Annotated in this window: 84 protein-coding genes, 1 tRNA gene and 13 pseudogenes (2 of these 98 cut by a window edge); 35 read left to right on the plus strand and 63 right to left on the minus strand. The window is 67.5% G+C overall.

Features of this window, described 5'->3' with window-relative positions; all coding sequences use genetic code 11:
- Window positions 1-45, plus strand: partial view of a LysR family transcriptional regulator gene (locus ROV93_RS18875; RefSeq protein ID WP_072168557.1) — the 3' portion only. 870 nt of this gene lie to the left of the window's left edge; 45 of the gene's 915 nt are visible here — the last part of the coding sequence; its start codon lies off the left edge, out of view; its stop codon occupies window positions 43-45.
- A gap of 64 nt (window positions 46-109) precedes the next feature.
- Here the strand turns inward: ROV93_RS18875 and ROV93_RS18880 are convergent, their stop codons facing one another.
- A complete protein-coding gene (locus tag ROV93_RS18880; RefSeq protein ID WP_032954412.1) occupies window positions 110-616 on the minus strand; it encodes a hypothetical protein in 507 nt (168 codons plus the stop codon).
- Between the two features lie 111 nt (window positions 617-727).
- Between ROV93_RS18880 and ROV93_RS18885 the strand changes: the two genes are divergently transcribed.
- The gene (locus tag ROV93_RS18885) at window positions 728-1,099 is read left to right on the plus strand and encodes a hypothetical protein (RefSeq protein WP_134968390.1); all 372 of its coding nucleotides are present in this window, start codon (window positions 728-730) and stop codon (window positions 1,097-1,099) included.
- A 292-nt stretch (window positions 1,100-1,391) separates the two neighbouring features.
- Here the strand turns inward: ROV93_RS18885 and gcvH are convergent, their stop codons facing one another.
- The 7 genes from gcvH to nudE form a co-directional block, all read right to left on the minus strand.
- Window positions 1,392-1,787, minus strand: coding sequence for a glycine cleavage system protein GcvH (gene gcvH / locus ROV93_RS18890; protein ID WP_005418426.1), 396 nt, complete (start codon window positions 1,785-1,787; stop codon window positions 1,392-1,394).
- Between the two features lie 93 nt (window positions 1,788-1,880).
- The gene (gene gcvT / locus ROV93_RS18895) at window positions 1,881-2,993 is read right to left on the minus strand and encodes a glycine cleavage system aminomethyltransferase GcvT (protein WP_049438098.1); all 1,113 of its coding nucleotides are present in this window, start codon (window positions 2,991-2,993) and stop codon (window positions 1,881-1,883) included.
- 159 nt (window positions 2,994-3,152) lie between these two features.
- Window positions 3,153-3,455: a DUF962 domain-containing protein gene (locus tag ROV93_RS18900; RefSeq protein ID WP_049415586.1), complete on the minus strand. Its 303-nt coding sequence runs from the start codon at window positions 3,453-3,455 to the stop codon at window positions 3,153-3,155.
- 124 nt (window positions 3,456-3,579) lie between these two features.
- Complete coding sequence (locus tag ROV93_RS18905) at window positions 3,580-3,909, minus strand: YnfA family protein (RefSeq protein ID WP_072168556.1); 330 nt, start codon at window positions 3,907-3,909, stop codon at window positions 3,580-3,582.
- The gene (gene mazG, locus ROV93_RS18910) at window positions 3,906-4,745 is read right to left on the minus strand and encodes a nucleoside triphosphate pyrophosphohydrolase (protein ID WP_072168555.1); all 840 of its coding nucleotides are present in this window, start codon (window positions 4,743-4,745) and stop codon (window positions 3,906-3,908) included. Before mazG ends, ROV93_RS18905 begins: the two co-directional genes overlap by 4 nt.
- Before the next feature lie 13 nt (window positions 4,746-4,758).
- Window positions 4,759-5,562 (minus strand): 3'(2'),5'-bisphosphate nucleotidase CysQ, encoded by an 804-nt coding sequence (cysQ, locus tag ROV93_RS18915; RefSeq protein ID WP_072168554.1) that lies wholly within the window; start codon window positions 5,560-5,562, stop codon window positions 4,759-4,761.
- Entirely contained in the window at window positions 5,559-6,122 is a 564-nt protein-coding gene (gene nudE, locus ROV93_RS18920) for an ADP compounds hydrolase NudE (protein WP_005418435.1), read from the minus strand. Before nudE ends, cysQ begins: the two co-directional genes overlap by 4 nt.
- A 77-nt stretch (window positions 6,123-6,199) precedes the next feature.
- Here nudE and bioA point away from each other — a divergent pair, with 77 nt between their 5' ends.
- Together bioA and ROV93_RS18930 are read left to right on the plus strand one after the other, a co-directional pair.
- A complete protein-coding gene (gene bioA / locus ROV93_RS18925) occupies window positions 6,200-7,591 on the plus strand; it encodes an adenosylmethionine--8-amino-7-oxononanoate transaminase (protein WP_218054204.1) in 1,392 nt (463 codons plus the stop codon).
- Window positions 7,582-8,319: a 16S rRNA (uracil(1498)-N(3))-methyltransferase gene (locus ROV93_RS18930; protein ID WP_072168552.1), complete on the plus strand. Its 738-nt coding sequence runs from the start codon at window positions 7,582-7,584 to the stop codon at window positions 8,317-8,319. Before bioA ends, ROV93_RS18930 begins: the two co-directional genes overlap by 10 nt.
- Window positions 8,320-8,350: 31 nt before the next feature.
- On the opposite strand, the gene ROV93_RS18935 is transcribed toward ROV93_RS18930, so the two are convergent.
- From ROV93_RS18935 to pilG, 7 genes are all read right to left on the minus strand, one after another.
- Window positions 8,351-8,815 (minus strand): chemotaxis protein CheW, encoded by a 465-nt coding sequence (locus tag ROV93_RS18935; RefSeq protein WP_005418442.1) that lies wholly within the window; start codon window positions 8,813-8,815, stop codon window positions 8,351-8,353.
- Window positions 8,812-10,149: a chemotaxis protein CheB gene (locus ROV93_RS18940; RefSeq protein ID WP_072168551.1), complete on the minus strand. Its 1,338-nt coding sequence runs from the start codon at window positions 10,147-10,149 to the stop codon at window positions 8,812-8,814. The genes ROV93_RS18935 and ROV93_RS18940 overlap by 4 nt, the downstream gene beginning before the upstream one ends.
- On the minus strand, window positions 10,136-16,873 hold the full coding sequence (locus tag ROV93_RS18945; protein ID WP_312540816.1) for an Hpt domain-containing protein: 6,738 nt from the start codon (window positions 16,871-16,873) through the stop codon (window positions 10,136-10,138). Before ROV93_RS18945 ends, ROV93_RS18940 begins: the two co-directional genes overlap by 14 nt.
- A 100-nt stretch (window positions 16,874-16,973) precedes the next feature.
- The gene (locus tag ROV93_RS18950; RefSeq protein WP_049415562.1) at window positions 16,974-19,010 is read right to left on the minus strand and encodes a methyl-accepting chemotaxis protein; all 2,037 of its coding nucleotides are present in this window, start codon (window positions 19,008-19,010) and stop codon (window positions 16,974-16,976) included.
- A 41-nt stretch (window positions 19,011-19,051) separates the two neighbouring features.
- Window positions 19,052-19,582 (minus strand): chemotaxis protein CheW, encoded by a 531-nt coding sequence (locus tag ROV93_RS18955; RefSeq protein WP_005418454.1) that lies wholly within the window; start codon window positions 19,580-19,582, stop codon window positions 19,052-19,054.
- Entirely contained in the window at window positions 19,582-19,944 is a 363-nt protein-coding gene (locus ROV93_RS18960) for a response regulator (protein ID WP_005410717.1), read from the minus strand. Before ROV93_RS18960 ends, ROV93_RS18955 begins: the two co-directional genes overlap by 1 nt.
- 18 nt (window positions 19,945-19,962) lie before the next feature.
- Window positions 19,963-20,364, minus strand: coding sequence for a twitching motility response regulator PilG (gene pilG / locus ROV93_RS18965; protein WP_005418455.1), 402 nt, complete (start codon window positions 20,362-20,364; stop codon window positions 19,963-19,965).
- A 240-nt stretch (window positions 20,365-20,604) separates the two neighbouring features.
- Between pilG and gshB the strand changes: the two genes are divergently transcribed.
- Together gshB and ROV93_RS18975 are read left to right on the plus strand one after the other, a co-directional pair.
- Window positions 20,605-21,552, plus strand: a complete 948-nt coding sequence (gene gshB / locus ROV93_RS18970; protein WP_072168549.1) for a glutathione synthase — start codon at window positions 20,605-20,607, stop codon at window positions 21,550-21,552.
- Complete coding sequence (locus tag ROV93_RS18975) at window positions 21,552-22,436, plus strand: energy transducer TonB (RefSeq protein WP_072168548.1); 885 nt, start codon at window positions 21,552-21,554, stop codon at window positions 22,434-22,436. The genes gshB and ROV93_RS18975 overlap by 1 nt, the downstream gene beginning before the upstream one ends.
- A 461-nt stretch (window positions 22,437-22,897) precedes the next feature.
- Here the strand turns inward: ROV93_RS18975 and tsaB are convergent, their stop codons facing one another.
- The 4 genes from tsaB to mrcB all read right to left on the minus strand — a co-directional run bounded on the left by tsaB (window position 22,898) and on the right by mrcB (window position 29,236).
- Window positions 22,898-23,611: a tRNA (adenosine(37)-N6)-threonylcarbamoyltransferase complex dimerization subunit type 1 TsaB gene (tsaB, locus tag ROV93_RS18980; protein ID WP_072168547.1), complete on the minus strand. Its 714-nt coding sequence runs from the start codon at window positions 23,609-23,611 to the stop codon at window positions 22,898-22,900.
- 9 nt (window positions 23,612-23,620) lie between these two features.
- Window positions 23,621-25,669 (minus strand): ATP-dependent DNA helicase, encoded by a 2,049-nt coding sequence (locus tag ROV93_RS18985; protein WP_072168546.1) that lies wholly within the window; start codon window positions 25,667-25,669, stop codon window positions 23,621-23,623.
- Window positions 25,670-26,276: 607 nt separating this feature from the next.
- Entirely contained in the window at window positions 26,277-26,813 is a 537-nt protein-coding gene (locus ROV93_RS18990) for a hypothetical protein (protein ID WP_050562713.1), read from the minus strand.
- The gene (gene mrcB / locus ROV93_RS18995) at window positions 26,810-29,236 is read right to left on the minus strand and encodes a penicillin-binding protein 1B (protein WP_072167685.1); all 2,427 of its coding nucleotides are present in this window, start codon (window positions 29,234-29,236) and stop codon (window positions 26,810-26,812) included. The genes ROV93_RS18990 and mrcB overlap by 4 nt, the downstream gene beginning before the upstream one ends.
- Before the next feature lie 96 nt (window positions 29,237-29,332).
- On the opposite strand from mrcB, the gene ROV93_RS19000 reads away from it, so the two are divergent.
- The gene (locus tag ROV93_RS19000; protein ID WP_072167684.1) at window positions 29,333-31,432 is read left to right on the plus strand and encodes a glycosyltransferase; all 2,100 of its coding nucleotides are present in this window, start codon (window positions 29,333-29,335) and stop codon (window positions 31,430-31,432) included.
- On the opposite strand, the gene ROV93_RS19005 is transcribed toward ROV93_RS19000, so the two are convergent.
- Window positions 31,429-32,994 (minus strand): hypothetical protein, encoded by a 1,566-nt coding sequence (locus ROV93_RS19005; RefSeq protein ID WP_049414184.1) that lies wholly within the window; start codon window positions 32,992-32,994, stop codon window positions 31,429-31,431. The genes ROV93_RS19000 and ROV93_RS19005 overlap by 4 nt on opposite strands.
- A 30-nt stretch (window positions 32,995-33,024) precedes the next feature.
- Window positions 33,025-35,181, minus strand: coding sequence for a bifunctional (p)ppGpp synthetase/guanosine-3',5'-bis(diphosphate) 3'-pyrophosphohydrolase (locus ROV93_RS19010; RefSeq protein ID WP_061480346.1), 2,157 nt, complete (start codon window positions 35,179-35,181; stop codon window positions 33,025-33,027).
- 130 nt (window positions 35,182-35,311) lie between these two features.
- Here ROV93_RS19010 and ROV93_RS19015 point away from each other — a divergent pair, with 130 nt between their 5' ends.
- On the plus strand, window positions 35,312-35,836 hold the full coding sequence (locus ROV93_RS19015) for a hypothetical protein (protein ID WP_053500608.1): 525 nt from the start codon (window positions 35,312-35,314) through the stop codon (window positions 35,834-35,836).
- A gap of 75 nt (window positions 35,837-35,911) precedes the next feature.
- Here ROV93_RS19015 and hrpA read toward each other — a convergent pair whose 3' ends face one another.
- Entirely contained in the window at window positions 35,912-39,994 is a 4,083-nt protein-coding gene (gene hrpA / locus ROV93_RS19020) for an ATP-dependent RNA helicase HrpA (protein WP_072167682.1), read from the minus strand.
- 86 nt (window positions 39,995-40,080) lie between these two features.
- Here hrpA and ROV93_RS19025 point away from each other — a divergent pair, with 86 nt between their 5' ends.
- The 6 genes from ROV93_RS19025 (at window position 40,081) to ROV93_RS19050 (ending at window position 46,893) form a co-directional block, all read left to right on the plus strand.
- A complete protein-coding gene (locus ROV93_RS19025; RefSeq protein WP_005418469.1) occupies window positions 40,081-40,629 on the plus strand; it encodes a Dps family protein in 549 nt (182 codons plus the stop codon).
- Between the two features lie 508 nt (window positions 40,630-41,137).
- A complete protein-coding gene (gene recQ, locus ROV93_RS19030; protein WP_072167681.1) occupies window positions 41,138-42,943 on the plus strand; it encodes a DNA helicase RecQ in 1,806 nt (601 codons plus the stop codon).
- Window positions 42,944-43,036: 93 nt separating this feature from the next.
- Window positions 43,037-43,420, plus strand: a complete 384-nt coding sequence (locus ROV93_RS19035; RefSeq protein WP_072167680.1) for a CopL family metal-binding regulatory protein — start codon at window positions 43,037-43,039, stop codon at window positions 43,418-43,420.
- 75 nt (window positions 43,421-43,495) lie between these two features.
- Window positions 43,496-45,307, plus strand: a complete 1,812-nt coding sequence (locus tag ROV93_RS19040) for a copper resistance system multicopper oxidase (protein ID WP_072167679.1) — start codon at window positions 43,496-43,498, stop codon at window positions 45,305-45,307.
- The gene (locus ROV93_RS19045; protein WP_072167678.1) at window positions 45,304-46,299 is read left to right on the plus strand and encodes a copper resistance protein B; all 996 of its coding nucleotides are present in this window, start codon (window positions 45,304-45,306) and stop codon (window positions 46,297-46,299) included. Before ROV93_RS19040 ends, ROV93_RS19045 begins: the two co-directional genes overlap by 4 nt.
- Before the next feature lie 81 nt (window positions 46,300-46,380).
- Entirely contained in the window at window positions 46,381-46,893 is a 513-nt protein-coding gene (locus ROV93_RS19050) for a GNAT family N-acetyltransferase (RefSeq protein ID WP_072167677.1), read from the plus strand.
- Window positions 46,894-46,980: 87 nt separating this feature from the next.
- On the opposite strand, the gene ROV93_RS19055 is transcribed toward ROV93_RS19050, so the two are convergent.
- Complete coding sequence (locus ROV93_RS19055; protein ID WP_061480338.1) at window positions 46,981-47,301, minus strand: zf-TFIIB domain-containing protein; 321 nt, start codon at window positions 47,299-47,301, stop codon at window positions 46,981-46,983.
- A gap of 150 nt (window positions 47,302-47,451) precedes the next feature.
- On the opposite strand from ROV93_RS19055, the pseudogene ROV93_RS19060 reads away from it, so the two are divergent.
- Together ROV93_RS19060 and ROV93_RS19065 are read left to right on the plus strand one after the other, a co-directional pair.
- Window positions 47,452-48,221: pseudogene (locus tag ROV93_RS19060) on the plus strand (CPBP family glutamic-type intramembrane protease).
- Window positions 48,222-48,313: 92 nt separating this feature from the next.
- Window positions 48,314-48,739: a response regulator gene (locus ROV93_RS19065; protein ID WP_180890571.1), complete on the plus strand. Its 426-nt coding sequence runs from the start codon at window positions 48,314-48,316 to the stop codon at window positions 48,737-48,739.
- 37 nt (window positions 48,740-48,776) lie between these two features.
- On the opposite strand, the gene ROV93_RS19070 is transcribed toward ROV93_RS19065, so the two are convergent.
- Both ROV93_RS19070 and ROV93_RS19075 read right to left on the minus strand, forming a co-directional pair.
- Entirely contained in the window at window positions 48,777-49,715 is a 939-nt protein-coding gene (locus ROV93_RS19070) for an alpha/beta hydrolase-fold protein (protein ID WP_072167675.1), read from the minus strand.
- A gap of 127 nt (window positions 49,716-49,842) precedes the next feature.
- Entirely contained in the window at window positions 49,843-50,649 is an 807-nt protein-coding gene (locus ROV93_RS19075; RefSeq protein WP_312540834.1) for an alpha/beta hydrolase-fold protein, read from the minus strand.
- A gap of 1,033 nt (window positions 50,650-51,682) precedes the next feature.
- Between ROV93_RS19075 and ROV93_RS19080 the strand changes: the two genes are divergently transcribed.
- Window positions 51,683-51,835: a hypothetical protein gene (locus ROV93_RS19080; RefSeq protein ID WP_227838078.1), complete on the plus strand. Its 153-nt coding sequence runs from the start codon at window positions 51,683-51,685 to the stop codon at window positions 51,833-51,835.
- An 82-nt stretch (window positions 51,836-51,917) separates the two neighbouring features.
- Window positions 51,918-52,247 (plus strand): hypothetical protein, encoded by a 330-nt coding sequence (locus tag ROV93_RS19085; protein ID WP_072167673.1) that lies wholly within the window; start codon window positions 51,918-51,920, stop codon window positions 52,245-52,247.
- Window positions 52,248-52,321: 74 nt separating this feature from the next.
- On the opposite strand, the gene ROV93_RS19090 is transcribed toward ROV93_RS19085, so the two are convergent.
- Window positions 52,322-52,395 (minus strand) — tRNA-Lys (locus ROV93_RS19090).
- Between the two features lie 167 nt (window positions 52,396-52,562).
- Between ROV93_RS19090 and ROV93_RS19095 the strand changes: the two are divergent.
- A pseudogene (locus ROV93_RS19095) lies at window positions 52,563-53,515 on the plus strand (DUF2268 domain-containing putative Zn-dependent protease).
- A gap of 77 nt (window positions 53,516-53,592) precedes the next feature.
- Here the strand turns inward: ROV93_RS19095 and queC are convergent.
- The 18 genes and pseudogenes from queC to aspS all read right to left on the minus strand — a co-directional run bounded on the left by queC (window position 53,593) and on the right by aspS (window position 69,554).
- A complete protein-coding gene (queC, locus tag ROV93_RS19100) occupies window positions 53,593-54,270 on the minus strand; it encodes a 7-cyano-7-deazaguanine synthase QueC (protein ID WP_312540842.1) in 678 nt (225 codons plus the stop codon).
- A gap of 77 nt (window positions 54,271-54,347) precedes the next feature.
- Entirely contained in the window at window positions 54,348-55,049 is a 702-nt protein-coding gene (queE, locus tag ROV93_RS19105; protein ID WP_072167671.1) for a 7-carboxy-7-deazaguanine synthase QueE, read from the minus strand.
- Window positions 55,050-55,225: 176 nt separating this feature from the next.
- Window positions 55,226-56,044: a tol-pal system protein YbgF gene (gene ybgF / locus ROV93_RS19110; RefSeq protein WP_019660125.1), complete on the minus strand. Its 819-nt coding sequence runs from the start codon at window positions 56,042-56,044 to the stop codon at window positions 55,226-55,228.
- Between the two features lie 3 nt (window positions 56,045-56,047).
- Window positions 56,048-56,566 carry a peptidoglycan-associated lipoprotein Pal gene (pal, locus tag ROV93_RS19115; protein ID WP_005418510.1) on the minus strand — a complete coding sequence of 173 codons (519 nt, stop codon included), beginning with the start codon at window positions 56,564-56,566 and terminating at the stop codon, window positions 56,048-56,050.
- A gap of 64 nt (window positions 56,567-56,630) precedes the next feature.
- Window positions 56,631-57,949, minus strand: a pseudogene (tolB, locus tag ROV93_RS19120) (Tol-Pal system beta propeller repeat protein TolB).
- A gap of 283 nt (window positions 57,950-58,232) precedes the next feature.
- A pseudogene (gene tolA, locus ROV93_RS19125) lies at window positions 58,233-59,287 on the minus strand (cell envelope integrity protein TolA).
- A complete protein-coding gene (gene tolR / locus ROV93_RS19130; protein WP_005410751.1) occupies window positions 59,277-59,705 on the minus strand; it encodes a protein TolR in 429 nt (142 codons plus the stop codon). Before tolR ends, tolA begins: the two are co-directional and overlap by 11 nt.
- 24 nt (window positions 59,706-59,729) lie before the next feature.
- A pseudogene (gene tolQ / locus ROV93_RS19135) lies at window positions 59,730-60,505 on the minus strand (protein TolQ).
- 10 nt (window positions 60,506-60,515) lie between these two features.
- Window positions 60,516-60,946, minus strand: a pseudogene (gene ybgC / locus ROV93_RS19140) (tol-pal system-associated acyl-CoA thioesterase).
- Window positions 60,936-61,971: pseudogene (gene ruvB, locus ROV93_RS19145) on the minus strand (Holliday junction branch migration DNA helicase RuvB). The pseudogenes ybgC and ruvB overlap by 11 nt, the downstream one beginning before the upstream one ends.
- 145 nt (window positions 61,972-62,116) lie before the next feature.
- Window positions 62,117-64,014: pseudogene (locus ROV93_RS19150) on the minus strand (potassium transporter Kup); the annotation flags it as partial.
- 49 nt (window positions 64,015-64,063) lie between these two features.
- Window positions 64,064-64,657 (minus strand): Holliday junction branch migration protein RuvA, encoded by a 594-nt coding sequence (gene ruvA / locus ROV93_RS19155; protein ID WP_005418517.1) that lies wholly within the window; start codon window positions 64,655-64,657, stop codon window positions 64,064-64,066.
- A 13-nt stretch (window positions 64,658-64,670) separates the two neighbouring features.
- A pseudogene (gene ruvC / locus ROV93_RS19160) lies at window positions 64,671-65,193 on the minus strand (crossover junction endodeoxyribonuclease RuvC).
- Between the two features lie 50 nt (window positions 65,194-65,243).
- Window positions 65,244-66,027: pseudogene (locus ROV93_RS19165) on the minus strand (YebC/PmpR family DNA-binding transcriptional regulator).
- A 175-nt stretch (window positions 66,028-66,202) separates the two neighbouring features.
- Window positions 66,203-66,834, minus strand: a pseudogene (locus ROV93_RS19170) (alpha/beta fold hydrolase).
- Window positions 66,835-66,909: 75 nt separating this feature from the next.
- On the minus strand, window positions 66,910-67,431 hold the full coding sequence (locus ROV93_RS19175) for a GNAT family N-acetyltransferase (RefSeq protein ID WP_049415346.1): 522 nt from the start codon (window positions 67,429-67,431) through the stop codon (window positions 66,910-66,912).
- Window positions 67,432-67,462: 31 nt separating this feature from the next.
- The gene (locus ROV93_RS19180) at window positions 67,463-67,786 is read right to left on the minus strand and encodes a DNA primase (protein WP_072167668.1); all 324 of its coding nucleotides are present in this window, start codon (window positions 67,784-67,786) and stop codon (window positions 67,463-67,465) included.
- A 16-nt stretch (window positions 67,787-67,802) separates the two neighbouring features.
- Complete coding sequence (gene aspS / locus ROV93_RS19185) at window positions 67,803-69,554, minus strand: aspartate--tRNA ligase (RefSeq protein WP_072167667.1); 1,752 nt, start codon at window positions 69,552-69,554, stop codon at window positions 67,803-67,805.
- Window positions 69,555-69,848: 294 nt separating this feature from the next.
- Here aspS and ROV93_RS19190 point away from each other — a divergent pair.
- Window positions 69,849-70,456 (plus strand): annotated as a pseudogene (locus ROV93_RS19190) (DUF3011 domain-containing protein).
- Window positions 70,457-70,506: 50 nt separating this feature from the next.
- Here the strand turns inward: ROV93_RS19190 and ROV93_RS19195 are convergent.
- The 3 genes and pseudogenes from ROV93_RS19195 to blaL2 all read right to left on the minus strand — a co-directional run bounded on the left by ROV93_RS19195 (window position 70,507) and on the right by blaL2 (window position 73,414).
- Complete coding sequence (locus ROV93_RS19195; protein ID WP_312540851.1) at window positions 70,507-71,145, minus strand: hypothetical protein; 639 nt, start codon at window positions 71,143-71,145, stop codon at window positions 70,507-70,509.
- A gap of 53 nt (window positions 71,146-71,198) precedes the next feature.
- A pseudogene (locus ROV93_RS19200) lies at window positions 71,199-72,417 on the minus strand (cation:proton antiporter).
- A gap of 85 nt (window positions 72,418-72,502) precedes the next feature.
- Window positions 72,503-73,414: a L2 family extended-spectrum class A beta-lactamase gene (gene blaL2, locus ROV93_RS19205; protein WP_072167664.1), complete on the minus strand. Its 912-nt coding sequence runs from the start codon at window positions 73,412-73,414 to the stop codon at window positions 72,503-72,505.
- Between the two features lie 174 nt (window positions 73,415-73,588).
- Here blaL2 and ampR point away from each other — a divergent pair, with 174 nt between their 5' ends.
- Complete coding sequence (gene ampR, locus ROV93_RS19210) at window positions 73,589-74,452, plus strand: LysR family transcriptional regulator AmpR (RefSeq protein ID WP_111007690.1); 864 nt, start codon at window positions 73,589-73,591, stop codon at window positions 74,450-74,452.
- A 114-nt stretch (window positions 74,453-74,566) separates the two neighbouring features.
- Here the strand turns inward: ampR and ROV93_RS19215 are convergent, their stop codons facing one another.
- A complete protein-coding gene (locus ROV93_RS19215; RefSeq protein ID WP_312540858.1) occupies window positions 74,567-76,432 on the minus strand; it encodes an ABC-F family ATP-binding cassette domain-containing protein in 1,866 nt (621 codons plus the stop codon).
- Between the two features lie 334 nt (window positions 76,433-76,766).
- Here ROV93_RS19215 and ROV93_RS19220 point away from each other — a divergent pair, with 334 nt between their 5' ends.
- Both ROV93_RS19220 and ybaL read left to right on the plus strand, forming a co-directional pair.
- The gene (locus ROV93_RS19220; RefSeq protein ID WP_312540861.1) at window positions 76,767-79,151 is read left to right on the plus strand and encodes a TonB-dependent receptor; all 2,385 of its coding nucleotides are present in this window, start codon (window positions 76,767-76,769) and stop codon (window positions 79,149-79,151) included.
- A 199-nt stretch (window positions 79,152-79,350) separates the two neighbouring features.
- Window positions 79,351-81,048: a YbaL family putative K(+) efflux transporter gene (ybaL, locus tag ROV93_RS19225; protein WP_069139333.1), complete on the plus strand. Its 1,698-nt coding sequence runs from the start codon at window positions 79,351-79,353 to the stop codon at window positions 81,046-81,048.
- Between the two features lie 592 nt (window positions 81,049-81,640).
- Here the strand turns inward: ybaL and ROV93_RS19230 are convergent.
- Window positions 81,641-82,927 carry an aminotransferase class V-fold PLP-dependent enzyme gene (locus ROV93_RS19230; RefSeq protein ID WP_180890572.1) on the minus strand — a complete coding sequence of 429 codons (1,287 nt, stop codon included), beginning with the start codon at window positions 82,925-82,927 and terminating at the stop codon, window positions 81,641-81,643.
- 180 nt (window positions 82,928-83,107) lie between these two features.
- On the opposite strand from ROV93_RS19230, the gene ROV93_RS19235 reads away from it, so the two are divergent.
- The 3 genes from ROV93_RS19235 (at window position 83,108) to ROV93_RS19245 (ending at window position 86,073) form a co-directional block, all read left to right on the plus strand.
- Window positions 83,108-83,845 (plus strand): response regulator transcription factor, encoded by a 738-nt coding sequence (locus ROV93_RS19235; protein ID WP_005418539.1) that lies wholly within the window; start codon window positions 83,108-83,110, stop codon window positions 83,843-83,845.
- Entirely contained in the window at window positions 83,842-85,131 is a 1,290-nt protein-coding gene (locus ROV93_RS19240; protein WP_312540872.1) for an ATP-binding protein, read from the plus strand. Before ROV93_RS19235 ends, ROV93_RS19240 begins: the two co-directional genes overlap by 4 nt.
- Window positions 85,132-85,272: 141 nt before the next feature.
- Window positions 85,273-86,073: a MipA/OmpV family protein gene (locus ROV93_RS19245; protein WP_072167660.1), complete on the plus strand. Its 801-nt coding sequence runs from the start codon at window positions 85,273-85,275 to the stop codon at window positions 86,071-86,073.
- 39 nt (window positions 86,074-86,112) lie between these two features.
- Here the strand turns inward: ROV93_RS19245 and ROV93_RS19250 are convergent, their stop codons facing one another.
- The 3 genes from ROV93_RS19250 to ROV93_RS19260 all read right to left on the minus strand — a co-directional run bounded on the left by ROV93_RS19250 (window position 86,113) and on the right by ROV93_RS19260 (window position 90,346).
- Window positions 86,113-86,697, minus strand: coding sequence for a hypothetical protein (locus ROV93_RS19250; RefSeq protein ID WP_242015783.1), 585 nt, complete (start codon window positions 86,695-86,697; stop codon window positions 86,113-86,115).
- A 54-nt stretch (window positions 86,698-86,751) separates the two neighbouring features.
- Window positions 86,752-89,337: an ATP-dependent chaperone ClpB gene (gene clpB, locus ROV93_RS19255; RefSeq protein ID WP_072167658.1), complete on the minus strand. Its 2,586-nt coding sequence runs from the start codon at window positions 89,335-89,337 to the stop codon at window positions 86,752-86,754.
- Between the two features lie 181 nt (window positions 89,338-89,518).
- The gene (locus ROV93_RS19260) at window positions 89,519-90,346 is read right to left on the minus strand and encodes a DUF3014 domain-containing protein (RefSeq protein WP_072167657.1); all 828 of its coding nucleotides are present in this window, start codon (window positions 90,344-90,346) and stop codon (window positions 89,519-89,521) included.
- 169 nt (window positions 90,347-90,515) lie between these two features.
- On the opposite strand from ROV93_RS19260, the gene ROV93_RS19265 reads away from it, so the two are divergent.
- Window positions 90,516-91,226 carry a glutathione S-transferase gene (locus ROV93_RS19265; protein WP_072167656.1) on the plus strand — a complete coding sequence of 237 codons (711 nt, stop codon included), beginning with the start codon at window positions 90,516-90,518 and terminating at the stop codon, window positions 91,224-91,226.
- A 197-nt stretch (window positions 91,227-91,423) separates the two neighbouring features.
- Here the strand turns inward: ROV93_RS19265 and ROV93_RS19270 are convergent, their stop codons facing one another.
- The 4 genes from ROV93_RS19270 to ROV93_RS19285 all read right to left on the minus strand — a co-directional run bounded on the left by ROV93_RS19270 (window position 91,424) and on the right by ROV93_RS19285 (window position 96,914).
- Window positions 91,424-93,028 (minus strand): hypothetical protein, encoded by a 1,605-nt coding sequence (locus tag ROV93_RS19270; RefSeq protein WP_312540877.1) that lies wholly within the window; start codon window positions 93,026-93,028, stop codon window positions 91,424-91,426.
- A gap of 667 nt (window positions 93,029-93,695) precedes the next feature.
- Window positions 93,696-95,414 carry a thiamine pyrophosphate-dependent enzyme gene (locus ROV93_RS19275; RefSeq protein WP_072167654.1) on the minus strand — a complete coding sequence of 573 codons (1,719 nt, stop codon included), beginning with the start codon at window positions 95,412-95,414 and terminating at the stop codon, window positions 93,696-93,698.
- A 126-nt stretch (window positions 95,415-95,540) separates the two neighbouring features.
- A complete protein-coding gene (locus ROV93_RS19280) occupies window positions 95,541-96,395 on the minus strand; it encodes an SH3 domain-containing protein (protein WP_072167653.1) in 855 nt (284 codons plus the stop codon).
- 36 nt (window positions 96,396-96,431) lie between these two features.
- Window positions 96,432-96,914, minus strand: a complete 483-nt coding sequence (locus ROV93_RS19285) for a DUF3574 domain-containing protein (RefSeq protein ID WP_072167652.1) — start codon at window positions 96,912-96,914, stop codon at window positions 96,432-96,434.
- A 214-nt stretch (window positions 96,915-97,128) separates the two neighbouring features.
- Here ROV93_RS19285 and ROV93_RS19290 point away from each other — a divergent pair, with 214 nt between their 5' ends.
- From ROV93_RS19290 to otsA, 4 genes are all read left to right on the plus strand, one after another.
- A complete protein-coding gene (locus tag ROV93_RS19290; RefSeq protein WP_072167651.1) occupies window positions 97,129-99,564 on the plus strand; it encodes a TonB-dependent receptor in 2,436 nt (811 codons plus the stop codon).
- A 207-nt stretch (window positions 99,565-99,771) separates the two neighbouring features.
- Window positions 99,772-100,530 carry a trehalose-phosphatase gene (gene otsB, locus ROV93_RS19295; RefSeq protein ID WP_061480563.1) on the plus strand — a complete coding sequence of 253 codons (759 nt, stop codon included), beginning with the start codon at window positions 99,772-99,774 and terminating at the stop codon, window positions 100,528-100,530.
- A gap of 41 nt (window positions 100,531-100,571) precedes the next feature.
- Window positions 100,572-102,353, plus strand: a complete 1,782-nt coding sequence (locus ROV93_RS19300) for a glycoside hydrolase family 15 protein (RefSeq protein WP_072167689.1) — start codon at window positions 100,572-100,574, stop codon at window positions 102,351-102,353.
- On the plus strand, window positions 102,350-103,714 hold the full coding sequence (gene otsA, locus ROV93_RS19305) for an alpha,alpha-trehalose-phosphate synthase (UDP-forming) (protein ID WP_061480565.1): 1,365 nt from the start codon (window positions 102,350-102,352) through the stop codon (window positions 103,712-103,714). Before ROV93_RS19300 ends, otsA begins: the two co-directional genes overlap by 4 nt.
- Window positions 103,715-103,784: 70 nt before the next feature.
- On the opposite strand, the gene ROV93_RS19310 is transcribed toward otsA, so the two are convergent.
- Genes ROV93_RS19310 through rluD form a run of 4 tightly spaced genes read right to left on the minus strand, consistent with a single transcriptional unit; the run spans window position 103,785 to window position 106,483 of the window.
- Entirely contained in the window at window positions 103,785-104,222 is a 438-nt protein-coding gene (locus ROV93_RS19310) for a thiol-disulfide oxidoreductase DCC family protein (RefSeq protein WP_072167650.1), read from the minus strand.
- Window positions 104,197-104,703: a DUF4166 domain-containing protein gene (locus ROV93_RS19315; RefSeq protein ID WP_080376927.1), complete on the minus strand. Its 507-nt coding sequence runs from the start codon at window positions 104,701-104,703 to the stop codon at window positions 104,197-104,199. Before ROV93_RS19315 ends, ROV93_RS19310 begins: the two co-directional genes overlap by 26 nt.
- Window positions 104,704-104,723: 20 nt before the next feature.
- Window positions 104,724-105,494: a peptidoglycan editing factor PgeF gene (pgeF, locus tag ROV93_RS19320; protein WP_072167648.1), complete on the minus strand. Its 771-nt coding sequence runs from the start codon at window positions 105,492-105,494 to the stop codon at window positions 104,724-104,726.
- Window positions 105,494-106,483, minus strand: coding sequence for a 23S rRNA pseudouridine(1911/1915/1917) synthase RluD (rluD, locus tag ROV93_RS19325; RefSeq protein ID WP_080376926.1), 990 nt, complete (start codon window positions 106,481-106,483; stop codon window positions 105,494-105,496). The genes pgeF and rluD overlap by 1 nt, the downstream gene beginning before the upstream one ends.
- Window positions 106,484-106,596: 113 nt before the next feature.
- Between rluD and ROV93_RS19330 the strand changes: the two genes are divergently transcribed.
- Window positions 106,597-107,484, plus strand: coding sequence for an outer membrane protein assembly factor BamD (locus tag ROV93_RS19330; RefSeq protein ID WP_032960726.1), 888 nt, complete (start codon window positions 106,597-106,599; stop codon window positions 107,482-107,484).
- 190 nt (window positions 107,485-107,674) lie between these two features.
- A complete protein-coding gene (locus ROV93_RS19335; RefSeq protein WP_072167647.1) occupies window positions 107,675-108,877 on the plus strand; it encodes a lipase family protein in 1,203 nt (400 codons plus the stop codon).
- Window positions 108,878-108,991: 114 nt separating this feature from the next.
- Here ROV93_RS19335 and ROV93_RS19340 read toward each other — a convergent pair whose 3' ends face one another.
- The 3 genes from ROV93_RS19340 to sucC all read right to left on the minus strand — a co-directional run bounded on the left by ROV93_RS19340 (window position 108,992) and on the right by sucC (window position 112,929).
- Window positions 108,992-110,626, minus strand: a complete 1,635-nt coding sequence (locus tag ROV93_RS19340; protein WP_072167646.1) for an NAD+ synthase — start codon at window positions 110,624-110,626, stop codon at window positions 108,992-108,994.
- Between the two features lie 233 nt (window positions 110,627-110,859).
- Window positions 110,860-111,735, minus strand: a complete 876-nt coding sequence (gene sucD, locus ROV93_RS19345) for a succinate--CoA ligase subunit alpha (protein ID WP_005418610.1) — start codon at window positions 111,733-111,735, stop codon at window positions 110,860-110,862.
- Window positions 111,736-111,759: 24 nt separating this feature from the next.
- Window positions 111,760-112,929, minus strand: coding sequence for an ADP-forming succinate--CoA ligase subunit beta (gene sucC / locus ROV93_RS19350; protein WP_005418614.1), 1,170 nt, complete (start codon window positions 112,927-112,929; stop codon window positions 111,760-111,762).
- Window positions 112,930-113,336: 407 nt separating this feature from the next.
- Here sucC and ROV93_RS19355 point away from each other — a divergent pair, with 407 nt between their 5' ends.
- Window positions 113,337-114,950 (plus strand): ATP-binding protein, encoded by a 1,614-nt coding sequence (locus ROV93_RS19355; protein WP_065178928.1) that lies wholly within the window; start codon window positions 113,337-113,339, stop codon window positions 114,948-114,950.
- Between the two features lie 60 nt (window positions 114,951-115,010).
- Window positions 115,011-115,343 carry the beginning of a sigma-54 dependent transcriptional regulator gene (locus ROV93_RS19360; protein WP_312540899.1) on the plus strand. The gene runs 1,041 nt beyond the window's last position, so only the first 333 of its 1,374 coding nucleotides appear in the window; the start codon lies at window positions 115,011-115,013; the stop codon falls past the right edge of the window.

Here is a 115,343-nt window from a genome sequence, read left to right on the forward strand (position 1 = left end):
TTCCCGCCGGTAGTCACCCCACCAGGCGATCGAAGCCGCCCATAAAAAAACCCCCTCCCCGCTGGGCAGCCAGGGAAGGGGGTTTCAGGATGCGGCTATCGGGAAGTACTTAGATCAGCGGCGCCGGGGTTGCCGGCAGAGCGACCGGAGCGGCCTTCTTCTTGCGGGCGGCCGGCTTGCGCTTTGCAACCTTCTTCGCTGCCTTCTTCGGGGCAGCCTTCTTGGTAGCCTTCTTCGCGGTCTTCTTTACTGCCTTCTTGGCGGTCTTCTTGACGGCCTTCTTGGCAGTCGCCTTCTTTGCGACCTTCTTGGCCGGCTTGCGGGCCGTAGCCTTCTTGGCAGTCTTCTTGGTGGCCTTCTTGGCCGCCTTCTTCGCGGTCTTCTTGACGGCCTTCTTGGCAGTGGACTTCTTGGCGACCTTCTTCGCCGCCTTCTTCACTGCCTTCTTCGCAGTGGTCTTCTTGGCGACCTTCTTCGCCGCCTTCTTCACTGCCTTCTTGGCAGTCGCCTTCTTCGCGACCTTCTTCACTGCCTTCTTGGCAGCGGCCTTCTTCGCGACCTTCTTCACCGCTTTCTTGGCGGCGGGCTTCTTCTTCGCAGCTTTCTTGGTTGCCATGGGATGGCTCCTCGTCAGTGATAGGGAGTTGAAACGCCCAGTTGGATCAAACCCGCGGATGCTGCGTGCGGGGACCGCCGGCGCGTCAGGCGCGCCGTTACGGATGCGGCGATGCCCGCCTCGATCGGCGGAGCGGACATCGGAACGGGAGGTGCCTTGCATTTCTCCGGGGGAAGCGGGGCCGTGTCCACCGTCATCAGGGTCGCGGTGGTCTTGAAGGGGCTGCTTCGCATCGGACGATTGATTCTGCGCACTCGGTTGGGCAGGCAAGGTCTGCTGAGGCGAAACCTAATCACGGTTTTTTTTACTGTCAACAACCCCCGCGAAAAATTTTCACATCCGCGCCTTTCCGAGCGCCGTCGGCGCCACTGCTCTACGCGGCCCGCGATGGCGGTTGAAGCATCGCGCAAGCGTGCTGCATGCACCGGCATCGATGCATACGTTGAACAAAAAACACTTGAAATAAGCACTCCGCGCATTTAGACACAGACTCGCAACGGCATCGCGCGTGCGACGTCGATGGTCACCGGCGCCGCCACCAACGCCAGCACAACGGCGCCGCAACAGGGGGCGAAAAGTTTTCACATCCGAGTGCGTCGGCGCGGGGCTGAAACGCGGATTTGCGCAAAACTGCGCACGCCCATCGGCACCGTTCGCCTGTCGGCTGATGCCACGCCGAGGGTGCGCAGCGAACCCCGCGTCATGAGTCCGGTGCAGTCGCCAAAACAAAAACGGCCACCCGAAGGTGGCCGTTCCAGAATCCGGAAACGACGACTCAGTGGTCTTCGTTCTCCAGGGCTTCGGCGTACGCGTCCGGGTCCAGCAGCTCGTTGACCTCATCGGCGTTGGTCAGTTCGACCACGAACATCCAGCCTTCGCCGTAGGCATCTTCGTTGATGGTTTCCGGCTTGTCGGACAGGGCCGAGTTGACCTCGACGACCTTGCCGCTGATCGGGCTGTAGACGTCCGAGGCGGCCTTCACCGACTCGACGACGGCGATCTGCTCGCCGGCCTTGGCGTCGGCGCCGACTTCCGGCAGTTCGACGTAGACCAGGTCACCCAGCAGGCCCTGGGCGTGGTCGGAAATACCGACGGTGACGCGGCCATTGCCTTCGACACGGGCCCACTCATGGGACTTGAGGAACTTGAGGTCGCCGGGGATCTCGCTCATGGGACTGCTCCAGAGATATGCAGGGGTGGAAAAAACGGGGCTAGTGTAACCAACCGGCCGCCACTGCTGTCAGTGACGACCGGCACGTACGGATCAGGCGTCGGCGAGCACGCCGGGCTGCGCCTGGCCTTCCCGAACGAACGGGAACTTGACCACCCGCACCGGCACCTGACGGCCGCGGATGTCGACGGTGACCTCGCCGAGTTCACCAGCCGGCACGCGGGCGAAGGCGATGCCCTTGGCCAGCGTCGGCGAGAAGGTGCCGGACAGGATCTCGCCCTGGCCGCTGGCCGTGGTGACCGTCTGGCCATGGCGCAGCACGCCCTTCTCGTCCATCACCAGGCCGATCATCTGGCGCGCGGTGCCGGCGCTCTTCTGCGCCTCCAGCACGTCGCGGCCGATGAAGTCGCGGCCTTCGTCCAGCGACACGGTCCAGGCCAGCGCCGCTTCGTAGGGGCTGATCTCTTCGTCCATGTCCTGGCCGTACAGGTTCATGCCAGCTTCCAGGCGCAGGGTGTCGCGCGCACCAAGGCCGGCCGGCTTCACACCCGCCGCCAGCAGGCGGTTCCAGAAGGCGACCACGGCGTCCTGCGGAAGCAGGATCTCGAAACCATCTTCACCGGTGTAGCCGGTGCGGGCGACGAACAGCTCGACACCGTCATCGGACTGCACCTGCAGGGCGGCGAAGCGGCCCAGCTTGGTCAACGCTGCGCGGTCGGCTTCGCGGGCCAGGCCGATCACGATGTCGCGCGCCTGCGGGCCCTGCACGGCGAGGATGGCCAGGTCCGGGCGCTGCTCGACGGCGACGCCGAACGGCGCAGCCTGCTCGCGCAGCCAGGCCAGGTCCTTCTCGCGGGTAGAGGCATTGACCACCATGCGGAAGAAGTCGTCGCCCAGGTAGTAGACGATCAGGTCGTCGATGACGCCGCCGCGCGGATTCAGCATGCACGAGTACAGTGCCTTGCCGGTCACCTTCAGCTTGTCGACCGAGTTGGCCAGCAGGCGGCGCAGGAACGGCTTGACCTGGTCACCGCGCAGGTCGACCACCGTCATGTGGCTGACGTCGAACACGCCGGACTCACGGCGCACCAGATGGTGCTCGTCCAGCTGCGAGCCGTAGTGGATGGGCATGTCCCAACCCCCGAAATCGACCATCTTGGCGCCAAGGGCGCGGTGGGTATCGTTGAGCAGCGTCTTCTGGGTCATGACCGGGTCCGGCAGCAGAGGAAACAGGAAACGCCATTATCCCAGATCGGTCGCCCGCAGGCGTGCCGCAGCGCAGCGGTTCATGCAAGCGGAAGTGCAACCCGCCCCACCCTTTCCTCTGCCGGCGAGGCAATGCCCGCAAAGCGCCGCAGCCGCCCGCTACAGGCGCACCCGCCCACGCAGGATGTCGAGGAACATCACCCAGTCACCCATGAACGAGTACAGCGGATGGCGGAACGTCGCCGGTCTGTTCTTCTCGAAGAAAAAATGGCCGACCCAGGCGAACCCGTAGCCGCAGAACAGGGCGCCGAGCAGGAACAGCGGCTGGCCGCGCAGCAAGGCAGTGGCGACCAGCAGCAGGACCCCGCAACTGCCGATGAAGTGCAGCCGCCGCGATACCGGGTGGCGGTGTTCGCTGAGATAGAACGGATAGAACTCGCGGAAGCTGGCGAAGCGGGACATGAGCAGGCTCGGGGAACCAGGGTCGCCCACATCATGCGCCATCGCTGACCTTGTAGAGCCGAGCCATGCTCGGCTTGCGCGCGCCAGCGCGGTCGGAAGGAGAGCAGCCGAGCATGGCTCGGCTCTACACCGATGAGGTGCGCGGCCCGAACATGATCACCGCCATGCCGGCCAGGCACAGCGCTGCGCCCAGCAGGTCCCAGCGGCTGGGACGAATGCCATCGACCAGCCACAGCCAGAACAGCGCGGTGCCGATGTAGACGCCACCGTAGGCGGCATAGACCCGTCCACTGGCAGTCGGGTGCAGGGTCAGCAGCCAGGCGAACAGGGCCAGGCTGGCCGCCGCCGGCAGCAGCAGCCAGACGCTGCCTCCCTTGCGCAGCCACAACCATGGCAGGTAGCAGCCAACGATCTCGGCCAGCGCGGTCAGCAGGAACAGGCCAAGCGTTTTCACGCCTTCTCTGCTGCCTTGGCCTGCTGCCACAGTGCTTCCTGCGCATCCAGGTCCAGTTCGGCCAACGCCTCACCCTGTGCGTCGGCCTGCGCTTCCATCGCGCGGAAGCGACGCTCGAACTTGTGGTTGGCACCGCGCAGTGCAGCGCCCAGATCGATATCGGCATGACGCGCCAGGTTCGCGCAGACGAACAGCAGGTCGCCCAGTTCTTCCTGCAGGCGCGCCTTGTTGCCCGCGACATCGCCGCGTTCGAACTCCTCGCGCAGCTCCTGCAGCTCCTCGGCGGCCTTGTCCAGCACCGGCAGCGGACCCGGCCAGTCGAAACCGACCTTGGCTGCGCGCGACTGCAGCTTCACCGCCCGCTGCCATTCCGGCAGGCCGCGCGAGATACCGGCCAGTGCGGAGGTGTCCTGCTCGCCCTTAGCGGCACGCTCGGCGCGCTTGATCGCCTCCCAGTTGCGCGTCACCCCGTCGGCATCGTCCACGCTGACATCGGCGAACACGTGCGGGTGACGGCGCTGCATCTTGTCGCTGATCGCACGGGCGACCTCGGCGAAGGCAAACGCCCCCTGCTCCTCGGCCATGCGTGCGTGGAACACCACCTGCAGCAGCAGGTCGCCAAGCTCGTCGCAGAGATCGTCCAGGTCGCCGCGGTCGATCGCATCGGCGACCTCGTAGGCTTCTTCGATGGTGTAGGGGGCGATGGTCGCGAAGTTCTGCTCCAGATCCCACGGGCAGCCTCCCTGCGGGTCGCGCAGCCGCGCCATGATCGCCAGCAGGCGCTCCAGTTCGTTGCTTGCGGCGCTGCCAGTGGTGGGGGTGTCGTGCGCGCTCATGCGGCCTCCAGGATCAGTCGGACAACCAGTCGCGCCACGGCAGGCTGGTATCACCAAGGGCAATGAAATCGCCGTTCAACAGGGTCTCGCGGCGGTTGTAGCGGAACGGCTTGCCGGTCGCCGCCGACAGCACCGCGCCGCCGGCGGCATGCAGCACGCACTGGCCGGCGGCCGTATCCCATTCGGAGGTCGGGCCCAGCCGCGGATAGACATCCAGGCCGCCTTCGGCGATCCGGCAGAATTTCAGCGACGAGCCCTGCGCGATGGTCTCGATGCGGCCCATGCGCGCCAGCAGCGCCTCGGTTTCCGGCGAACGGTGCGAGCGGCTGGCGGCAACGCGCAGTGGAGCCGTGGCCGGTGTGCGGGTGCGCAGCACGGTGTCATGCAGGCCCTGCCGCCGATAGGCCAGTTCGCCGCGCATGGCATGCCAGACAATGCCGGTGACCGGCGCCAGCACCACGCCGAATGCCGGCGCGCCCTGGTAGATCAAGGCGATGTTGACGCTGAATTCGCCGTTGCGCTTGACGAACTCGCGGGTACCGTCGAGCGGATCCACCAGCCAGTAAGCGCCCCAATGGCGGCGATGCTCCCAGCCCGCCTGCGCCGATTCCTCGGACAGGATCGGCAGGTCCGGTGTCAGCTGCTGCAGGCCCAGCTCAATGACCTGGTTGGCCGCCAGGTCGGCCGCGGTGACCGGGCTGTTGTCGTCCTTGATCTGGACCTCGAAGCCATCGGCATACACCTGCATGATGGCTTGGCCGGCCTGCTGGGCGATGGCGATGGCGGTCTCGCGCAGGTCCGTCGTCAGCTTGATCATCGCGTTCCCTGCAGCCACTGGCGGGCAATGAACAGCGCCGCCAGCGAGCGTCCCTCGGAGAAGTCCTCGCGCAACATCAGCTGGTCCAGTTCGGCCAGCTTCCACGGCACCACTTCCAGTTCTTCCGGCTCGTCGCCGGCCAGTTTTTCCGGGTACAGGTCGCGCGCCACCACCAGCCACGACTGGTGGCTCATGTAGGTCGGGGCCAGTGTCATCGCGCGCAGCACGTCGACCCGGCGCGCACCATAACCAGCCTCTTCCTTCAGTTCGCGGTCGGCAGCCTGCTCGGGGGTCTCGCCGGCGTCGATCCTGCCCTTCACCAGCCCCAGTTCGTAACGATGCATGCCGGCGGCGTATTCACGCACCAGCAGCACGGTTTCATCGTCGAGCATCGGCACCACCACCACCGCACCGTGACCACGGCTGACCAGGCGCTCGAAACGGCGACGTTCACCGTTGGAGAACTCCAGGTCCAGATGCTGGCGCTGGAAGGGGCCGTTCTCCTCATCGGTGATCCGATGGATGATCGGCAAGCGACGGCCGGCACGGTCATCGTTCATGCGGAATCTCCGCGGCGACCGGCGGCTGCGCCGGCGCCGATAGAATGTGCAGGCAGCAACATGTTCATGAGCCCGAAATGCTAGCAGACCCGACCCCCTCCCCGCTGGCCCGCCACTGGCGGCAGCGCGACCTGCAGGTGCTGTGGCACCCGTGCACGCAGATGCGTGAGCATCCGGACACCCTGCCGCTGGTGCCGATCGCCCGTGGCGAAGGCGCGTGGCTGATCGACCACGACGGCCACCGCTACCTGGACGCCGTCAGCAGCTGGTGGACCAACCTGTTCGGTCATGCCGAACCGCGCATCGGCGGTGCCATTGCCACCCAGGCCACGCAGCTGGAACAGGTGATGCTGGCCGGCTTCAGCCATGAGCCGGCCATCACCCTGGCCGAACGCCTGCTGGCATTGGCACCACGCCAGCCCGGCCGCGAGCCGCTGGCCAAGGTGTTCTACGCCGACAACGGCTCGGCCGGCGTGGAAGTGGCGCTGAAGATGACCTTCCAGTATTTCCAGAACCGTGGGGAGCCGCGGCGCACGCGTTTCATTGCACTGGAAAACGGCTACCACGGCGAGACCCTGGGCGCGCTGGCGCTGGGTGACATCCCGCTGTATCGCCGCGTCTATGCACCGCTGCTGGCCGAAGCGCTGTTCGCGCCGTCGCCCGATGCCTACCTGGCCGAACCCGGCCAGAGCGCGGCCGACCGCGCACGGCAGGCTGCCGACGGCCTGGCCACGCTGTTCGACCAGCATCCGGGCGAGATCTGCGCGGTGATCCTGGAACCACGCCTGCAGTGTGCCGGCGGCATGCGCATGCATGACCCGGTCTATCTGCAGCGCGTGCGCGAACTGTGCGATGCCCATGGCGCGTTCATGATCGCCGACGAGATCGCCACCGGCTTCGGCCGCACCGGCACCCTGTTCGCCTGCGAGCAGGCAGGGGTGATGCCGGACCTGATGTGCCTTTCCAAGGGCCTGACCGGCGGCTTCCTGCCGCTGGCCGCCGTGCTGGCCACGCAGGCGCTGTACGACGCCTTCCTCGACGACTCGCGCGAGCGCGCCTTCCTGCATTCGCACAGCTACACCGGCAATCCGCTGGCCTGCGCGGCGGCACTGGCGACGCTGGACATCTTCCGCGACGACGATGTGATCGCCCGCAACCGGGGCATCGCGTCGGTGATGGGCACGCTGGCGGCGCCATTTTCCGACCATCCGCACGTGGCCGACGTGCGCCAGGCCGGCATGGTGGTGGCGTTCGAGCTGTCGCGCGACGGCAACAGGCGCACGCCGTTCGACCCGGGCCTGCGGCTGGGCCTACACGCTTACAAGGCCGCCCTCAAGCGCGGCGTGGTGCTGCGCCCGCTGGGCGACGTGCTGTACTGGATGCCACCCTATTGCGTGGATGACGAACAACTGGAGCTGCTGGCACACACCACGCTGGCGGCCATCGACGAGGCGATTGCATGCGCGTGACCCGCTGCCCCATCGACCTGGCGCTGCACAGCGGCCAGACCGTGACCCTGCCGGAAGAGACGGCCAACCACCTGGTGCGGGTGATGCGCCTGCGCGAGGGAGACACCTGCGTGCTGTTCAACGGCGACGGCCATGACTACAGCGCCACGCTGACCATGGCCGGCAAGCGCGAAGTGCAGGTGCGCATCGATGCTGTGCAGGCCATCGATAATGAATCACCGCTGGCGATCACCCTGCTGCAGGGCATCGCCCGTGGCGAGAAGATGGACCTGATCCTGCAGAAGGCCACCGAACTGGGCGTGGCGGCGATCATTCCGGTCAACGCCGAGCGCACCGAGGTGAAGCTCGATGCCGCGCGCGCCGAGAAGCGCGTGGCGCACTGGAACAACGTGGTGACGTCGGCCTGCGGCCAGTCCGGGCGTGCGCGCATTCCGCAGGTGGGGCCTCCGCTGTCGCTGGCGCAGGCCGCGGCGGCGCTGCCGGCCGATACGCTGCGGCTGACCCTGGATCCGCGGGGCGCACATCGCCTGTCGACGCTGACGGCCGCTCCGGCAGGGGGCGTCGTGCTCGCGATCGGCCCGGAAGGGGGCTGGTCGCCGCGCGACCGCGACCAGCTGGCGGCGGCAGGGTTCCAGGGACTGCAGCTGGGCCCGCGGATCCTGCGCACGGAAACGGCCGGGCTGGCCGCGGTCGCGGCGTTGCAGGCGCGGTTGGGCGACCTGGGATAAGACAGGTTCGTGGTAGTGCCGGCCTGGTGGATCAGGCGGCGAGCGAATCCAGCGCCGCTTCCAACGCGTCCAGGTTCGGCAGCAGCGCACTCTGCTCACCCAGCAGCACGCGCATGTGCACGGTCTGCGGCAGGGTTTCTTCGGAGGCGTCGGCCAGCAGGCCATCGCGTGGCACCGAGATCAGCTGCGGGAAGTTCTGCGTCAGCAGCGCGTAGTACGGGCGCTGCGCGTTGCCGCTGAGGGACTTCAGCACCACCACCTTGTTGTGGCCGGCCACGGTCTCTTCGCCCAGCCCCGAAAGGCGCGCGAACGACACCAGCGGCACCTGCCAGCCGTGCCAGCCGATCTCGCCTACCAGCCAGCGCGGCGCATCGGAGACCGGCTGCACCGGCACGCGCGACATCATTTCGGCCACGGTGGCATTGGGCAGCAGCACGCGCTCGTTGCCGGCCTGGATCAGGACGCCGCGGATTTCGTCATTGCTGGCGTAGCTCATGGTGCGTCTCCGTTGTCGTCCTGCTCACCCCAGCGCGCGGCAATTGCCTGCGCCAGTTCCTGCGGTTCACCGGCCACCATGCCGGCAGCCACCACGGCGGTGGCCGCCGCCGGGTCATAGCAGCCCTCGCCCACCTGCCCGGCCACCCACGCACCGGCGGCCGCCAGGTCCAGCGCCGGGCCTACGTGGGCCAGGTCGGCACCGCTGAGCAGCACCAGTGCGGTGTGTTCGGCCGGCAGCGAAGCGAGCGAAATACCGTTGGCATCGCTCTGGAAATGCAGGCCATCGCTGGCCGCGCGCACGCCGATATCATCGGCCAGCACGTGCACCTCGCCCGGCACCGCGTGCTGGCCGGCCTCGGCCAGCTGCACCGGCAACGGCGAAACGCGGGACATCTGCTTGACCAGGTTGCCGTAGCGGCCACCATCCAGACGCATGTGCACCAGGACCGGCACGCTCAACGACGCGGGCAGTGCGCCGAGCAGGCGACGCAACGCATCCGGGCCACCGATGCCGGCCAGCACCAGCAGCGATGCGGCACGCGCACCGGCCGGGGCGGCGGCATCCAGATCGACCAGGCTCAAATGATCGGTATCGAACGAGGGCTGCGGCGCGACGACCGGCGCCACGGCTTCTGCCGATACGGGTGCTTCGATCGATTCCTCGACCAGCGACCAGGCGGTGTGATCGAAGGAGACCGGCGGTGTCGCGGGCGCCGCCGGTTCGGCCAGTGCCTGCGGCGCCGAAGGCGGATCCAGAGGCTCGGGCACGATCGGCTGCAGCGCCGCCAGGGCCTGCTCCAGCGCGATCGGTTCGTGCAGGTCTGCCGGTGGCGAATACAGGCCGTCGGCCGGAACGTCATCGGCCCAGCTCAGCGCCTGTTCCAGGTGTGGCTGCAGGGCTTCTTCCTGCGGCGCCGGCGCGGGCGCCGGATGACCAGGCTCCAGCTGCAGGCTGGGCTCTTGTTCGGCGCCCGGCGGCAACACCTGCTGGTGGCCGTGCAGCTTGGCGGCCAGGTGGCGCCCCCAACGTTGCGCCTCCCAGCCGTCGCGGCGGGCGGCCAGCTCAGCCTCATCGAACACCAGGGTCAGCCCCGGTGCCGAGAGCGCGGATTCCAACCGTTCCAGTGCGTCCTCGACGGCCGCTTCCAGCGCGATCACCACGAACTGCGGATCCGCGGCCTGCAGGACCTGCGGCTCCAGGTCGTTCGGATCATCTTCCAGGACCAGCTGTACATCGGCATGCGCCAGCGCCTCGCGCAGGCGTTCACGCGCCGCACCGGGACGGGCCAGCAGGGCGACGGCCGGGGCCGGATGGGTTTCACTCACGGACACGGGCGATCCCCAGCAGGTCGTACACGTTACGCATCAGGTCCAGTTCCTGGTACGGCTTGCCCAGATAACGCTGGACACCGATCTCGAAGGCACGCTGGCGGTGCTTGTCGCCGCTGCGCGAGGTGATCATCACGATCGGCACATCCCTGTAGCGCGGATCGGCACGCATCACAGTGGCCAGCTCGTAGCCGTCCATGCGCGGCATCTCGATGTCCAGCAACATCAGGTCCGGCACGCGCTCTTCCAACCGCTCCAGTGCTTCCACGCCATCGCGGGCGACACTGACTTCGAAGTTGTGGCGCTCGAGGATGCGGCCGGTCACCTTGCGCATGGTCAGCGAGTCATCGACCACCATCACCAGCGGCACCTGGCGTTCGTCGCGCGGTGCATTGGCCAGCACCGGTGCCGTCGGATTGGCCAGGAAGCGGCGCACCAGCGGCGCGACGTCCAGGATCACCACCACGCGGCCATCGCCGGTGATGGTGGCACCGTAGATGCCCGGTACCGATGCGATCTGCAGGCCGACCGGCTTGACCACGATTTCGCGGTTGCCCAGCACCTGGTCGATCGCCACGGCTGCACGCAGGTCACCGGCACGGACCAGCAACAGCGGCACCTGGTCCTGGCCATCGGCACGCGCCGGGGCCTGCCCGACCAGGCTGCCGAGGTCATACAACGGATAGTCTTCGCCGCTGTAGCGGTAGCTGCTGTCGGCGGCCTCGAAACGTTCGCGCGACAGGCGGCCGATACCGCTGACCGAGGCCACCGGCACGGCGAAGGTGGTCTCGCCGATCTGCACGAACACCGCCTGGGTGACGGCCAGCGTCTGCGGCAGGCGCAGGGTGAAGCGCACGCCCTGGCCGCGCACCGACTGGATGTCGACCGAGCCGCCCAGCTGGCGCACTTCGTTGCGCACCACGTCCATGCCCACGCCGCGACCGGCCAGCTGGCTGACCTGGTCGGCGGTGGAGAAACCGGAGGCGAAAATCAGGTTGTCCAGTTCCTGATCGTTCGGCTGCGCGTCGGCGGCCAGCAGGCCACGGTCGATGGCGCGGCGGCGGATCGCTTCGCGATCGAGGCCGGCACCGTCATCGGCCACTTCCAGCACGATTTCCGAGCCTTCACGGTGCAGGCGGATGGCAACTTCGCCCTCTTCCGGCTTGCCGGCGGCGCGGCGCTGTTCCGGCGCTTCCAGGCCATGGGCCACCGAGTTGCGCAGCATGTGTTCGAGCGGCGCGACCATGCGGTCGAGAACATTGCGGTCCAGTTCGCCGTGGGTGCCTTCCAGGGTCAGGTGCACCTGCTTGCCGGTATCCATGCCGGACTGGCGGACCACGCGGCGCAGGCGCGGCACCAGGCCATCGAACGGCACCATGCGCGCGCGCATCAGGCCGTCCTGCAGCTCGGAGCTGACGCGCGACTGCTGTTGCAGCAGCGAATCGTACTGGCGCGACAGATCGTCCAGCACCCCTTGCAGCCCGCCAAGGTCGGCCGCCGATTCGTTCAGCGCACGGCTGAGCTGTTGCAGCGTGGAGAAGCGGTCCAGCTCCAGCGGATCGAACTTCTGGTCTGCCTGGTCCTGCTCACGCTGGTAGCGGGCGACGATCTGCGCTTCGGTTTCCAGGTCGAGCCGGCGCAGCTGGTCGCGCAGTCGCGCGTTGGTGCGCTCCAGCTCGCCCATCGCACCACGGAACGCGCCGAGCTGCTGCTCAAGGCGCGAGCGGTAGATCGCCACTTCACCGGCATGGTTGACCAGGCGGTCGAGCAGATCCGCGCGCACGCGCACCTGTTCCTGCTGCGGGCGTGCCAGCGGATCTTCATCGACCACGCCTTCGGCCGGCAGCGGTGCCGACAGCGGCGCGTCGAGCAGTGCCGGCGCCGGGCTGGCAACCGGTGCAGAAGTGGCTTCTGCGACGCTCGGCACGTTGGCTACAGCTACGGCAGCCGCCGCTGCCGCAGCGAGATCGGTGGTCGTACGCACTTCGAACGCATCGACCAGGTCCTGCGCCGGTTCCACCACTCGATGGTCACCGGTGCGGGTGAGCAGCTGGTGCAGGCGATCGAATCCGCGCTCCAGCAACTGCACATCGCGGCGTTCGATCTCGGTGCGACCAGCGGCGACGGCTTCCAGCAACGATTCGATGCTGTGGCCAAGATCGCCGATGGCGTTGATGCCGGCCATGCGTGCGCCACCCTTCAGGGTATGCAGGTCACGCTGCAGGCCGGCCAGCACCTCGCGGTCCTGCGGCGCATCGCGCAGCTCGCTGATCAGGCCATCGCAGTGGTCGAGCAGGTCCTTGCCTTCCTCGACGAAGATGTCGACCAGCTCGCGATCGTAGACGCTGAAGTCGAGCGTATCGGCGCTGTCTTCCGGCACCGGGATGTCAAGGACGTCGGGTGCCACGGTTTCAGCCACGTCGGCGTCAGGCACGCCAACGGCCGGGGCATCCGACGCGGTATCGGCCTCGGCATCGGCAGCTTCGGCGTGGACTTCCACCTGGCCCGGCGCGTCTTCCAGTTCGAAGAACCGCACCGGCTCGGCGGTTGCCGGCGCCGCGGCCTCCGCGATCTCCTCATTCACCGTCGCCGGGGACGGCTGATCGGCGCTCTCTCCTTCACCGATCGCCGCCTCCCCGCCGACGTCCGCATCCTCGGCAAAGGCTTCCGCCTCGCCCGGCGCGAGTTCGCTGGCCTGCAGGCCGAGCACGGACCATTGCCCGTCGTCGGCCAGGGGCTGCTCTTCGTCGATCACGTGCAGGCCGGCCTCGAGCGCGGCGTCCAGCGAGACCGGTTCTGCAAACCCCGGCGCAGCCATTTCATCCTGCAGGCTCGACAGCTCGCTGTCGAGTGGCAGTGCAGCAGGCGTCTCGAATGCCTCAGGGTCAGCGACGTGCACGTGATCGAACGAGGACGCATTCAGGTCAGATGCGACGGCTTCGACAGCATCCGGAATCTCTTCGGCATCGCGGTCGTCGACCGGCAGCGCACTGGCATCCAGGTACGGCGACAGATCGTCCACGACGGTCAAACCGGCATCGTCGGCCAACAGCGGCGCGCTTTCGGCCTCCGTCTCGACACCGTCTACCTCAACGCCCGGAACATCGTCGGCCACCTGGATCGATTCGACCACCGGTAGCGACGCCGCTCCCTCACCCGGTACCGACGGCCATCCGGCATCGAAGTAGCGCGAAAGATCGTCGCTGGCGGTCAGCTCACCGACCTCCAGCCCGCCCTCGCCCTCGATCGCCGCATCCTCGACCGGGGCTTCGGCGACATCGGCAACTGCCTGCGGTTCCTGCTCCGGCGCGACGGACGAAGGCGGTACCGCATCGGTTTCAGGCGCGATGGCTGCCGAGGCGTCCGCATCCAATTCCGCCGTCGGTTTGTCATCCAGCGCCAGCTCGGCTTCGTCGTCCTCCAGGCCCACCATCGGCCAGCGCGCTTCCGGCAACTCGCTGGCCAGCGCCTGCAGGCGCTGTGCCAGTACCTGTTGCGGTGCGATGCGCGGCTGTTCGGCCTGCAGCGCTTCCATGGTGGCGGTGATCGCCTGCGCGGTCGCATCCAGCGCGGCCACGCCTTCATCATTCGGCACCACCTCGGCGGCCAGCGCACGCTTGATGTAGGACTCGGCACCGCCGGTTACAGCCGTGATCTCGGGCACTTCGGTCATCGCGAAGGCGCCGTTCATGGTGTGCACTGCGCGCAGGAGTGCGTCGCTGACCGGCTGCGGTGCCTGCTGCGCCGAACGCAGCCAGTCCTGCAGGGTGGCCTGGTGGACTTCCACCTCGGCCTCGAGAATCTCGCGCAACACGCTGTCGATGTTGGCCGGCGTGCCGGTGGTTTCGGCCTCCTCGGCGGTATCGGCCAGCGCCGAAGCGGCAATCTCCGCGTCGAGAATGCGGCTGATCTCGTCTTCGCCCTCGGCTTCGGCCACCGGTGCAACCGGTGCAGTGGCCCCAGGCAGGGGGACGTAGTAGGTTTCCTCGCCTGCACCGACACGATCGGCGATGGCCTGCATGGCCTGCAGGTCGACGCTGATGCGCTGGCCATGGCGCAGCGCCGCGTTCAGCTGGGGCAGCGCCGCATGCGCGTTGTCGACCATCGCCAGCACGGCGGGGGATGCAGCGCGGCTGCCATCCAGCACGCGGTTGAGCATGCCTTCGATCTTCCACGCGAACTCACCCAGGGTGCGTGCGCCGACCAGGCGGCCACTGCCCTTGAGGGTATGGAAGATGCGGCGGATCGGGCGCAGCCGGTCCATGTTGTCCGGCTGCATCCGCCATGCCGGCAGTAGCGTGCCGAGATTGGCCAGCTCATCGTCGAACTCTTCCAGGAACACCTCGCGGATGTCCTCGTCGATGTTCTCGGCATCGTCGTCGAAACCAGCGTCGAAGCCCGCATTGGTGTCGGCATCGGTCCCGGCAACGGCCGAATCCACCGCCTCCGGCGCTGCCGCAGCGGCCATCGCCTGTGGATTGAAGCCGGCAGCGGCCGCACTCAACTCGGCGAAGAACTGGGCGTCGGCCTCGCTGAAATCGATCGGCGCGATGGTGTCGATATCGATCACCGACACGGCCGGCGCCGAGGTTTCCGCTGCCGGGACGGGCGCTTCGATCGACGGCGGCGTGATCAACGTTGCCGGCAGGTCATCCGGGGCCTCATCCACCTCGGCCAGCACTGCGGGCGATACATCGGCCAGCGGCGGGGCGACGGCATCGACGATCTCCAGCGAAGGATGCAACGCGGCGTCATCGTCCAGCGACAGCGTTTCCATCGCATGCAGCGACAGCACGTCGTCAGCGTTGTCCAGCGCGTCGGCATCGAAGCGGAACACCACGTCGTCGGCCACGGCAGCCGCATCCTGTTCGGCCGCCACCGGGTCGAATACCGGTGCAGCATCGAAAGCGGTCGCGGAGGAATCCACCGCGTCCGTCATCTCATCGATCACAGGCGCTGCGGTGTCCTCAAGCATCTGCGGCGCCTCGGACAGCGACCACTGCGGTGCACCGGGGGGGCCGCTGTCAGCCAGTTCGAAGCTGACCGGATCGAAACTGGCGAAGGTCGGGCTGCGCTCGTCATCGGCAGGCACGATGGCGTCGGCCTCCGGATGGAACGGCGCCAGCTCCCACTGCGGGACATCCGGCGCAGGTGCGCTGGACGCCGCGAAGACCAGCGATGCCCCCGCATCGTCGTGCGTCGGCGACGGCGAAGCATCGATATCAGCCTTGCTGGCGGCCACGGCGGCCACGGTGCCCAGTGCGCCGAACATCAGGCGGTTGTCGGACACCATCGGCGCCGGCGAGGCCGGCGGCGGATCGAAGGTGAAGTCCGGCAGTGGCACCGGCACGTCGCCGGCAGCGGGCGCCGCAGGCTGCACCGGAACCTCGACGCGCTCCGGCTGCAGGGGCTCGGCCTGCAACGCAACCGGCTCACGTTCGACCGGCAGCAGTGCCGGCGCGTCCGGCGCGACGGCATTGTGCTCCGGCAGCGGCCAGTAGCGCAGAGCCTCGAGGCTGCTGCGGGTGATTTCGAGGATGTCCTCGCGGCCCGGGCGGCGGTCGCGCAGGGCTTCCAGGTAGTACTCCAGGCTGGCCATGGCATCGGCCAGGGTGTCCAGCTGGCGGCCACTGGGCACGCGCTGGCGGCCGATCAGTTCGGCCTCGATGTACTGCTGCACGCCGCGCAGGTAATCGGCGGCGGTACCCAGGTCGAGCATGCGCAGCGCGCCGGACACATCGCCCAGCAGGCGTGGCACATCCTGCAGCTCGGCATGGTTCCAGCTGGTTTCGATGAAGGCGACGAAATGCTCGCGGGCAGCGGCGAAGTTGGCGATGGCTTCATGCGCCAGCACCTCCACCGTGCGCCGGTTCTCGACCGCGCTCGGGTCGTCCTCGCCACTGCCGCCGGCGCCCAGATGGGCAACCTGGTCGTCCAGCGAGGCATCGACGTACAGCAGTGCACCGGCAATATCCAGCAGCAGGTTCTCGTCGATCTGCTGGCGACCTTCGACCACGCCGCGCAGCGCATCGCGCTGCTGCACGACCACGCCGCGGGCCACGCCCAGGCCCATCATGCCCAGCGTATCGGCCACGGCGCCGAGCTCGTTGGCCTGGGTCTGCAGCTGTTCCGGCGCACCACCGGTGCGCAGGTGCAGGTCAAGCGCATCCTTGATGCGCAGCAGTTCTTCCTTCACCGCGCTGCCGACCGTGTCGAGCAGCTCACGGTTGCGTCCGCTCAGGCTGCCACGGGCATGGTCCAGCTCGGCCTCGGTGGCGGTGACGCTCTCCGGCGCAAAGGCCAGCAGCACACTGTCAGTGACGCCTTCTTCGCCGCGCGACGCACGGATCTCGTTGAGCAGCGGCATCAGCACGATCGGAATGTCGCGATGGCCGTTCTGCAGGCGTTCCAGATAGTCGGGCAGCAGCACGCTGCCACGCATCAGGGTTGCGCAGGCTTCATCACGGTCGGCCACGCGACCGGCGCCGATGGCATTGGCCAGCTGCTCCAGTTCTTCGGCCACCATCGCCGGGGCATACAGCTCGACCATGCGCAGGGTGCCCTGCACCTGGTGCAGGTAGCCGGCGCAGATGCGCATGCGGCTGGCATCGGTCGGGTCTTCGGCGTAGTACTCGACCTCGTTGCGCACCTGGCGCAGGGTCTCGTCCAGCTCGGGCTTGACCCAGCCCAGCGCTGCGTGGCTCATCGCATCGCGCAGACTGCTCATGGACGCGCTCCGTTCGCCGCCGCGCGGTGGCCGCGCGAGTTCTGGCGTGGGGAATGGAAATGCTTCATCGACTGGTTCCTTGCTCGCCGCCCTGCCCGCGTCACGCCGGCAGCTTGAAGTCGGCGACCGAACGGCGCAGGTCCGCCGCCAGCTGCGCGAGGTGGCCGATCGACTCGGCGGTCTGTCCGGCACCCTGCGAGGTCTGCCCGGTGATCTGCCGGATCACGCCCATGGTGCGGGTGATGTCCGAGGCGGCGGCCGACTGCTGCTGGGCGGCGATGGAGATGTTCTTGATGAGGGTGTTCAGCGCGTTTGACACGCGTTCGATCTCGGTCAGCGCGGTACCGGCGTCCTCGGCCAGGCGCGCACCAGACACCACTTCGGCCGTGGTCTGCTCCATCGAGGTGACCGCTTCATTGGTGTCGGCCTGAATGGCCTGGACCAGGTTTTCGATGCGTCGGGTCGCACCCGAGGTGCGTTCTGCCAGGCGCTGCACTTCGTCGGCCACGACCGCGAAACCGCGGCCCGCTTCACCGGCCGACGCGGCCTGCACCGCCGCGTTCAACGCCAGGATGTTGGTCTGCTCGGAGATGTCGTTGATCAGTTCCACGATCGAGCCGATTTCCTGCGACGACTCGCCCAGGCGCTTGATGCGCTTGGAGGTTTCCTGGATCTGGTCACGGATCTGGTCCATGCCCTGGATGGTCTCGCGCACCACGCCGGCACCTTCGGCAGCGATCACCACCGAGCGCTGTGCCACGTCGGCCGACTCGGCCGAGTTGCGCGACACCTGCTCGATGCTCGCCGCGATCTCCCCGATGCGGTCCGAAGCCGAGGTGATCTGGTTGGCCTGGTGCCCTGCGGCCTCTGCCAGCTGCATGGCGGTGGCCTGGGTTTCCTGGGTGGACATCGCGACCTTGGCCGAGGTGTCATTGATGGTGGTCACCAGGTGGCGCAGCTCGTCGACCGCGTAGTTGATCGCGTCGGCGATCGCGCCGGTCATGTCCTCGGTCACCGAGGCCTTCACCGTCAGGTCGCCCTCGCCGAGCGAGGAGATTTCGTCCAGCAGCCGCATGATCGCCTGCTGGTTGCGGCTGTTGAATTCCACCTGGGTCTGGTAGCGCAGTTCCTGCTCGCGCGAGCGGCTGCGCACGTTGGTGGAGACGAAGCCGATGATCGCGATCAGCGACAGCGCACCGGAGACCACGCCAATCCAGAAGTTCGGGAACAGGCGGGTGTCGGATACCGAGCCGAACGAGGAGAACGCGTCGAACAACTTGCGGCTGTCATCCAGCATGTGGGCCGAACCCTGGCCCAGCGCGGTGGCAGCGGACTGCGCCGCGAACAGCTGGCGCGAGCTGGCCAGGATCGCGTCGGCGTCCTGCTTCATCGCTTCCCACTTCTGCTGCGACTGTTCCAGCGCGGCCACGGCGGCGGCACCGCGCACGGCGGTGATGCCCAGTTCCTCGTTGCCGTTGCGCAGGCCGTCGAGCACCTGCGAGAACACGGTGATGTCACGTGCCAGCGCATCGCCGGAGGTCGCCGCGGCGCTGCCACCGGCACGCATTTCGGTCACGCGGCGGGCCATCGAACCGGCCACCACAACCTGCTGCAGCGCGCTGTACACCTGCGACGACGGCGCGCCGGAAGCGGACATCGCACGCACCAGCTCGTTCAGCTGGGCCTGCAGGCCCGGCACTGCGCCGGTGAAGTTGTTCGCGTTGCCGGCCAGCGCCAGCACGGCCGGTTCGCTGGCCACCAGCTGCCCGGCCTGCTTGCCCAGCGGCGCCCAGGTCTCGCCGAGGGTGGCGATGGCACCGGCTACGCCCGGCTCCTTGCCGTAGCGTCCCTGCAGGGTCGACACGTTCTGCTCGATCGCGTTGCGGGTGGCCTTGAAGGCGGTGAAGGCCTGGGCGTTGCCGCCGACCGCGTCACGTCCCTGGTTGGCCAGCTGCTGCGACAGCACCTGCAGGTCGGCGGCCTTGGAGCCGGCGTCGGCAAGGCGGCTGCCCTGCCAGGTGGCGACGCCGGTGTTGACGCCGAACAGGATCATCGATGCCAGCAGCAGGAACAGCCAGAGGTTGCTGCCGCCCAGCCGCAGCTTGCCGGTCTTGGTGGCGTCCGAAGCAGTACTCATCGTTCAACCTCGATCTTCAATGCAGGGGGCGATGCCCGGCCTCAGGCCGCGGCTTGCCGGAATTCAGGGGTGCGCGACAGCAGCGAGAGCGAGAACACGCCCCAGTCGTGGCCGTCGGCATGGAAAGCACGATCGACGAAATGCCCGTAGCGGCCTTCGGCCAACGTGCCCGCTTCGATCTGCTGGTCCAGCTCGAAGCTGCGCTGGCCGAACAGTTCATCGATGGTCAGTGCGACGTCGCCGCCGGCCTGGCGCATGATCAGCACGCGCTGGCCTTCCTGCTGCACGGTGCGCGTGCCTTCCAGGAAGTACTTCAGGTCGACCACCGGGAACAGGTTGCCGCGCAGGTTGCCCACGCCCAGCAGCCAGGGCTGCGCACAGGGTACCGGGGTCACCGGCGGCATCGGTACGATTTCCACCACTTCGCGGAAATCGGACACCAGCCGGCGCTGGCCGACGCGGAAACCCACGCCACGCCACAGGTCCTGGGCAAACTGCTTCCCGGGCAGCTGCACCGCATGGGCCAGGCTGCGCCGTTCATAGGCTTCAAGGATGTCGAAGGGCGAGCGCATCAGGCCACCAGTTCGTTGATCCGCGCGATCAGTTCATCCTCGCGCGGCGGCTTGACGATGTAATCGGCGGCGCCCTGGCGCAGGCCCCAGGCCTTGTCGGTTTCCATCGCCTTGGTGCTGACGATGATCACCGGGATGTGCTTGATCGCCGCATCACGGGCCATCGCACGGGTCGCCTGGAAGCCGCTCATGCCGGGCAGGACCACGTCCATCAGCACCAACTGCGGCACCTGGTCGCGGACCAGCTGCAGGCCATCCTCGGCGTTGTCCGCTTCCAGCACTTCGTGGCCGGCACGGCGCAGCCACTGGGTGAACACCGCGCGGTCGGTCGGTGAATCCTCGATCAGGACGATACGAGCCATTGTGCCTTTCCCCCCTGGTCAGGCGTTGACGTATGTGCGGATGGCACCCAGCAGTTCTTCACGCGTAAAAGGCTTCGTCAGGTACTGCTCCGAGCCGACGATGCGTCCCCGCGCCTTGTCGAACAGGCCATCCTTGGACGACAGCATGATGACCGGGGTCGCCTTGAACAGCTGGTTGCCCTTGATCAGCGCGCAGGTCTGGTACCCGTCCAGGCGCGGCATCATGATGTCGACGAAGATGATCTGCGGTTGCTGGTCTGCGATCTTGGCAAGCGCTTCGAAGCCGTCGGTGGCGGTGACCACCTCGCAGCCTTCGCGCTTGAGCAGCGTTTCCGCAGTCCTGCGGATGGTCTTCGAATCATCGATGACCATCACCCGGAGTCCTGCGAGTTCCCCGCCCGCAGTCGTGTTTTCAGTCATTGCCTATCCCCAAGCGCACGGCCCGATCTCTGGCGGGGGCCGCTGCGAAAGCGTATCTATATCGCACTTTCCGCGCTCGCTTCAAGGCCGCCCCACGGCGCGGGGCATGGCCCCCTCCTGAACGTGACGGGTTTCGCAATGAGTGCGCGACCGCCGGGCGGACGCTGCGTTGCAGTATGGCAGGGAGGCGCGCGACCGGCGTTGCCGCTACCATCAACGCCTTGCCTGACAGGTGCGACCATGCCGTTGAACGTCATCGTGGTGATGGACCCCATCGCCCACATCAAGATCGCCAAGGACACCACCTTCGCCATGCTGCTGGAAGCCCAGCGCCGCGGCCATGCCCTGCACTACGTGCGGCCGGGCGGACTGGCCCTGGAAGGTGGCGTGGCGGTGGCCCAGACCGCGCCGCTGCAGGTGCGCGACGACCCGGCCGGCTGGTATGAGCTGGGTGAGTTCAGCCGTACCGAGTTCGGGCCCGGCCAGATCGTGCTGATGCGCAAGGACCCGCCGGTCGACGCCGAGTACATCTACGACACCCAGGTGCTGGACGTGGCCGCCGCTGCCGGTGCCTGTGTGGTCAACAACCCGCAGGGCCTGCGCGACTACAACGAGAAGCTGGCAGCCCTGCTGTTCCCGCAGTGTTGCCCGCCGACCCTGGTCAGCCGCGATGCCAAGGCGCTGAAGGCCTTCGCCCTCGAACACGGCCAGGCGGTGCTGAAGCCGCTGGACGGCATGGGCGGCCGCTCGATTTTCCGCAGCGGCCAGGGCGATCCGAACCTGAACGTGATCCTGGAGACACTGACCGACGGCGGCCGCAAGCTGGCGGTGGCCCAGAAGTTCATTCCCGACATCACCGCCGGCGACAAGCGCATCCTGCTGGTCGACGGTGAACCGGTCGATTACTGCCTGGCGCGCATTCCCCAGGGTGACGAGTTCCGCGGCAACCTGGCGGCCGGCGGCCGTGGCGAAGGGCGCCCGCTGAGCGAGCGTGACCGCTGGATCGCCGGCCAGGTTGGCCCGGAGATGAAGCGTCGTGGCATGCGCTTCGTCGGCCTGGACGTGATCGGCGATTACCTGACCGAGGTCAACGTGACCAGCCCGACCTGCGTGCGCGAGCTCGACGCGCAGTACGGCCTGAACATTGCCGGCACCCTGTTCGACGCGCTCGAGGCCGGCCTGCGCTGATGCCGTCCGCACCCGCCGTTCTGCCCCCGCCGCCACGCGAAGCGCAACGGCTGGGGGCCACCATCGCACTGTCGGTGCTGGTCCACGCCCTGCTGATCCTGGGCGTGGGTTTCGCCGTGAAAGGCGATGCTCCGCTGGTGCCGACGCTGGAAGTGATCTTCAGCCAGACGCGCACCGCACTGACGCCAAAGCAGGCTGATTTCCTTGCCGCCGCCAACCAGGAAGGCGGTGGCGAGCACGACCGCGCACAGCGTCCGCGCGACAACCAGGCCGGCATCGTGCCGCAGGCCCGGTCCGGGTTGAGCCCGGTGCCGCAGCAACAGCAATCGGCCGCCCCGGTTCCGCCGCCGCAGGCACGGGTGGTCAGCAGCCGCAACGGACAGGACTCGGTGGCACAGGCGCAGGCCCAGCCAACCCCGGAACGCCCCGAGCCGGACGCGCCGTTGAGTGCACGCGAGCAGCGCGATGTGGAGATGGCGCGACTGGCTGCCGAAGTGCATCTGCGCTCGGCGCAGTATGCCAAGCGCCCGAATCGCAAGTTCGTGTCGGCCAGCACGCGTGAATATGCCTATGCCAATTACCTGCGCGCCTGGGTCGACCGCGCCGAGCGCGTCGGCAACCTGAATTACCCGGACGAGGCCCGGCAGCGCCGGCTCGGCGGCCAGGTGGTGATCAGCGTGGGCGTGCGCCGCGATGGCAGCGTGGAGAGCAGCCGCATCCTGCGTTCAAGCGGGACGCCGCTGCTGGATGAAGCGGCGCTGCGGGTGGTGCAGCTGGCCCAGCCGTTCCCGCCGTTGCCGAAGACCGAGGACGAGATCGACATCCTGCAGGTCACCCGTACCTGGGTGTTCCTGCCGGGTGGCACCCTGCACGACGACCGGTAGGGGTTTGTTGCCCGGGCCTGCGGCCCGGGACCCGCTGAAAGGCTATAGCAACGGCAACAGCAACAGCGGCGGTTGGTGTACTGAAGCGTGGCGAGGCGGTGTCGGGCGGCGGGGACGCCGCAAGTACGTCCGTGTAGGCTTAGCCGCGGCATCCATGCCGCGGATACCCCGCCGCCCGACACCGCCCCGCCTCTGACAGATCACGGCGCACCATTGCTTGGGTAGGTGTCGACCTTGGTCGACACACATCCACGCCACGCGTGGATGCGAGCGAAGCGACCCGCTTTTGACTTTGATCTTCTTTTTTTTATTTTCCGTGGCGGACGCACACGGAAACTGTCAGAGGTCGGGCGGGGGTGGGTTCGCGGGGGTCACTTCAGAGACGGGTTCACGGCGTCCCCCGCGCACCCACCTCGCCCGGCCAAGCGCGGCTCGTGCTTTCGCGCCCCGCCACGAGGGGCTCAGCCGTTGGCCTTCGCCTTCGCCTCGCGCGCGGCCTGCTGCTCGACCAGGGTCAATGCCACGTTGTCGCGCAGGTACGCCGGCTCGACCTTCTCCGGTGCGATCGCCTCGCCACGCGCGAACGCCGGCACGGCCAGTGCCAGCACGTCCGACGCCCGCGGCAATGCCGCAGCATCGAAACCGCGCAGGCTACTGCCCAACTGTGCCACCAGCGCGCCGTCGCCCGCGCCGAAACCGGTACCGACACCGTAGGCCGACATTCCTTCCGGCAACGTCACCACGGAGGGCGCGCAGACGCGCTCGGCATCGCGCGCGACCGGCAGGCCGTCGACGCGTTCGAAGCGCGCGACGTAGAGTTCACCCATCCGGGCATCGATTGCCGACAGGATCTGCGTTTCTTCCACCGGTGCCCGCAGCGCCAGCACCTGCAGCGTCGAAACCGGCAGCAGCGGGCGGTCCAACGCCAACGCGATGCCCTGGGCGATGGCGATCGCCAGGCGCACACCGGTGAACGCCCCCGGGCCGCGACTGAGCGCGATGCCATCGAGCTGGCGACGGCTGATGCCGGCTTCGGCCAGCAGCGCCTCGGCCCATGGCAGGCTCAGGTCAGCATGCCGGCGCGGGGCGATCTCGAAGCGTTCCAGCACCTGCCCATCGACATGCAGGGCAACGGAGCAGGCTTCGGTGGCGGTTTCAAAGGCGAGCAGTTTCATCAGATCAGGTCAGAACAGGGGGAACGTGGCACCAGGAGCCGGCTCCGGGCCCGGCGCAACAGCGGCCGGGTCAGCCGCATCATCAGCCACGGGCACCCATTGTGGCGTAAAGAAGGCCTGCACATCGGCCAGGCTGCGGGTGCGGCGGAAGGGTGGCAGTGAATCCAGGAAGACCCGGCCATAGCCACGGTTGAGCAGGCGCGGATCGCACAGGACCAGCACGCCACGGTCGCTTTCGCTGCGGATCAGGCGACCGACACCCTGCTTCAGTGCGATCACCGCCTGCGGCAGCTGTTCGTCGCGGAACGGATTGCCGCCCTGGCTGCGGATCGCCTCCAGGCGTGCCTCGTACACCGGATCGTCCGGTGCCGCGAACGGCAGCTTGTCGATCATCACCACACTCAGCGCTTCGCCGACCACGTCCACGCCCTCGCGGAAACTGGCCGAGCCCAGCAGCACGCCATTGCCCGATTCACGGAAGCGCTGCAGCAGCGTCGCGCGCGGTGCCTCACCCTGCACGAACAACGGCCATGGCCCGTCGCGCAGTGCTTCGGCCGCCTCGCGCAATGCACGGTGCGAGGCGAACAACAGGAATGCCCTGCCCTGCGATGCCTGCAGTACCGGCCGAAGGGTCTGGATCAGCGCGGTTCCGAAGCCCCGTGCGGCCGGATCAGGCAGGCCTTCCGGGAGGTAGCACAACGCCTGCTCGGGCCAGTTGAACGGACTCGGCTGGACCAGGGTATGCGGATCGTCCAGGCCCAGGCGCGTGGCGATGTGGTCGAATCCATTGCCCACGGTCAGCGTGGCCGAGGTGAAGATCCATGCCGCGCGGCTGCGCTCGCGATGCTCGCGCAGCGGGCCGGACACATCCATCGGCGTACGCTGGCAGCGGAAACCCCGCGGCGTGAGCTCGTACCAGAGCACATCGGCGGCACTGGCGTGGTCCGCCGGATCGGCATCGAAATCGAGGGTGGGTTCATCATCGCCCAGCCAGCGCTGTAACCGCGACACCGCCTCGCGCGCCCGCGCATGGCAGGCGTCCAGACCCGCCGCTGATTCGCGCAGCGGTTGAAGTGCCTGCTCCAGCGCCACCAGGCCGGCCATCACCGTATCGAAGCCGTCGCGGACCTGTGGCATGGCCAGCGCACGCCACTGCGTACCCCGCGGCGGCAGCCCCTCCATCGCCGAACGCAACGCCAGCAACGCCAGTTGCAACTGGTCGACCGGCTCCTGCAGCGCCGATTGTGCGCCCCCTACGCCGCGCGCTTCAGCCAGGCAGTCGCGACCCAGTTCCTGCCATGGGCGCATGCCGAAACCTTCGCCGAAGAACTGCGCTGCCAGTTCGGGCAGCTGGTGTGCCTCGTCGATGACAAAGGCCTGCGCCCCCGGCAGCAACTCGCCGAAGCCGTCCTGTTTCAGTGCCAGATCAGCCAGCAGCAGGTGGTGGTTGACCACCACCACGTCGGCGGCCTGCGCACGCTGCCGTGCGCGCACCACGAAGCAGTCGTCCCAGAATGGGCAATCGGTACCCAGGCAATTGTCGACAGTGGAGGTGACCATCGGCAGCAGCGGCGAGTCATCGGCCAGGCCCTCCAGTTCGGCGATGTCACCGAACTCCGAGCGGCCGGACCACGCCAGGATGCGCTGGAACTGCGCGGCCTGTTCGGGACTGGAAAACCGCGGCTCGCCCCGCGCCTGCTGCAGTCGGTAGCGACACAGGTAGTTCGCGCGCCCCTTCAGCAGCGCGCTGCGCAGGCCGACGCCCAGCGCCTGGCGCACGCGCGGCAGATCGCGGTGGTAGAGCTGGTCCTGCAGCGCGCGGGTACCGGTGGAGATGATGGTGCGCAGCCCGGACAGCAGCACCGGCACCAGATAGGCGAAGGTCTTGCCGGTGCCGGTACCGGCCTCGGCCAGCAGCAGGTCCCGCTGCTGCAGCGCATCGGCAATGGCTGCGGTCAGGTGCAGCTGTGCCGGACGCGGGACGAAGGCATCCAGGTGCGAGGCGAGCGCGCCGCCTTCGCTGAGGGCTTCGCGGCTGGCATGGACAAGGTCGGACATCAGAGGGAAAGGATACCCGGCCGGGCGCTGCCCGGCACCCGTTTCAAGCCAGAGCGCAGGCAAAAGCAACAGCAACAGCGTGGTTCATGGCTCTGGGTTGCTGCGTGTTTGGCGGGGCAGGAGGGGCAGGCAGGACACGCCGTAAACCCGTCCATGGGGGCTCGATGGCGCCATCCATGGCGCCAACGGTCCTGCCTGCCCCTCCCGCCCCGCCTTCGACAGTTTCCCGGTGACGGATGGACGTGCTTCGTGGCGTCGCGCTTGCTCGACAGAAGCGGTGGGTCGAACGGAAACAAGAAGGGGTCGGAGCCGTTTTCCTGCGGAAAACGGATCCGACCCCACAACGAGTGCGCGCAGCGCGCGACCCGCTTTTGATTTTCTTTTTCTTTTCCGTGGCTGGACGCACACGGGAACTGTCAGAGGCCGGGGGGGGGGGGGGGGGGGGGGGGGGGGGGGGGGGGCGCCCCGCGGCGCCCCCCCCCCCCCCCCCCCCCCGGGCCGCCCCCCCCCCCCCCCCCCCCCCCCCCCCCCCCCCCCGGCCAAGCGCGGCTTTTGCTTTACTCGGCCAAGCAGCCAGCCACGAGGGGCTGTGCCGTTGGCTGAAAACTCAGTAACGCTTGATCCCCGGCACCGTGCAACCTTCAATCTGCGCGTGCGCCGACACCGCATTCTCCTTCTCGCCCCGCGCCAGCCGCGACTGCTCGATCGTCGCCCAGTGACGGCGGCACAGCGGCCCGGTCTTCGAGCCCAGATCCACGGCCTTGCGCGCGAACGTCTCCGCCTGTGCCCACTGCCCCTGCAGCAGCGCCAGTTCGGCACGCTCCTGCAGCACCGCCGGGTCACCAGCCACGATCTCCAGCGCATGGTCCAGGCTGCTGGCGGCACCGGCGAGGTCGTTGGCCTGGCGCTGCGCCTGTGCGGCCAGCCTCAGGTCTTCCACCTGCGAATCACGCAGCGGCTGCACCGACAGTTCCTTGTCGTCCGGACCCGCTGCAGCATCCACGGCCGCCAGGCGCTGCGCCGGCGTGGTGGTGTCGACCGGCTTGACTACCGGCGGCGCGCTGCTCACGCAGGCGGCCAGGGCCAGACTTAGGCCGGTCAGGGCCAGGGGCTGCAGCAGGGTTCGCATGTTCATCGGCATCATCGGCTCGGGGGAGGAGTGGTGGCGGCAGGTTCGGCGGGTGCTTCCGGCTTGCGGTCCAGGCCGAACCAGCTGCGCCAGCCACCGCCCTCGCCTTCAGCCTCGCCCTGCCCCTCGGGCGACGCGGCCGGCGCGCACGGCGCATAGGCAGGCGCATAGCCCACCACGAACGGGAAACGACGCGCGCCGGGGCAGCCTTCATCGGTGCTGTTGAGACCGGTGGGAGCCACCGGCTGCCAATCCAGGCCCTTGTTGCTGACCCGCAATGGCGCACTCGGCAGGCGCTGGAAGATGCCCGACCAGACCCGCATCGCGCCAGTGGCGCCATACAGGCCGGCCTGCTGGTTCTGATCGTTGCCGATCCAGATCACCGCCAGGTGGTCGCCGGTGTAGCCGGCATACCAGCTGTCACGGCCATCGTTGGTGGTGCCGGTCTTGCCGGCTGGCTGCAGACGGCCGAGGCCATCAGCATTGAGCCGCTGCGCGGTACCACTGGCGACGACCTGCTGCAGGCCGACACTGATCAGGTTGGCGGCAATCGAATCGCCTTCCTGTGCCGGTGCCGGGGTCTTGTCGTAGCGCTTGAGCAGCTTGCCCTGCGGATCGAGCACGCCACGCACGGCGTGCAACGGCTGGATCTCACCCCCGGACGCGAGGAACTGGTACAGCTGCGCCATCGCATACGGGCTCTGGTCGGTCGAGCCGAGGATCACCGCCGGATTGGCCTCGGCCTTGATGCCGGCCAGCACATGGATCAGCTGGGTCACGCGCTCGGGGCCGACCTGCATGCCCAAGCGCACCGTCGCCTGGTTGTACGAATGCGCCAGCGCATCGATCAGGCGCACCGTGCCGTGGCTGCGGTTGTCGGCGTTGCCGGGGCTCCAGTTGCGGCCGCGGCCGAGCTGCACCGTCACCGGCGAATCATCGACCCAGCTGGCCAGCGAATAGCGGTCCGGCTGCGCCAGGGCCAGCAGGTACACGAACGGCTTGAGCAGCGAACCGACCGGGCGCTGCGCCTCGATCGCACGATTGAAGCCGACCTCGGACACCTCACGGCTGCCGATCACCGCCAGCACGTCGCCGTTGTGCACGTCGGTCAGCACCATGCCGGCCTGCAGTTCAGGGCGACGCTGGCTTTCCAGCGACTTGATGGTGCGGGTCACCGCGCCTTCGGCATAGGCCTGCGCGGACGGCGACATACCGGTCATCACGCTCAGGCCCGCGCCCTGCAGCGCAGATTCCGGATAGTCATGCGCAAGCTGCCGGCGGACCAGGTCGACGTAGGCGGGGAAGCGGTTGGCTGCCACCAGGCCCGGTGTCTTGGGCACACCCAACGGAGCCTTCAGCGCGCGCTGGTACTCGGCATCGTCGATCAGCGTGGCCTCGTGCAGCTTGCCCAGCACGAAGTTGCGGCGATCCAGCGCGCGTTCCGGGTTGCGCCGCGGGTCGTAGAAGGACGGCCCCTTGACCAGGCCGATCAGCAGGGCGATCTGCTCGGTCTCCAGCGACTGCAGGTCACGCCCGAACCAGAATTCGGCACCGGAGGACATGCCATGGATCGCCTGGCTGCCGCGCTGGCCCAGGTACACCTGGTTGAGATACGCCTCGAAAATCGTGCGCTTGTCGTAGCGCGCCTCCATGATCAGCGCGTACAGCACCTCATTGAACTTGCGGGTGAGCGTCTGCTCCTTGCCGATGCCAAGCAGGCCGCTGCGGGCCAGCTGCTGGGTGAGCGTCGAGGCGCCCTGGCGGCTCTGGCCACCGGAACGGATCGTCACCCACACCGCGCGCGCGATGCCGGACAGGTCGATGCCGTGATGGCGGTTGAAGTCCTTGTCTTCCACTGCCTGCAGGCCGGTCACCAGCAGGTCCGGCGCCTCGTCCATGCGGATCAGGCGGCGTTCTTCCTGCTTCTGGCCGTACAGCGTGGCGATGCGCGCCGGATCCAGCCGCGCGGCCTTCAGTGCCTTGCGGCTGTCGGCGTCGCGCAGCGAGGCCACGCCGCCATCGGCCAGCGACAGCTCCACCCGGCGCGGCGCCACCCGGCCATCGACATCGTTGTATCCACGACTGGAGATCACGAAGCGACCGCCGTTCACCGCATAGGTGGCCGGCTCCTTGCCCTGGCCGTCATCACGATAGGCGGAGGCGGCCAGTTCGGTCTTCAGCGTGGACGCATCCATCGCCTTGCCGGGGGTGAGCACCAGCGGGCGCGCATACACGCGCGTCGGGATCTGCCAGCGCAGCTCGCCGAAACGCTGGGTCACCTGCTGGTTCAGGTACAGCGTATAGGGAATGAGGAAACCCAATCCCAATGCGACCGCAGCCATGCTCCAGGTGATCAGCCGGCGCCGCCACAGCGGACCGCTGTCCTGCGGGTCGTCGTCGAAATCGTCGATGTCGTCGGAATCGTAGCGTCGGGGCACGGGAATGCGAGAATGTAGGGTCTGGCGAGTCTACCCCAGCCACTGCGGCTGGCGAGTTCTCCCGGGTTCCCCTGCTTAAGCTGGAGTTGCAACCGGATGGCGATGTCCCTGGCCGAGATCCGATACCTGATCAACCGCCTGTCGGGCCTGGCCCGCCGGAGCCTGGCAAGCCTGCGCACCCGCGGGTGGCGGGCCACCTGGCAACGCATCCGCGTGCACACCCAGCGCGCCGTTCCCGCGCCGCGCACGCCGCTGTTCCTGCCGCCAGCACAGGCTTTCGCTCCCTTCACGGTGCCGTTCAGCGAGTTGCCGGAGGTAAGCATCGTCATCCCGGTCTACAACCACGTCGACCACACCCTGGCCTGCCTCCGCGCCCTGGCGGCACACCCGCCCGCAGCCGCGTGCGAGATCCTGGTGGTGGATGACGGCAGCAGCGACGCTACCGCACAGTGGATGCCGCAGGTGGCGGGCTTGCGCTATGAGGTGCGTGCGCACAACGGCGGCTTCATCGAAGCCTGCAACGAGGGTGTATCGCGCGCACGCGGCCGCTACGTGGTGCTGCTCAACAACGATACGGTGCCGCAGCCGGGCTGGCTCGACGCCCTGCTGGACACCTTCGGCAGCGTCCCCGACGCCGGCCTGGTCGGCAGCCAGCTGCTGTATCCCGATGGCCGCCTGCAGGAATCGGGCGGAGTGATCTTCGCCGATGGCAGTGGCTGGAGCTATGGCCGCTTCGAGGCCGCTGACGACCCGCGCTTCGCCAGCCTGCGCGACGTCGACTATTGCTCCGGTGCGGCGCTGATGCTGCCGCGTGCCCTCTGGCAGCAGCTGGACGGCTTCGATACCCGCTACAAGCCAGCGTACTACGAGGACACCGACCTGGCCTTCCGCGTGCGTGCACAGGGCCTGCGCGTGCTGGTGCAGCCGGCCAGCCGGGTGATCCACGACGAGGGCACCAGCAACGGCACCGACACCGGCAGCGGGGTGAAGGCCTACCAGGTGCGCAACCAGGCCATCTTTGCCGCTCGCTGGGCCACCGAGCTGGCCGGCCATCCGGCGGTCGGCGCAGTGCCGTCGCCAGCGCTGCTGCTGCGCGGCCGGCGCCAGGTGCTGATCCTGGACGAGGAAGTACCGCAGCCCGATCGCGATTCCGGGTCGCTGCGCCAGGTCAATCTGATCCGCCTGCTGCTGCAGGGCGGTGCCCACGTGGTATTCGTCCCGACCCGGCGCGAGCATGCCGGCGCGGCGACCGAGGCGCTGCAGCGGATGGGCGTGGAAGTCTGGTACGCCCCCTTCCTGGACGGTGTAGCCGGCTGGCTGCGCAGCCATGGGTCGCGTTTCGACGTGGCGATGCTGGTGCGCCACCACGTCGCCCACGAGTGCCTGCCCCTGCTCAAGCGCTATGCGCCGCAGGCACGAACCGTGTTCGACACGGTCGACTTGCACTACCTGCGCGAGCGCCGCGGTGCCGAAGTGGCGGGTGATGCGGCCCTGCTGCGCGCAGCAGAACGCACCCGCAGCAGTGAATTGGCAGTGATGGAGCAGTGCGACATCACCGTGCTGGTCAGTGCGGCCGAACGGGAGCAGCTGCAGGCCGATGCGCCGCGGGTACGGGTGGAACTGATTTCCAACCTGCACGAGGTTGCCGGCGCCGGCGCTGTCTACGAGCAACGACACGATCTGGTGTTTGTCGGTGGCTTCCGCCATCCGCCGAACCTGGACGGCATGGAGTGGTTCATCGGCGAAATCTTCGCCCACATCCGCGCCCGGCTGCCGGAGGTACGCCTGCACTGCATCGGCGCTGCGGCGCCGGAATCGTTGCTGGCACTGGCCGCACGCCACCCCGGCGTGCAGATGCACGGCTTCGTCGAGGACATCACGCCCTACATGGACGGCGCGCGCATTGCCATCGCACCGCTGCGGTTCGGTGCCGGCGTGAAAGGCAAGATCAACCTGAGCATGGCCCATGGCCAGCCGGTGGTCGGTACCACCTGCGCCGTGGAAGGCATGCACCTGCATCCTGGCCAGGACGTACTGGTGGCCGATGACGCTGCCGGTTTCGCCGATGCGGTGGTCCGCCTGTACCAGGACCCGCAGCTGTGGCAGCAATTGTCCGATGCCGGCCTGGCCAACGTCGCCGAACATTTCTCACTCGACGCCGCCCGTGCGACCGTGCAGCGGGTGTTCTTCGCCTAGTCCACCCGTCCACCGGCGCGGCGCAGGCGATCTTCAAACGCCGGCAGTTCGGCCAGATCCGGCTGCAGCAACCGCGCCTGTTCGGCGGCATGCGCGGCGAAGGCCAGGTCACCGTTACCGAGCCGCTCGCTGCCGATCGCCAGCCAGCGCTGGGCCAACCGCAGCCGCGCCGAGGGCAGTCCGGCTGCGGTCGGTGACAGGGTCTGCCAAGCCTGCAGGCAGGCGCCTGCCGCCTGCACGCGGTTCTGCCGCAGATTGTCGTCGAAGCAGCGTCGGCTGGCGGGCAGCAAGCGTGCGGCGGCTGCCTTCACCCGCGCATCGCGGGGAGCCAGCGACTGGGCTTCGCGCAACGCGTCGAACGCGCTGTGCCCGGGTGGGCTGATCCACTGCCCCGCGCGCTCGGCACGTTCGATCTTCCGCAGGTGGTCGCGCAGCTGGCGTTCGCGCTGCGCCGTGCTGACCGCGGGCTGCTGCAGAGCCCGCTGCGCCTGCTGCGCGCGCTGCAGGCGCTGCGCCAGTTGTTGCCGGACGGCCTGCGAAGCCCCCAGCTCCGCCGCCAGGGCCGCATCACGTTGCGCCGCATCGAACTGGAAGTCGTCGGCGGACTTCTGGCTGCGTGCAACCACTGCCTGCAGGGTCTGCTCACGCCCGCGCTGCGCATTGGAATCATCGGCGGCCACCACCAGCACCGCCTGGAAACCCTTGGCCGCAGCTTCCAGCTGCTGCCGTCGCAACGCACGCTGCGCCTGCCGCAGGCGCCGGTCGGCCGCGCGCGCGAGGGCCTCCTCGCTCGCCGGCAGATCGGCATGACCGGCATCGAACTGACGGGCACGACGCAGGAGCGCAGCCGCCTCGGCCAACTCCCCTCGCTCTGCCAGCGTGCGTGCCTGCAGCAGCAGGTCGCTCAGCGCATCTTCGCGCCCTTCCAGCGCCGGCAGGTTGTCCGGCTGCAGGGCCAGGATGCGCTGGAACAAGGGCAACGCACTGCTGTCGCCGTCATCCAGGCGTCCGGCCGCGAACGCGTTACGCGCCTGCGCCAACAACGCACCAATACCGGCTCCGGCGCTACGTCGCGCCTGCAACTGGCGGGCGACCGCATCGGCGTCGCCCTGCGGCACCTGCAGCTCACGGGCCAGTGCCAGGGCCTGCGCGCTGCCGTCCAGGTCATCCGCCTGCAGGCGATCGCGCGCCTGTTGCAGCGCTGCCGCGCCGGTATTGGCGAGGCCCTGGCGCGCCTGCGGGCGATCACCGTCCAGCGCCAGCGCCGCCTGGTAGCGCTCGCGCGCACCACTGCCGTCGGCATCGCTCAGGCGCCCAGCCGCCAATGCACGATCCCCCTCGGCCAGCAGCTGTTCGATCTGCGGCTCATCCCAGAACCAATCTGCCAACGGCTTGCGCAGCAGGACCAGCAGCACGAACACGGCCAGCGCTGCGAGCAGCGCCCAGCGCCAGATCCGGCGCGCATGGCGCGCCTGCAGCCACCACCAACGCCCCTCGCGACGGACACGGTCCAGCGCAGGATGTTCAGCGCCATGCGGGCGATGCGGGGGCTCGCGTTCCATGCGTGCAGGGTAGCCGGGGCAGCGTGAAGCTCAGCCGAGGCGACGCGCCTCGCTCACGCCCGGCAGCGCATCGAGCTTGCCCAGCAGCGTCGACAACTGCCCGTAGTCACTGACCTTCAGGCGCAGCCGCAGATGGGCACGGCCACTGTTGCGCACGTTGTCACTGTGGATGTCGAGCACGTAGGCGTCTTCCTGGGCGATCAGGTTGGTGATGTCCTTCAGCAGCCAGCGGCGATCGACCGCATCGACCACGACGTCCACCTCGTAGCCGCCCCCAGCCTGGCCCCACTCCACCGGCAGGATGCGCTGCGGGCTGCTGGCCGCCAGCCGGGCCAGCGCGGCGCAGTCTGCACGATGCACGGTGACACCCCGGCTACGGGTCAGGTAGCCGACGATCGGCTCGCCGGCCACCGGCTGGCAGCAGCGTGCCAGCTGCACCAGCAGGTTGCCCACGCCCTGCACGGTGAACTTGGACTTGCCCAGGTTCTCGCGGCGCGCGGTCGGCCGCGGCAGAGCCGGTGCGGGCGCGGGCTGGCTGGCGGCACGCTCCGCCTCCAGCAGCGCACGGCTGACCTGGTTCGGGCCGGTATCGCCCAGCGCCACCTGGATGTACAGGTCATCGACGCTGTCGGCATGGAACTTCTTCGCCGCCACAGCCAGGTCCGCGTGCTGCAGGCCCAGCCGCTTCAGCTCGCGCTCGAGTAGCTCGCGACCGGCCTGCACGTTGCGCGCGCGGTCCAGCTTGTGGAACCAGCTGCGCACCTTCTCGCGCGAGCGGTTGCTGGCCAGGAAGCCGTTGGCCGGCATCAGCCAGTCGCGGCGCGGATCGGCCTCCTTGCCGGTCAGGATCTCGACGCGGTCGCCGCTGCGCAGGCGGTAGGTCAGCGGCACGATGCGGCCGTTGACCTTGGCGCCGCGGCAGCGGTGCCCGACCATGGTATGCACCTGGTAGGCGAAATCGAGCGGCGTAGCGCCCTGCGGCAGGTCCAGCACCTCGTCCTTCGGGCTCAGCGCATAGACCCGGTCCTCGGTCAGCTCAGCATCAAGCGCCCCGGCCAGTTCATTGCCCTGCCCGTCCTGCGCCTGTTCCAGCAACTGGCGCATCCAGGTGATCTTGCGGTCGAAGGACTTCTCCGCGCCCTTGCCACCTTCCTTGTACTTCCAATGCGCGGCCACGCCCAGCTCGGCCTGCGAATGCATTTCATGGGTGCGGATCTGCACTTCGATGGTGCGACCTTCCGGGCCGACCACGGCGGTATGCAGCGAGCGATAGTCGTTGGCCTTCGGGCGTGCGATGTAATCATCGAACTCGCTCGGTACCGGTGCCCACAGCGCGTGCACCACGCCCAACGCGGCATAACAGGCGGCAACGTCGTCGACCATCACGCGCACCGCACGGATGTCATACAACTGGTCGAAGGCCAACCGCTTCTTCTGCATCTTCCGCCAGATGCTGTAGATGTGCTTCGGGCGGCCGCTGACTTCGGCCTTGATGCCCTGGGCGACCAGCTCGCGCGACAATACCTTCTTGACGTTCTCGACGTAACGCTCGCGGGCGATGCGGGTTTCATCCACCTCGCGGGCGATGCGGCGGTAGGTTTCCGGTTCCAGGTGGCGGAACGCCAGGTCCTCCAGCTCCCACTTCAGCTGCCAGATGCCCAGCCGGTTGGCCAGGGGCGCGTGGATGTCGCGGGTCAGCTGGGCCAGCGCGCGCCGCTGCTCCTCGTCCAGCTTGTCGGCCGCACGCATCCTCGCGAGCTGGCGCGCCAGCAGGATCGGCACCACGCGCAGGTCGCGGATGATCGCCAGCAGCAGCCGGCGCAGGCCCTCACTGTTGCGCCCCGCCTCACGGCCGGCATGCAGCGCCCACACTGGATCGGCCGCATCCTGGCCATCCAGCAGGCCGGTCACCGCCGCCTTGTGGTTGCCCAGCGGCAGCTGGTCCAGGCTGGCGCGCAGGCCCGGCAGGTCGAACAGCAATGCGGCCACCACCGCGCCTTCGTCGGCCGAGAGCATCGCCAGCGCATCGAGGGTATCGCCCAGCACCGACCAGCTGGCACGCATCTGGTGGTCGCAATCCGGCGCTTCCCAATGCTCACGCAGGGCCTGGCGCAGCGGAGCAGGCAGCACCGCTGCCGAGGGACGGTTCAACAAGGCATCCAGGCCGGGGACGGAAGCGCGGTTCACAGCATCGAGCAGGCAAGACAGAGGCCCCTACACTAGCGCCGGCGCCGTTCAGGGACAATCACTGCACCTACCATCACCCGGCATGAAGACATGCCGCTACACTCGCCCACACACCCAGGAGAGACCCGCCATGCCTTCGATTGCCCCGCGCGTCCGTCCACGGCTGCTGGCCTGTGCCGCCGTGCTGCTGTCCCTGTCCGCGCCTGCGCTGGCCCAGCGCGTGGTGGAGGGCGACCTGCAGCAGCAGATGTCGCCCTCCGAGTTCAAGGCCGCCGGCCTGGACAAGCTCAGTGCCGGTGAACTGGCCACGCTCAACCGCTGGCTGCAGGGCAAGGTCGAGGCGGCCACCACCCAGGCCGTCGCCGCAGCGCGCGAAGAAGGCCGCCAGGAAGTGATCAAGAAGAACCGCGGCTTCCTGGACTTCGGCAGCAGCGAACCGATCGAAAGCAACCTGCAGGGTGAATTCCGTGGATTCGGCCAGGGCCGCCGCTACGTGCTGCAGAACGGCCAGGAGTGGGAGCAGATAGACGCCACGCACTATTCCGGTGGCCGCAAGGACGCCCCGGGCGTCAGCATGCGCCCAGGGGTGATGGGCGCCTGGTATATGAAGGTGGACGGGGTAAACGTGCAGCCGAAGGTTCGCCGCACCAAGTAACGTCCGGGCATTCCGGCCGTGCCCGGCTCCCTGCCCGGCCGGCCCCGGTCGCCCGAGGGGGCGGCCGGGGCGCGCTCAGGCCTGGCGCAATGCAGCCACGCGCTGCGCCAGCTTCTTCGCCGAGATGCCGGTGCGTGCCCCCAGCTCCTGCGCGAACAGCGATACCCGCAGTTCTTCCAGATCCCAGCGCAGCGCCTGCCATTGCGGGCGATCACGCAGGCCCTGCTGCTCGCCCGCCTCCAGCGCTTCCAGGAACGGATGCAGTTCCAGCATGCGCGCCTGGTCGCGCGGCGGATCACGCTTGGCACGTTCGGTGCGCAGGATCATCGCCTTCAAGTAACGCGGGTACTGCGCCAGCGCGTCGGCCGGCGTGTCGCGCAGGAAGCCGGGGTGGATCAGCCCGGCCAGCTGCGCTTCCATGTCGTCCAGGTTGCCGCGCGCCCAGCCCATCAGCGGCGCCTCCAGCATCGGCTTCAGCTCCGCCACCAGCGCCAGGATGGATTCGGCCAGCTTCAGCCGCGACATCGCCTCGCCAAACAGGGCCTTGGCGGCATGCTCGCGGCGCTGCTCGAAGGCCGCCGCATCACGGATGTCTTCCAGGCCCTCGGCCAGCACCGCGTTCATCGCTGCATCGACCAGGTCACCACGCAGGCGCTCCTGCGATTCGATCGCGGCATACAACAGGCCGGTCTTGGCACCGACCGGCAACTGCTTGCGTGCCTGCTTCACCTTGTCGGCCAGGGCGATCTCCAGCAGGCGGCGCACGCCCAGCGGATGGGCGTCCTGCGCCTGCTGGCGGTCGGCGAAGATGCGCAGCGCCACGCTGTCGCCCTCGTCCAGCAGCGCCGGATAGGCCGGCACGCCGGCTTCACCGGGTACCTGCAGCGGAATCGGCGTGGCCGGGAACGTGCGCAGGCCGTCAGCCGCCATCTCGCGCCCGGCACGCGCGGCGAAGGCATCGCCAGCACGGCCACCGAATTTCGCGCGCAGCGCTTCCAGATCACGCGAGGTGGCCAGCACCTTGCCCTGTTCGTCGCGCAGCCGCAGGTTCATGTGCAGGTGTGGCTCGATCGAACCCGGCTCGAAATCCAGTGCGGTCACCGTCGCGCCGGTCGCACGTGACAGGAAACGCGCCAGCTCGCCGGTGATGGCATCGGCGCTGGGCTGCGGGAAGGCCTCGTAGAACGCGCGACCGAAGTCCGGCGCCGGCACGTAGTTGCGGCGCATCGCCTTGGGCAGGCTGCGGATCAGTGCCGAGGCCTTGTCGGCAACAAAGCCCGGCGCCAGCCAGCCCAGCTGCACCGGGTCCAACGCGTTGAGCAGGTGCAGTGGCACGTCCAGGGTGACGCCATCGTCGTCGGCCCCCGGTTCGAAGCGGTAGTGCAGCGGCAAGCGCGCCTGGCCCAGCGCCAGGTACTTCGGATAGCGCTCCTGTTCGCTGCCCTCACCGGGCAACAGGTCTGCCAACGACCAGTGCAGCGCCTTGCGCTGTTCCGGCGCCAGCCCTTTCCACCAGCTATCCAGTCCCGCCGCCGAGTGGATCTGCGGCGGCACCCGGTCCAGGTACCAGCGTGCCTGCCAGTCTTCGTCGGCAACGATGCCGGCGCGGCGCAGCTTGGCTTCTTCCCCGCGCGCGACCTCCAGCACCTTCTGGTTGTCGGCGACGAAACTGGCACGGGTATTGATCTCGCCGGTCACCAGCGCCTGGCGCACGAAGATGTCATGCGCCTCGCCCGGCGCGATGCGGCCGTAATGGACCGGTTTCTTCGGTGCCAGCACCAGGCCGAACAGGCTGATCTGCTCGGACGCCAGCACCTGGCCCTGCGCGCGCGACCAGTGCGGGTCGAAGTGCTTGCGCAGCAGCAGGTGCGGCAGTTCGGCGATCACCCAGTCCGGCTCGATCGCGGCCAGGGTCATGCCCCATACCTTCTGCGTATCCAGCAGGTTGGCCACCAGCAGCCACGGCGGTGGCCGCTTGGCCAGCGCCGAGCCGGGGAACGGCAGGAAGCGGCGCTGGCGTGGTGCCTGGAAATCGCCCTTCTCGGTGCGGTGGCCGATCTGCGTCGGCAGGCCCGCCACCAGCGCCCGGTGCAGGGTCTGGTAGGCAGCGGCACGCACGCGTTCGCTGAAGCCGCCGCCGACGGGCGCCTGTTCCTTCTGCGCGCGCGCGGCCGCCGGTGCCGGTGCGGCCTCGGCCTTGCCTTCGCGGGCCAGGCGCGCGGCACGATGCAACTGGCCGCGGGTGGCCTTTACTGCGGCCGCGTCATCACGCGCCGGTGCCGGCGCACTGCTGCCGGCCAGCAACGGTGCCATCGACGCCTCGCTGGCCTCTTCCTTCCAGCCCAGTTCCTCGCACAGCAGCCGCAGCTGGCGATGCAGCTCGCGCCACTCGCGCATGCGCAGGAAGCCGAGGAAATGACGTCCGCACCAGTCGCGCAGCTTGGACTGGGTCAGGTCTTCGTGGGCCTGCCGGTAGGCATCCCACAGGCGCAGCACGCCGACGAACTCGGAGCGGCCATCGGCGAACTGCGCATGCGCGTTGTCGGCGGCACCGCGCGCTTCCGGCGGGCGTTCGCGCGGGTCCTGGATGCCCAGGAACGAGGCAATCACCAGCATCGGCCGCAGGCAGCCTGCAGCCTGTGCGGCGACCAGCATGCGCGCCAGCTTCACGTCCACCGGCAGGCGCGCCATCTGCTTGCCGATGGTGGTCATGCGCCGCTCGGCATCGATCGCGCCCAGCTCGGTCAGCTGCTGCCAGCCATCGGCAACGGCACGCTCGTCCGGCGCCTCCAGGAACGGGAACTCCTCGATGCGGCCCAGGCCCAGCTGCAGCATGCGCAGGATCACGCCGGCCAGGCTGGAGCGGCGGATTTCCGGATCGGTGAACTCCGGCCGCGCCTGGAAATCCGCCTCGGCGTACAGGCGGTAGCAGATGCCTTCGGCGATACGGCCGCAGCGACCCTTGCGCTGGTTGGCGCTGGCCTGCGAGATCGGCTCGATGTGCAGGCGATCCAGCTTGTTGCGCGGGCTGTAGCGCTTGACGCGGGCGAAGCCCGGATCGACCACGTAGCGGATGCGTGGCACCGTCAAAGAGGTCTCGGCCACGTTGGTGGCCAGCACGATGCGCCGGTTCGGCCCGGGGTTGAACACCCGGTCCTGGTCCTGGTTGGACAGGCGCGCGTACAGCGGCAGCACCTCGGTATTGCGGTACTTGCGCCGTTCCAGCGACTGGTGCGCATCGCGGATCTCGCGCTCGCCCGGCAGGAAGATCAGCACGTCGCCGCGTGCGTCCAGGCGAGTGATCTCGTCGATGGCCGACACGATGGCATCGTTGACGGTGCGCTCGCCCTGGTCTTCGCCCTCACCTTCCAGCGCGCGGTAGCGCACTTCCACCGGGTAGGTACGGCCTTCGACGCTGATCACCGGCGCATTGTCGAAATGCTGGGCGAAGCGTTCGGTGTCGATGGTGGCCGAAGTGACGATCAGCTTCAGGTCCGGGCGCTTGCGCAGCAGCTGCTTCAGGTAGCCCAGCAGGAAGTCGATGTTGAGGCTGCGTTCGTGTGCCTCGTCGACGATGATCGTGTCGTAGTTCGACAACCAGCGGTCGCTGGCGATCTCCGCCAGCAGAATGCCGTCGGTCATGAACTTGATGCGGCTGTCGTCGCTGACCTTGTCATTGAAGCGCACCTGGTAGCCCACCAGCTGGCCCAGTTCGCTCTGCAGTTCCTGCGCCACGCGGCTGGCTACCGCACGTGCGGCGATCCGTCGCGGCTGGGTGCAGCCGATCATGCCGGCCTGGCCACGGCCTGCGGCCAGGCACAGTTTCGGCAGCTGGGTGGTCTTGCCCGAACCGGTTTCACCGGCGATCACCACCACCTGGTGGTCGCGGATCAGTTTGATGATCGCGTCGGCTTCACGCGCAATCGGCAGCTGCGGGTCCAGAGTAATGGACGGCTGCTGTTGCGCCCGCACCTGCCGGCGCTGCACCGACGCCTGCAAGGCCTGCTCGAAAGTAGCGGCCAGTGCCGCATCCTGCGGCTTGGCCTGGCAACGCGAGAGCATTCCCAGCAAACGGCCCCGGTCGCGGCTCATGGCGCCGTCGATGGCGGCGCGCTGTTGGCGCAGGCGGGGCGATGGATTTTTATCGATAGAGTTCATCAATCGGTTCGTTCAAAACTTTGAAAGCGACCAGTCATCACGACCGGTTTATTGTGAAGGCCAACGATTCCACAAGGAGGAACCCCATGGCGAAGACCAAGAGCACGACCAAGGCCAAGACCGGCAAGCAGAAGCTTGCAGCGGCGGCACCGTCGGCGCCGAACATCGATATCGGGATCACCCAGGGCGACCGCAAGAAGATCGCCGACGGTCTGTCGCGCTTCCAGGCCGACGCGTTCACGCTCTACCTGAAGACGCACAACTTCCACTGGAACGTGACCGGGTCGATGTTCAACTCGCTGCACACCATGTTCGAGACGCAGTACACCGAGCAGTGGGCGGCACTGGACGACGTGGCCGAGCGCATCCGCGCGCTGGGCTTCAATGCCCCGGGCTCCTACCGGGAATTCGCTGCGCTGACCTCGATCGTCGAGGAACCGGGCCTGACCGACAGTGCGGACTGGCGTGAAATGGTACGCCAGTTGGTGGTCGCCAACGAAGCGGTATGCCGTACGGCGCGTGAAGTGCTGGATGTGGCGGCCAAGGGTGACGATGCCCCGACCGAGGATCTGATGACCCAGCGCCTGCAGACCCACGAGAAGTACGCCTGGATGCTGCGTTCCCTGCTGCAGTAAGGGTTGGGGGGGGCGGCAGGGCTGCGCCCTGCACCCGCAGAGGCAACTGCAACGTCAACGTCAACGTCAAAAGCGGGCTATCCGTGGGTTGGCGGGGCGGGTCCAGTTGCGGGGGACGCCGTGAATACGTCCATGTAGGCTCGGTCGCCGCATCCATGCGGCTCACGCCCCCGCAACCGGACCCACCCCGCCTTCGACAGTTTTCCGCGATCTGCCAGCAAAGCCATTGGGGTCAGATCCGTTTTCCGCAGGAAAACGGATCTGACCCATTTTGTTTGTCGATATCTGACAGATTTCATCCACGCATGGCGTGGATCTACCGCCCACCGGGCCAAGTCCGGGGGAGAGCCCCCTGAGTCAGGGGGCGGACGCGAAGCGGCGGGGGTCTGGGAGCTGGTAAGTGAGGCCCGCGTTTCGCGGAGCGAAGCGTGGGAGCGGCAGCGCGCATGCGATGGCGCGTTCCCAGGGCGCAGCCCTGCCGACTCCCCCGCCGGGGTAAACTAGCGCGATGGCTTCCCGTCCCGCGCACGACCTGCTCCAACGCGTCTTTGGTTACGACGATTTCCGTGGTCCGCAGCAGGACATCGTGGAGCATGTGGCTGCCGGTCACGACGCCCTGGTGCTGATGCCCACCGGCGGCGGCAAATCGCTGTGCTACCAGGTCCCGGCCCTGCTGCGTGACGGTTGCGGCATCGTCATCTCGCCGCTGATCGCACTGATGCAGGACCAGGTCGAAGCCCTGCGCCAGCTCGGCGTGCGCGCCGAGTACCTGAATTCAACCCTGGATGCCGAGACCGCCGGCCGCGTCGAGCGCGAGCTGCTCGCCGGCGAACTGGACATGCTGTATGTCGCCCCTGAGCGGCTGCTGACCGGGCGTTTCCTGTCGCTGCTGTCGCGCAGCCAGATCGCCCTGTTCGCCATCGACGAAGCACACTGCGTGTCGCAGTGGGGCCATGACTTCCGCCCCGAATATCGCCAGTTGACCGTGCTGCACGAGCGTTGGCCGCAGATCCCGCGGATCGCGCTGACCGCCACCGCCGATCCGCCGACCCAGCGCGAGATCGCCGAGCGCCTCGATCTGCAGGAAGCGCGCCATTTTGTCAGTTCCTTCGACCGCCCCAACATCCGCTACACCGTGGTGCAGAAGGACAACGCCCGCAAGCAGCTGACCGACTTCCTGCGCGGCCACCGTGGCGAGGCCGGCATCGTCTACTGCATGTCGCGGCGCAAGGTCGAGGAGACCGCTGAATTCCTCTGCGGCCAGGGCTTCAACGCTCTGCCTTACCACGCCGGCCTGCCGCCGGAAGTGCGCGCCGGCAACCAGCGCCGCTTCCTGCGCGAGGACGGCATCGTGATGTGTGCCACCATCGCCTTCGGCATGGGCATCGACAAGCCGGACGTGCGCTTCGTCGCGCATACCGACCTGCCCAAGTCGATGGAGGGCTACTACCAGGAAACCGGACGCGCAGGCCGCGATGGCGAAGCCGCCGAGGCCTGGCTGTGCTACGGCCTGGGTGATGTGGTACTGCTCAAGCAGATGATCGAGCAGTCCGAGGCGGGCGAAGAGCGCAAGCAGCTGGAGCGGGCCAAGCTCGACCATCTGCTGGGCTACTGCGAATCGATGCAGTGCCGCCGCCAGGTGCTGCTGGCCGGCTTCGGCGAGACCTACCCCCAGCCGTGCGGCAACTGCGACAACTGCCTGACGCCACCGGCCTCGTGGGACGCGACCATACCGGCACAGAAGGCGCTGAGCTGCGTCTACCGCAGCGGCCAGCGCTTCGGTGTCGGCCACCTGATCGACATCCTGCGCGGCAGCGAGAACGAGAAGGTGAGGCAGCAGGGCCACGACAAGCTGAGCACTTATGCCATCGGCCGCGACCTCGATGCACGCACCTGGCGCAGCGTGTTCCGCCAGCTGGTCGCGGCCAGCCTGCTGGAAGTGGACAGCGAGGGTCACGGTGGCCTGCGCCTGACCGATGCCAGCCGCGACGTGTTGACCGGCCGCCGCCAGATCAGCATGCGCCGCGACCCGGCCAGCAGCAGCAGCGGACGCGAGCGCAGCGCGCAGCGCACCGGCCTGTCGGTACTGCCGCAGGACCTGGCCCTGTTCAACGCGCTGCGCGGCCTGCGCGCCGAACTGGCCCGGGAACAGAACGTACCGGCGTTCGTGATCTTCCACGACAGCACGCTGCGCAACATCGCCGAGCGGCGCCCGACCAGCCTGGATGAACTGGCCCGGGTCGGCGGCATCGGCGGTACCAAGCTGAGCCGCTATGGCCCGCGCCTGGTCGAGATCGTGCGCGAAGAGGGGTAAGCCGGGCTCGGCTCTACATTGGTGCGGCTCCAACCTTGAACCGGCCATTCAGCCGGAAGTGCATCCGCACCCGCTTGCGGCTAAATTAGCGCCATGTCCCTGGCCTCGACCCTGCTCCGCGTCGTGCTCATGCTCAGCCTGTTGCTCAACGGGCTGAACGCGGCCATGGCCCGTGGTCACGAAGAAATGGGGCGGATGGCCCACGCCGCAGCCGCTGCTGTTGATGGCGGCACTGCCGACTGCCACCACCACGCCGGCACGCAGGCCGACCCGGCCCCGCAGGCCAAGGCCCCGGCCCACGACGCCCACTGCCAGATCAAGGACTGCGTGCGCAGCTGCGCCCAGCACCCGCTGCTGGTGGTGCAGCCGTTGCCGTTCATGGCCGGACCGGCACTGTCGCTGGCCCCGCAGCCGATGCCGGCCACCGGCCGGCCCGCGCCGCCGCTGCCGCCGATCTCACGCCCTCCCATCGGCTGATTCCACACGCACCGTGCGCCCTGCGCACCGCAGCCGGCCGCCTGCCGGCGTCTTTACGTGTCTGGAGTCACCACCATGAATACCCGCATCCCCCGCGGTCCGGGCGCTGTGCCCATGCCGTCGCGCCGCCTGTTCGTGCAGGGCCTGGCCGCCGGTGGCGTGGTTGCCGGCATCGCCGCTGTCGGCGTGCCGCAGCGCGCGCTCGCCGCCGCCACTGCCGCCCCACGCCTGGCCGGCGCCCCCGCCGTGCTCAGCGACACCCGCATCGAACTGGCCATCGGCGAATCGCTGGCCAACTTCACTGGCCGCACCCGTCCGGCGATCACCGTCAATGGATCGCTGCCGGCACCGATCCTGCGCTGGCGTGAAGGCCAGACGGTGGATCTGTTCGTGCGCAACGCCCTGGAACGCCACCCGACCTCGATCCATTGGCACGGCATCCTGCTGCCTGCGAACATGGACGGTGTGCCGGGACTGAGCTTCAATGGCATCGGCCCCGGTGAGACCTACCACTACCACTTCGAACTGAAGCAGTCGGGTACCTACTGGTACCACAGCCACTCGATGTTCCAGGAGCAGGCCGGCCTGTACGGCGCGCTGATCATCGACCCGGCCGAGCCGGCGCCCTACCAGCACGACCGCGAGCACGTGATCCTGCTGTCCGACTGGACCGACATGGACCCCGGCGCGCTGTTCCGGCGCATGAAGAAGCTCGCCGAGCATGACAACTACTACAAGCGCACCCTGCCCGACTTCCTGCGTGACGTGAAGCGCGACGGTTGGTCGGCCGCGTTGTCCGACCGTGGCATGTGGGGGCGGATGCGGATGACGCCCACCGACATCTCCGACATCAATGCGCACACCTACACCTACCTGATGAATGGCACCGCGCCGGCCGGCAACTGGACCGGGCTGTTCCGCAGCGGCGAGAAAGTACTGCTGCGCTTCATCAACGGCGCCTCGATGACCTACTTCGACGTGCGCATTCCCGGCCTGAAGATGACCGTGGTCGCCGCCGACGGCCAGTACATCCATCCGGTCAGCATCGACGAGTTCCGCATCGCGCCGGCCGAAACCTACGACGTGCTGGTGGAACCGACCGGGCAGGACGCGTTCACCATCTTCTGCCAGGACATGGGCCGTACCGGCTTTGCCGCCGGAACGCTGGCAGTCCGCCATGGCCTGCAGGCACCGATTCCCGCGCGCGACCCACGCCCGTTGCTGACGATGAGCGACATGGGGCACAACATGGGTAGTGGTGGCCATGGTGGCCATGACATGGCCGCGATGAAGGGCATGGAAGGCGGCTGCGGCGCCAGCATGGGCCACGGTGCGCACGGCGGTAGCGATGCCGCCAGCAAGGCACCGAAGCACCCGGCCAGCGAACGCAACAACCCGCTGGTGGACATGCAGAGCTCGGCCACCGAACCGAAGCTGGACGATCCCGGTATCGGCCTGCGCGACAACGGTCGCCAGGTACTCACCTACGGCGCGATGCGCAGCCTGTTCGAGGACCCCGATGGCCGCGAGCCGAGCCGCGAGATCGAGCTGCACCTGACCGGCCATATGGAGAAGTTCTCCTGGTCATTCGATGGCATTCCGTTCGCCAGCGCCGAGCCGCTGCGGCTGAACTACGGCGAGCGCATGCGCATCGTATTGGTCAACGACACCATGATGCAGCACCCGATCCACCTGCACGGCGTGTGGAGTGATCTGGAAAACGCGCAGGGCGAATTCCAGCTGCGCAAGCACACCATCGACATGCCACCCGGCACCCGCCGCAGTTACCGCGTGCGTGCCGATGCGCTCGGTCGCTGGGCCTACCACTGCCATCTGCTCTACCACATGGAAGCGGGCATGATGCGCGAAGTGAGGATCGAAGAATGAGCCACTCACTGCTTTCCCCCAGCCTGCTGGCCCTGGGCCTGGCCGCGGCATGGCCGGTATTCGCGCAGTCGCATGCTGGCCATGACATGGGCGCGATAGATCCGCCCGCAAAGACCGCCAACGCGCCGGCCGAACCGGTCGATCATTCGAAGATGGATCATTCGAAGATGGACATGGGCGCGGCGGATCACGCCGGCATGGACCACTCCACGATGGACCACTCGAAGATGGACCATTCACAGATGGACCACGAGGGGATGGGTCACGGCACGCCCGCACCGATCGAACCGCGCGAGCCGATCCCGGTTCCCACCGATGCCGACCGCGCTGCCGCATTCCCACCGATCGCGCACGATGCGATGGAGCATGCACCGCAGATCAACAGCCTGCTGCTGATCGATCGCCTCGAACACTGGGACGGCAAGAACAGCACCGGCCAGGCCTGGGAGGCCACCGGCTGGATCGGTGGCAACATCAACCGCCTGTGGTTGCGCACCGATGGCGAACGCAGCCGCGGCCGCACGGAATCGTCGTCACTGGAAGCACTGTATGGTCGCAGCGTATCGCCGTGGTGGGACGTGCTGGTCGGCGTGCGCCAGGACTTCCAGCCGGCCGACTCGCGCACCTGGGCGGCCATCGGCATCCAGGGCCTTGCACCGTACAAGTTCGAGAGCTCGGCAACGCTGTACATGGGTTCCGGCGGCCAGGTGCTGGCCAAGGCCGAGGTCGAGTACGACGTGCTGCTGACCAACCGCCTGATCCTGCAGCCGCTGCTGGAAGCCACCATCGCAGCCAAGGATGAACCGGAGTACGGCATTGGTCGCGGACTGAACAAGGTCGAAGCCGGGCTGCGCCTGCGTTATGAGTTCAGCCGCCGTTTCGCGCCGTACATCGGCATCAGCCACGAGCGCACGTTTGGCGACACCGCCGACTACGCCGGTGACCACGCGCGCGACACGCGTTGGGTGGCCGGCGTTCGCATGTGGTTCTGATCAGCGGAGTGTGAGCAACCGCCAGCCCCGGCAAACGCCGGGGCCGGCTACACTGCGCCACGTTCCAATGCAGGCTCCGCCATGTCGCTGCAGATCCGCCGCGCCACCCTTGCCGATGTCGACGCGCTGTCGGCCATCGCCATCACCACCTACAACGAAACCTGGGGCGACTCGTATCCGGCGCAGGAGCTGCAGGATTTCCTGCAGGCGCACTACAGCAGCGAACCGCAGCGCACCGAACTGTCCGACCCGCGCAGCGCGATCTGGCTGCTGATGGATGGCAACAACGTGGTCGGCTACCTGGCTGCCGGTGCCAACACCCTGCCGCATGCCGAGGCCTGCGAAGGCGACATCGAACTGAAGCGCTTCTACATCCTGGCCGACTACCAGAACGGCGGCCACGGCGCGCGCCTGATGGACGCGTTCATGGCCTGGCTGGACCAGCCGCAGCGCCGCACCCTGTGGGTGGGCGTCTGGGAGGAGAACTTCGGCGCGCAGCGCTTCTACGCGCGCTACGGCTGCAGCAAGGTCGGCGAGTACGACTTCATCGTCGGGGATACGCGCGACCGCGAGTTCATCCTGCGCCGGCTGTGACCATGCTGCACATGTAGAGTCGAGCCATGCTCGACTGCTTTGGCAATAGCCAGTCGAGCATGGCTCGACTCTACAAAAGCGAAGCACCTAGAAGTCGAACAACTCCGACAGGAAGCTGTCCTTCTTCTTTTTCTTGTACCCATGGCCGTACTGCTGGCCCCGGTTGTCCTCGTAGCGCTGGCCCAGGTGGCGGGTATCGCGATGCATCACCGGCGGCGGCGCAGCGGCCGGCTGTGCCTGCACAGGGGCGGGCGGCGGCACCGCAGCACCGGCGCCGGCACGTTCGATGATCTTGTCCAGCTCGCCACGGTCCAGCCACACGCCACGGCAACCGGGGCAGTAATCGATCTCGATGCCATGGCGCTCGGCCATCTGCAGGGTCTGGGTCTTGCACACGGGGCACAGCATGGGCATGGCTCCTGAAGGTCTGGCAACGACTCTACCTGCCCACGGATGACTGTGCGGCAACACATGACCGATGGCACAGGGACTTCCGGCGCGTGCCAGCGTCCTCGGCCGCCTTCCACACTGCACGCTGGTTCCGCAGGGAGTGCGTGCATGACCGTCCTGTCCCGCCTGCCCAACGCGGCGCGCCTGCTGCTGGTGCTCCTCGGCGTCGGCCTGGGCCTCAATCTGCGCGATGTCGCTGCGGCCGCAGGCGCGCGGATTCCCGCCTTGCCCATGCCCTACGGCGGCAGCCTGCTGGACAACGCACTGGCCGTGCTGCTGGCACTGCTGCTGGCCGCACTGCTGCGCCCCCATGGGGTAGGCCTGATGGCCAGCCTGGGGGCTGCGCGGCAACGGCTGGCGCGGCCCGATGTGGGTGCTGCTGGCCAGCCTGCCCTGCTGGCTGGGCCTGGCGCTGCTGGGCGACGCCCAACACCGCACTGACCACCCTGGATGCAACGATGCTCGCCGTGCTGTTCCCACTGGCCGAGGAAGTGCTGTTCCGCGGCCTCGGCTTCGTGTTGCTGGTGAAGCTCATGCGTGGCCCGTGGTCCCTGCTTGCGCTGCCGCAGGCGCTGCTGTTCGGTTGGGTGCACTGGCTGGGCTTCGGCGGCTTCGACGGCGGCGGCACTGCCCTGTTCGTCGGCGCGGTCATCGCACTGGGCGGCTTCATCTTCGCTTGGCTCGACCATCTGGACGGCGACACCCTGTGGTGCGGCCTGGTGCTGCATGTATCGATGAACATGGCGTGGAACGCGTTCAGCCTCGATGACGCCGTCGCGCTGGGCTGGCAGGCCACCAGCCTGCGTATCGGCACCGCGCTGCTGGCGGTGGCGGTGCTGGCCTGGCAGGTACGCCGCCGGCAGCAGCATCGGCTGTAACGCCCACTTAGCCTGGCGTGCACGCCGGGATCACCCCGGCTTGCGCATACTTGCGCGCCTTCTGCTCCCCTGTTGTCCGGAGTTGCCGCGTCATGTTGCTGTCCAAGCGCTTTGTGGAACCGCGCGTCCTGCTGATCGAGGACGCCGAGGAAACCCAGGAACTCAGCCGCCTCGCCCTGGAAAGCCAGGCCTGCCAGGTCACCGCTGTCAGCAGTGCCGAGGCCGCGCTGGGCCTGCTCAACGCCGGCGAGCCGTTCGACCTGCTGTTCACCGACGTCTGCCTGGGCGGGATCAGCGGCATCGAAACCGCCAACCGCGTGCGCGAGCATCTGCCGCAGCTGCCGATCCTGGTCACCTCCGGCATGGACCAGCATCATGTGCTGCCGCAGCTGCGCGCCGACATCCACTTCCTGCCCAAGCCGTACAGCATGAGCGAGCTGCTCGATGCCATCCGCCTGTGCTTCCGCCATGCAGCGGATGCCACGTTGATGCCGCCGCCGCAGGCCAGCGCGGCCTGAGGCAATCATTCACGCATGGCGTGGATTGAACCTGCAATCAACCGCTGCTGTACGGTCCGGTACCCGGGAACACCTTCAGCAGCGCGCGGGTGATCATGTCCGGATACACGGTGAAGTGATCCTGGTCATCGATCACCATGTTGTCCACCGTCAACGAGCGCCCGTTGGCGCGCAGCTGCTCGGCGAATTCGGCGTTGTGGCGCAGCATGTCGTTGCGGGTGAAATAGCGCGGCTCCGGCTTCACCGTTTCGAAGCTGCCGATCGACAGCACCACCGTGGTCGGCTGCGTGGGCGCCTTGGCCTCGGCCTGCATGCGCGGCACCCGATGGTTGTCGAACCACAGCGACGGGCTTGACAGGATGTAGGTGCGGAACATGTCTGGGCGCGTGGTCAGCACGTAGGCACCGAACAAGCCACCATAGGAATGACCGGCATAGGCGCGCCGCGCCGGATCAGTGCGGTAGCGCGCATCGATCATCGGCAGCACCTGCTCAGCGAGGAAATCACGGTAGTGCGCCGCGCCGCCGTAGCTGACGTCGTCGCTGTAGTCACGCGGATCGGTGCGCGCCGGATCGCTGGGCGTGTAATCGCGCGAGCGGCTCTGCTTGGACGTCAGGCCTTCCTGCGGCGGCAGCCCGACCAGGATGAAATCCTCGAGGTTCACGCCCTTCTGCCCCACCATGTTGCGCACGCTGCGCACCAGCGGGAAGGTGTACAGCGCATCGGTCACATACAGCACCGGATAGCGCTTCTCTGGATGCGCCGCGTAGTCAGCCGGCAGTGCTACCCAGATCGGATAATCGCGGCCCACCGGATCGTGCACGCGCAGCGCTTCGGTATCCGGCAGCACCACGCCCGGCACAGCGGTGGCCGCGCTTTCTTTCGCTTCATTCTGCGTTGCCGGTGGCGCCACCGACATCGCACAGCTACTCATGGCCAGGCAGGCCGCCATACTCCATCCACGCACACGCTGCATCCACACTCTCCCATTGCGGGCGGCGCACCGCATGGCACCGCTGCCGCATCCTTGCATGGCGTGCAGCCCGGTGCCAGTGCGGTCAGGGCGAGGCCGGCGGTGGTGCCGGGAACAGCGTGCGCAGCGCCTACATTGCGGCCGGGTGATAGAGGGTCGCGTGGGTTTCCTCCGGCAGTGGCAGGTACTTCACCAGCGGCGACGGCGAGGCGTGCTGCAGCAATGCGGCTAGTCGTGCGGCAGAGGCGGCCAGCTCCGGCTGCCCGCTGCTGGCCAGGAATACGTGCGGCTGCGCACGCGTCACCGCAGGCAACTGCTTGGCCACTCCGGCCAGCATCGCGCCGCGGTTCCACCACAGGCTGGGATCCAGCGCGATGTAGCTGTTGAACAGCGCCGGTTCCTGCAGCAGCGTCTCAACCACGAACAGGCCGGCCAGCGACTCACCGATCAGCGCGCGCTCGTCGGTGGTCGGGTAGCGCTGGCGTACCTGCGGCATCAGTTCATCGCGCAGAAACGTGCGGTAGGCCGCGGAACCCCCAATGCGCGGCGCGATCTTCTGGTCCTGCGGATCGCTGCTGGGGCCGGTCATGTCGCGACGGCGCTCGGTGTTCTCGATGCCGACCAGCAGGAACGGGCGCATGCTGCCATTGCCGCTCAGCACCTGCACCAGTCCTGCCACGTGCAGGAAGTCCTCATCGATGCCGCCGTCGGGCATGTAGATCACCGGCAGCGGTGTTTTCGGGTCCAGGCCCCACGGCTGCGGGCGGTAGACGTTGATGCGGCGGGTCTCGCCCAGCGCCTTCGACTCAACGGTGAAGGTCTCGCCGATCACCAGCGGGGTTGCGGCCGCTGATTGTACGGACGGCGCCGGTTCGGCGGCCATCAACGGCGCGACGGAGACGGCGGACAACAACAGCGACAGCATGATCAAGCGCATGGGGTGACCCGTCCTGGGAAAGAGGCCGAGCATAGCGCCCAGCGGCAGGCATTGGCGGCTTCTGCACGCTCAGCATCCCTGCCAGATGCATAGATCCATGCCATGCGGGGGATGACCTCCCCGCGCGCAACCGGGTACGGCTCGGTTTCCCATGCGAATCGCAGCCGAGCATGGCTCGGCTCTACAACAGTTCAACCGTCGCGGATGGGACGGATCACTGTAGAGCCGAGCCCACGCTCGGCTCAGCCCACCGCGCAAACCGCAGCCGAGCATGGCTCGGCTCTACAACACCTTGGACGTCGCAGATGCACCGATTTTTGAGTGCGTGACCCGCTGTTCCGCACCACCACGGCTGGCAAACGTGGCGCGCACTTTCCACGTTCCCCACCACGGCAAACGTGCCGTCAGCGGCAGTTACCGACATTGTCCAACGCGACCGACCGAGCGCATGAGCACATGCGTCGCGCCCTGTCGCTTGCTGCGTCGGCGCGGCCTGCGCCACCATCGTCGCGCGCCTGGATTCCGCATCGTTCTTCGGAAAATCCTCATTGAGCTCCAGGCGCAGGCGTAAACACCATACTGCGCCACCGACAACGGGTGGCAGCGGGCCTGCAAGCCCGTAATGACATTCACGCTGTTGTTTGCGCTCACCCGCCGACACTGTCTTTGGACCGTGCCGGCGGGTGATCCGTCGGCCTTCATGGCGGGCGGTGCGTGGGGGTCTTCGGACCCGCCGGCTACTACGTGATGTCATTCCGGCTTGCAGCCACGCATCGCCTGCCACCCGCCCTGCGCGGTGGCACGCCCACTCCAGAGCTGAGGAAGCCGAGATGACCGACCGTCCGCCCTATGCTTCATACGCCGCCAGCACCCACGATGACGACGACAACCCTGCGCCCGAACTGAGCACGTTTCTGGCTGCCTCAAACGCATCCGCGCGGGCGAAGGCGCCGATGGCCTGCCCTGGCCTGAAACCAGCCTATCTGCGGGGCGCGGGGTTGCCCTGTCGCGGGTGGAACGAGCCGCCATTGGCATGCTGACCGTGGCGGAAATGCTGCACGCCGCCGACCGCTGCCGAGCAATGGCCACGCCGGACCGGCATCTGGATGCCGGCGTGGTTGAAGGGCTGTTCTTTGCCTGCCGCAGTCTGGCCGAGCTGGTGTGCCGGGACGTGCGGCCGGAGTAGCCTACCCTGTACTGCAAACCGGGCCATACTGGGGCCGGACCGGCCGGTACCGGGTCCCATCGAAACCTACAAGGAGGTTTGCGTGTTGAATGTCGTGATCGTTGCCGCGCTGGCTGCTGGCCCCGCTGCGTCCGTACCGTATGCCGATTGCCTGCTGGGCAATATCCAGCCCGGGCTGTCCGATCATGCTGTGCAACTGGTACAGCGGGCGTGTGCGGCGAAGCATCCAGACAGTTTCCTTGCCTCGCTGGAACTGGAACGCGCCTACAGCGCCCAGCGGCAGGCGCGGTTCGATGCGGATCGTGCTGCGGCGGAGCGGGCTGCGAATGCCGCCGCCAATGCTGCAGCCGTTGCCACGCAGGTGGCGGCGGAACGCGAGGCGGCGCGGGCGCGCGGCGCCAAGGCGAAATAGGCATTTTGCGGGCAACAACACAAAAGGCACCGCTGAGCGGTGCCTTTTTGAATGACTTGGGTCATTGACCGCATTGGTGGGCCGTGAAGGATTCACCTTCGACCAAAAGATTAAAAGTCTTCTGCTCTACCGACTGAGCTAACGGCCCATTGCACTGCCCCAGCCTTTCGGCGGGGTGGGCATTCTACCCTACTTTGGCCGGTCGCGTGAAACCCGGGTGTGTCGAGGATGCCGGCCAGCGGCCGGCACTACCAGCGGCTTAAACCTTTCGGGCCATTGTCGCATCCCATCTGTGATCCTTTCCCGGAGCCATGGATGCGTCTGATCGCCAGCCTGCTTGCCGCCCTGCTGCCCTGCGCAGCCCTGGCCGCCCCGCCCCAGGTCGTCACCGACGACATCGCCCGCTTCTGGGCCACCTATGATGCGGTGCGCGCCGAACCCGATGGCGAACGCCGGGTGGCGCTGGTCCAGCAACGCTACATCGATCCCGGCAGCCCCGGGCTGCATGCGCTGATGCAGGTGCGCCACTACACTGCCCGCGAATACGCCGTGGCCATGTGGGCGTGGCCGCGCTTCTGGACGTCGGTGCGGCCGCTCACCGCCAACGCACAGCTCGCCAGCGCCACGCTGGAGCGCGACCTGACTGCGTTCCGGGCGCTCTACCCGGCACTGCGTCCAGCCACCATCACCTATGCAGTGGGCGTGCTGCGCACAGGCGGCACCACGCTGGGCAACAAGGTATTGATCGGCGCGGAGATGGCGCTCGGCGATGAGCGCGTGGACGTGAGCGAGCTGCCCGAGCCGATGCGCAGCCGCCTGCGGATCTTCTACGACAGCCGCCCCGGTGCGAACAACGCGCAGAACAACCTGCACGAATACGTGCATACCCAGCAGCGCGAGACCACCGGCAGCCTGGCCCAGTACGCGGTACGCGAAGGCGTGGCCGAATACGTGACAGAGCGCATCAGCGGGCGCCGCCCGGCGTTGCCGCTGTACACCTATGGGCCAGCGCACGAAGCGGAAATCCGCGCGCGCTTCCGTGCGGAGATGCACGGGGACAACCTGGACAACTGGCTGTACAACAGCGCGCGCAATCCGTTCGGGGTGGTGACCTGGGCTACTACGCCGGCTACCGTATCGCGCAGGAGTACATGCGCCAGCAGGCCGACGAGAAGGCCGGTATCGCGCGGATGATTGAGTTGGACTATGCCGATCCGGCTGCGGTGCGGGCCTTCATCGAGGCATCGGGATGGTTGCAGGCCCGCTAGGTCAAGGAGTGCGGACCAACGGTTGGCACCACCGAGGGAGTGATTGCCCCACCGGGGAAGCCGGCCAGCGGCCGGCTCTACCAGGCGCGGTCAGGCGTACCGCGTGGGGTCGGGACGCCGGCTTCGGCGAAACCCTGCGCGCGCAGGCGGCAGGCGTCGCAGTGGCCACAGGCAGCGCCGTTGGCGTCGGCGTTGTAGCAGGACACGGTCAGGCCGAAGTCCACGCCCAGGCGCACGCCTTCGCTGACGATCTGGCCCTTGCTGAGGAACTGCAGCGGGGCATGCACCTTGATGCCGGCGCCTTCCACGCCCGACTTTGTGGCCAGGTTGGCCAGCGCCTGGAACGCGGCCACGAACTCGGGGCGGCAGTCCGGGTAGCCGGAGTAGTCGACAGCGTTGACGCCGCAGAAGATGTCATTGGCACCGAGCACTTCGGCCCAGCCCAGCGCCAGCGACAGCATGATGGTATTGCGCGCCGGCACGTAGGTGACCGGAATGCCGGCTCCGCCCGCCTCCGGTACGTCGATGTCATCGGTCAGCGCCGAGCCACCGATGCTGCGCAGGTCCACGTCCACGGTCTTGTGCGCGACCACGCCCTGGGCCTTGGCCACGCGGGCTGCGGCATCCAGTTCGGAGGTGTGGCGCTGGCCGTAGCGCACGCTCAGGGCATGCACGGCAAAGCCCTGTTCCTGGGCCATGGCGATGACGGCGGCTGAATCCATGCCGCCGGAGAGAAGCACGACTGCCTTCTTCATGGGAAATCTTCCGGTTGGGAGGGGAAAGCCAGCACGCTGTCCCGCGCCGGAGCTACATCAGGGAACGCTGCGCCGGCTCATCGGCCCGGCTCGTCGTTCCACAGGATTTTATGCAACTGCATCTGGAAGCGCACCGGCAGCCGGTCTTCGACGATCCAGTCGGCCAACTGCCGCGCGCTGATCTCGCCCTTGCTCGGCGAGAAGAACACGGTGCAACGCTCCACCAGGCCGTGCTCGGCGACCATGGCCTTGGCCCAGTCGTAGTCCTCGCGGTTGCAGATGACGAACTTGATCTGGTCGCGGACGGTCAGCAGCGGCAGGTTTTCCAGGCGATTGCGGACGGCTTCGGCCGAGCCCGGCGTCTTGATGTCGACCACGCGCGACACGCGCGGGTCCACTGCACTGACATCCAGCGCGCCGGAGGTTTCCAGCGAGACATCCATGCCCGCATCGCACAGCTTCTGCAGCAGCACCAGGCAGCGCTTCTGCGCCAGCGGCTCGCCGCCGGTCACGCAGACGTGGCGGACGCCCTGGGCCAGCACCTCGGCCACGATGTCGTCGATGTCCCACCAGGTGCCGCCGTGGAAGGCATAGGCGGTGTCGCAGTACTGGCAGCGCAGCGGGCAGCCGGTCAGGCGCACGAACACGGTCGGCCAGCCGGCGGTATCGGCCTCGCCTTGCAGCGAGGTGAATATCTCGGTGATCTTCAGGCGCGGCAGCGGCGACTGCACGATGTCGCTGGGGGTGGCGACGGCGTTTGACGGGGTAACGGCGGTCATGGCGGGTACTTCTTGGTGGGACACGTGGCGGGTGGGCTACCGTGGCCGGTAACGAAAGCAGCCGAGCATGGCTCGGCTCTACAACAGCAACCGGACGGCTTTGCTGGTCCGGAAACGAAAGCAGCCGAGCGTGGGCTCGGCTCTACAGGCGACCTATTGTACGCCCGCTCAGCGGATCAGCGGATCTGCTTGCCCAGGCGGATGGACTGCAGGCGGTCCTGCGCGGTGCGCGCGGCGTCCGAGCCGGGGTACTGCGCCACGACGGTCTCCAGCGTCTGCTGGGCCTGGTCGACCTTTCCCTCGCCGTACTGCGAGAGGCCGATCTTGAGCAGGCCGCCCGCGGCCTTGTCGTGGGTCGGATAGCGCGAGAGCAGCTCTCGGAACTGGGTCTCGGCCATCGGGAAATTGCGGGTGGCGTAGTAGCTCTCGCCCAGCCAGTACAGCGCGTTCGGCGCGTACACGCCGTTCGGGTACAACTCCAGGAAGCTCAGGAACAGCTGCGCCGAATCGTCGTACCTGCCGGCCTTCAACGCATCGAAGGCAACGTTGTAGGAGGTGCGCTCGTCGCCGGTGGCGGCAAGGCTGCCAGCATCACCATGGACCGAAGGCGGCCGCTCGGAAGTGGCCGCCGCTGCGGGTTTTGCCGGGGCCGGTGCGGCCTTCGGCGCGCTCGCCGGAACGGGCGGCAGGGCCGGGGCGGCGTTGCCCCCTTCCAACCGGTTCAGGCGGCTGTCCAGATCCAGGTACTGGTCCTGGGCGGACTGCTTGAGCTGGGCGTTGTCATGCTGCAACTGCTCGATCGAGGCCTGCAGGCTGGTGACCTGCTGCCGCAGCTGATTGATCTGGTTCAACAGGTCCTGGTTGGCACTGTTGTTGTACATCTGCTGCTCGAGCGCGCCGACACGGTCAGCCAGGCTCTGTCGCTGTGCGTGCGCCGGTGCGGCAGCCACGAGGGCTGCCGCAACGACCAGCATCAGTTTGATGCCAATGCGCATGGATTACTGCGCGGTGTAGACGATTTCGACGCGACGGTTCTGCGACCAGCACGACTCGTTCGACTCGGTGCAGACCGGACGCTCTTCACCGTAGGACACGACGGTCAGCTGCGAAGCCGAACCACCGTTGGCCTGCAGGGCCGAGCTGACGCCGTTGCCACGACGCTCACCCAGGGCCTGGTTGTACGCGCGCGAACCGCGCTCGTCGGTGTGGCCCTGCAGGGTGATGCGCGAGGACGGACGGTCACGCAGGTACTTGGCGTGGCACGCCATGATGGCCTGGAATTCCGGCTTCACGTCTTCCTTGTCCAGGTCGAAGTAGACAACGCGCTGGCGCAGGCAGGCGTCGGTGTCCAGATCGCCCGGGCCGTACAGGCCGGAGGTCGACGGACCGGTCGGGGTGGTGGTCGAGGTGCCGGTGTCGACCGGGGCTGCCGGCTCTTCCTTCACCTTCTTCGAGCAACCGGCCAGGACGGCCACAGACAGCAGGGAAACAAGCAGAACGCGGGTGGACTTGTTCATGGCGATACCTTTGTGGCTCCTAAGCCGATGAGGGGTTCAAGACAACGAAAATATTAACACTCTTTTAGCGCTGGGTACGGTATGGGGACCATGCCGGTTCGCGCACATCACCGTCGGCCAGGACCAGGCGCTGGCGAACCCGCGCATCGGCCGAAACGGCATACAACACACCACGGCCACCTTCGCGGGCGGCGTACAGCACCATGCTTGCGTTGGGCGCAAAGCTCGGAGATTCATCCAGCGAACCCGGGGACAGCGTGCTCCAGCGGGGCGACCCCAGCGAGCTGTCCATCATCGCGATCTTGTAGCTGTTGCCCGAGCCCTGGGCGACGGCGATCTTCTTGCCATCGTAGGACACCGAGGGCTTGGCATTGTAGTTGCCCTGGAAGGTGACGCGCTCGGCGCTGCCGCCACCGGCACCGACCTTGTAGACCTGCGGACGGCCGCCGCGATCGGAGGTGAAGTACACCGCGCTGCCGTCCGGCGCCCAGGTCGGCTCGGTATCAATGGCGAAGTGGTTGGTCAGCTGGGTCAGCTGCTTGCTGCCCAGGTCCATCACGTAGATTTCCGGGTTACCGGAGCGCGACAGGGTCAGGGCCAGCTTGCGGCCATCCGGCGAGAACGCCGGGGCGCTGTTGATGCCGCGGAAGCTGGTGACCAGCTCGCGCGCTCCAGTGCCGATGTTCTGGATGTAGATGGCCGAATTGCCACGCTCGAAGCTGACGTAGGCCAGCTTGCTGCCATCCGGACTCCACGACGGCGACAGCAGCGGCTCGGCCGAGCGCACGATGGTCTGCGGGTTGAAGCCATCGGAATCGGCCACCATCAGCGCGTAGCGCATGGCGTCGCCCTTGCCACTGGCGGTCACGTAGGCGATGCGAGTCCAGAAGGCGCCGCGCACACCGGTGATCTTTTCGTAGATGGCGTCGGCCATCTGGTGGGCAACGTCGCGCATGGCGTTGCCACGGGCGGTCATCGCCAGGCCCAGCAGGCGCTCGCCCTTGGGCGACGTCGAACAGTTCGTACTCGACGCGGTAGGCACCCGCACCGGCATCAAGCACGCGGCCGACCACGATGTAGTTCTGCTTCAGCGCGCGCCAGGTCGCGAACTGGATATCCCCCCGCACGGGCTTCTCGACGATCTGCGCTTCCGGCAGCGTGCGGAACTGACCCGAACGCTCCAGATCGGCACGGACCACGCCGGCGACGTCGGTCTGCGGAGCGGCCGACGAACCCTGATAGGGCATCGGCACGATGGTGATCGGCAGCGCGGAGGCATTGCCGCCGATGATGTCGATATCCAGCCCCTTCTGCTGCGCGACAGCAGCAAAGGGCAGCAACAGGGGCCGCAAACACGGCAAGCCAGCGAGGCATCTTTTTCATGGAGCGCTCAATAAGGGGAAACCGGAACGAGGGATAACAAAGCGGGAGTGAACCGCTTCGCAATCATGAACCAAGGGTACGTGAATTCCGGGTCAGTTCCAGCCCGTCTTCTCACGCACCGTTAACGTCGTGGCTAGCATCGCACCGTCTGCCCTGGTCACGCCGCCCCGGAGGACGGTGTTCGACAGCAGCCCACAGCCTGCCCGGTCGAAACCGAGCACACCAGAGGCAAGCGCGACAACCGTGGGCGCGGGTGGCTCGAGAGCCGCCCCGGCCCGCCGCCTCAGCGATCTTGGGCAGTAAACGTGAAGTTGAGCGTGCGTGCGAACACCGACTCGAAGCCACGGTACGGCAGCGGCTGCGCGTTGAGCACGGCGGCCTCGATCGAACGCTTGCCGGCCTCGTCGTACGGGCAGTTCGGGCTGACCTTGGCCTGCATCACCGTGCCACCCGGAATCTGGGTGATGGTGATCTGGCAGCGCTGGCCCAGCGGCACCGTGTCCGGCCGCACCCACTGCGACAGCACCTTGGCCTGGATCGCCGCGGCGTACTTGGCCGAAAGATCATCGCTGTTGCCACCACCACCGGCGGCCGGCTGGGACGCACCGCTGGAACCGGCGGCGGCACTGCCCGCGGCATTGCGCGCGGCGGCGACCTGGCGCAGCTTCTGCTCAGCCAGCTTGGCTTCCTTTTCGGCCTGTTCGCGGCGGCGCGGATCTCGGCGATCTTCTTCTGCTTCTCGGCCTCGGCCTTGTCCGCAGCCTGACGCGCCTGATCGGCCAGCTTCTTCTTCGCGTCTTCTTCCTGCTGCTTGGCCAGGCGCAGCTTCTGCTCGGCCTCTTCCTGGCGCTTGCGTTCGGTCAGGTCGATCTGCTCCTGGCGGCGCTTGGCTTCCTGCTCCTGCCTGGCCTTCTCCTGCGAGATGGCCAACGCGCTGACCGCTTCCTGGTCCTTGGTATCCGGCTGCGCGACACGCTCCTGTGCCTGTTGCTGCTGCGGCGTGGGGGCGTCCTGTGGGCGCGGCTCGGGAATCGGCTGTGGCGGCGGAATGGTGTCTTCCGGCACCGGAACCGGCTCGGCCACCGGCGGCGGCAGGTCCTCCAGCTTTTCGGACTGGCGCAGGGCCTGGCGGGCGGCGGACGCTTCGGACGCGGACAGCGCCAGGCTGGCCTCCACCGACGGATCACCGGCGGCGGCGTCGGTGTTGCGCTCGGGCGACCAGAACCAGGCCACGATGAAGACCAGCGCGACCAGCAGGTGCACCAGCAACGCCAGCGCCAGGGGCAGGCCCCAGCCGGGTTCGCGCTGCTGCGGAGGTGGCAGGGCGTCAGCGTGCATCGGTGGCCAGGCCTACCTTGTCTACCTTGGCGCGCTTGATGACATCCATCGCGGCGATGACCTTTTCATAGGCCACGGCACGGTCGGCGGCGACGATCACGCGCACGCCCTTGTCCTGGGCGGCGATGCCGGCCAGGCGGCCTTCCAGTTCCTCGGCCGACACGGCGGTCGGCTCCTTGGCGTCGGGCAGCTTCAGGCTGAGCTGGCCGTCCTGGCGCACCGAGACGATCACCGGGTCCTGCTTGCTTTCCAGCGCCTTGGCGTTGGATTGCGGCAGGTCGACGTCGAAGCTCAGGGTGAGCAGCGGCGCGGTGACCATGAAGATGATCAGCAGCACCAGCATGACGTCGATGTAGGGAACGACGTTGATTTCCGATTTCAGCTTGCGGCGCTTGCGGCGACCGATGGCAGCGGACATGGCTTGGACTCCCGGGTCAGGCGCTTACTCGTCGCCAGCGCTCTGGCGCTGCAGGATGGAGCTGAACTCTTCGGCGAAGGTCTCGAACCGCACCGACATGCGCTCCACGCGGGTGGTGAAGCGGTTGTAGGCCCACACCGCCGGGATCGCCACGAACAGGCCGATGGCGGTGGCGAACAGGGCTTCGGAGATGCCTGGCGCGACGGCGGCGATACCGGCCTACCGCCGCTGATCATGTCGTGCATGGTCACCATGATGCCGAACACGGTACCGACCAGGCCCACGTACGGGGCAGTCGAACCGATGTTGGCCAGCAGTTCCAGGTTGCGCTCAAGCTGGTCCACTTCGCGGGTGTAGGTGGTGCGCATGGCACGCTGCGCGCCTTCCAGCTGCGCACGGCCATCCAGGCGGCGCTTGTCGCGCAGGCGGGTGTACTCGCGGAAACCAGCTTCGAAGATGGCTTCCAGGCCGGTCACGCTGCGGCTGCGGTCGGTGGCGGCGCTGTACAGCTTGCCCAGGTCGGCGCCGGACCAGAAGCGGTTCTCGAACTCGTCAGCTTCGCGGGTGGCCTGCTTGAACACGCGGGCCTTGCGGAAAATGATCACCCAGCTGACGAACGAGCCGACCAGCAGCAGCAGCACGATGATCTTCACCGGCAGGCTGGCCTTGGCCATCAGTTCGAGGTAGTTGATGCCGCCGCCGGTGGTGGCCTGGGCAAGGGTCTGTGTCGCGGCGTTGCTGACGTCGGCCGGCAGTGCCTCGGTGACCGTGGCCTGCAGGGCCAGGAGCGTTGCGATCATCCGTTGTTCCTCAGTGTTCGGATTCGGGGTGGAGGTGGGGTTGCAGCATGGCAAGGACGGCCTCGTCCATGCCACGCGGGCGGAAACTGGCCGCTTCCAGTGCGGCGATGCGGACCCGGGCCGACAGCAGCAGCTCGCCGTCGCGCAGGATCTGCTGGTCGAAGACCATGCTGGCCTTCTTCAGCTGGACCAGGCGGGCGCTCACCTGCAGGGTGTCATCCAGCCGTGCCGGCTTGATGAAATCCATCTGCATCGAGCGCACCGCGAAGACCATCCCATGCTCGGCGCGCATGCGCTCCTGGCCGTAGCCGAGCGCACGCATCCATTCGGTCCGGCCCGTTCCATGAAGGCCACGTAGCGGGCGTGGTAGACCACGCCGCCTGCGTCGGTATCTTCCCAGTAAATGCGTGTCGGCCAACTGAATAGTGGCTCAACCGACATCGGGAACCTCCGCGAACAGATCCTGCGGCGGGTTCTTCGGCTTCAGGCCCATGTGCCGGTAGGCCTTGTGGGTGGCCATGCGACCGCGCGCGGTGCGCACCAGGAAGCCCTGCTGGATCAGGTACGGCTCGACCACGTCTTCCAGCGTGCCGCGCTCCTCGGACAGCGCCGCGGCCAGCGACTCGATGCCGACCGGGCCGCCATCGAAGTAGTCGACCAGGGTCTTGAGCAGGCGCCGGTCGAGCTCGTCGAAGCCTTCCGGATCAACCTTGAGCATCTTCATCGCGGCCTGCGCCACGGCCTCGTCGATGTGGCCGCCCGCCTTCACCTGCGCGTAGTCGCGCACGCGGCGCAGCAGGCGGTTGGCGATACGCGGGGTGCGCGCGCGCGCCGCGCGATCTCGCCGGCGCCGTCGGCGGTGCAGTCGATGCCGAGAATGGTGGCCGAGCGGCGCACGATCCGGGTCAGCTCCTCGACGCTGTAGAACTCCAGCCGCTGGACGATGCCGAAGCGGTCGCGCAGCGGCGCGGTCAGCAGGCCGGCGCGGGTGGTGGCACCGATCAGGGTGAACGGCGGCAGGTCGATCTTGATCGAACGGGCCGCGAGGCCTCACCGATCATGATGTCGATCTGGAAGTCTTCCATCGCCGGGTACAGCACTTCCTCGACCACCGGCGACAGGCGGTGGATCTCATCCACGAACAACACGTCGTGCGGCTGCAGGTTGGTCAGCAGCGCGGCCAGGTCGCCGGCCTTCTCGATCACCGGGCCGGAGGTCACCCGCAGGGCCACGCCCAGTTCGTTGGCGATGACGTGGCTGAGCGTGGTCTTGCCCAGGCCGGGCGGCCCGAAGATCAGCACGTGGTCGAGCGCGTCGCCGCGTCCCTTGGCCGCTTCGATGTAGATCTCCATCTGCTCGCGCACCGGGGCCTGGCCGAGATAGTCGGCCAGGCGCTTGGGGCGGATGCTGGCGTCGGCGGCGTCATCCTCGCGGGTGGCGGCGCCGATGATGCGGTCGTCGGTCATACCGTGATTATGCGGTAAATGGTTGCATTCCGGGGCCGGAAGCACGGTAGTGCCGGCCGCTGGCCGGCAACCCCATGAACACCGGTGGTGCGGCGGATGCCCGCCAGCGGCCGGCACTACCAGACCTCAGATCTCGACCTGGTACGAGTTCGACCAGGCGGTTGCCGGGAATACGGAAGAAGCCGGTGGCCGGCGCGGCATTCCGGTGCATCAGCGCGAACAGCTTGTCGCGCCAGATCGGCATGCCGCGGTTGGCGGTGGCCACGATGGTTTCGCGGCTGGCGAAGAAGGTGGTGTCCATCGGGTCGAAGTAGATGCCACCGTGGTCGCACGAGCGCATCAGCGCCAGCGGCACGTCCGGGGTTTCCATGAAGCCGAAGCGCACGTAGACGCGGTAGAACTCGTCGCCCACCGATTCGATCTTCAGCCGCTGCCCTTCCATCGCATACGGGATCGGCAGGGTCTCCACGTGCAGGAACACGTTGCGTTCGTGCAGCACCTTGTTGTGCTTGAGGTTGTGCATCAGCGCATGCGGGGCGACGGTCGGGTCGGCGGTGAGGAACACTGCAGCGCCGGCACGCGCACCGGCGGTGCCAGCATCAGCCCAGGCAGGAAGGTATCCAGGCGGATGCCGTCCTTGCGGATCTCATCGCGCAGCAGTTCGCGGCCACGGCGCCAGGTGCGCATCATGGTGAACAGGAAGATCCCCAGTACCACCGGGAACCAGGCGCCCTGCAGCAGCTTGGCACCGTTGGCGATGACGAAGCCGAGGTCGATGATGAAGAACACCACGCACAGCGGCAGCAGCCAGGCGCGCGCCTTCGGCCACAGCGAACGGGCCACCAGGGCCAGCAGCAGGGTGTCGATCAGCATGGTGGCCGACACCGAGATGCCGTAGGCCACTGCCAGGTTGGACGAGCTGCGGAAGGCCAGCACCAGGCCGATCACCATTACCGCGATGCCCCAGTTGATGCCTGGGATGTAGATCTGGCCGATGGTGTCGTGCGAGGTGTGCTTGATGCGCATGCGCGGGATGTAGCCCAGCTGCATCGCCTGACGCGAGACCGAGAACGCGCCGGTGATGACCGACTGCGAGGCAATCACCGCCGCCATGGTGGCCAGGATGATCATCGGGTACAGCGCCCACGGCGGCACCGCCTCGAAGAACGGGTTTTTCAGCGCTTCGGGGTGGTTGAGCACCAGTGCGCCCTGCCCCAGGTAGTTCAGCACCAGGCACGGCAGCACGAAGAAATACCAGGCGTGGCGGATCGGTTTGGCGCCGAAGTGGCCCATGTCGGCGTAAAGCGCCTCGCCACCGGTCACCGCCAGCACCACTGCGCCGAGGATGAAGATCCCATGCCAGCTGTGCTCCATGAAGAAGCGGATCGCCCACCACGGGTTGAATGCCTTGAGCACTTCCGGCGCATCGACGATGTTGTAGATGCCGATCGCCGCCAGCGAGATGAACCAGACCGACGTGATGGGGCCGAAGGCCTTGCCGATCTTCTCGGTACCGAAGCGCTGCGCCGCGAACACCATCAACAGCACCACCACCGTGATCGGCACGATGAAGGCATGCAGGCCCGGCGCGGCCACCTCCAGGCCCTCCACCGCACCCAGCACCGATATCGCCGGGGTGATCACGCCGTCGCCGAAGAACAGCGACGCACCGAAAATGCCGAGGATGCCGACCACGTAGGCCGAGCGCGAGCCGTTGCGCAGCGTGCGCTGGGTCAACGCCATCAGCGCCATGATGCCGCCCTCGCCGTCGTTGTCGGCGCGCATGATGATGGTCACGTACTTCAGCGTGACCACGATGTTCAGCGCCCAGAACGCCAGCGACAGCACGCCCAGCACGGTGTCGTGGTCGCTGTTGAGCCCGTAGTGCGGCGAGAACGCCTCCTTCAGCGTGTACAGCGGGCTGGTACCGATATCGCCGAACACCACGCCGATCGCACCGATGATCAGCGCCATGCCTCCTGCTGGAGGGGCGTGACCGTGGCTGCCGGGGGCAGCTGCGTGCGGGGTTTGACTGCTGGACATGGGACTCCTGGCGACGCTCAGGCGGTTCGTTGAAGGAAAGGGACGCGGCTCAGCGCAGCGCCGACTGCAGCGCCTTGCGGATCACGGTGGCCACTTCGTCGCCTTCATTGAAGGCGTCGCGGGCCATGCGTGCCGCTTCGGCCGGCTTGTAGCCCAGCTGCTGCAGGGCCACGGTGGCATCGGACAGCGGGTCGGCCGGGGCTGGGCCGCTGCCGGTGGGCAGCGCGCCGCCGGCGCCGAACTGGGCTGCACGGTCACGCAGTTCCAGCACCATGCGTTCGGCAGTCTTCTTGCCGATGCCGGGAATGCGGGTCAGCGCGGTGATGTCACCGGCCTGGACCATGCGCGCGAACTCCTCGACGGAAACGCCGGACAGCACCGCCAGCGCGATCTTCGCGCCGATGCCACTGACCTTCTGCACGTCGCGGAACAGGCGCCGCTCCCCCTCGCGCAGGAAGCCGTACAGCGAAACGCTGTCTTCCTTCTGCGCGTAGTGGGTGTACAGCGTGACCTCGCGGCCGAGCTCGGGCAGGTCGTAGAAGGTGCTCATCGGCGCCTCCAGTTCGTAGCCCACCCCGTTCACGTCCACCACCAGCCACGGCGGCGCCTTGTAGGCGACGATGCCGCGCAGTCGACCGATCATTGCGTGCAGCTCCTCATTTGCGGCCCCACGCCTGGCGGCGCACTGAGCCCCAGGCGGTTGGCCGTTGCCCGTACGTGGGCATGGGTGATCGCCACCGCCAACGCGTCGGCCGCGTCGGCCTGCAGCTTGGTTTTCAGGTTGAGCATGAGCCCGACCATGTGTTGAACCTGTTGCTTTTCGGCGCCACCACGGCCAACCACGGCGAGCTTGATCTCGCTGGCGGCGTATTCGTGCACCGGCAGGTCGCGCAGCACCACGGCCGAGATCGCCGCGCCCCGGGCCTGGCCCAGCTTCAGCGCCGAATCGGGATTACGGGCCATGAACACCTTTTCAATGGCCACTTCCTGCGGCTGGTACTCGCGGCACAGGTCGGCCAGGCCCAGCACCAGCAGCTTCATGCGCTGCGGGAAGTCGTCGGCGCCCAGCAGCACCAATGGCTGGTGGTGCACGTAGGTGACGCGGCCGGCGGCATCGACATCGATGATGCCGACCCCGGTCCGCTGCGAACCGGGGTCGATGCCGAGGATGCGGGTCATGCTGCACTCCTGGCGGGGCGGAACGGGATGCGCTGGCAGGCGTAGGGGGCTCATGGCTGTCCGCGGTGACCGTTCAACGGCCCGCGCCCAGGCCGTCGCAGACGGCTCAGGCGTAGGGCGTCGCCGAGTTCGGCGTTGGAATACACGTCCTGCACGTCGTCCAGGTCTTCGAGCATGTCCAGCAGCTTCTTGACCTGCAGGGCGACGTCGCCTTCAACCTTGATGTCGTTGTCCGCGCGGAAGGTGATCTCGGCGTGGTCGGCGACATGGCCGGCGGCGGCCATCGCATCCTTCACCGCGTTGAACGCGTCAGGGCTGGTGACCACATCGATCGAGCCGTCATCGGGGTAGACCACGATGTCATCGGCACCGGCCTCAATGGCCGCTTCGGTGATGGCTTCCTCGTCGGCCCCTGCGGCGAAGCTGAGCACGCCCAGGCGCTTGAACATGAAGGCCACCGAGCCTTCGGCGCCCATGTTGCCACCGCACTTGCTGAACGCATGGCGGACGTCGGCCACAGTGCGCACGCGATTGTCGGTCAGGCAGTCGACGATCACGGCCACGCCACCCGGAGCGTAGCCCTCGTAGCGGACTTCCTCGTAGTCGACGCCTTCCAGCTCACCGGTCGCCTTCTTGATGGCACGCTCGATCACGTCCTTGGACATGTTCACGGCCAGGCCCTTGTCCACGGCCACGCGCAGGCGCGGATTGTTGTTGGGGTCGCCTCCACCGCCGCGCGGCAACGCCGATCTCGCGGATGATCTTGGTGAAAATCTTGCCGCGCTTCGCGTCGGACGCGTTCTTGCGGGCTTCGATGGAGGGGCCTCTACCCATGGGTGCTACCGTCTGGCTGCTTCAGGATCAAGGCGCGGATTCTACCTGATCGGGCGCTGCAACCGTGTCTAGGCCCGTATTGTTGTAGAGCCGAGCCAATGCTCGGCTCAATGGGCCCGACGGAATGCAGCCGAGCATGGGCTCGGCTCTACAGGGCGGCCTGCCTCCCCTGCCCCTATGCTGCCGCCGCGTCGCGGCTGTGGTCGAACTTGCCATGGCGCAGGAAATGCGCGGTCTGCCGCGCAGCGTCGAGCGACACCACCAGGCCGCTGTGGCTGGTGCGGACCACGCAATGGTCGGCCAGGCCCGGCAGCCGGGTCTCGGCCAGTGCCACGGTGCCGTCGGAGGCATCGTCGATGGCACCCAGCAGGCTGCCCAGCCCGTGCGGCACCGAGCCGGCAATCAGGCCTTTCGGCCCTGCCCTGCCAGTCCGGCAGGCCATCGAGCAGCAGCTCGCTGCTGCGTCCCAGCGCCAGGCCCCAGCCGTGCTCGGACAACGAGCGTGCGGTGCCACTGCCGCGCAGCGGTGAACCCAGGCAGACCACGCGCTGCACCGGCAGCTGCGGATTGCGCCGCAGCGCTTCCAGCGCCAGCAACCCGCCCAGGCTGTGGCCGACCAGCGACAACGGCCCGGCGTCGGCCAACCGTTCCAGCAGCTGGGCGCACCGCCACGTCGGGACCACCGAACACCGAGGAGTAACCGAACGCATGCACCTGGAAACCACGCGCGCGCAGGCGCCAGGCCAGCGGCCCGACCCAGGCGCGGGCATTCCAGATGCCATGCAGCAGCAATACGGGGGGAGTCATGCAAACAGCCTGGCGGTCAGCGGGGCAGGAACGTGAGGTGATTGAACACGCGCGCGCAGCAAGCGGCGGTGAACGTCAGGCCGCGCGCGGTGCGCGGCGCAGGATGAATTCAAGATCGTTGGTATCGCCAACCGGGAACAGGTACTCGCCGGCCTTCTCGAAACCATAGCGGGCGTAGAAGCGTTGCGCGCCGAAGTTCTCCGACCACACGCCCAGCCACAGCGTGCGCGGGCCTTCGCGCTCCAGCCAGGCCAGCGCGGTTTCCAGCAGGCGGCTGCCCCAGCCGCAGCTCTGCTGCGTCTTGATCAGGTACAGGCGCTTGAGTTCGCCGTCACCGGGTTTCACATCCGGATGCGGCAGGCCACAGGGGCCGGCGGCGGCATGGCCGACCGCCTCCCCATCCAGTTCCAGCAGCCACACTGCGTAATCGGGGTGGGCCAGGATCACGCGCTGGCGCTCGACCGTGTAGGCCTCCTCCAGGAAGGCCTGCAGGTCCTGCGGCGGGTACAGATGGCCGAAGGTTTCGGTGAACGTGCGGGCGGCCAGCGCCGACAGGGTCGGCGCATCGTCCACAGTGGCGCGGCGGATCGAATACATGCAGGAAGTTGACGCCAGGGCGAAGCGGGGGTCAAGCCTTTTCAGGCGACTCCTCTTCTTCCTCGTCCTCTTCCTCGTACTCTTCTTCGTCCTCGTCCTCGTCCTCTTCTTCCTCGCCTTCCTCGTCCTCGTCGTACTCTTCCTCTTCGTCGTCCTCGTAATCCTCGACGCCGAAGTCTTCACCGTCCCAACGGCCTTCGCCGTCGGCGACGAAGGTCAGGGCCATCGCCGCCGGGTTGGTACCGACGCGGACCAGCCAACCACCGAACACGCGTGCACGCTCGGTGACCAGGTTGGCCTCGGAGCCTTCATTGCCCAGCTTTTCCCACTCCAGCGAAAACGCAAACTCGGTCATTGCCTGGATCTCCTGATCAGTTGGTCTTGGGGCGAACCTGGATGTGCACTTCGGCCAGCTGCGCGTCGACGATCGGCGACGGCGCGTCGGTCATCAGATCCTGTGCACCGGTGGTCTTCGGGAACGGGATGACGTCGCGGATCGACTCGGTGCCGGCCATCAGCGCGGCGATGCGGTCGATGCCGAAGGCGATGCCACCGTGCGGCGGCGCGCCGTAGTTCAGCGCGTCGAGCAGGAATCCGAACTTGGCGCGGGCCTCTTCGGCGCCGATGCCGAGCAGCTCGAACACTGCGCTCTGCATGTCCGGACGGTGGATACGGATCGAACCGCCGCCGATTTCATTGCCGTTGAGCACCATGTCGTAGCCGCGCGAGACGGCGGTACGGGCGTTGGCGCGCAGGTCGGCGATGTCGTCCACGGCCGGTGCGGTGAAGGGATGATGCAGGGCGACGTAGCGCTGTTCTTCCTCGTCCCATTCGAACATCGGGAAGTCGGTGACCCACAGCGGCGCCCAGCCATCGGCGATCAGGCCGAAGTCCTTGCCGGCCTTCAGGCGCAGCGCACCCATGAAGTCGGAGACCTTGTTGTAGCCACCGGCACCGAAGAACACGATGTCGCCGTTGCCGGCGCCAACATGGGCGACCAGCGCAGCGAAGGAGGCCTCGCTGAAGAACTTCTGGATCGGCGAGCTGACTTCGCCGTTGTCGGCGATCTTGATGTAGGCCAGGCCCTTGGCGCCGTATTTGGCGGCGTGCGCGGCGTACTCGTCGATCTGCTTGCGGCTCAGCGCTGCACCGCCCGGGATGCGCAGCGCGGCGACGCGGCCTTCGGCATCGTTGGCCGGGCCGGTGAACACTGCGAACCCGCTGTCCTTGACCAGTTCAGCCACGTCGACCAGCTCCAGCGCGATGCGCAGGTCCGGCTTGTCCGAACCGTAGCGGCGCATCGCCTCGGCCCAGGTCATGCGCGGGAAGCTGGCATCCAGCTGGACGTCGACCACTTCCTTGAAGATGGCGCGGATCATGTCTTCGACGAAGTCCTGCACGTCGCGCTCGCGCACGAAGGCGAATTCCATGTCCAGCTGGGTGAACTCCAGCTGGCGGTCGGCACGCAGTGCTTCGTCGCGGAAGCAGCGCGCGATCTGGTAGTAACGGTCGAAGCCGGCCACCATCAGGATCTGCTTGAACAGCTGCGGGCTCTGCGGCAGCGCGTAGAACTCGCCCGGGTGCATGCGCGCCGGCACCAGGAAGTCGCGCGCGCCTTCCGGGGTGGCCTTGGTCAGGATCGGGGTCTCGATGTCCTGGAAGCCCTTTTCGTCCAGGTGGCGGCGCAGGGCCTGCACCAGCTTGATGCGGGTGCGCTGCATGCGCTGCATTTCCGGACGGCGCAGGTCCAGATAGCGGTACTTCAGGCGGGTTTCCTCGCCCGGGTTCTCGTGGGCGTGGAACGGCAGCGGCGCAGCCTTGTTCAGCACGGTGATGGCGGTGGCGATCACTTCCACCTTGCCGGTGCGCATCTTGTCGTTCACCGCGTGGCGGGCGCGCACGACACCCTCCACCTGCAGCACGTCCTCGTAGCCCAGCGAAGCGGCCACGGCGAACACTTCGGCGTTATCGACCTCCACGGTCACCTGCACGATGCCTTCATGATCGCGGAGATCGATGAAGCAGACGCCGCCCTGGTTACGGGCCACGTCGGTCCAACCGGCGAGGGTGACAGTCTGGCCAATCAGGGTCTCGTCGACCAGGCCGCAGAAGTGGGTACGCATTGGGGGAAGCTCCGCTGGAGAACGCCGGCACCGGACGGGGGCCGGAAAGCCTCGTATTCTGCGGCCGAGGCCCCGGCCGGGGCAAATCCGGCCAGTCACACCGGCTTGATCATCCCCCTCCCTATAGTCAGGCACCTGCCACCGTATGGGATGCCGCCATGAATCCGCTGTCCCTGGCCCGCCTGGCCGTGACCCTGAGCCTGGGCGCCCATCGCCACGCTCGCCCTGCCCTCCGCCCCGGCCGCCGCGCAGAGCGGGGTGATCCGTTGCGAGAGCCAGAACAACCGAGAACGCGTGTGCAATACAGGCTGGCGCAATGCGCAGCTGGTCCGCCAGCTGTCCGGCAGCGCCTGCGACGAGGGCCGCACCTGGGGCAGCCGCAATGGCAGCATCTGGGTCAGCAATGGCTGCCGCGCCGAATTCGTCGAGGCCCGTGGTGGCTGGGGCGGCGGCAACGGCGGTGGCTGGGGCGGCAACAACGGCCGGCCCGGCGAGACCATCCGCTGTGAGAGCCAGAACAATCGCGAACGCAGCTGCCCGGTCGGCTGGCGCAATGCCCGCCTGGTCCGCCAGCTGTCCGGCAGCCCCTGCGACGAAGGCCGTACCTGGGGGTGCGCAATGGCGCGGTGTGGGTCAGCAACGGCTGCCGCGCCGAATTCGCCGAAGCTCGCGGCTGGGGCGGCGGGGGCGGTGGCTGGGGCGGCGGCAACAGCAACTACTCCATCACCTGCAGCAGCAACAACAACCGCACGCAGAACTGCGACTGGGATGAGCGCCAGGGCCGGCCGGTGCTGCAGCAGCAGCTGTCCGGCAGCGCCTGCCAGGAGGGCCGGAGCTGGGGCTACGCTCGGGGCCAGGTGTGGGTGAGCAACGGTTGCCGGGCGCGCTTCGGTACGCGTTGAGTTGCGGGGTTGGGGTCAGAGCCCTCCGCAGGTGGGGTCCGACCCGGGGATCACGGCGCGGGTGCTGTGTCGTCGCCCCACGGTGGCGGTGGCAGGTCGACCGGCTTGCTCAGGTCGAACTGCACGCGGAAGCGGCGACCGTCCGGGCGCGTCAGTTCGTAGACGAACGTCTGATCCGGATCGATCTCCATCGCCCAGGTGTTATGCGTGGAAGCCAGCATGTCGGCGCGGCGGAACATCGCCACCGAATCGGCATCGGCCGGGAACTGCTGGCGCTCGGCGGCGCCCGGCGGCGTGCTGTCGCCACCGTACAGCGTGATCGCGTCGGGGCTGCCGTCTTCGTGGCGATGGTCGTGCTTCAGCCGCAGCCCGTTCGGCGTGCGGGTCAGCACCCAGGTCCGCGAGTGGTCATCACCGACATGGAACGGGATGCGCAGTTCGTGCGCCGGGTCGGCGCAGCGCACATGCATGACCAGGCGCTGCCCGGCGAACGGATCCTTGGCGGTCGGTGCAGGCGTGTCCTCCACCACCTTGCCGACGTAGGCCTGGCCGCAATGTGCGGCGATGGCGGCCATGAACGCATCGGCCGGTGCGGTCGCCAGGTCATGGGCGACCGTGTCGGAGCGCTGCGTGCACGCAGCGAGGCTGAGCAGGAGGGCGGCGGTAGTGGCAACGGCAATCGGTCTCATACCCCAACCCTAACGGCCATGGACGATGGGCGCAAACCGCGCGCCAGTCCCGCTCAGCGCTCGGCAGACGGTGCTGCCGGCAGTGCTTCGGTCGCCGCCGCTACCGGCGCGGCCTCGCCCTCGCCGGCCGGCTCCTGCTCCACCGGATCAACGTCAAACGGTGTACGGAACACCAGCGACGGCAGCAGCGTGGTCAGTGCGGCGTACAGCAGCAGCGCGCCGAACAGCACCGCCGGAATCTGGAAACGCTCGCGCATGATCGCCGCCAGCACCAGGGTGAAGATCAGGGTCGGAGCCAGCGCCAGCGAGACGCGCAGGCTGCTGCGGAAGCTCTCGCCGAACATCACCCGGCGCTGCAGCCAGACCACGCCGATGCGCAGCGGCAGCACCACCAGGGTGATCACGATGCCCAGCCCCAGCGCCTCGAAGCTCAACGCTTCGCTGGGCGACCTTGGTGCCGGCGTTGAAGAAGTAGAACGGCACGAAGAACGAGGCGAACAGGCGCAGCGCGTGCAGGTTCTCGTGCGAGGCCAGCAGCGGCATGCGCTGGTGCAGCAGGCGCGCAACCAGGCCGGCGATGAACGCGCCCACCAGGTAATACACGCCCAGCAGGTAGGTGATGTAGGCCGCCACCATGCCGACCATCACCAGCAGCGAGAACTCCGAGCCCGGCGCGTGCGGCGCCACCCAGCGGCCCAGCGCGATGAACAGCAGCGGCAGGCCGACCATCATCGCCAGCAGCGCCAGGCTGGACAGCGCCATGTGTCCCGGGTCGCCGGCCTGCAGCACGATGAACAACGCCGCCAGCGCCAGCAGCTCACCGGCGATGGCCTTGCTGGTCACCCAGAACCGTTCGTCCTCGCTCAGGCCCAGCCGCGACAGCGAGTCCATGATGAAACCGGTCGAGGGCGTCAGCAGCGCCAACGCCAGCAGCCCGGCGGCCTGCCACGGCAATCCTGCGTAACGCCAGGCCAACCAGCCGACGCCGAACAGCGTGCCGGTACGGATGACCAGATGTGCCAGCAGCGGCCACATGCCCCGGCGCAGCGCCTGCAGATCCACTTCCAGGCCGGCGAACAGGAACAGCGAGGAAATGCCCAGGGTGGCCAGCAGTCCGATCACCGCATCATGTGCCTGATCCCCCAGCCAGAGCATGCCGATGATGCCGAACAGCAGGCAGGTCAACGGGGCGGGCAGGCTGAAACGCTGCAACGCGCGTGGGATCACCAGCAGCGCGAAGATCAGCAGCAGGTAGATCAGTTCATGGCTCATGGGGTCTTCCGTGGGGTTGGAACGCGCGCAGGATGCGCGCGCTGAACCGATCCGGCAAGCCGTTTCTGGATGACTCCCGGTTACCTCAACCGATCAGGCGATCGGCAATGCGCCCCACCTGCGCCAGCACCCCGGCGCGCTGCTCGTTGCTGATCGCACTGGCCTGCAGATAGGCGGTCAGCACCCACGGTGCGCCGCCGGACAAGGGCCACAGGACGGCGATGTCGTTGCGCGCGTCTTCACCATTGCTGCCGGTCTTGTCACCCACCCGCCAGCGCTTGCCGAGTCCCGCGCGCAGGCAGGCATCACCGGTCTCATTGTCGATCAGCCAGTCGGACAACTGCTGCCGCGACGCCGGTTGCAGCACATCGCCCAGCACCACACGCTGAAGGGTGGCGGCCATCGCCGCCGGGGTGGTGGTGTCGCGCGGGTCGCCCTCGGCGAAGCTGTTCATTTCCGGCTCCAGCCGATCGCTGCGGCTGACCGTATCGCCGCTGGCACGCAGGAACGCGGTCACCGCGGGCGGGCCACCGACCACGCCGAACAGCAGGTTGGCGGCGGTGTTGTCACTGGTGATCACAGTGGCCCGGCACAGGTCACGCACGGTCATGTCCTTGCCGGCATGACGGCGGGTGACCGGTGCATGCGAGAGCAGATCGGCATCGCGCACCGGCATGCGCCGGTCGAGCAGCGCGGGCGCACGCTCGGCCTGGCTGAGCACGGTGGCCGCCAGCATGCTCTTGAAGGTACTGCACATCGGGAAGCGCTCATCCTGGCGATGACCCAAGCGGCGACCGCTGGCGGTGTCGAGCAGGGTCACGCCCAGGCGGCCGGCGCAGGCCATCTCCAGCGCTGCGAAATCGTTGGCGGTGGTAATGGCAGCCTCGGTCGGTGCGCGTGCGCTGGCCTTGCCTGCCGCACGCGCCAGCAACGGCAGGGCAAGCGAAGAAGCGGCGGCGGCACCACTGAACTGCAGGAATCGGCGACGGGCGAGCATACGGAATCTCCTGGCAACCCCTCGATTATTCAGGCCAGCACGATGGGCGACCAGCGCGAAATATCAGCGAGAGACATGAAAATTATTCATGCCTGTCGCATTCAACCCACTGCTGTTACGAACAATTCTATCGACAGGGTAGGATCAGCCATCACTCCAGCTCACGACTGTACGATGCTGCACCCGACCCTGTCGCTGAATGCGCTGCGCGCGTTCGAGGCCGCCGCCCGCCATCAGAACTTCACCCGTGCCGCGCTGGAGCTGTGTGTCAGCCAGGCGGCGCTGAGCCACCAGATCCGGGGCCTGGAAGACCGGCTCGGCATCCGCCTGTTCCATCGCCTGCCGCGCGGCGTGGCGCTGACCGATGAAGGTGCAGCGCTGTATCCGGTGCTCAACGAATCGTTCGAACGCATCTCGGCCAGCATCGCGCGCTACACCGGCGGGCCGGCCCGCGAAGTGCTGACGCTGGGGGTGGTCGGCACCTTCGCCACCGGCTGGCTGCTGCCACGGTTGGCCGCATTCGAGGCCGCGCATCCGGACATCGAGCTGCGCCTGCAGACCCACAACAACCGCATCGACCTGGCCGGCGAGGGGCTGGATCTAGCCATCCGCTTCGGTGATGGCGACTGGCAGGGCCAGGCCTGCACGGCGATCCTCGATGCGCCCTTCGCGCCGCTGTGCGCCCCGGCATTGGCGCGGCGGCTGAAGCAGCCGCGCGACCTGGCCACGCTGCCGTTGTTGCGTTCCTATCGCAGCGACGAATGGCCGCGCTGGCTGCAGGCGGCCGGCGTCAGCGGTGTGGAAGCACGTGGGCCGGTGTTCGATTCCTCGCTGACGGTGGCGATGGCCGCCGCCGGCGGTGCCGGCGTGGCCTTGCTGCCGCTGCGCATGTTTGAGCAGGAACTGGCCGAAGGCCGCCTGCTGCAGCCGTTCGGCACCACGCTGGAGCTGGGCCGCTACTGGCTGACGCGGCTACGCTCGCGCGCCGAGCGCGAGCCGGCCAAGCGCTTCCGCGAGTGGCTGCAGGCGCAGGCATGATGTAGCGCCGAGCCTACGCTCGGCTGCTCCGTGTCCAATGCCGCGCTACGCGCGAAAGCCGAGCGTGGCTCGGCACTGCAGAAATGCCAGTCGGCCGCTGGCCGGCACGACCGGTCAGGACTCCAGCAGCTCCATCCACGCCGCTTCAGCCTTTTCCAGCTGCGCGGCGGCGGTTTCCCGATCGCGGCCAAGCACGGCCATGCGGCTGGCATCGGCGTAGTTGGCCGGGTCGGCCAGCTGGCGATCCAGTTCGGCCAGCGCACCTTCCAGCTCGGCCACCTTGGCTTCAGCGGCGGCCAGCTTGTGCGGGTTCACCGGCTTCTTCTGCACCACCTGCGCCACCGGGGCGGTCTTGACCACCACCGGCTCTTCCACCTGTTCCATGCGCGCCTTGGGCGCCTGTGCCTGCGGGCGGGTACGCAGCCACGCGGCGTAGGCATCCAGATCGCCGTCGAACGGCTCGACCACGCCATCAGCCACGCGCCAATAGGTATCGCAGACCAGGCCGATCAGGTGGCGGTCGTGCGAGACCATCACGATCGCGCCTTCGAAGGTGGCCAGTGCTTCGGCCAGCGCTTCGCGCATTTCCAGGTCAAGGTGGTTGGTCGGTTCGTCCAGCAGCAGCACGTTCGGCTGCTGCCAGGCGATCAGCGCCAGCGCCAGGCGCGCACGCTCGCCACCGGAGAAACCATCGACCGGCTCGAACGCGCGGTCGCCCGGGAAATTCCACTTGCCAAGGAAATCGCGGAACGACTGGTTCGGCGCATCCGGGGCGATCTCGCGGAAGTGCTCCATCGGCGACTGGCCTTCGTGCAGCGACTCCACCGTGTGCTGGGCGAAGTAGCCGATCTTCAGGTCCGGGTGCGCCATGCGCTCACCGACGATCGGCGCCAGTTCACCCACCAGGGTCTTCACCAGGGTGGTCTTGCCGGCGCCGTTGGGGCCGAGCAGGCCAATGCGCTGGCCCGCTTCCAGGCCGAAGCCGACGTTGTGCAGGATCACCGCATCCTGGCCGTAGCCGGCCTCGACGTGGTTGAGGCGGATCAGCGAGAACGGCAGCTTGGCCGGCGGCGCGAACTCGATGCGGAACTCGCGTTCGGCACGCACCGCTTCGGTGCCGGCCAGCTTGGCCAGGCGCTTCATGCGGCTCTGCGCCTGCGCGGCCTTGCTCGCCTGCGCCTTGAAGCGGTCGATGAAACTCTGCAGGTGGGCGCGCTCGGCCTGCTCCTTCTCGTGCGCGATCTGCTGCTGGCGCAGCTGTTCGGCGCGCTGGCGCTCGAAATCGGTGTAGCCGCCCGGGTAGAGCTTGGCGCCGCCGCCGTGCAGGTGCAGGGTATGGGTGGCCACGTTGTCGAGGAACTCGCGGTCATGCGAGATCAGCAACAAGGTGCCTGGGTACTTCAGCAGCCACTGTTCCAGCCAGTACACCGCGTCCAGGTCCAGGTGGTTGGTCGGTTCGTCGAGCAGCAGCAGGTCGCTGGGCATCATCAGCGCACGGGCCAGGTTCAGGCGCACGCGCCAGCCACCGGAGAACGAGGACACCGCGCGGTGGTGCGTCTCGGCCGGGAAGCCGAGCCCGTGCAGCAGCTTGCCGGCGCGCGCTTCGGCGTCGTAGGCGCCCATCTCGGCCATCTTCGTGTGTGCGTTGGCCACCGCCTCCCAGTCTTCGCGGGCGGTCGCCTCGGCCTCTTCGGCCAGCACCGCGGCCACCTCAGTGTCGCCGCCCAGCACGAAGCTCAGCGCCGGGTCCGGCAGCGACGGGGTTTCCTGGGCCACGCTGGCGATACGGACCTTGCCGGGCAGGTCGACGTCACCCTTGTCGGCCTCCAGCTCGCCCTTCACCGCCGCGAACAGGCTGGATTTGCCAGCACCGTTGCGGCCGACCACACCTACCCGGTAACCGGCGTGCAGGGTCAGGTCGACATTGGACAACAGCAGCCGCTCGCCGCGGCGCAAGGCGAAATTACGAAGGGAGATCATCGGGGAAGGGGTCCATATAACCGGATGGAATGTGCTGGTGAGCACTGTTCCTGCGACGCAATTCTAGCGTTAACGAATACTTGACGCGTCCCGGGATGCGCAGTGGCCGACGTTCCTCTCTCCCACGTCCTCGCCGCGCGCGTCCCGGGTCTCCTCCCCGCCGATGCCTGTCCGGGCTAAATGGTTGCTGCTGCAACGTTTTTTCCAATGACCGGCATTTGACAGGCACTGAATATCCCGTTAATTGCTGTATTGCGCACCGCAACAACCGCCGTCCGCCTCACCCCCGTGATGTCGATTCCGGTGCCGCCCCCGCCAACCGGAGCCCATCCCGATGACCCGCAAGACCAGCCTGATCGCCGCCGCCGTCGCTGTCGCACTCGGTGGCTCTCCGTTCGTCGCCGCCGCCCAGCAGGCCGGCACCGCCGCCAACACCCTGGACACCGTGATCGTCACCGGCACCCGCGTGGCCGACCGCACCGTCGCCGAATCGCAGTCGCCGATCGACATCATCACCCCCGAAGCGCTGCAGTCCACCGGCACCAGTGAACTGGCCACCGCCCTGTCACGCGCCCTGCCCTCACTGAACTTCCCGCGCCCGGCACTGACCGACGGCACCAGCGGCGTGCGCCCGGCGCAACTGCGCGGCCTGTCGCCGGACCAGGTGCTGGTGCTGGTCAACGGCAAGCGCCGCCACACCTCGGCGATGATCAACGTCAACGGCAGCATCGGCCGTGGCTCGTCGGCGGTGGACATCAACGCGATCCCGATCGCCGCGATCGAGCGCGTGGAAGTGCTGCGCGACGGCGCGTCGGCGCAGTACGGCTCGGACGCCATCGCCGGCGTCATCAACATCGTGCTCAAGGGCAGCGGCCGTGGCGGCAGCCTGGCCGTGGACTACGGCCAGTACTCCGCCGGTGACGGAAACAAGTACCAGCTTTCCGGCGATACCGGCGTCGAGTTTGGCAACGGCCGTGGCCGCGTGCACGTGGCCGGCCAGATCAGCCAGCAGGACGAGAGCAACCGCGCCGGCCCGTACCGCGGCACCACGCCGAATACCGGCAACTTCCCGAGCATCGGCCAGACCTTCATCGTCGGCGACCCGCGCGTGGACGCCACTGCCGCCTCGGCCAACGCCAGCTTCGATTTCAGCGACCACGTGACCGGCTACGCCAGCGCGCTGCTCAGCAACCGCGACATCACCTCGTTCGCGTTCTACCGTTCGCGCAACCATAGCGGGCAGAGCGCGCTGCTGGCGCAGACCTATCCGGACGGCTACGTGCCGGAGATCAACCAGTATTCCAAGGACCGCTCGCTGGTGGCCGGGGTCAAGGGCAACACCGACAGCGGCTGGACCTGGGACCTGAGCCTGAACCACGGCGAGAACACCCTCGATTTCCACACCCGCAACAGCATCAACTACAGCCTCGGTGCGACCAGCCCGCGCTCGTTCTACGACGGCACGCTGAAGTACCAGCAGGACATCTTCAACGCCGACCTGACCAAGTCGCTGGACTGGGGCCTGGCCTACCCGGTCACGCTGTCCTTCGGCGGTGAGTACCGCAAGGAGAAGTGGGACCAGAATCCGGGCGAACTGAACTCGTACACCGGCAGCGGCGCGCAGGGCTTCGCCGGCTTCACCCCGACCAATGAAGTGCATGCCGACCGCCACAACTACGCGGTCTATGCCGGCCTGGAAGCGGACCTGACCGAGAAGTTCTCGGCCGGCATCACCGGCCGCTACGAGGACTACTCGGACTTCGGCGACCGCTTCTCCGGCAAGCTGTCGGCGCGCTATGCGTTCACCGACAAGGTCGCGCTGCGTGCCACCGCCTCCAGCGGCTTCCGTGCACCGTCGCTGGCGCAGCAGGGCTACCAGGCGGTCACCAGCCAGTTCCTCAATGGCGTGTTCGTTGAACGCGGCACCTTCCCGACCACGAGCCCGGCCGCGCAGGCGCTGGGTGCCTCGCCGTTGAAGGCCGAAACCTCCACCTCCTACAGCCTGGGGCTGGTGCTGCAGCCGGTCGACCGTCTGTACATCACCGTCGATGCGTACCAGATCGACATCGATGACCGCATCGCGCTGTCGTCCAGCATCACCACCAACGCCGCCACCAGCGCGCTGCTGGGCGCCCTCGGCCTGCCGCAGGTGACCGCGTTCTCGTACTTCACCAACGGCCTGGATACGCGCACCCGCGGCGTCGACTTCGTGTCCAGCTACACCGTGCCGTTCAGCGCCAGCAGCCTGGAGCTGACCGCCGCCTACAGCTACAACGACACCGAAGTGCGCCGCGTCGGCGGCACTCCGGCGGTGTTCGGCACGCTGGGCCTGACCCAGTCGCTGATCGGCCGTGATGAGATCGGTCGCATCGAGGACAGCTACCCGCGCGACAAGGCGATCCTGAGCGGCACCTGGCGTTCGGACCACTGGGAACTGGGCCTGGCCGCGACCCGCTACGGCAAGTTCACCGTACGCAACTCGGCCACCGCGCTGCGCGACCAGACCTACGGCGATGCCTGGGTGGTGGATGCCTCGGCCAGCTACAAGCCGAGCAGCAACTGGACCCTGACCGTGGGCGCCGACAACCTGCTGGACAAGTACCCGGACCGCACCGAAGACCTGCAGAACTCCACCTTCGGCATGCTGCCGTACAGCAACTACTCGCCGTTCGGCTTCAACGGCGCGTATGTGTACGGGCGGATCAAGTACACCTGGTAAGCGGTAGTGCCGGCCGCGGGCCGGCAACCCCGGGCCGCATCTGGAGGAGAGCCCCTTCTTGTTGAAGGGGCGCGCCGAAGGCGGGGGTAGAGGAGAAATGCGTGGCAAACCCGCCGGCCACGGCACGTGGACGGCAGGTTTGCCGTATCTGGCTTCATCGGTGAAAATCGGGGGCGCCCCCGATTTCCTGCGAGTGCCGATGCACCATGACACCGACCTGATCAACATCGTTGCCGTTGGCCTGGGGCTCGCCTTCATCTTCGGCGCGCTGGCCAACAAGCTCCGCTTGTCTCCCCTGGTCGGTTACCTGGTTGCTGGCATCTGCGTAGGCCCGTTCACCCCCGGCTTCGTCGCCGACCAGGCGCTGGCCAACCAGCTGGCCGAACTGGGCGTGATGCTGCTGATGTTTGGCGTCGGCCTGCACTTCTCGCTGAAGGACCTGATGGCGGTCAAGGCCATCGCCATCCCCGGCGCCATCGGCCAGATCGCGGTGGCCACCCTGCTCGGCTGGGGCGTGGCCTCGCTGATGGGCTGGCCGGCCATTCATGGCGTCATCTTCGGTTTCTCGCTGGCCACGGCCAGTACCGTGGTGCTGCTGCGGGCAATGGAGGAACGGCGCCTGCTGGAGACGATGCGCGGCAAGATCGCGGTCGGCTGGCTGATCGTCGAAGACCTGGCCTGTGTGCTGGCGCTGGTGATGATGCCGGTGATGGCCGGCGTGTTCGGTCCCGACGCGGCCAAGGAGTCGCACTCGCTGGGCAGCGTGCTGGCCGACATCGGCTGGACCTTCGTGCAGCTGGGCCTGTTCGTGGCGGTGATGCTGGTGGTCGGGCGCCGGGTCATCCCGTGGATCCTCGAACGTATCGCCGGTACCGGCTCGCGCGAACTGTTCACCCTGTCGGTGCTGGCAATTGCGCTGGGCGTGGCGTTCGGCTCTGCGATGCTGTTCGGTGTCTCGTTCGCGCTGGGCGCGTTCTTCGCCGGCATGCTGCTCAACGAATCGGAACTGAGCCACAAGGCCGCGCATGATTCGCTGCCGCTGCGCGATGCGTTCGCGGTGTTGTTCTTCGTCTCGGTCGGCATGCTGTTCGACCCCAACATCCTCGTCCAGCATCCGTGGCAGGTGCTGGCCACGGTGCTGATCATCATGTTCGGCAAGTCGGCAGCCGCGTTCTTCATCGTGCGCGCGTTCGGCCACCCGACCAGCACTGCGCTGACCATCTCGGCCAGCCTCGCCCAGATCGGCGAGTTCGCCTTCATCATCGCCGGCCTCGGCGTGGCGCTGCAGATCCTGCCGAAGGAAGGCCAGTCGCTGGTGCTGGCCGGCGCGCTGGTGTCGATCATGCTCAATCCGCTGGTGTTCGGCCTGCTCGACCGATGGCAGGCCAAGCAGGAAACACAGCCGCAAACGCCAGAGCCGGAAGAGGCGACCGGCCCGTCGCGCGACCTGCATGACCACGCCATCGTGATCGGCTATGGCCGGGTCGGCAGCGAGCTGGCACAGGTGCTGCGCGATCGCGGCGTGCCGGTGCTGGTGATCGATGACAACAAGGAGCACGTCGAGCAGGCGCACGCCAGGGGCCTGGCAGCGATCCGCGGCAGCGCCGCCGCCGACCGGGTGCTGGCCGAGGCCCATCCAGAGCGGGCCAAGATCGCAGTGCTGGCGATTCCGCAGCCGCTGGAAGCCGGTGAGGCGCTGGCCAAGCTGCGTGCGATCAACCCGGACCTGACCCTGCTGGCACGTGCGCACAGCGATGCCGAAGTGAAGCATCTGCTGGAGCATGGTGCCGATGGCACGGTGATGGCCGAGCGCGAGCTGGCCTATTCGCTGGCGGAGATGGTCATGTCCACGCCGCCATATCGGAATCTGGGGCAGCACAGCATTCCGGTGGTGTGAGGGGTGTGTTTGCGGCAGGGCTTGCAGCCCTGCACCTGCCAAGGCAACGGCAAAGGCAAAGGCAAAAGCTGACTATCCGTGGGATGGCGGGGTGGGTCCGCTTGCAGGGGCTGCTGCAAGTACGCCCATGTAAGCTCGGTCGCCGCTTGCTCGTGTGCGCAATCCTGCGCACACGGCAAGACCGGGGTTGGGCGTCCTGCCCAACCCGCCCGAGGCATGCCTCGGGCCCATGCGGCTCACGCCCCCGCAAGCGGCCCCCCCCCGCCTTCGACAATTTCCCACGATCTGCAGTAGATCCACGCCATGCGTGGATGCTGTTTGATGAACTGTCGGAATGTTCGATTCCGATGGTGATCCATCCACGCATGGCGTGGATCTACCAGGATTGATGCCGACCGTCGGCACATGGGGTCAGATCTGTTTTCCACAGGAAAACGGATCTGACCCCGGAAACAAAAAAATCCCCGGTCGACCCGCATCGACCGGGGATCTGGATCGCCACGTTGTCACGCCTTGGAGAGGCAGTTCCACCCTAGCGCATCGCGCCGCCGGTGGTGATCGCCTGTGGCGATATGCACCAAGCGCGCGGCTATCAGGCGGCGGCCAGGGCCTGCTCCAGGTCGGCGCGGAGGTCACCGATGTGCTCGATGCCGATCGACAGCCGCACGGTATCTTCGCTGACCCCGGCCTTGGCCAGCTCTGCCGCATCCAGCTGGCGATGGGTGGTCGAGGCCGGATGGGTGGCCAGCGACTTCGCGTCGCCCAGGTTGACCAGGCGGGTGAACAGCTTCAGCGCATCGAGAAAGCGCGCGCCAGCCTCGCGCCCGCCCGGCAGGCCGAAGGTCAGTACGCCCGAGCCATGCCCGCCCAGGTAGCGCTGCGCGGCGGCATGCTCGGGGTCGTCTGCCAGTCCCGCGTAACGCACCCAGGCGACCTTGTCGTGCGCCTTCAGGAACTGCGCGACGGCCAGTGCATTGGCGTTGATGCGCTCCATGCGCAGGGCCAGGGTCTCGATGCCCTGCAGGATCAGGAACGCATTGAACGGCGACAACGCGGCACCGGTATTGCGCAGCGGGACCACCCGCGCGCGGCCGATGTAGGCCGCCGGCCCCAGTGCTTCGGTATAGACCACGCCGTGGTAACTGGGGTCGGGTTGGTTGAGGCGGGCGAAACGCTTCGGCTGCGCCGCCCAGTCGAAGCGGCCGGAGTCGATGATGGCACCGCCGAGGCTGTTGCCGTGGCCGCCCAGGTACTTGGTCAGCGAGTGCACGACGATGTCGGCACCGTGCTCGAACGGGCGCAGCAGGAACGGGGTGGCCACGGTGTTGTCGACGATCAGCGGCACACCCGCCGCATGCGCCACCTCGGCAATGGCGGCGATGTCGGTGACGTTGCCGCGCGGGTTGCCGATCGATTCGACGAACACCGCCTTGGTGCGCTCGTCGATCAGCGCGGCGAACGCAGAACGATCGGCCGGGTCGGCGAAGCGCGCCTGGATGCCGTACTGCGGCAGCGTGTGGGCCAGCAGGTTGAGGCTGCCGCCATACAGCGCGCTGGAGGCGACGATGTTGTCACCGGCCTCGGCGATGGTCTGGAGGGCATAGGTGATCGCGGCCTGCCCCGAGGCCAGCGCCAGCGCACCGATGCCACCTTCCAGTGCAGCCAGGCGCTGCTCCAGCACGTCGGTGGTGGGGTTCATGATGCGCGTGTAGATGTTGCCGGGCACCTTCAGGTCGAACAGGTCGGCACCGTGCTGGGTGTCATCGAAGGCATACGCCACGGTCTGGTAGATCGGCACCGCCACCGCGCGGGTGGTCGGGTCGGGACGGTAGCCACCGTGCACGGCCAGGGTTTCCAGTTGCCACTGCGGTTCGCTCATTGCACCAGGCTCCATCCGGGGAAACCGCCACCATAGGCCAGCTGGCACCCGCCGCTGAAAGCCACTGGCGATGACGCCCGTACCGGCGGTTATCAGGTTGGCCGCGATTCAGGCAGCCGTCATGGGGCGTTGCTAGGCTGCGCCGCCGGGCGCTCCTGCCCGGGCACGGAGGCCCCACCCATGCAGCCATCGCCCTGGCATCCCACCACCAGCAGTTCGCCTACGTCGGTCATGCTGGTAGAGGACGACCGTCGCCTGGCCGAACTGGTGAGCGACTACCTTCACCAGCATGGCTTCGCCGTGCAGCACATCGCACGCGGCGACCTCGCCGGCGCCGCCTGCCGCCAGCACGCGCCGGAGCTGGTGGTGCTGGACCTGATGCTGCCCGGCCTGGGCGGCATCGACGTGTGCCGGCAGATCCGCAGCTTCTCCGATGTGCCGATCCTGATGCTGACCGCCTGCGAGGACGACATCGAACAGGTGCTGGGCCTGGAATCGGGCGCCGACGACTATGTGCACAAGCCCATCGAACCACGCCTGCTTCTGGCCCGGCTGCGCGCCCTGCTGCGCCGCCGCCACGGCAGCAGCAACACCGGCACGCCCAGCCGGCTGATGCACGGTGAACTGCTGATCGACCGCATGCAGCGTGAGGTACACCTGCACGGCGCCACGGTGGACGTGGGCACCACCGAATTCGAAATCCTGTGGCTGCTGGCCAGCCAGCCCGGGCAGATCCTGTCCCGTGACCAGATCCTGCAGGCGGTGCGCGGTATCGGCTTCGACGGCCTGGACCGCAGCGTTGACGTCTGCATCGGCAAGCTGCGTCGCAAGCTCGGCGACGATGCGCGCGAGCCGCGGCGGATCAAGACCGTGTGGGGCCGCGGCTACCAGTTCAATCCGTCGGCCTGGACGGCATGAAGCGGCTGTTCCTGTGGCTGTGGTTCATCACCGGCGCCTGTTTCCTAGCCTCGGTATTCTTCCTCAACCGGGTGCTCGACAGCATCTATACCCCCGTGCAGGATCGCGTTTTCGTCCAGCAGGTGCGCGGGCAGGTGTACGCCCTGCGCAGCGGCCTGGCCGGCCTGGACGGTAGCCAGCAGCGTAAGCGCCTGCAGCAGTGGCAACCGCACTATGGCATCGCATTGACCCTGCTCGACACGCCTCCCGCGCTGGCCCCGCAGGAACAGGCAGCCGTGCAGGCCGATGGCTTCATCGTGCGCGATCAGTACCAGCAGGTCCTGCTGCCGATCGAAGGCATCGATGGTCGCTGGTTGCACCTGCGCCTGCCTGGCGCGGTGCAGATGACCACGTACATGACCATCGCGGCCTACCTCAGCATCCTGCTGCTGGTCGGCGCCAGCCTGTACGCCTGGGTTCGCCTGCTCTGGCGCGATCTGGAGGCCCTGCGCGTGCATGCCGACCGCATCGGCGCCGGCGATCTGCAGGCACGCGCGCAGGTTTCGCCACGCTCGCAGATCCGGGTCATCGTCGATCACTCCAACCGCATGGCCGCACGCGTGGCCGAACTGGTGCAGCGCCAGCGCGACCTGACCCATGCGATCTCGCACGAACTGCGCACGCCGATCGCGCGCGTGGCCTTTGGCCTGGACCTGATGCAGGACAGCGATGACCGCGAGCGCCGCGAACGACTGGCGCAGGGCCTGCATGGCGACCTGGCCGAGCTCAACCGGCTGGTCAGCGAACTGCTGGCCTACGAACGGCTCGAGCATCCGGGCGAGGGCGAACCGATGCAGCGGATCGAAGCCAACGACTGGCTGCAGGCCTGCCTGGCCGATGCCCGCCGCGATGCCGAACGTGCCGGCCTGGTGCTGCGCGTGCAGCCCAGTGCCCTGCCTCGGCTGGACGCGGAACCGCGCCTGCTGCAGCTGGCGCTGAGCAATCTGGTCGGCAATGCCCTGCGCCACGCGCGCTCGCAGGTGGACGTGTCGCTGGTGAGTGTGGGCGGGCGCGCCTGCCTGCGCGTGGACGACGACGGCCCCGGCATCGCCGAGGCTGACCGCGAAAAGGTGGTCCGCCCGTTCACCCGCCTGGATGACAGCCGCAGCCGCGACACCGGCGGCTTCGGCCTGGGCCTGGCGATCGTCGGCCGCATTGCCGCACGCCACCACGGCGAACTGCGCATCGGTCGCGCCGCCCACGGCGGCGCACGCCTGGAAATGCACTGGCCGCTGGCTGCCAGCTGAACGCCCACGGGCGCAATTACAGTTGATTACAACTCCCGCACAACTGCGGACGGATCGGTCGCCGGCGTATCGCCACGCTAGCGACCCTGCAGCACTCGCCGGATGCGCGCGCTGCTTTTCCTCCCATTGTCGAGAGTTTCCATGTCCCAGCTTCGCCGTTCCCACACCCTGCTCTGCCTGGCCCTGTTGCCACTGTTCGCTGCCCCGATCGCCCACGCCAAGGATGACCACTGGACCTTCGAGCTCGCCGCCGGTGGTGGCGTGGCGCCGCGCTACAGCGGCAGCGAGGAGTACCGTGCGACGCCTTCGCTGTCCTTCGATGTCACCTCGCCAGGGGGCTGGTTTCTGGGCACCAGTGGCATCGGCTGGGGCACGACCCTCGGCGAGCACACCCGCGTGCGCGCCTATGTCGGTGCCAGCGGTATCCGCAAGGACAAGGATTCGCTGCTCGGCGGTTCGGACTTCCTGCGCGGCATGGGCGATATCGATACCCGTCCCCTGGTCGGTGTCTCGGCTGGATATACGCTGGGCGAAGCCGTGCTGAGCGGCTCCTGGCAGTTCACCCGCAAGGACGAGGACAAGGCTGAGAACGGACTGGCTACCCAGCAGATTCACCTGAACCTGAGCATGCCGCTGTTCGACCTGGCCGGTGGCGTGGTCAGCGGCAGCGTCTCCACCGACTACGGCAACCGTGGCTACATGCAGACCTGGTACGGCGTCAGTCCGGAACAGGCCGCGCGCACCGGCTTTGCCGAGCACAAACCGAAGGCCGGCCTGGTCAGCGCCGGTGTGGGCCTGAAGTGGAGCCACCGCGTGGGCCGTAATGGCAACTGGTACATCTCGGCCGAAGGCACGCGCCTGCTCGGCGATGCGGCCAACAGCCCGATCGTGCAGAAGGCCAACCAGTTTGGCGTGATGAGCGGCTATACGCACCGCTTCTGATGCATGAAGGACGCCGCTGGGCGCCCTCTTTCGCTGCGATCAGTGGCAGGCTTGTGCGGTGCCGCTGCCGCACAAGCCGACCTCGCGCAGCCAGCCGATCCACTGCACGACGTCGTCCTTCTCCGGCTCGGCGCGGAACGACTTCTGCACGGTGTGGAAGCCCTGCCTGCCCTGCATGCCCTTGATCCAGGTGAACTCCGGTTTGCCGGTGCCGGGGTTCAGCGGGCAACTGAGCATCAGCAGCGCGAATGGCCGTCCGCCCTCCTCGCCTTCGCGGATCCAGTGGCTCTGCGCAGCCGGACAGGCCATGCGCCACCCCGCCTCGATGATGCCGAGGAACTCGCGCGGACTCACATGGCCACTGTTCGGCGCATCATTGACGGTGACCATGTCGGTCCAGTCCTGCACGGTCTGGCCCTGCGGCACGTACTCGGTGATGCGGTTGCCTTGTGCGTCGGTGCTCTGGTGGGCCTGCTGGTAACCCTTCATCGGCGGCAGCTGGACCTGTTCGACGGCTGCAGCGTGTCCAGCAACAGCAGCGAGCGCCAGCGCCATGCAGAGTGAAACCCTGCGGGTAACGTCCATGCGGTTCTCCTCGTCCTTGCGAAAGTGAAACGGGATCATTGTGCCTTGCTGAGGCTTTGGTGGCGCGCCAGCCATGGCAGGCGCGCCACCGGTTCAGGCCTTGGCGAAGACCAAGTGCCCACCCTCATTGCCGACTTCGATGGTGTCACCGTTGACGAACGCGCCGGACAGGATCTGCTGCGCCAGCGGATTCTCCAGCTGCGACTGGATCGCGCGCTTCAGCGGCCGCGCGCCATACACCGGATCGAAGCCGACGTTGCCGAGCAGGTCGAACGCCGCATCGGAGACCGCCAGCTTCAGCCCGCGCTCGGCCAGGCGCTTCTCCAGCCCGCGCATCTGGATGCGTGCGATCTGCTTGATCTGCTGCTTGTCCAGCGGGTGGAACACGACGATGTCGTCCAGGCGGTTGATGAACTCCGGACGGAAGTGCGCCTGCACCACGCCCATCACGGCCGCCTTCATCTGCGTGTAGGCCTCCGGGCTGTCGTCGCTGCTCATGTCCTGGATCTGATGCGAGCCCAGGTTCGAGGTCATCACGATGACGGTGTTGCGGAAGTCCACAGTGCGGCCCTGGCCGTCGGTCAGGCGGCCATCGTCCAGCACCTGCAGCAGGATGTTGAACACATCCGGATGCGCCTTCTCCACCTCATCGAGCAGGATCAGCGAATACGGGCGACGACGCACGGCCTCGGTCAGGTAACCGCCTTCCTCGTAGCCGACGTAGCCCGGGGGCGCACCGATCAGGCGGGCGACGCTGTGCTTCTCCATGAACTCGCTCATGTCGATGCGGATCATCGCGTCGGCACTGTCGAACAGGAACTCGGCCAGCGACTTGCACAGCTCGGTCTTGCCGACGCCGGTCGGGCCGAGGAACAGGAACGAGCCGGCCGGACGATTCGGATCGGACAGGCCGGCACGCGAGCGGCGTACCGCATCGGAGACGACCTTGATCGCCTCTTCCTGGCCGACCACACGGTTGTGCAGCACTTCTTCCATGCGCAGCAGCTTGTCGCGCTCGCCTTCGAGCATCTTGTTGACCGGGATGCCGGTCCAGCGCGAAACGACCTCGGCGATCTCCTCATCGGTCACGCGGTCCTGTACCAGCTTGAAGTCCTTGTGCTCGGCTTCCTGCGCGGCGGCCAGCTGCTTTTCCAGCTGCGGCAACAGGCCGTACTGGATTTCGCTCATCTTGGCGAAATCCTGGCGGCGCTGCGCAGCTTCCAGCTCCAGCTTGGCCTGCTCGACCTGTTCCTTGATCTTGGTGGCGCCCTGCAGCGCCGCCTTCTCCGACTTCCAGATTTCATTGAGGTCGGAGAACTCGCGCTCCAGCCCGTCGATGTCGTTCTCCAGGTCGGCCAAGCGCTGCCGCGAGGCTTCGTCCTTTTCCTTCTTCAGCATCTCGCGCTGGATCTTCAGCTGGATCACCCGGCGTTCCAGGCGATCCAGCTCCTCCGGCTTGGAGTCGATCTCCATGCGCAGGCGTGAGGCGGCTTCGTCCATCAGGTCGATGGCCTTGTCCGGCAGCTGGCGGTCGGTGATGTAGCGGTTGGACAGGGTGGCGGCAGCCACGATGGCCGGGTCGGTGATTTCCACGCCGTGGTGCACGGCGTACTTTTCCTTCAGCCCGCGCAGGATCGCGATGGTGTCCTCCACCGTGGGTTCGCCGACGAACACCTTCTGGAAGCGGCGCTCCAGCGCGGCGTCCTTCTCGATGTACTTGCGGTATTCGTCCAGCGTGGTCGCACCGATGCAGTGCAGCTCGCCGCGTGCCAGCGCCGGCTTCAGCATGTTGCCGGCATCCATCGCACCGTCGGCCTTGCCCGCGCCGACCATGGTGTGCAGCTCGTCGATGAACAGGATGATCTGGCCTTCGTTCTTGGCCAGGTCGTTGAGCACGCCCTTCAGGCGCTCCTCGAATTCACCGCGGAACTTGGCGCCGGCGATCAGCGCGCCCATGTCCAGCGACAGCACGCGCTTGCCACGCAGGCCCTCGGGTACTTCGTCATTGATGATGCGCTGGGCGAGCCCTTCCACGATCGCGGTCTTGCCCACGCCGGGTTCGCCGATCAGCACCGGGTTGTTCTTGGTCCGGCGCTGCAGCACCTGGATGGTGCGGCGGATTTCCTCGTCACGGCCGATCACCGGGTCGAGCTTGCCGCTCTCGGCGCGCGCGGTCAGGTCAATGGTGTACTTCTCCAGCGCCTGCCGCTGCTCCTCGGCATTCTCCGACTGCACGTTCTCGCCGCCACGCAGCTTGTCGATGGCCGCCTGCAGGCGGGTCTTGTCGGCACCGGCGGCGCGCAGCGCCATGCCCAGCGTGCCACCATCCTCCAGCGCCGCCAGCACGAACCACTCGCTGGCGATGAAGGCATCACCGTGCTGCTGGGCCAGCTTGTCGGTCTGGTTCAGCAGGCGCCCCAGGTCATTGCCCATCGAGACGTTGCCGGCCTGGCCGGACACCTTGGGCAGCGCGTCCAACGCCTCGGTCAGGCGCTCGCGCAGGACCGGCACGTTCACCCCGGCCTGCGCGAGCAGCGGGCGCGTGCTGCCGCCCTGCTGGTCCAGCAGCGCGCTGAACAGGTGGACCGGTTCGATGATGCTGTTGTCGCGGCCCACGGCCAGCGACTGTGCGTCTGCCAGCGCCTGCTGGAAACGCGAGGTGAGCTTGTCCATCCGCATTGCGAATCCTCATCGGTCATCAGGGCCGGCCCGCGCCGGCGATGCTGGGAAGATGCGGCTGCCCCACCCCGTTTCAAGGGTGGCTGCGACTGCACCCCGTAGCGAGTCAGCCTGCGGCCAGCATGCCGGAACGGGTGTGGTCGGCGCGTTGATCCCGATCAGTTCGGCGCAGTGGACCGGTTCAGCGGATGATCGCAGAGCGGAGCGCCCGCAGCTGCTGCTTGACCGCCCGCGCCTGCGTGGCGTCCATGCGCAACAGCGCCTTCTGGCCTATCGAGCGCGACTGCAGGGTGGAATCGACGAAGCGGTAGCGACCGCGCTCATCACGCTGCACCAATGGCGCCTGCACCAGTTCCGGGGTCTCCAGCAGATGGTCGATCACCGCCACCAGACGGTCGTTGAAGTAGCCGTCGGGCCGGCCCAGGTCGACGTAGGCCTGCTGGATCAACGGATAGAAGCGCTTGTAAGCCGTAGCCGCTGCCGCTGCCGCTGGATCCAGCGCAGTAAAGGCCTGCACATAGGGCGCGTAACGCGCCGAGTTGCTTGCCGCGATGCGTTCCCCACCCTCGCCAGGCTCGACCTGCAGGTTGCCCGGCAGCGGCCGTGCGGCCAGCGCCGTCGGCGGCACGCTTGGTTTGTCCAGGTTGTCGACCTGGGTGACCAGGCGCTGGATCAGGTGATCGCGCAGCAGCAGGGTCATCGGGCCCTCGCCCTGGAACAGCTGGCTCAATGCACCCCAGGCAGCCGTATCGCTGTCAGCCAGCTTCGGTAGCGCCGGATCAGCTGCGGCCTCGGTATCCAGCGGATGCTTGATCGTCGGTGGCGCTGGCGCGGGTTCCGCGGCCGCCTGCGGTTGTGGCGGTGCGCTGGTACTGGCGGGGGGCGATTGCACCGGCACCGAGACACCGTCTGCCAGGCTCTTCAGCTGATCGCGGAACAACCAACCGCCCGCGCCACCGATCACCACCACTCCCAACACCCAGGGCCATACCGCCTTTCCACTCTGCATGATGCAGCACCTCGTTTCACACGCATGGAGAAGGTGTGACCCCACCGGTTCCAGCCGGTTCCCCGTCTGTTCCGCTGCCGTTCGGCTTCGGCCCGCGCCAAAGCCGCGCTCACGCCTGCTTTGCATGCCCCGCGCGACGCTGTGGGTCTTTTCATGTGGAGGCACTGCCATGCAGTACGCGCTGTATTACTGGACCGGCATCCAGGGCCGCGGCGAGTTCGTGCGCCTGGCGCTGGAGGATGCCGGCGCCGACTACATCGACATGGCGCGGGTGCACGGCGATGCGGTGATGCAGCCGTTCCTGGAGGGCCACAGCGAAGGCCCGCAGCCCTTCGCGCCGCCGTTCCTGAAGGCCGGTCGCCAGGTCATTGCGCAGGTTGCCGCGATCCTGGACTTCCTCGGCCCGGCGCTGGATCTGGTGCCGCAGGCCGCATCGCGGCGGATGCAGGCGCTGCAACTGCAGTTGACCATCGCTGACCTGGTGGCCGAAGTGCATGACACCCATCATCCGATCGCCGCATCGAAATACTACGAAGCGCAGAAGACCGAGGCCAAGGCACGTGCCGCGTCGCTGCGCAGCGAGCGCCTGCCGAAGTTCCTGGGCTACTTCGAACGGGTGCTGGCCGCCAACGGTGGCCGCCATGCACTGCGCGAGCATTCGTATGTGGACCTGTCGCTGTTCCAGCTGCTGAGTGGGCTGGACTACATGTTCCCGCGTCGCATGCAGGCACTGGCGCCCACACTGCCCCTGCTGCGCGCGCTGCAGGCGCGGGTGGCGAAGCGGCCGAACATCGCCGCCTACCTGGCCTCGGAACGGCGGCTGGCGTTCAACACGAATGGCATCTTCCGCCATTACCCGGAGCTGGACGCCGAGCGGTAGTGCCGGCCGCTGGCCGGCAGAGCGCGCTGTAAGCATTCGCCGCCTGCAACACGCCCCTGTAGAGCCGAGCCATGCTCGGCTCAGAGCAGCCGAGCGCAGGCTCGCCTCTACAAGGCGGCAGAAGCAGAAGGGCCGGCAATGCGCCGGCCCTTGGATACCCATGAGCATGCCGGCCGCCGGCCGGCACTACCGTGGGATCAGCTGTCCCCACCCAGCGGCTTCACCGGCTGCTTCTGCAGCGACAGCAAGCCCAGCAGCACCGCCAGGGCCACGTAGGCGCCGGCAAACTGCACACTGATGATGCGCGCCAATCCTTCCAGCTCCCACGGCAGGTAGATGCCGCCGCGCGGATCCACCGAGTGGATCAGCCCGAACAGGGTCAGTACCGCCGCCACCAGCAGGAAGCCGCAGGCACGGCGCAGGCGGCCATCGACCATCGCCGCCACCGCCGAAATCCACAGCATCGAGGTGACGATGAAGCCATTGCCCAGGGTGAAGATCACCGCCAGCTCCGGCAGGCCGTGGCCGTCGAGCTTGGTCAGCAGCTGGGGCAGCTGATCCGGTGCGATCCAGCCGGGTGCCTTGATCGCCAGCAGGTAGGCCACCGAAGGCAGGAAACCGAACACCATCGCGCCGGTATGGTGGCGCGGCGTGGCCTGGAAGGCCTGGGTGGTGATGTCGATGGCCACGTACACGATGATCGGTGCCAGCACCGCCAGCGGCAGCCACTGCACCAGCCCGGAGATGATGCCGAGCATGCCGCCGATGCCGACGAACAGGCCGGTCAGCAGCGTATAGCCGCTGCGCGCGCCCATGTGCTTGTACGCCGGCTGGCCGATGTACGGCGTGGTCTGCGCGACGCCGCCACAGACGCCTGCCACCAGCGTAGCCACCGCTTCCACCAGCAGGATGTCGCGGGTGCGGTAGTCATCGCCGGCCGCACGCGCGCTTTCAGACACATTGATGCCGCCGACCACCATCAGCAGGCCGAACGGCAGCAGCAGCGGCAGGTAGGTCATCGCAGTGGGCAGGCCGTCGAGGAAGCCCAGCGTCGGCAGCGGCAGCACCACCTGCGGCGGCACCCACTCCGGCACATGGAAGCCCGGCGCACCCAGCCCGGCCAGGCCCAGGCCGTAATACAGCACGGTGCCGAACACGAAGGCCAGCAGCACGCCCGGGCCACGCACCGGCAGCTTCCCCTTGGCGATCAGCACATACAGCAGCAGGCCCAGCGTGGTGAAGCCGACCAGCGGCGAGCGCAGCGTTTCCAGCAGCGGCAGCAGGCCCATCAGCACCAGCGCGATGCCGGCAATGGAACCCAGCAGCGCGGCACGCGGCAGCGCGCGGGTGACTGCTTCACCGAAGAACGACAGCACGAACTTGAGCACGCCCATGATGACCAGCGCCGCCATGCCCAGCTGCCAGGTGGCGATGCCCGCCGCGTGCGGGTTCATGCCCTGCTGCTTGAACGCGATGAAGGCCGGGCCAAGCACCAGCAGGGCCATGCCGATGCTGGTGGGGGCATCCAGGCCGAGCGGCATGGCGGTGACGTCGTCACGGCCGCTGCGCGCGGCCAGCCGGCGTGCCATCAGGGTGTACAGCAGGTTGCCTATCAGCACGCCGAAGGCCGTGCCGGGGAACATGCGGCCGAACACCACGTCGGCGGGGAACTGGAAGATCCCGACCAGGGCCATGGCGATGAAGCCGAGGATGGAGAGGTTGTCGACGACCAGGCCGAAGAAGCCGTTGAAGTCGCCGGCGACGAACCAGCGACGCGGTGCGGCGGAAGCGGGAGCGGACATGGAAGGGGCGGTGGGGGTGGGGAGCGCCGATGGTAGGCCCAGCGGGGCCTGGGCGCCAATTCCGCGGTGGAATGATGGGTTCCAGCCAACGGCGGCGCCCCTCATGGCTGGGCGCGGGTAGAGTCGACTGTTAGTCGACTGGCATTGCCAGTTGGGCCGGTCGGGTAGGCTGCGCAGGGGTCGCTGCAAGTACGTCCCTGTAAGCTCGGTCGCCGCATCCATGCGGCTCACGCCCCTGCGCAGCCTACCCGCCCGGCCCCTGACAATTTCCTGCGCGTGCCAGCCACGGAAAAGAATCAAAAGATCAAAAGCAAAGGCAGGCTCTCGTTGTAGCGCCGAGCCCACGCTCGGCCGCTGTACGCGAAGCTTCTGAGCCGAGCACGGTTCGGCTCTACAAGAACAATTCGATCATTTCCACGCTATCCATGCATGGCGTGGATCTACCGGCAGATCGCGATGATCTGTCCAAGGCGGGGGGGTCCGGTTGCGGGGGGGCGCTGCAAGTACGTCCATGTAAGCTCGGTCGCCGCATCCATGCGGCTCACGCCCCCGCAACCGGACCCACCCCGCCATCCCACGGATACCCAGCTGTTGCTGTTGCTGCTGATGTTGCCGGCCAGCGGCCGGCCCTACCTCGCGTGCAGGGCGCAGCCCTGCATCGACCACCTCACTTCTTCAGGAAGTTGTCCACCAGCAGATGCTTCACGTCGTCGAAGCGACCGTTCAACACCGCCTTGGCCGCATACAGCGCCGTGCCGGCGACCTGCTTGGCCTCGATCTGCGGCGGCATCACCAGCTCGGCGCGACTCGTGTGCACGTCCAGCAATGCCGGGCCGCGCTGCGACAGGAAATCCTGCACCGCTTCCTCCAGATCCTCGCTGCGGGTGACCGTGCGGCCATGGAAGCCGATCACTTCGGCCAAGCGGCCGAAGTCCGGGTTCTTCAGGTCGGTGTAGTTGTCCAGAAGGCCTTCCACCTTCTGCTCCAGCTCGACGAAGTTCAGCGAACCGTTGTTGAACACCACCACCTTGATCGGCAGGTTCTCCTGCGCCGCCGTCAACAGATCACCCAGCAGCATCGCCAGGCCACCATCGCCGGACAGCGAGATCACCTGCCGGCCGGGGAAGGCCTTCTGCAGCCCCAGCGCCTGCGGCATCGCGTTGGCCATCGTGCCGTGCAGCAGGCTGGTCAGCGTGCGGCGGCGACCGTTGACGCGGATATGGCGCAGCACCCACACCATCGGCGAGCCGCCGTCGGCGGTGAACAGTGCATCCTCGGTAGCGTGCTTCGAGAGCAGCGCGGTCAGGTGCTGCGGATGGATCAATTCGCCTTCGCCCGGCTGCTCTTCCTGTTCGCGCTTCTTCAGCGCCTTGTCGCGATGCTCGATGCACTCGTCCAGGAAACTGCTGTCCTCGCGCGGCGGCAGCATCGGCAGCAACGCATCCAGCGTCGGTGCGATATCGCCGACCACGCCGAGGTTCACCGGGTGGCGGCGGCCAAGGTGGCTGCCATCGCGGTCGACCTGGATGATGGTGGCCTTGTCCGGGTAGAACTGGCCCCAGGCGAAGTCGGCGCCGAGCAGCAGCAGCGTGTCGCACGCCATCAGCGTGTGGAAGCCGGACTCGATGCCGAAGATGCCTGTCATGCCCATGTTGTACGGGTTGTCCGGCTCGACGAAATCCTTCGCGCGCGAGGTATGCGCGATCGGGGCCTGCAAGCGCCGGGCCAGTTCCAACAGCTGTGCGTGCGCGCCCTGGCAACCGGCACCGGCGTAGATGCCGATGCGCTTGCCCTGCCCCAGCAGCTCGGCGATGCGCTGCAGTTCGGCGTCGGAGGGGCGCAGTACCGGCTGGGTGTAATGCACCGAGAACGGCACATCGTGCTTCACCTCGGCCTGGCTGATATCGGCCGGCAGGATCACCACCGCCACGCCACGGCGGCTGATCGCGGCCTGGCAGGCCAGGGCCACCACGCGTCGCGCCTGCTCCGGGCTGTGCACCTGCTCGCAGAACACCGTGCAGCTGCCATAGACCGACTTGAAATCCACTTCCTGCGGGAATTCCATGCCCAGCTCGCTGGTCACCACCTGGCTGGCGATCAGCACCATCGGCGCACGGTTGCGGTTGCTCTCGAACACGCCATTGATGAAGTGCAGGCCACCGGGACCACAGGAACCCGCGCAGGCGGTCAACTCGCCGCTCACCAGCGAATCGGCGCCAGCAGCGAACGCTGCCACTTCTTCATGGCGCACGTGCACCCAGGCGATCTCGCTGCCATGCATCGCATCAGTCACATGGTTGAGCGTATCGCCCACGATGCCGTAGCAACGGCGGACACCGGCCTGCTGCAGGGCGTCCACCACGATTTCGGCCACGCGCTTGCTCATCGGATACATCCTCGAACGGGGGAACTCCCGAGGCTAGACCCGATGAAGTGATGCCTCCGCAAAAAAAGGGACGGAGGGAACTAACTCGCTTGTGCCGCAAGCGACTTAATTCCCTCCGTCCCCTTTCTAGTCGTTGACGTTGATCCAGCCCAGCACGTCGCCGTGCTTCGGGCTGCGATAGCGCAGCTTCACCCAGCCGTTCTGTTCATCCAGCAGTTCCACCCGATCGCCCTGCACCAGGTAACGCTTGGTGCTGGACGCACCAGGCCGGTCGAACAGGAACAGCCGCGCGGATGCCACGGTGGCCTGCTGGCCGCGCAACGGTCCATCCGGCGGTGCGCCCAGGCCATCGGCAATGGCACTTTCCAACACACGGCCGGCGGGATCATAGGTGCGCCAGACCGCCAACGGCCCGTTCTCTTCGCGTTGTTCCCACTGCAGCGCGGCGTTCACCGTATCGCCCAGCATCAGCACGCTCTCGGCGCGGTACAGATAGAGTGTCGCACCTGCAAAGCGATACTGGTCGGTGTACCACATCGGGCCGCTGCGGCAGCTACTGGTCAGGGTGCGGCTCAGGTGGTCGACCATCAGGCCCATCAGCTCGCCGCAGCTCTCCCTGCCGTGGGTTTCAGCCCGCAGCGCGCGGAACCCGGCACTGGCGGGATCGAACCGGTACACCGCCACCGCTTCGTTGACCATGCCGACCGGGGCGCGTGCAACCAGCTCCGGGTAACCATCGAAATCGACATCTTCGAGCGACCAGCGCGAATGGCCGTCGGCATCCGCCGCGCCGGCCAGCGTCTGCCGCTTGCCCGACGGTGACAGCTGCACGGCAATGCTGCCGTCCTGCAGGGGATCGGCATGCGCCTGCACATGCGCGCCCACCTGGAAGCGTAGCGTTTCGCCCTCGTCCTCCGCCTGCGCCGTCGGTGCCAGCGCGCCGGCCAACACCAGGCCCAGCAGGCATTCCCTGTAGTTCATCGTTGCTCCCTGCGGCACCGCGGCGGCACCTTCAACTCAGAACGATACCTCGACCGGCTGCCGCGACCACAGCACCGACTGATGCCTGGTCTGCTGCTTCCACGCCAGGCGGATCGCTTCGATATCGGCGCGGCGCTGCGGGGTGTCCTCATGCAGCACTACCAGCACCTTGGTGCGCAGGCGGTTGGGCGCGGCATCGCCGCGGAACAGCCACTGGCCATAGGCATCGAACACTGTCAGGCCATCCGGGAAGCGCGGGGTCACTTCCTTGTCCAGGAACGCGCGCCACTGCGCCTCGCTGATGGTGTCGGCCTGCGGGCGGTTGCCGGCGCCCTGCTCCTCGCCCACGCCGAAGTACAGCTCGCTGCGCACCCAGCCGTGCGCGGAAGACGGGCGCGCGGCGTCGCCCTTCAGTTCGGCGGTAGTGGCCGTGGCATAGGCGCTGGGCGCCTGCGATGAGAGGCTGGCGCAGCCGCTGGTGGCCAACAGCACGGCGAAGACGAGGCCAAGGTGTTTCATCGGTACAGCTCCGGGGAAGGGGGACAAGGCGAGCCGGCAGCGTACCGCGCCACCGGCCCGGCGTGCTGATGCCAACCGGGCATCAGCTCATGCCGGACCGGCAGGGGCTTGCATCCGCACCGGTCATCACGCGAAGATAATATATCGCTTCATCCGGATGGATGTAAGTGAAACCATCTCCCCTTCCCCCGTCGTCGTTGTTGCTGGAGTCCCCATGTCCGCCCGCCTGCCCGCGTCGCCGCTCGGCCTCGCCATCGCCCTCGCGCTTTCCACCGCCGCCGCCCCGGCCCTGGCCCAGGACGCCACCAACCTGGATACGGTGATCGTCACCGGCACCCGTGCCGCCGACCGCACCGTGCTCGAATCCACCTCGCCGGTGGATGTGCTCACCGCCGAGGACATCCGCAAGGCCGGCGTGGTCAACGGTGAGCTGGGCAGCGCGCTGCAGGCGCTGCTGCCGTCGTTCAACTTCCCGCGCCAGTCCAACTCCGGTGGCGCCGACCATGTGCGCGCCGCGCAGCTGCGTGGCCTGTCGCCGGACCAGGTGCTGGTGCTGGTCAACGGCAAGCGCCGCCACCACACCGCGCTGGTCAACACCGACAGCAAGATCGGCAAGGGCACCACCCCGGTCGATTTCAATTCGATTCCGGTCAGTGCGATCAAGCGCATTGAAGTGCTGCGCGATGGCGCCGGTGCGCTGTACGGCTCGGACGCCGTGGCCGGCGTGATCAACGTGATCCTCGACAACGGCGGTGACGGCGGCGAGATCGAGGCGAGCTACGGTGCCAACCACACCGACCTCAAGCCGATCGGCCGCACCCTCACCGATGGCCAGACCGGCAACATCAGCGCCAAGGTCGGCACCTCGCTGGGCGAAGACGGTGGCTTCCTGCGCGTCGGCCTGGAATACAAGCACCGCAACGGCACCAACCGCGCCGGCTTCGACCAGATTCCGCCGTGGGACCAGACCCCGGGCAACCTGGCACTGCGGGGCAAGCGCAACTATGTCCTGGGTGATGGCAAGAGCAAGGACATCAACCTGTGGCTGAACACCGAGATTCCGGTGGGCCAGACCTCGACGTTCTACGCGTTCGGTACCTTCAACCAGCGTGACACCGAAGGCGCGAACTACTTCCGCTATCCCGATGGCGATGCCAACTGGAAGCAGGTCTATCCGAATGGCTACCGGCCGATCTCCGAAGGTGAGAACCGCGACGTGCAGGCCGTGGCCGGCGTGCGCGGGCAGTGGGGCGAATGGAGCTACGACGGCAGCCTGGACTACGGCCAGAATGACTTCACCTATCGCCTGCGTGATTCGCTCAACGCCTCGCTGGGCCCGACCAGCCCGACCCGCTTCAAGACCGCCGATTACGAATATGCGCAGACCGTGGGCAACCTCGATCTGAGTCGCGTGTTCACCCAGAACGACAGCATCAGCCACACCCTGGGCCTGGGCGTGGAAGCACGCCACGAGCGCTACCAGACCCGCCCTGGCGACCCGGCCAGCTATGCCGCCGGCCCGTACACCGACCGCCCGACCGGTTCGCAGGCCGGTGGCGGCCTGACCCCGCAGGATGCGGCGCGCCTGTCGCGCGATGTGGCCAGCGCCTATGCCAGCCTGTCCAGCCAGTTCGGCGAGAAGTTTTCCACTGATCTGGCCGCGCGCTACGAGCACAACGACGACTTCGGCGGCGAACTGACCGGCAAGCTCGGCCTGCGCTATGAGTTCACCCCGGCGTTCGCGCTGCGCGGCGCGATCTCCAACAACTTCCGCGCGCCGTCGCTGGCACAGATCGGCTACGAGTCCACCTCCACCGGCTACAACGCAGCTGGCCAGCTGGTGCAGGGCCGCCTGCTGTCGGTCAACAATCCGATCGCACGCGGCCTGGGGGCACAGAACCTGAAGCCAGAGAAGTCGCTGAACACCTCGCTCGGTTTCACCAGCCGCATCGGCGAGCATTTCGACCTGTCGCTGGACTTCTTCCAGATCGACATCGATGACCGCATCGCGCTGTCGGAGAGCATCACCGGCGATGCGCTGACCGACTACGTGGCCGCCAACTACGGCGTCAGCGGCCTGCAGAGTGCCAGCTTCTTCGTCAACGCCGCCGACACCCGCACCCGTGGCGCCGAGCTGGTGAGCAACTGGCGCCAGTCGCTGGGCGATGGCCAGCTGCTGCTGACCGGCACCTATGCATATACCAAGACCACGCTGAAGAACGTGCTGGCCACGCCGGCCCAGCTGCAGGCGCTGGACCCGGATTATGTGCTGTTCGGGATTGAAGAGACCAACACGCTGACCGATGCCACACCGCGAACACGTGGCAGTTTCTCGGCCGCATGGAGCAACGACCACTGGTCGCTGAGCACCCGCGTGAACCGTTATGGCAGCGCCACCCGTGTGTTCAACTTCGGAGACGGCTACATCCCGCGCCAGACCTACCAGGCCGAGTGGCAGCTGGATGCGGAAGTCGAATACCGCATCACCCCGCAGTGGAGCGTGGCCATCGGCGGGCAGAACCTGACCGACAACTATCCGGATCGATCCAACAGCGATATCCACTACTTCGGCAACCTGCCGTACGACGTGCTGTCGCCGATCGGCAGCAACGGTGCGTACTACTACGGCCGCGTCCGCTATACGTTCTGATTGCATTGGACCAATCACTCCCGGTGGGTGCGGACCGTTGGTCCGCACTGCCCGGGTTCCATGCAAGCCTCCCCTTCGTGCCGACCAACGGTCGGCACCCACCGGAGGTGATCGCTCTGGGTGGGTGCCGACCGTTGGCCGGCACTACCCCGATCCGTAGCCTGCCCTCGACCCCACGTACACGCCCACGCTGGCAAGCTGGGCTTCATGGCTGAACCGCTCCCCCTGCGTCCGCCGCCGCCATTGCTGGATGACGCCTGCGCGTTGTTCCTCGATGTCGACGGCACCCTGATCGAATTCGCTGCACGCCCGGATGCCGTGCAGCTGCTGCCGGATGTGCGCGAAGCCATCGGCCGCATCAGCGACCGCCTGGAAGGTGCCGTGGCACTGGTCAGTGGTCGCCCGCTCGAACAGCTGGATCAACTGTTCGCTCCGCTGCAACTGCCTGCTGCGGGCCTGCATGGCCATGAACTGCGTGGGCAGGATGGCCGCGTACTGCGCGACGAACACGACGACGACACCGCCGAATGGCTGCACGCACTGCACCAGCAGGCGATGCGCTTCGCCCACGGCCATCCCGGCGTGCTGGTGGAAGACAAGGGTGTCGGCCTGGCCCTGCACTGGCGCGGCGCGCCGCATGCAGCCAGGGACGTCCGCGCCTTCGCCGACCGCCACGTGCGGGGCCGTGCCAGCTACCGCCTGCAGCCCGGCGACCATGTGGTCGAGTTCGTGCCCGTCGGCACCGACAAGGGCCGTGCGGTGCTTCGGATGATGCAGTACCTGCCCTTCCGCGGTCGCCTGCCAGTGTTCCTCGGCGATGACCTGACCGATGAGTTCGGCTTCGATGCCGCCAACGGCCAGCATGGCTGGAGCGTGCTGGTGGGTGAACGTGAACCCAGCGCGGCGGTGTTCGCGCTGCCCGACATACGCAGCGTGCACGCCTGGCTGCGTGAGAATGCCTATTGACCCGGCCAACCCCCACGGCCGCAACCGAGATGTACCGCGTGATGACCCAACCCGATCTTGATCTGGGCGTGGTCGGCAACGGCAGCTTCGGCGCCCTGGTCGACAAACGTGCCCGCGTTGTCTGGAGCTGCCTGCCCACCTTCGACGGCGACCCTACCTTCTGTGCGCTGCTCGGCCCCAGCCAGCAGACCGGTGGCGACTTCGCCATCGAGCTGGAAGACTTCGCCAGCAGCGAGCAGGAATACCTGACCAACACGGCGATCCTGCGCACCGTGCTGCGCGACGCGCACGGCGGCGAACTGGAAATCCTCGACTTCGCCCCACGCTGGCGCCAGAACGACCGTTTCTACCGCCCGGTCAGCCTGATCCGCCAGGTGCGTCCGCTGGCTGGCAGCCCGCGCATCACCGTACGCGCACGCCCGCTGGCGGACTGGGGCGCGCGCGTTCCGGAATCCACCTGGGGCAGCAACCATGTGCGCTGGGTGCTGCCCGAACACGTGCTGCGGCTGACCACCGACGTGCCGGTGCGCTTCGTGCGCGACGGCCTGCCGTTCGTGCTCAACCATCCCATCCACCTGATCCTGGGCGTGGATGAATCGCTCAACCGTTCGATCAGCGGCTATGTGCAGGAGGCCTTCCAGCGTACCCGCGATTACTGGCGCGAATGGGTGCGCTACCTGTCCATTCCCCTGGAATGGCAGGACGCGGTGATCCGCAGTGCGATCACGCTGAAGCTGTGCCAGTACGAGGACAGCGGCGCGATCATCGCGGCGATGACCACCTCCATTCCTGAAGCCCCCGGCAGCGTGCGCAACTGGGATTACCGCTACTGCTGGCTGCGTGATGCCGCGTTCGTGGTGCGTGCATTGAACCGCCTCGGCGCCACGCGCACGATGGAACAGTTCCTCGGCTACATCTTCAACCTGGCCACCACCGACGGTACGCTGCAACCGCTGTACGGCATCGGCTTCGAAGCCAAGCTGGACGAGGATGAGGTCCCCAGCCTGTCCGGCTACCGCGGCATGGGCCCGGTACGACGCGGCAATCTGGCCTGGGTGCAGCGCCAGCACGATGTCTACGGCAGCGTCGTGCTGGCGTCCACGCAGCTGTTCTTCGACCGGCGCCTGCAGGACCCGGGTGATGCGCACACCTTCGCCCGCCTCGAACCCCTCGGCGAGCAGGCCTTCGCCCTGCACGACGTACCCGATGCCGGCCTGTGGGAGTTCCGCGGCCGCACCGAGGTACACACCTACACCAGCGCGATGTGCTGGGCCGCCTGCGACCGCCTGTGCAAGATCGCCGTGCGGCTGAAGCGCGACGACCGCGCCCACTACTGGCGCACACGTGCCGACACCATCCACGCGCGCATCATGGCCGAATCCTGGAGCGAAGAGCTGGGCCACTTCACCGATACCTTCGGTGGCCATCGCCTGGACGCCTCGCTGCTGCTGCTGGCCGACATCGGCTTCATCGACGCGATGGACGCCCGCTTCATCGCCACCGTCGAAGCCATCGGCCGTGACCTCAAGCATGGCAATTCGCTGTACCGCTATGTCGCTCCGGATGACTTCGGTGAACCGGAAACCAGCTTCACCATCTGCACGTTCTGGTACATCGATGCACTGGCGGCGATCGGGCGCCTGGACGAGGCGCGCGAGATGTTCGAACTGCTGCTGAGGCAGCGCAATCACCTGGGCCTGCTGTCGGAGGATCTGGCCTTCGACACCGGCGAGGCCTGGGGCAACTTCCCGCAGACCTATTCGCATGTCGGCCTGATCACCGCCGCGATGCGCCTGTCACGGTCCTGGCAGGAGGCATCGTGAGTCGTCTGGTCGTGGTATCAAATCGTGTGGCCGTGCCCGGCGAGAACCGCGCAGGCGGCCTGGCGGTCGGCCTGCTGGCCGCCCTGAAGGAGCGCGGCGGGCTGTGGTTCGGCTGGAGCGGCAAGACCGTGAAGGAAGGCAGCGGCACGCTGCACCGGCAGAAGGACGGTGACATCGACTACGTCACCATGGACCTGAGCAAGCGCGAAGTCGATGGCTACTACAATGGTTTCGCCAACCGCACGCTGTGGCCACTGCTGCACTTCCGGCTGGACCTGGTCGACTACGACCGCGGCACCCGCGAGACCTACCACAAGGTCAATGCGCTGTTCGCCGACAAGCTCGCGCCATTGCTGCGCGAGGACGACATCGTCTGGATCCACGACTACCACCTGATCCCGCTCGGCGCACTGCTGCGCGAGCGCGGCATCGGCTGCCGCATCGGTTTCTTCCTGCACATCCCGATGCCGTCGGCCGACCTGCTGCAGGCCATGCCCGATCATCTGCGGTTGTTCTCCGCGCTGTACGCCTACGACCTGGTCGGCTTCCAGACCCAGCGCGATGCCGATCGCTTCCAGACCTACCTGCGCCTGTTCGGTGGTGGCCGCGTGCTAGACAACGGTGAGCTGGAAGCGCCCGGTGGGCGCCGATTCCGCGCGGCGGCCTTCCCGATCGGCATCGACACCGAACTGATCGCGCGCCAGGCCGGCACCGCCGCGACCAAGACCGCAGTGAAGAACCTGCGCAGCAGCCTGCGGGACCGCCAGCTGGCGATCGGCGTGGATCGCCTGGACTACTCCAAGGGCCTGCCCGAACGCTTCCTCGGCTTCGAGCGCTACCTGCAGCGCCACCCCGACCAGCGCGGCTCGCTCACCTACCTGCAGATCGCGCCGGTCTCGCGCGGCGATGTCACCGAGTACCGGCAGCTGCGCAGCCAACTGGAACAGATCGCCGGCCACATCAACGGTGGCCACGCCGAGCCGGACTGGACGCCGCTGCGCTACGTCAACCAGAACTTCACCCATGCCACGCTCACCGGCTTCTACCGAGCGGCGGCGGTCGGCCTGGTCACGCCGCTGCGCGATGGCATGAACCTGGTGGCCAAGGAATACGTGGCCTCGCAGGACCCGGAGGATCCCGGCGTGCTGGTGCTGTCACTGTTGGCCGGCGCCGCCGACGAACTGAAGCAGGCACTGCTGGTGAACCCGCACGACCTCGACGGCGTGGCCGATGCGATCGCCACCGCAGCGACGATGTCGCTGAGCAGGCGCAAGGAACGCTGGCACGCGATGATGGAACATCTGCGCACCTACGACATCAACCACTGGCGCCGCAGCTACCTCGACGCACTCGAAGGCTGAAGAAAAAGGGGACGGAGGGGATTAAGTCGTTTGTGCACAAACGACTTAATTCCCTCCGTCCCCTCTTTCGTCAATCCAGGAACCGCGCGGCCTGTTCCGGTGCGGGTAGATGGCAGGTGTCATGCCGACCGAACCAGCGGTAGCGGTTGCGTGCCAGCGCGCGATACGCCGCATCACGCCAGCCGCGCGGCACGAGCCGCAGCACGCCGGCCAGGCGCCAGGCGCCGCCCAGCCCCGCAAGTACGCGCAGGATCGCATCGGTATCGGTCCAGGCACCCTGTGCGTCCAGCAGCAGGAACGACATCGGGTCCTGCGGATCCAGCCCGTGCGCGCGCAGCATCGCGCTGCCCTTCTGCCCCTGCATCGCTGCAAAGCGGTAGCGCCCCCTGCGGTCGAAACGCAGCAGGAACCGCACCCAGCGGTTGCACAGTGCGCACACGCCATCGAACACGATCACCGCGCTGCCAGCCTCGGCGGCAGCGTCACCGCGGTTCGAGCCAACCTTCATAGCGGATCAGGGCTCCGGCCCAGGGCAGCGTCACATCGACCAGGAAAGTGTAGCGCTCGCCCTGCCAGGCTTCACGGCAGCGCACACCGCCGAACCAACGCGTCGGCAGCGGCAGCAGCCCGAACGCCCAGACCCGGCGCACCGACCAGTCGATACCACCGTCGCGGGCCTGCAGCGCGAACTCGAAGCGCACCGCGCCCAGCTGCTCGCGCAGATGCCCGTCGTGCGCCCACAGCCGCGACACCATTGGCCAGCGCCCGAACCGCCGCGCCCACTGCTCGCCCTGCCGGTAGCGGTTGAACGCCACCTCGGTGGGCAGCGCGTCACCGTCCTGTGGCAACCGCGCCAACGCAGCCAGCAGCGGCACCAGCCAGTGCCGCCCCCTCACGATGCAGGCCTGCCCTGCGTAGCGGCACGGCAACGGCGCGGCATGCAGCGCCTGCACCGGTCCTGCCAGGGTGGCGAAGGCCGGCCCCAGCACACGCGCGAACAGCGGCGCAGTCAGGGCGCGATCCAGGCCAGGGTCGCCATGCGCCCGGTGCGACGATCGCGCCGATGCGAATACAGGTCCGGGTCGGCCATCGTCGACACCGTGCCCCCATACACCTGTGCCGGGTCCATCCCCACAGACTGCAGGCGCTGCCGCGCCAGCGCGAACAGGTCCACCTTCCAGTGTCCGGGACGGGTCACGACGAACGCCCGCTCAGCAGCGGGATCATGGCCGACGAAGGCGTGATAGACCTCCTCGCCGATCTCATAGTCGGACGGCCCGGCGGCCGGGCCCAGCCAGGCCCGCAGCTGCGCCGGCGGCGTCTGCAGGGCGGCCACCGTGGCCTCCAGCATGCCGTCCGCCAGCCCCCGCCAGCCGGCATGGGCCGCGCCCACCTCGCTGCCGTCCGCGGCGGCGAACACCACCGGCAGGCAGTCGGCGGTCAGGATCGCCAGCACCACGCCCGGCACCGAGGTTACCGCCGCGTCGGCCACCGGCTCGCGCGCGCCGGGCACCGGCGGTGCATCGAAGCGCAGCACGGTGCTGCTGTGCACCTGGCGCAGCCAGTGCGGCGCCGACGGCAGCGCCAGCCCCTGTTGCAGCAGCTGGCGGTTGTGCTCCACGTTGGCCGGGGTATCACCATCGGCCGCGTGCCGGTTGCCCAGGTTGAACTGCGCGAACGGCGCCGGCGAGATGCCCGCGCCGTGCCGGCGCGTGGTCAGCGCATGGACGCCTGCGGGCGCCGGCCAGTCGGCCTGCAGCAACGGCAGCGCGGCCGCCATCACCAGCGGTCCCGCTCGCGGGCGGCGAAGGCTTCGCTGTCTTCGCGCAGCACCTTCAGCAGGTGCAGCATGTCCTCCGGCACCGGCGCGGTGTTGCGCACCGGTTCACCGGTGATCGGGTGCGTGAACTCCAGGGTCTCGGCGTGCAGGGCCTGGCGCTTGAAGCCGCGCAGCGCGGCCACCAGCTCGTCGCTGGCGCCCTTGGGCAGCTTCAGCGCGCCGCCATACAGCGGGTCGCCGATGATCGGATGGCGCACGTGCGCCATGTGCACGCGGATCTGGTGGGTACGGCCGGTTTCCAGGCGGCACTCCAGCGCGGTGTGTGCCCGGAAGCGCTCGCGCAGGCGGTAGTGGGTCACCGCCTCCTTGCCGTCCTCACGCACCGCCATCTTCAGGCGGTCGCGCGGGTGGCGGTCGATCGGGGCATCGGCAGTACCACCGGCCACCAGTGCGCCCATCACGATGGCCAGGTACTGACGGTGCACGTCACGTGCCGCCAACTGCTCGACCAGCGCGGTCTGCGCTTCCAGGGTCTTGGCCACCACCATCACGCCGCTGGTGTCCTTGTCCAGGCGGTGCACGATGCCGGCGCGCGGCAGCACCGCCACCGACGGATCGCGGAACAGCAGCGCGTTGACCAGGGTGCCGCTGTGGTTGCCGGCACCCGGATGGACCACCAGGCCCACCGGCTTGTTGATCACCAGCAGGTGCTCGTCCTCGAACAGCACGTCCAGCGGGATGTCCTCCGGCTGGGCGTCGGTCTGGGTTTCCAGCACCGCGTTGAGGGTCACCACCTCGCCGCCGCGCAGCGGATCGCGCGGGCGCACCTGGGCACCATCCAGCAGGACCTCCCCGGCCTTGATCCACTCGGTCAACCGCGAGCGCGAGTATTCGGGGAACAGTTCGGCCACGACCGCGTCGAAACGGCGGCCGGCGGCGGTGTCGGGGACGATGGCCTGGCGGGCCGATTCAGAGGGTTGTTCAGACATGGCAGGGGGCATTCTTTGAAATTTTGGGGTCCCGGCGGCCGGTTTCAGTCGCTGGACAGGACACTAGGCTATCATCGACCCTTCGTATTCCAGCCGCGTCCCGCCTCGACCCCATGATCCGACGCTCCGCCATGCTCTCCGCGCCCGTCCGCCTCACCGCCCTGCTGCTGGTGCTGGTCATCGCCGCAACCGGCTGCCATCGCGGCGCCAAGAAGGGTGATCGCCCCGATGAAGGCGTGCCGGTCGAACAGCTGTACGAGAAAAGCCACAAGCTGATGCAGGGCGGCAACTGGAGCGGCGCCGAAGCCAGCTTCCGCCGCCTGGTGGCCCAGTATCCGTACGGTCCGTACACCGAGCAGGCGATGATCGAAACCGCCTACGCCCAGTACAAGGCCGGCAAGCACGATGACGCGGTGTCCAGCATCGACCGCTTCATCCGTACCTACCCGACCCACCGCAACATTGCCTATCTGTACTACCTGCGCGGCCTGGCCAACTCCAACCGCAGTACGGTTTTCCTGCGCCGCGTATGGTCGCTGGATGCCAGCCGCCGCGACCTGTCCACGCCGCACCAGGCGTACTCGGACTTCAACATCGTGGTTGATCGTTACCCGAACAGCCGCTACGCCGCCGATGCGCGCCAGCGCATGCTGGAGCTGCGTGACGTGTTCGCCCAGCACGAGCTGGACAACGCCCTGTACTACATGCGCCGCGGCGCCTGGGTGTCAGCCGTCGGCCGCGCCAACTACCTGCTGGAGACCTACCCGCAGAGCGCCTTCCAGTACGACGCCGTGGCCGTGCTGGCCGATTCCTACACCCACCTGGGCAACAAGACCCTGGCCGACGACGCCCGCCGCGTCCTGCAGCTGAACCAGCCGGATCACCCGTGGCTGGAAGGCAAGTGGCCGAAGTACCCGTGGATGATCCGCAAGCTGAACCCGTTCGCCGGCGAGAAGTCCGCCAGCACCGGCCAGCGCAACGCGCGACTGGAAAAGAAGTAAAAGAAGGCCCCGAAAGGGGCCTTTTCTTTGTCGGCAGATCCACGCCATGCGTGGAGGGTTCGTGCGCCCATGGACCACGACACTAGGAATTCTACGAATCCCCGGCGGATGCGACGCCGGTCCCGATCGGCGTAGGCGAGGCCATCCACACTGCGGTGCAACGGCCATCCCGGCCGTGAAGGAGCGCCCCATGACCCCACCGCCCCGCCGTTTCCACCCGCTCGCCTGCATCCTCGCCACTGCCCTGCTGGCGCTGTCCTCGGGCTCCGTGGCGGCTGCCTCACCCGCACCGGGCGATCTGCTGTCTGCTGCCACCTATCGCGCGTCATGGGTGCCGTCCAAGGCCGCCCAGGCCTACAAACTGCACTACCGCACTCCTGACCACCGCGGGCGGCTGGCCGAAGGCACCGGCCTGCTGTACCTGCCCGCCGGCACGCCGCCCATCGGCGGTTGGCCGGTGGTGTCGTGGGCGCATGGCACCCAGGGCATTGCGGATCGTTGTGCGCCCTCGGTCTCCGGCCCCTATCAACCCGAACGCGACGGGCGCTTCCTCGATCGGTTCCTGGCACAGGGCTATGCAGTGGTCGCCGCGGATTATCAGGGCCTCGGAAGCTCAGGCGACCATGCCTATCTGCATGTGCGCACTGCCGCGCGCAACGCCATCGACATGATCAAGGCCAGCCGCCAGTACCTCGGCAACGGGACGCTGTCGCCACGCTGGGTGTCGGTCGGCCATTCGCAGGGCGGTGCCGCCGCGCTCACGGCGGGCCACATCGCCCCCACCTATGGTGGACCGTCGCTGCAGTACCGCGGCAGCTTCACCACCGGCACGCCCACCGCAGTCGAACTGACCGCGCTGGTGATGAAGCCGGACAACCGCACAGCCAATCCTGGCGCGCTCAACGCGTATCACGCGTATCTGCTCGATGGCCTGCTGCAGGTCGCGCCACAGATCGACCGCGTCCTCAGCGACGCCGGCCGCGCCCGTGTGGCCGTGGCACGCGAGCAGTGCCTGGGCGAACTGGCCACCACGCTGGACGGCGCCGACACCGGCAGCATGTTCACTGCGCCGCTGGCCAGCGTGCCGGGCATCTGGGCGGTGCTGTACGACTATCTCGGCGTACCGCGCCGCGGCTTCAGCCAACCGCTGATGTTGGGCCATGGCAGCCAGGACCGCGATGTGCCCTACCTGACCACCCTGCTGTACGCCGCTGGGCTGGCCCTGCGAGGCGAGCCGGTCGCGTTCCGGCGCTACCCCGTCGACCACCGGGGCACGCTGGACGCAGCGGCGGCCGATGGCCTGGCGTTCGTACGTGCGCGACTGGGGGACGATCCCTTCAACGACGCTGCGGAAACCGCCGGCCTCGAACAGTTGCTCGACGAAGTCCGGTAGATCCACGCCAAGCGAGGATGATCTTCGACCATCGTGCGGACCAAGCTCCGCACCCACCGGAGAGGGGCCAACGGGTTGCCGGCCAGCGGCCGGCACGACCCGCCAAGCGCTGCCTCAGCCCTTGTAGCCGTTGCTGATCGGGTAACGCCGCTCGCGGCCGAATGCGCGGCGCGAGACCTTCGGCCCCGGCGCGGCCTGGTGCCGCTTCCACTCGCTGATGCGCACCAGGCGCAGCACGCGGTCGACCACGGCTGCGTCGTAGCCGGCGGCCACGATCTCGCCGCGCGACTGCTCCTGGTCGATGTAGCGGTACAGGATGCCGTCCAGCACGTCATAGGCCGGCAGCGAGTCCTGGTCCAGCTGGTTCTCGCGCAGCTCGGCCGACGGCGGGCGGCTGATCACCGCCGGCGGGATCACCGGTGCGCCGCCCACGGTATTGCGCCACTTGGACAGGCCGAACACTTCGGTCTTGTACAGGTCCTTCAGCGGCGCGTAGCCACCGCACATGTCGCCGTAGATGGTGGCGTAGCCGACCGCGTACTCGCTCTTGTTGCCGGTGGTCAGCAGCAGGCCGCCGAACTTGTTGGCCAGCGCCATCAGGATCACGCCGCGGCTGCGCGACTGCAGGTTCTCTTCGGTCACGTCCGGCGCGGTGCCTTCGAACATCGGCGCCAGCGATTCCATCAGGCCCTTGAACGCCGGCTCGATCGACACAGCCTCAAGCTTCACCCCCAGTGCCCGGCACTGCTCGGCGGCCAGGTCGTTGGACAGGCCGGCGGTGTAGCGCGACGGCAGGCGCACGGCGGTCACGTTCTCCGCGCCCATCGCATCCACGGCCAATGCCAGCACCAGGGCCGAGTCGATGCCACCGGACAGGCCCAGCCACACCTTCCTGAAACCGTTCTTGCGGCAGTAGTCCTGGATGCCACGGGTCACCGCGCGCCAGGCCAGCGCGTCCATGCTCTCGTCGCCGTCGTCCATCCACACATGCGGCATGAAGCGGCGGGTCTCACCGTCATACTCCACCACCAGCCACTGGTCGACGAAGGCAGCAGCGGCCGGGTGCACCGTGCCATCACCATCCGCCACCACCGAAGCACCGTCGAACACCAGCGCATCCTGGCCGCCCACCACGTTGAGGTAAGCGATGGCCGCCCCGCTCTCGCGGGTACGCGCGGCCAGCACGGCGTCGCGCTGGGCGTGCTTGCCACGCTCGTAGGGCGAAGCATTCGGCACCACCACCAGCTGCGCACCCGCGCGCATGGTGTCGGCCAGCGGCTCGGCAAACCACAGGTCCTCGCAGATCAGCAGGCCGACCAGAATGCCATTGACCTCGAACACGCAGCTGCCACCATCCGGATCGACGTCGAAGTAGCGGCGCTCGTCGAAGACCGCGTAGTTGGGCAGTTCGCGCTTGCGGTAGGTCTGCTCGACCAGGCCGTCACGCAGTACGCTGGCAGCGTTGTAGACCACCGCGCCAGCCGCCTGCGGCCAGCCGACCACGGCGGTGATGCCACGGCAGGCGGTGGCGATGCGGGTCATCGCCTGCTCGCACTCGTACAGGAAACCCGGGCGCAGCAGCAGGTCCTCCGGCGGGTAGCCGCTCACCGCCAGCTCGGGGAACATCACCAGCTCGGCGCCGTACTCATCGCGCGCCTGGCCGATCATCTCGATGATGCGCTCGGTGTTGCCGGCGACGTCGCCGACCGGGAAGTCGAACTGCGCCATCGCGATGCGGATCGAAGCCATGGGAATCCAGCCTGTGGTTGCAATGCTTCCATTGTAACGCCGCGCCATGCGCGCGCCGGGCACGCTCGCTGCGTGGACAGCCCCGGCTCAGTAGATCCACGCCATGCGTGGATGGGGTTACCGGAAACCGTCAGGGCGCCAGACGCAGAAAGGCCGCCCAAAGGCGGCCCTTCTGTTTCAGTCAGCCGGCCAGCGGCCGGCTCTACAGCATCGTCTGCGCGAGGCAGTCGATCTTATTTCACCAGCTTGGCGATGGCAGCGCCCAGGTCGCCCGGCGAACGGACGGTGACCACGCCAGCGGCTTCCATCGCGGCGAACTTGCCTTCCGCGGTGCCCTTGCCGCCCGAGGCGATCGCGCCCGCGTGGCCCATGCGCTTGCCGGCCGGAGCCGACGCACCGGCGATGAAACCGACGACCGGCTTCTTCACGTGGTTCTTGATGTACTCGGCGCCGGCTTCTTCGGCGTCACCGCCGATCTCGCCGACCATGATGATGCCTTCGGTCTGCGGGTCTTCGTTGAACAGCTTCAGGCAGTCGACGAAGTTCAGGCCGTTGATCGGGTCACCGCCAATGCCGATGCAGGTGGACTGGCCCAGGCCGACTTCGGTGGTCTGCTTGACCGCTTCATAGGTCAGGGTGCCCGAACGCGACACGATGCCGATCTTGCCCGGCTTGTGGATGTGGCCCGGCATGATGCCGATCTTGCACTCGCCCGGCGTGATGACGCCCGGGCAGTTCGGCCCGATCAGCACGGTGTCCGGGTAGGAACGGGTCAGCACGTTCTTCACGCGCAGCATGTCCAGCACCGGGATGCCTTCGGTGATGCAGACGATGACCTTGATGCCGGCAGCCGCAGCTTCCAGGATCGCGTCGGCCGCGAACGGCGGCGGCACGTAGATGACCGAAGCGTTGGCGCCGGTGCTCTGCACGGCGTCGGCAACGGTGTTGAAGACCGGCAGGTCGATGTGGGTGGTGCCACCCTTGCCCGGGGTCACGCCGCCAACAACCTGGGTGCCGTACTCGATCATCTGAGTGGCGTGGAAGGTGCCCTGCTGGCCGGTGAAGCCCTGCACGATCACCTTGGTGTTCTTGTTAATCAAAACAGACATGGGAATTTCCTTCGGTGTCGTGGATCAGGCGGCGTTCTTGACCGCTTCAACGACCTTCTTGGCGCCGTCGTTGATGTTGTCAGCCGGGATGATCGCCATGCCGCTGTCACGCAGCAGCTGCTTGCCCTCTTCCACGTTGGTGCCTTCCAGGCGCACCACGACCGGAACCTTGACGCCCACTTCCTTCACGGCGGCGATGATGCCTTCGGCAATCATGTCGCAGCGGACGATGCCGCCGAAGATGTTGACGAAGATGCCTTCAACCTTGTCCGAGGACAGGATCAGCTTGAACGCTTCGATGACGCGCTGCTTGTTCGCACCGCCGCCCACGTCCAGGAAGTTCGCCGGCTCGCCGCCGTTGAGCTTGATGACGTCCATGGTGGCCATGGCCAGGCCGGCACCGTTCACCATGCAGCCGATGTTGCCGTCCATGGTGACGTAGTTGATGTCCAGCTCCGAAGCGGTCACTTCGGTTTCATCTTCCTGGGACTTGTCGCGCATCGCGACCAGTTCCTTGTGGCGGAAGTTGGCGTTGTCGTCGCTGTTGAACTTGCCGTCCAGCGCGTACAGGTTGCCATCGTCCAGGATCGCCAGCGGGTTGATCTCAACCAGCGCCAGGTCCTTCTCGTTGAAGATGCGGTACAGGTTCACCATGATGTTGGCGAACTGGCCGGCCTGCTTGGCGGTCAGGCCCATCTTGAAGCCGATGTCACGGCCGTGGTAACCCTGCACGCCCTCGACGAAGTCCACGTTCAGGGTGTGGATCTTGTCCGGGGTCTCGGCAGCGACCTGCTCGATTTCCATGCCGCCTTCGGAAGAGGCGATGTAGCTGATGGTGCGGGTGCCGCGATCCACCAGGACCGACAGGTACAGCTCCTTGACGATCTCACCGGCGGTGGTCACCAGCACCAGGTTGATCGGCAGCTCGACGCCGGCAGTCTGGTAGGTGGCCATCTTGGTGCCGAGCATCTTGGCCGCTGCGGCCTTCACGTCGTCGACGGTCTTGCAGAACTTGACGCCGCCAGCCTTGCCGCGGCCGCCAGCGTGGATCTGCGCCTTGACCATCCAGGGGCCCTGGCCCAGCGACTGGGCGACTTCAACCGCCTCGTCCGGGGTCGCCGCGACCTTGCCGGCCGGGACCGGGATGCCGTATTCGGCAAGCAGTTGTTTTGCCTGGTATTCGTGGAAATTCATGCGTCACCGTGGGAATAGGAACGACCGCACGCAATTCCTCAGGGCCCCCTCGAAGAGGCACCGGCACGGACCGCGGCGGGCCCACTATTGTGGCCGAGCCGGCGCCGGGGCGCAAAGAAGTCTGTACAAAACGCCAGACCCGGCCAGATTTCCGCCGTCATTCAGGCAGTTGCGCCCGGGGGCCGGCTGGCCAGCGGTATCCATCCCAGGCCAAATGCGCGATCCGGGCCGCACCGGCGGGCGCCCGCCGGCGGCCCTATACTGGTCAGCCAGGGTGTGTAGCGTCGGGGGTGCTCGACGGCTTCCACCGCAAGCCACATCGAAGCGACGTACCGCCCGGCCTCAGGGGACGCCGGGCAGGCCCGCCGCAGATTCCAGACCCAGGCAGCCAGAAGGGGAGTTCCGGCGTGTCACCCAGTGCTTCATTGATCGACCGCATCGAATCGATTCCGCGGCGTGAGCTGTATTTCTTCGCGCTGTACCGGGTGCTGATCGCCTCGGTCATCGCCGCCCTGCTCTACAGCCCCCTGTCGGCCATGGTCGGCGAAGCCCACCATCCACGGCTGGCCGACACCGTCGCCGCCATCTACCTGGTGCTCTCGCTGCTGGCCCTGGTGATCGGCCGCAATGAACGCTGGCTGCGCCCGATCGTGGTCAGCGGCGTGCTGGTGGACATTGTCGCCGCCACCCTGTTGTCGCATGCCCTGCCGGGTGCCAGCGCCGGCATTTCGATGTCGCTGCTGTTCAACATCGCCGCTGCCGCCACCCTGCTGCCGCTCAGCCTGGGGCTGGGCCTGGCCCTGGCCGCCAGCCTCGCCACCGGCGTGGAATACACCTGGAAGCTGCTGGAAGGTGGCGACCCCACCCGTACCCTGGCCGAACTGGCGATGTTCGCCACCAGCTACCTGGCGCTGGCCTTCATCAGTTACCAGGTCGGCAGCCGCGCGCGCCGCAACCAGCAGCTGGCCAACCAGCGCGGCGATGAAGTGGCCAACCTGTTCCAGATCAACGAGCTGATCATCCGCCGCATGCGTACCGGCGTGCTGGTGGTCGACGCCGACAACCGCGTCACCCTGGCCAACGAGGCCGCCTCGATGCTGCTCGGTGACAGCGACGGCAGCGGCGAAAGCGGCCGCCTGGACCTGGCCAGCGCCGCCCCGGAACTGGCCCGTCGCCTGCAGCGCTGGCGCAACGGCTGGGCCCAGGACGAACTGCCGCTGCAGCTCAACCCCGACCAGCCCGAAGTGCAGCCCCGCTTTGCGCGCCTGCTGGCCGGCAGCGAGCTGGCCCTGGTATTCCTGGACGACTCCAGCGTGGTCTCGCGCCGTGCCGAGTCGCTTACCCTGTCAGCAATGGGGCGCTTCTCGGCCAGCCTCGCCCACGAGATCCGCAACCCGCTGGCCGCGATCAACTACGCGGTGCAGCTGCTGGAGGAAGGCACCGGCTTCAACGAAAGCGACCGCCGCCTGCTGCAGATCATCCGCCAGCAGTGCCAGCGCACCAACGGCATCGTCGAAAGCGTGCTGGGCCTGGCCCGGCGCGAGCGCGCCACGCCCGAAAACGTCGACCTGGCCGCCTTCGTGCGCCGCTTCGTGCTGGAGTACAAGCAGGGGCAGACGCTGGAGACCGACAGCATCGAGCCGATCATCAACGACACCTCGGTGCTGGCCCAGGTCGACAGCAAGCACCTCTACCAGGTGCTGACCGTGCTGGTGCACAACGCGCTCAAGTACGGGCGCATCGGCCAGCAACCGGCGCGGGTGCGCCTGCGCGTGGCGCAGCACGAGCGCAGCGCGGTCATCGACGTGATGGATCGTGGCCCCGGCATTCCCGAGACCGTGGCCGCGCAGTTGTTCCGGCCGTTCTTCACCACGTCCGAGCATGGCACCGGGCTGGGTCTGTACATCGCCCGCGAGCTGTGCCGGGCCAACCAGGCGCGGCTGGACTACATCCCGGTTCCCGCTGGAGGCTCCTGCTTCCGCCTGGTGCTGCCCGGCCCGCATACGCTGTTGCCCACCTGATCTCGATTCTGTGCGTCAAACATTTGTCGCTTCCAGCCCCCTCGTTTATCTTTCACGCCCATGAACGAAACCCGCAGCGCCCTCGTCGTCGACGACGAACGCGACATCCGCGAACTGCTGGTACTCACGCTCGGCCGCATGGGGCTGCGCATCAGTACCGCAGCCAACCTTGCCGAAGCGCGCGAACTGCTGGCCAGCAATCCGTACGACCTGTGCATCACCGACATGCGCCTGCCCGACGGCAACGGTATCGAGCTGGTCAGCAAGATCGCCCAGCACTACCCGCGCACGCCGGTGGCGATGATCACTGCCTTTGGCAGCATGGACCTGGCGGTGGAAGCGCTGAAGGCCGGCGCCTTCGATTTCGTCAGCAAGCCGGTGGACATCGCCGTG

Origin of the sequence: Stenotrophomonas maltophilia group sp. msm4, from assembly GCF_032025605.1 — a bacterium.
In the GTDB taxonomy this organism is placed as follows: domain Bacteria; phylum Pseudomonadota; class Gammaproteobacteria; order Xanthomonadales; family Xanthomonadaceae; genus Stenotrophomonas; species Stenotrophomonas sepilia.

Excerpts from the sequence above, each read along its gene's own strand:
- ROV93_RS18880 (WP_032954412.1), bottom strand. The coding sequence starts at position 616 with ATGGCAACCAAGAAAGCTGCGAAGAAGAAGCCCGCCGCCAAGAAAGCG.
- ROV93_RS18885 (WP_134968390.1), top strand. The coding sequence starts at position 728 with ATGCCCGCCTCGATCGGCGGAGCGGACATCGGAACGGGAGGTGCCTTG.
- gcvH (WP_005418426.1), bottom strand. The coding sequence starts at position 1,787 with ATGAGCGAGATCCCCGGCGACCTCAAGTTCCTCAAGTCCCATGAGTGG.
- gcvT (WP_049438098.1), bottom strand. The coding sequence starts at position 2,993 with ATGACCCAGAAGACGCTGCTCAACGATACCCACCGCGCCCTTGGCGCC.
- ROV93_RS18900 (WP_049415586.1), bottom strand. The coding sequence starts at position 3,455 with ATGTCCCGCTTCGCCAGCTTCCGCGAGTTCTATCCGTTCTATCTCAGC.
- mazG (WP_072168555.1), bottom strand. The coding sequence starts at position 4,745 with ATGAGCGCGCACGACACCCCCACCACTGGCAGCGCCGCAAGCAACGAA.
- cysQ (WP_072168554.1), bottom strand. The coding sequence starts at position 5,562 with ATGATCAAGCTGACGACGGACCTGCGCGAGACCGCCATCGCCATCGCC.
- nudE (WP_005418435.1), bottom strand. The coding sequence starts at position 6,122 with ATGAACGATGACCGTGCCGGCCGTCGCTTGCCGATCATCCATCGGATC.
- bioA (WP_218054204.1), top strand. The coding sequence starts at position 6,200 with ATGCTAGCAGACCCGACCCCCTCCCCGCTGGCCCGCCACTGGCGGCAG.
- ROV93_RS18930 (WP_072168552.1), top strand. The coding sequence starts at position 7,582 with ATGCGCGTGACCCGCTGCCCCATCGACCTGGCGCTGCACAGCGGCCAG.
- ROV93_RS18935 (WP_005418442.1), bottom strand. The coding sequence starts at position 8,815 with ATGAGCTACGCCAGCAATGACGAAATCCGCGGCGTCCTGATCCAGGCC.
- ROV93_RS18945 (WP_312540816.1), bottom strand. The coding sequence starts at position 16,873 with ATGAGCAGTCTGCGCGATGCGATGAGCCACGCAGCGCTGGGCTGGGTC.
- ROV93_RS18950 (WP_049415562.1), bottom strand. The coding sequence starts at position 19,010 with ATGAGTACTGCTTCGGACGCCACCAAGACCGGCAAGCTGCGGCTGGGC.
- ROV93_RS18955 (WP_005418454.1), bottom strand. The coding sequence starts at position 19,582 with ATGCGCTCGCCCTTCGACATCCTTGAAGCCTATGAACGGCGCAGCCTG.
- ROV93_RS18960 (WP_005410717.1), bottom strand. The coding sequence starts at position 19,944 with ATGGCTCGTATCGTCCTGATCGAGGATTCACCGACCGACCGCGCGGTG.
- pilG (WP_005418455.1), bottom strand. The coding sequence starts at position 20,364 with ATGACTGAAAACACGACTGCGGGCGGGGAACTCGCAGGACTCCGGGTG.
- gshB (WP_072168549.1), top strand. The coding sequence starts at position 20,605 with ATGCCGTTGAACGTCATCGTGGTGATGGACCCCATCGCCCACATCAAG.
- ROV93_RS18975 (WP_072168548.1), top strand. The coding sequence starts at position 21,552 with ATGCCGTCCGCACCCGCCGTTCTGCCCCCGCCGCCACGCGAAGCGCAA.
- tsaB (WP_072168547.1), bottom strand. The coding sequence starts at position 23,611 with ATGAAACTGCTCGCCTTTGAAACCGCCACCGAAGCCTGCTCCGTTGCC.
- ROV93_RS18985 (WP_072168546.1), bottom strand. The coding sequence starts at position 25,669 with ATGTCCGACCTTGTCCATGCCAGCCGCGAAGCCCTCAGCGAAGGCGGC.
- ROV93_RS18990 (WP_050562713.1), bottom strand. The coding sequence starts at position 26,813 with ATGATGCCGATGAACATGCGAACCCTGCTGCAGCCCCTGGCCCTGACC.
- ROV93_RS19000 (WP_072167684.1), top strand. The coding sequence starts at position 29,333 with ATGGCGATGTCCCTGGCCGAGATCCGATACCTGATCAACCGCCTGTCG.
- ROV93_RS19005 (WP_049414184.1), bottom strand. The coding sequence starts at position 32,994 with ATGGAACGCGAGCCCCCGCATCGCCCGCATGGCGCTGAACATCCTGCG.
- ROV93_RS19015 (WP_053500608.1), top strand. The coding sequence starts at position 35,312 with ATGCCTTCGATTGCCCCGCGCGTCCGTCCACGGCTGCTGGCCTGTGCC.
- hrpA (WP_072167682.1), bottom strand. The coding sequence starts at position 39,994 with ATGAACTCTATCGATAAAAATCCATCGCCCCGCCTGCGCCAACAGCGC.
- ROV93_RS19025 (WP_005418469.1), top strand. The coding sequence starts at position 40,081 with ATGGCGAAGACCAAGAGCACGACCAAGGCCAAGACCGGCAAGCAGAAG.
- recQ (WP_072167681.1), top strand. The coding sequence starts at position 41,138 with ATGGCTTCCCGTCCCGCGCACGACCTGCTCCAACGCGTCTTTGGTTAC.
- ROV93_RS19035 (WP_072167680.1), top strand. The coding sequence starts at position 43,037 with ATGTCCCTGGCCTCGACCCTGCTCCGCGTCGTGCTCATGCTCAGCCTG.
- ROV93_RS19040 (WP_072167679.1), top strand. The coding sequence starts at position 43,496 with ATGAATACCCGCATCCCCCGCGGTCCGGGCGCTGTGCCCATGCCGTCG.
- ROV93_RS19045 (WP_072167678.1), top strand. The coding sequence starts at position 45,304 with ATGAGCCACTCACTGCTTTCCCCCAGCCTGCTGGCCCTGGGCCTGGCC.
- ROV93_RS19050 (WP_072167677.1), top strand. The coding sequence starts at position 46,381 with ATGTCGCTGCAGATCCGCCGCGCCACCCTTGCCGATGTCGACGCGCTG.
- ROV93_RS19055 (WP_061480338.1), bottom strand. The coding sequence starts at position 47,301 with ATGCTGTGCCCCGTGTGCAAGACCCAGACCCTGCAGATGGCCGAGCGC.
- ROV93_RS19065 (WP_180890571.1), top strand. The coding sequence starts at position 48,314 with ATGTTGCTGTCCAAGCGCTTTGTGGAACCGCGCGTCCTGCTGATCGAG.
- ROV93_RS19070 (WP_072167675.1), bottom strand. The coding sequence starts at position 49,715 with ATGCAGCGTGTGCGTGGATGGAGTATGGCGGCCTGCCTGGCCATGAGT.
- ROV93_RS19075 (WP_312540834.1), bottom strand. The coding sequence starts at position 50,649 with ATGCGCTTGATCATGCTGTCGCTGTTGTTGTCCGCCGTCTCCGTCGCG.
- ROV93_RS19080 (WP_227838078.1), top strand. The coding sequence starts at position 51,683 with ATGCTGACCGTGGCGGAAATGCTGCACGCCGCCGACCGCTGCCGAGCA.
- queC (WP_312540842.1), bottom strand. The coding sequence starts at position 54,270 with ATGAAGAAGGCAGTCGTGCTTCTCTCCGGCGGCATGGATTCAGCCGCC.
- queE (WP_072167671.1), bottom strand. The coding sequence starts at position 55,049 with ATGACCGCCGTTACCCCGTCAAACGCCGTCGCCACCCCCAGCGACATC.
- ybgF (WP_019660125.1), bottom strand. The coding sequence starts at position 56,044 with ATGCGCATTGGCATCAAACTGATGCTGGTCGTTGCGGCAGCCCTCGTG.
- pal (WP_005418510.1), bottom strand. The coding sequence starts at position 56,566 with ATGAACAAGTCCACCCGCGTTCTGCTTGTTTCCCTGCTGTCTGTGGCC.
- tolR (WP_005410751.1), bottom strand. The coding sequence starts at position 59,705 with ATGTCCGCTGCCATCGGTCGCCGCAAGCGCCGCAAGCTGAAATCGGAA.
- ruvA (WP_005418517.1), bottom strand. The coding sequence starts at position 64,657 with ATGATCGGTCGACTGCGCGGCATCGTCGCCTACAAGGCGCCGCCGTGG.
- ROV93_RS19175 (WP_049415346.1), bottom strand. The coding sequence starts at position 67,431 with ATGTATTCGATCCGCCGCGCCACTGTGGACGATGCGCCGACCCTGTCG.
- ROV93_RS19180 (WP_072167668.1), bottom strand. The coding sequence starts at position 67,786 with ATGACCGAGTTTGCGTTTTCGCTGGAGTGGGAAAAGCTGGGCAATGAA.
- aspS (WP_072167667.1), bottom strand. The coding sequence starts at position 69,554 with ATGCGTACCCACTTCTGCGGCCTGGTCGACGAGACCCTGATTGGCCAG.
- ROV93_RS19195 (WP_312540851.1), bottom strand. The coding sequence starts at position 71,145 with ATGAGACCGATTGCCGTTGCCACTACCGCCGCCCTCCTGCTCAGCCTC.
- blaL2 (WP_072167664.1), bottom strand. The coding sequence starts at position 73,414 with ATGCTCGCCCGTCGCCGATTCCTGCAGTTCAGTGGTGCCGCCGCCGCT.
- ampR (WP_111007690.1), top strand. The coding sequence starts at position 73,589 with ATGCTGCACCCGACCCTGTCGCTGAATGCGCTGCGCGCGTTCGAGGCC.
- ROV93_RS19215 (WP_312540858.1), bottom strand. The coding sequence starts at position 76,432 with ATGATCTCCCTTCGTAATTTCGCCTTGCGCCGCGGCGAGCGGCTGCTG.
- ROV93_RS19220 (WP_312540861.1), top strand. The coding sequence starts at position 76,767 with ATGACCCGCAAGACCAGCCTGATCGCCGCCGCCGTCGCTGTCGCACTC.
- ybaL (WP_069139333.1), top strand. The coding sequence starts at position 79,351 with ATGCACCATGACACCGACCTGATCAACATCGTTGCCGTTGGCCTGGGG.
- ROV93_RS19230 (WP_180890572.1), bottom strand. The coding sequence starts at position 82,927 with ATGAGCGAACCGCAGTGGCAACTGGAAACCCTGGCCGTGCACGGTGGC.
- ROV93_RS19235 (WP_005418539.1), top strand. The coding sequence starts at position 83,108 with ATGCAGCCATCGCCCTGGCATCCCACCACCAGCAGTTCGCCTACGTCG.
- ROV93_RS19240 (WP_312540872.1), top strand. The coding sequence starts at position 83,842 with ATGAAGCGGCTGTTCCTGTGGCTGTGGTTCATCACCGGCGCCTGTTTC.
- ROV93_RS19245 (WP_072167660.1), top strand. The coding sequence starts at position 85,273 with ATGTCCCAGCTTCGCCGTTCCCACACCCTGCTCTGCCTGGCCCTGTTG.
- ROV93_RS19250 (WP_242015783.1), bottom strand. The coding sequence starts at position 86,697 with ATGATCCCGTTTCACTTTCGCAAGGACGAGGAGAACCGCATGGACGTT.
- clpB (WP_072167658.1), bottom strand. The coding sequence starts at position 89,337 with ATGCGGATGGACAAGCTCACCTCGCGTTTCCAGCAGGCGCTGGCAGAC.
- ROV93_RS19260 (WP_072167657.1), bottom strand. The coding sequence starts at position 90,346 with ATGCAGAGTGGAAAGGCGGTATGGCCCTGGGTGTTGGGAGTGGTGGTG.
- ROV93_RS19265 (WP_072167656.1), top strand. The coding sequence starts at position 90,516 with ATGCAGTACGCGCTGTATTACTGGACCGGCATCCAGGGCCGCGGCGAG.
- ROV93_RS19270 (WP_312540877.1), bottom strand. The coding sequence starts at position 93,028 with ATGTCCGCTCCCGCTTCCGCCGCACCGCGTCGCTGGTTCGTCGCCGGC.
- ROV93_RS19275 (WP_072167654.1), bottom strand. The coding sequence starts at position 95,414 with ATGAGCAAGCGCGTGGCCGAAATCGTGGTGGACGCCCTGCAGCAGGCC.
- ROV93_RS19280 (WP_072167653.1), bottom strand. The coding sequence starts at position 96,395 with ATGAACTACAGGGAATGCCTGCTGGGCCTGGTGTTGGCCGGCGCGCTG.
- ROV93_RS19285 (WP_072167652.1), bottom strand. The coding sequence starts at position 96,914 with ATGAAACACCTTGGCCTCGTCTTCGCCGTGCTGTTGGCCACCAGCGGC.
- ROV93_RS19290 (WP_072167651.1), top strand. The coding sequence starts at position 97,129 with ATGTCCGCCCGCCTGCCCGCGTCGCCGCTCGGCCTCGCCATCGCCCTC.
- otsB (WP_061480563.1), top strand. The coding sequence starts at position 99,772 with ATGGCTGAACCGCTCCCCCTGCGTCCGCCGCCGCCATTGCTGGATGAC.
- ROV93_RS19300 (WP_072167689.1), top strand. The coding sequence starts at position 100,572 with ATGACCCAACCCGATCTTGATCTGGGCGTGGTCGGCAACGGCAGCTTC.
- ROV93_RS19310 (WP_072167650.1), bottom strand. The coding sequence starts at position 104,222 with ATGAAGGTTGGCTCGAACCGCGGTGACGCTGCCGCCGAGGCTGGCAGC.
- pgeF (WP_072167648.1), bottom strand. The coding sequence starts at position 105,494 with ATGGCGGCCGCGCTGCCGTTGCTGCAGGCCGACTGGCCGGCGCCCGCA.
- rluD (WP_080376926.1), bottom strand. The coding sequence starts at position 106,483 with ATGTCTGAACAACCCTCTGAATCGGCCCGCCAGGCCATCGTCCCCGAC.
- ROV93_RS19330 (WP_032960726.1), top strand. The coding sequence starts at position 106,597 with ATGATCCGACGCTCCGCCATGCTCTCCGCGCCCGTCCGCCTCACCGCC.
- ROV93_RS19335 (WP_072167647.1), top strand. The coding sequence starts at position 107,675 with ATGACCCCACCGCCCCGCCGTTTCCACCCGCTCGCCTGCATCCTCGCC.
- ROV93_RS19340 (WP_072167646.1), bottom strand. The coding sequence starts at position 110,626 with ATGGCTTCGATCCGCATCGCGATGGCGCAGTTCGACTTCCCGGTCGGC.
- sucD (WP_005418610.1), bottom strand. The coding sequence starts at position 111,735 with ATGTCTGTTTTGATTAACAAGAACACCAAGGTGATCGTGCAGGGCTTC.
- sucC (WP_005418614.1), bottom strand. The coding sequence starts at position 112,929 with ATGAATTTCCACGAATACCAGGCAAAACAACTGCTTGCCGAATACGGC.